The 112194-nt window shown below is 66.9% G+C and carries 104 protein-coding genes, 2 tRNA genes and 3 pseudogenes (2 of these 109 cut by a window edge); 55 read left to right on the top strand and 54 right to left on the bottom strand.

The window, feature by feature from the left end; all coding sequences use genetic code 11:
• From FL625_RS02965 to FL625_RS18650, 4 genes and pseudogenes are all read left to right on the top strand, one after another.
• On the top strand, positions 1–795 hold the 3' portion of the coding sequence (locus tag FL625_RS02965; protein WP_149124012.1) for a PD-(D/E)XK motif protein. The gene continues 219 nt to the left of window position 1, outside the view; the window shows 795 of its 1014 coding nt (coding positions 220–1014); its start codon lies off the left edge, out of view; its stop codon occupies positions 793–795.
• The gene (locus FL625_RS02960) at positions 792–2645 is read left to right on the top strand and encodes a hypothetical protein (protein ID WP_149124011.1); all 1854 of its coding nucleotides are present in this window, start codon (positions 792–794) and stop codon (positions 2643–2645) included. The genes FL625_RS02965 and FL625_RS02960 overlap by 4 nt, the downstream gene beginning before the upstream one ends.
• A complete protein-coding gene (locus FL625_RS02955) occupies positions 2642–3550 on the top strand; it encodes a hypothetical protein (RefSeq protein WP_149124010.1) in 909 nt (302 codons plus the stop codon). Before FL625_RS02960 ends, FL625_RS02955 begins: the two co-directional genes overlap by 4 nt.
• A pseudogene (locus tag FL625_RS18650) lies at positions 3547–4251 on the top strand (DUF6339 family protein); the annotation flags it as partial. The gene FL625_RS02955 and the pseudogene FL625_RS18650, both read left to right, overlap by 4 nt.
• Before the next feature lie 293 nt (positions 4252–4544).
• On the opposite strand, the gene FL625_RS02945 reads toward FL625_RS18650, so the two are convergent.
• The gene (locus tag FL625_RS02945) at positions 4545–6185 is read right to left on the bottom strand and encodes a DNA cytosine methyltransferase (RefSeq protein ID WP_149124045.1); all 1641 of its coding nucleotides are present in this window, start codon (positions 6183–6185) and stop codon (positions 4545–4547) included.
• A gap of 67 nt (positions 6186–6252) precedes the next feature.
• Here FL625_RS02945 and FL625_RS02940 point away from each other — a divergent pair, with 67 nt between their 5' ends.
• Entirely contained in the window at positions 6253–6720 is a 468-nt protein-coding gene (locus FL625_RS02940; protein ID WP_028029941.1) for a very short patch repair endonuclease, read from the top strand.
• Between the two features lie 627 nt (positions 6721–7347).
• Here the strand turns inward: FL625_RS02940 and FL625_RS02935 are convergent.
• Positions 7348–8379, bottom strand: coding sequence for an IS110 family RNA-guided transposase (locus tag FL625_RS02935; RefSeq protein ID WP_149587107.1), 1032 nt, complete (start codon positions 8377–8379; stop codon positions 7348–7350).
• Here FL625_RS02935 and FL625_RS18330 point away from each other — a divergent pair.
• The 3 genes and pseudogenes from FL625_RS18330 to FL625_RS18325 all read left to right on the top strand — a co-directional run bounded on the left by FL625_RS18330 (position 8378) and on the right by FL625_RS18325 (position 9482).
• A complete protein-coding gene (locus FL625_RS18330; RefSeq protein WP_149587106.1) occupies positions 8378–8662 on the top strand; it encodes a hypothetical protein in 285 nt (94 codons plus the stop codon). The two genes, FL625_RS02935 and FL625_RS18330, sit on opposite strands and share 2 nt — an antisense overlap.
• 7 nt (positions 8663–8669) lie before the next feature.
• A pseudogene (locus tag FL625_RS18560) lies at positions 8670–8939 on the top strand (helix-turn-helix transcriptional regulator); the annotation flags it as partial.
• A 57-nt stretch (positions 8940–8996) separates the two neighbouring features.
• Complete coding sequence (locus FL625_RS18325; RefSeq protein ID WP_235019291.1) at positions 8997–9482, top strand: AraC family transcriptional regulator; 486 nt, start codon at positions 8997–8999, stop codon at positions 9480–9482.
• Positions 9483–9623: 141 nt separating this feature from the next.
• On the opposite strand, the gene FL625_RS02920 is transcribed toward FL625_RS18325, so the two are convergent.
• From FL625_RS02920 to FL625_RS02855, 14 genes and pseudogenes are all read right to left on the bottom strand, one after another.
• Positions 9624–10571, bottom strand: coding sequence for an alpha/beta hydrolase family protein (locus FL625_RS02920; protein WP_149587104.1), 948 nt, complete (start codon positions 10569–10571; stop codon positions 9624–9626).
• Positions 10568–11053 carry a DUF6882 domain-containing protein gene (locus FL625_RS02915; RefSeq protein ID WP_149587103.1) on the bottom strand — a complete coding sequence of 162 codons (486 nt, stop codon included), beginning with the start codon at positions 11051–11053 and terminating at the stop codon, positions 10568–10570. Before FL625_RS02915 ends, FL625_RS02920 begins: the two co-directional genes overlap by 4 nt.
• The gene (locus FL625_RS02910; RefSeq protein WP_200833857.1) at positions 11050–11529 is read right to left on the bottom strand and encodes a GNAT family N-acetyltransferase; all 480 of its coding nucleotides are present in this window, start codon (positions 11527–11529) and stop codon (positions 11050–11052) included. Before FL625_RS02910 ends, FL625_RS02915 begins: the two co-directional genes overlap by 4 nt.
• Positions 11530–11533: 4 nt before the next feature.
• The gene (locus tag FL625_RS02905; RefSeq protein ID WP_149077400.1) at positions 11534–12241 is read right to left on the bottom strand and encodes a carbon-nitrogen hydrolase family protein; all 708 of its coding nucleotides are present in this window, start codon (positions 12239–12241) and stop codon (positions 11534–11536) included.
• A 13-nt stretch (positions 12242–12254) separates the two neighbouring features.
• Positions 12255–13178: an alcohol dehydrogenase catalytic domain-containing protein gene (locus FL625_RS02900; RefSeq protein WP_149077401.1), complete on the bottom strand. Its 924-nt coding sequence runs from the start codon at positions 13176–13178 to the stop codon at positions 12255–12257.
• Entirely contained in the window at positions 13175–14254 is a 1080-nt protein-coding gene (locus FL625_RS02895) for a carcinine hydrolase/isopenicillin-N N-acyltransferase family protein (RefSeq protein ID WP_149077402.1), read from the bottom strand. The genes FL625_RS02900 and FL625_RS02895 overlap by 4 nt, the downstream gene beginning before the upstream one ends.
• A complete protein-coding gene (locus FL625_RS02890; RefSeq protein ID WP_160147718.1) occupies positions 14251–14889 on the bottom strand; it encodes an NAD(P)-dependent oxidoreductase in 639 nt (212 codons plus the stop codon). Before FL625_RS02890 ends, FL625_RS02895 begins: the two co-directional genes overlap by 4 nt.
• A gap of 11 nt (positions 14890–14900) precedes the next feature.
• A complete protein-coding gene (locus tag FL625_RS02885) occupies positions 14901–15704 on the bottom strand; it encodes an SRPBCC family protein (protein WP_149077404.1) in 804 nt (267 codons plus the stop codon).
• An 81-nt stretch (positions 15705–15785) separates the two neighbouring features.
• Positions 15786–16703 (bottom strand): glyoxalase superfamily protein, encoded by a 918-nt coding sequence (locus tag FL625_RS18320; RefSeq protein WP_222929060.1) that lies wholly within the window; start codon positions 16701–16703, stop codon positions 15786–15788.
• A gap of 214 nt (positions 16704–16917) precedes the next feature.
• Positions 16918–17550: a GNAT family N-acetyltransferase gene (locus tag FL625_RS02875; protein ID WP_149077405.1), complete on the bottom strand. Its 633-nt coding sequence runs from the start codon at positions 17548–17550 to the stop codon at positions 16918–16920.
• A 65-nt stretch (positions 17551–17615) separates the two neighbouring features.
• On the bottom strand, positions 17616–19538 hold the full coding sequence (locus FL625_RS02870) for a DUF2793 domain-containing protein (protein ID WP_149587101.1): 1923 nt from the start codon (positions 19536–19538) through the stop codon (positions 17616–17618).
• Positions 19539–19549: 11 nt separating this feature from the next.
• A complete protein-coding gene (locus FL625_RS02865) occupies positions 19550–23287 on the bottom strand; it encodes a baseplate multidomain protein megatron (protein WP_149587100.1) in 3738 nt (1245 codons plus the stop codon).
• Between the two features lie 9 nt (positions 23288–23296).
• The gene (locus tag FL625_RS02860; protein WP_149587099.1) at positions 23297–23731 is read right to left on the bottom strand and encodes an NlpC/P60 family protein; all 435 of its coding nucleotides are present in this window, start codon (positions 23729–23731) and stop codon (positions 23297–23299) included.
• A 112-nt stretch (positions 23732–23843) separates the two neighbouring features.
• Positions 23844–24470, bottom strand: a pseudogene (locus FL625_RS02855) (phage/gene transfer agent baseplate hub protein); the annotation flags it as partial.
• 14 nt (positions 24471–24484) lie between these two features.
• On the opposite strand from FL625_RS02855, the gene FL625_RS02850 reads away from it, so the two are divergent.
• A complete protein-coding gene (locus FL625_RS02850; protein ID WP_200833856.1) occupies positions 24485–25900 on the top strand; it encodes a hypothetical protein in 1416 nt (471 codons plus the stop codon).
• A 4-nt stretch (positions 25901–25904) separates the two neighbouring features.
• A complete protein-coding gene (locus FL625_RS02845; RefSeq protein ID WP_149587098.1) occupies positions 25905–28700 on the top strand; it encodes a BPTD_3080 family restriction endonuclease in 2796 nt (931 codons plus the stop codon).
• 294 nt (positions 28701–28994) lie between these two features.
• Here FL625_RS02845 and FL625_RS02840 read toward each other — a convergent pair.
• Positions 28995–29084: transfer RNA gene (locus tag FL625_RS02840), tRNA-Ser, on the bottom strand.
• A gap of 282 nt (positions 29085–29366) precedes the next feature.
• Between FL625_RS02840 and FL625_RS02835 the strand changes: the two genes are divergently transcribed.
• The 7 genes from FL625_RS02835 (at position 29367) to FL625_RS02805 (ending at position 36573) form a co-directional block, all read left to right on the top strand.
• Positions 29367–30611, top strand: a complete 1245-nt coding sequence (locus FL625_RS02835; RefSeq protein ID WP_149587097.1) for an SPOR domain-containing protein — start codon at positions 29367–29369, stop codon at positions 30609–30611.
• Between the two features lie 19 nt (positions 30612–30630).
• Complete coding sequence (locus FL625_RS02830; protein ID WP_435532692.1) at positions 30631–31782, top strand: D-alanyl-D-alanine carboxypeptidase family protein; 1152 nt, start codon at positions 30631–30633, stop codon at positions 31780–31782.
• Positions 31783–32406, top strand: coding sequence for a dTMP kinase (tmk, locus tag FL625_RS02825; protein WP_149587095.1), 624 nt, complete (start codon positions 31783–31785; stop codon positions 32404–32406).
• A gap of 160 nt (positions 32407–32566) precedes the next feature.
• Complete coding sequence (locus FL625_RS02820; protein ID WP_200833865.1) at positions 32567–33958, top strand: circularly permuted type 2 ATP-grasp protein; 1392 nt, start codon at positions 32567–32569, stop codon at positions 33956–33958.
• 105 nt (positions 33959–34063) lie between these two features.
• Entirely contained in the window at positions 34064–35014 is a 951-nt protein-coding gene (locus tag FL625_RS02815; RefSeq protein ID WP_149587094.1) for an alpha-E domain-containing protein, read from the top strand.
• Positions 35014–35820 carry a transglutaminase family protein gene (locus FL625_RS02810; RefSeq protein ID WP_149587093.1) on the top strand — a complete coding sequence of 269 codons (807 nt, stop codon included), beginning with the start codon at positions 35014–35016 and terminating at the stop codon, positions 35818–35820. The genes FL625_RS02815 and FL625_RS02810 overlap by 1 nt, the downstream gene beginning before the upstream one ends.
• A gap of 30 nt (positions 35821–35850) precedes the next feature.
• Entirely contained in the window at positions 35851–36573 is a 723-nt protein-coding gene (locus tag FL625_RS02805) for a proteasome-type protease (protein WP_149587092.1), read from the top strand.
• A 3-nt stretch (positions 36574–36576) separates the two neighbouring features.
• Here FL625_RS02805 and FL625_RS02800 read toward each other — a convergent pair whose 3' ends face one another.
• A complete protein-coding gene (locus tag FL625_RS02800; RefSeq protein WP_149587091.1) occupies positions 36577–37752 on the bottom strand; it encodes a BaiN/RdsA family NAD(P)/FAD-dependent oxidoreductase in 1176 nt (391 codons plus the stop codon).
• A gap of 111 nt (positions 37753–37863) precedes the next feature.
• On the opposite strand from FL625_RS02800, the gene FL625_RS02795 reads away from it, so the two are divergent.
• Positions 37864–37938, top strand: a tRNA-Gln gene (locus FL625_RS02795).
• A gap of 135 nt (positions 37939–38073) precedes the next feature.
• Positions 38074–38313 carry a hypothetical protein gene (locus tag FL625_RS02790; RefSeq protein ID WP_235019290.1) on the top strand — a complete coding sequence of 80 codons (240 nt, stop codon included), beginning with the start codon at positions 38074–38076 and terminating at the stop codon, positions 38311–38313.
• 77 nt (positions 38314–38390) lie between these two features.
• On the opposite strand, the gene kdsA is transcribed toward FL625_RS02790, so the two are convergent.
• From kdsA to FL625_RS02770, 4 genes are all read right to left on the bottom strand, one after another.
• Complete coding sequence (gene kdsA, locus FL625_RS02785) at positions 38391–39221, bottom strand: 3-deoxy-8-phosphooctulonate synthase (protein ID WP_149587090.1); 831 nt, start codon at positions 39219–39221, stop codon at positions 38391–38393.
• 9 nt (positions 39222–39230) lie between these two features.
• Entirely contained in the window at positions 39231–40955 is a 1725-nt protein-coding gene (locus tag FL625_RS02780; protein ID WP_149587089.1) for a KpsE/RkpR family capsule polysaccharide export protein, read from the bottom strand.
• Positions 40939–41592: an ABC transporter ATP-binding protein gene (locus tag FL625_RS02775; protein ID WP_149587088.1), complete on the bottom strand. Its 654-nt coding sequence runs from the start codon at positions 41590–41592 to the stop codon at positions 40939–40941. Before FL625_RS02775 ends, FL625_RS02780 begins: the two co-directional genes overlap by 17 nt.
• 130 nt (positions 41593–41722) lie before the next feature.
• Positions 41723–42952: a Na+/H+ antiporter NhaA gene (locus FL625_RS02770; RefSeq protein ID WP_160147717.1), complete on the bottom strand. Its 1230-nt coding sequence runs from the start codon at positions 42950–42952 to the stop codon at positions 41723–41725.
• A gap of 162 nt (positions 42953–43114) precedes the next feature.
• Between FL625_RS02770 and FL625_RS02765 the strand changes: the two genes are divergently transcribed.
• The 4 genes from FL625_RS02765 to rpsI all read left to right on the top strand — a co-directional run bounded on the left by FL625_RS02765 (position 43115) and on the right by rpsI (position 45690).
• On the top strand, positions 43115–43699 hold the full coding sequence (locus FL625_RS02765) for a uracil-DNA glycosylase family protein (protein ID WP_149587086.1): 585 nt from the start codon (positions 43115–43117) through the stop codon (positions 43697–43699).
• A gap of 4 nt (positions 43700–43703) precedes the next feature.
• Complete coding sequence (locus tag FL625_RS02760; RefSeq protein ID WP_149587166.1) at positions 43704–44480, top strand: SseB family protein; 777 nt, start codon at positions 43704–43706, stop codon at positions 44478–44480.
• A 260-nt stretch (positions 44481–44740) separates the two neighbouring features.
• Positions 44741–45205 (top strand): 50S ribosomal protein L13, encoded by a 465-nt coding sequence (gene rplM, locus FL625_RS02755; protein ID WP_135447066.1) that lies wholly within the window; start codon positions 44741–44743, stop codon positions 45203–45205.
• A gap of 2 nt (positions 45206–45207) precedes the next feature.
• Positions 45208–45690, top strand: coding sequence for a 30S ribosomal protein S9 (rpsI, locus tag FL625_RS02750; protein WP_149587085.1), 483 nt, complete (start codon positions 45208–45210; stop codon positions 45688–45690).
• Positions 45691–45747: 57 nt separating this feature from the next.
• Here rpsI and FL625_RS02745 read toward each other — a convergent pair whose 3' ends face one another.
• Together FL625_RS02745 and FL625_RS02740 are read right to left on the bottom strand one after the other, a co-directional pair.
• On the bottom strand, positions 45748–45993 hold the full coding sequence (locus FL625_RS02745; protein ID WP_149587084.1) for a hypothetical protein: 246 nt from the start codon (positions 45991–45993) through the stop codon (positions 45748–45750).
• 164 nt (positions 45994–46157) lie between these two features.
• Entirely contained in the window at positions 46158–46361 is a 204-nt protein-coding gene (locus FL625_RS02740) for a DUF1127 domain-containing protein (protein ID WP_149587083.1), read from the bottom strand.
• Positions 46362–46431: 70 nt separating this feature from the next.
• Between FL625_RS02740 and FL625_RS02735 the strand changes: the two genes are divergently transcribed.
• The 5 genes from FL625_RS02735 to FL625_RS02715 all read left to right on the top strand — a co-directional run bounded on the left by FL625_RS02735 (position 46432) and on the right by FL625_RS02715 (position 51183).
• A complete protein-coding gene (locus FL625_RS02735; protein WP_268815755.1) occupies positions 46432–47856 on the top strand; it encodes an aminotransferase-like domain-containing protein in 1425 nt (474 codons plus the stop codon).
• A gap of 120 nt (positions 47857–47976) precedes the next feature.
• Positions 47977–48237, top strand: coding sequence for a hypothetical protein (locus FL625_RS02730; protein ID WP_149587081.1), 261 nt, complete (start codon positions 47977–47979; stop codon positions 48235–48237).
• A 176-nt stretch (positions 48238–48413) separates the two neighbouring features.
• Positions 48414–49283: an ABC transporter permease gene (locus FL625_RS02725; protein ID WP_149587080.1), complete on the top strand. Its 870-nt coding sequence runs from the start codon at positions 48414–48416 to the stop codon at positions 49281–49283.
• Positions 49280–50086: an ABC transporter permease gene (locus FL625_RS02720; protein WP_149587079.1), complete on the top strand. Its 807-nt coding sequence runs from the start codon at positions 49280–49282 to the stop codon at positions 50084–50086. The genes FL625_RS02725 and FL625_RS02720 overlap by 4 nt, the downstream gene beginning before the upstream one ends.
• Before the next feature lie 23 nt (positions 50087–50109).
• Positions 50110–51183 carry an ABC transporter ATP-binding protein gene (locus tag FL625_RS02715; RefSeq protein ID WP_200833864.1) on the top strand — a complete coding sequence of 358 codons (1074 nt, stop codon included), beginning with the start codon at positions 50110–50112 and terminating at the stop codon, positions 51181–51183.
• Positions 51184–51362: 179 nt separating this feature from the next.
• Here the strand turns inward: FL625_RS02715 and FL625_RS02710 are convergent, their stop codons facing one another.
• The 9 genes from FL625_RS02710 to FL625_RS02670 all read right to left on the bottom strand — a co-directional run bounded on the left by FL625_RS02710 (position 51363) and on the right by FL625_RS02670 (position 58985).
• The gene (locus FL625_RS02710) at positions 51363–51974 is read right to left on the bottom strand and encodes a TetR/AcrR family transcriptional regulator (protein WP_149587077.1); all 612 of its coding nucleotides are present in this window, start codon (positions 51972–51974) and stop codon (positions 51363–51365) included.
• Positions 51971–52840: a polyphosphate kinase 2 gene (ppk2, locus tag FL625_RS02705; protein ID WP_149587076.1), complete on the bottom strand. Its 870-nt coding sequence runs from the start codon at positions 52838–52840 to the stop codon at positions 51971–51973. The genes FL625_RS02710 and ppk2 overlap by 4 nt, the downstream gene beginning before the upstream one ends.
• 60 nt (positions 52841–52900) lie before the next feature.
• Entirely contained in the window at positions 52901–53359 is a 459-nt protein-coding gene (locus FL625_RS02700) for a cupin domain-containing protein (protein WP_149587075.1), read from the bottom strand.
• Between the two features lie 22 nt (positions 53360–53381).
• Complete coding sequence (locus FL625_RS02695; protein ID WP_149587074.1) at positions 53382–53981, bottom strand: TetR/AcrR family transcriptional regulator; 600 nt, start codon at positions 53979–53981, stop codon at positions 53382–53384.
• A gap of 72 nt (positions 53982–54053) precedes the next feature.
• Positions 54054–54974 carry an alpha/beta fold hydrolase gene (locus FL625_RS02690; protein WP_235019288.1) on the bottom strand — a complete coding sequence of 307 codons (921 nt, stop codon included), beginning with the start codon at positions 54972–54974 and terminating at the stop codon, positions 54054–54056.
• The gene (gene metA, locus FL625_RS02685) at positions 54964–55881 is read right to left on the bottom strand and encodes a homoserine O-acetyltransferase MetA (RefSeq protein WP_149587072.1); all 918 of its coding nucleotides are present in this window, start codon (positions 55879–55881) and stop codon (positions 54964–54966) included. Before metA ends, FL625_RS02690 begins: the two co-directional genes overlap by 11 nt.
• Before the next feature lie 51 nt (positions 55882–55932).
• Positions 55933–56796, bottom strand: a complete 864-nt coding sequence (locus FL625_RS02680; protein WP_149587071.1) for an ATPase — start codon at positions 56794–56796, stop codon at positions 55933–55935.
• A 98-nt stretch (positions 56797–56894) separates the two neighbouring features.
• Entirely contained in the window at positions 56895–57986 is a 1092-nt protein-coding gene (locus tag FL625_RS02675) for an OmpP1/FadL family transporter (RefSeq protein ID WP_149587070.1), read from the bottom strand.
• Between the two features lie 93 nt (positions 57987–58079).
• Positions 58080–58985: a DMT family transporter gene (locus tag FL625_RS02670; RefSeq protein ID WP_149587069.1), complete on the bottom strand. Its 906-nt coding sequence runs from the start codon at positions 58983–58985 to the stop codon at positions 58080–58082.
• Positions 58986–59140: 155 nt separating this feature from the next.
• Between FL625_RS02670 and FL625_RS02665 the strand changes: the two genes are divergently transcribed.
• Complete coding sequence (locus FL625_RS02665) at positions 59141–59734, top strand: nitroreductase family protein (RefSeq protein WP_149587068.1); 594 nt, start codon at positions 59141–59143, stop codon at positions 59732–59734.
• 77 nt (positions 59735–59811) lie between these two features.
• Here FL625_RS02665 and guaA read toward each other — a convergent pair whose 3' ends face one another.
• The gene (gene guaA, locus FL625_RS02660; RefSeq protein WP_149587067.1) at positions 59812–61386 is read right to left on the bottom strand and encodes a glutamine-hydrolyzing GMP synthase; all 1575 of its coding nucleotides are present in this window, start codon (positions 61384–61386) and stop codon (positions 59812–59814) included.
• A gap of 199 nt (positions 61387–61585) precedes the next feature.
• Here guaA and FL625_RS02655 point away from each other — a divergent pair, with 199 nt between their 5' ends.
• Positions 61586–63127, top strand: a complete 1542-nt coding sequence (locus FL625_RS02655) for a trimethylamine methyltransferase family protein (RefSeq protein WP_149587066.1) — start codon at positions 61586–61588, stop codon at positions 63125–63127.
• Between the two features lie 64 nt (positions 63128–63191).
• On the opposite strand, the gene FL625_RS02650 is transcribed toward FL625_RS02655, so the two are convergent.
• Complete coding sequence (locus FL625_RS02650) at positions 63192–63476, bottom strand: DUF6477 family protein (RefSeq protein ID WP_149587065.1); 285 nt, start codon at positions 63474–63476, stop codon at positions 63192–63194.
• Between the two features lie 238 nt (positions 63477–63714).
• On the opposite strand from FL625_RS02650, the gene FL625_RS02645 reads away from it, so the two are divergent.
• The gene (locus FL625_RS02645) at positions 63715–64842 is read left to right on the top strand and encodes a DUF6456 domain-containing protein (RefSeq protein WP_149587064.1); all 1128 of its coding nucleotides are present in this window, start codon (positions 63715–63717) and stop codon (positions 64840–64842) included.
• Here the strand turns inward: FL625_RS02645 and FL625_RS02640 are convergent.
• A complete protein-coding gene (locus FL625_RS02640) occupies positions 64839–65408 on the bottom strand; it encodes a hypothetical protein (RefSeq protein ID WP_149587063.1) in 570 nt (189 codons plus the stop codon). The genes FL625_RS02645 and FL625_RS02640 overlap by 4 nt on opposite strands.
• Before the next feature lie 144 nt (positions 65409–65552).
• Positions 65553–66236 (bottom strand): aquaporin, encoded by a 684-nt coding sequence (locus tag FL625_RS02635; RefSeq protein WP_149587062.1) that lies wholly within the window; start codon positions 66234–66236, stop codon positions 65553–65555.
• A gap of 127 nt (positions 66237–66363) precedes the next feature.
• On the opposite strand from FL625_RS02635, the gene lipA reads away from it, so the two are divergent.
• Complete coding sequence (gene lipA / locus FL625_RS02630) at positions 66364–67308, top strand: lipoyl synthase (protein WP_149587061.1); 945 nt, start codon at positions 66364–66366, stop codon at positions 67306–67308.
• Positions 67309–67355: 47 nt separating this feature from the next.
• Here the strand turns inward: lipA and FL625_RS02625 are convergent, their stop codons facing one another.
• The 4 genes from FL625_RS02625 to hpt form a co-directional block, all read right to left on the bottom strand.
• Positions 67356–68243 carry a hypothetical protein gene (locus FL625_RS02625; protein ID WP_149587060.1) on the bottom strand — a complete coding sequence of 296 codons (888 nt, stop codon included), beginning with the start codon at positions 68241–68243 and terminating at the stop codon, positions 67356–67358.
• A gap of 111 nt (positions 68244–68354) precedes the next feature.
• Complete coding sequence (locus FL625_RS02620) at positions 68355–69242, bottom strand: cytochrome c (protein WP_149587059.1); 888 nt, start codon at positions 69240–69242, stop codon at positions 68355–68357.
• A gap of 57 nt (positions 69243–69299) precedes the next feature.
• Positions 69300–69476, bottom strand: a complete 177-nt coding sequence (locus FL625_RS18195) for a hypothetical protein (protein ID WP_200833855.1) — start codon at positions 69474–69476, stop codon at positions 69300–69302.
• Entirely contained in the window at positions 69473–70018 is a 546-nt protein-coding gene (gene hpt / locus FL625_RS02615; RefSeq protein ID WP_149587058.1) for a hypoxanthine phosphoribosyltransferase, read from the bottom strand. Before hpt ends, FL625_RS18195 begins: the two co-directional genes overlap by 4 nt.
• A 121-nt stretch (positions 70019–70139) precedes the next feature.
• On the opposite strand from hpt, the gene FL625_RS02610 reads away from it, so the two are divergent.
• Both FL625_RS02610 and FL625_RS02605 read left to right on the top strand, forming a co-directional pair.
• The gene (locus FL625_RS02610) at positions 70140–70598 is read left to right on the top strand and encodes a type II toxin-antitoxin system RatA family toxin (protein ID WP_149587057.1); all 459 of its coding nucleotides are present in this window, start codon (positions 70140–70142) and stop codon (positions 70596–70598) included.
• Positions 70599–70655: 57 nt separating this feature from the next.
• Positions 70656–71522 (top strand): extracellular catalytic domain type 1 short-chain-length polyhydroxyalkanoate depolymerase, encoded by an 867-nt coding sequence (locus FL625_RS02605; protein WP_149587056.1) that lies wholly within the window; start codon positions 70656–70658, stop codon positions 71520–71522.
• A 35-nt stretch (positions 71523–71557) separates the two neighbouring features.
• Here the strand turns inward: FL625_RS02605 and FL625_RS02600 are convergent, their stop codons facing one another.
• From FL625_RS02600 to FL625_RS02590, 3 genes are read right to left on the bottom strand one after another with little or no spacing between them, the layout of a single operon-like run.
• Positions 71558–72034, bottom strand: coding sequence for a CinA family protein (locus tag FL625_RS02600; protein ID WP_149587055.1), 477 nt, complete (start codon positions 72032–72034; stop codon positions 71558–71560).
• Positions 72022–72522 carry a phosphatidylglycerophosphatase A family protein gene (locus FL625_RS02595; RefSeq protein ID WP_149587054.1) on the bottom strand — a complete coding sequence of 167 codons (501 nt, stop codon included), beginning with the start codon at positions 72520–72522 and terminating at the stop codon, positions 72022–72024. Before FL625_RS02595 ends, FL625_RS02600 begins: the two co-directional genes overlap by 13 nt.
• Positions 72519–73637 (bottom strand): bifunctional 2-C-methyl-D-erythritol 4-phosphate cytidylyltransferase/2-C-methyl-D-erythritol 2,4-cyclodiphosphate synthase, encoded by a 1119-nt coding sequence (locus FL625_RS02590; RefSeq protein ID WP_149587053.1) that lies wholly within the window; start codon positions 73635–73637, stop codon positions 72519–72521. The genes FL625_RS02595 and FL625_RS02590 overlap by 4 nt, the downstream gene beginning before the upstream one ends.
• 178 nt (positions 73638–73815) lie before the next feature.
• Between FL625_RS02590 and dusB the strand changes: the two genes are divergently transcribed.
• The 10 genes from dusB to FL625_RS02540 all read left to right on the top strand — a co-directional run bounded on the left by dusB (position 73816) and on the right by FL625_RS02540 (position 86174).
• On the top strand, positions 73816–74793 hold the full coding sequence (gene dusB, locus FL625_RS02585; RefSeq protein WP_149587052.1) for a tRNA dihydrouridine synthase DusB: 978 nt from the start codon (positions 73816–73818) through the stop codon (positions 74791–74793).
• Positions 74790–75887 (top strand): two-component system sensor histidine kinase NtrB, encoded by a 1098-nt coding sequence (locus FL625_RS02580; RefSeq protein WP_149587051.1) that lies wholly within the window; start codon positions 74790–74792, stop codon positions 75885–75887. Before dusB ends, FL625_RS02580 begins: the two co-directional genes overlap by 4 nt.
• A complete protein-coding gene (locus FL625_RS02575) occupies positions 75887–77251 on the top strand; it encodes a response regulator (RefSeq protein ID WP_149587050.1) in 1365 nt (454 codons plus the stop codon). Before FL625_RS02580 ends, FL625_RS02575 begins: the two co-directional genes overlap by 1 nt.
• Positions 77252–77380: 129 nt before the next feature.
• Positions 77381–79630: a sensor histidine kinase NtrY-like gene (locus tag FL625_RS02570; protein WP_149587049.1), complete on the top strand. Its 2250-nt coding sequence runs from the start codon at positions 77381–77383 to the stop codon at positions 79628–79630.
• Positions 79627–81015, top strand: coding sequence for a nitrogen assimilation response regulator NtrX (ntrX, locus tag FL625_RS02565; protein ID WP_149587048.1), 1389 nt, complete (start codon positions 79627–79629; stop codon positions 81013–81015). The genes FL625_RS02570 and ntrX overlap by 4 nt, the downstream gene beginning before the upstream one ends.
• A gap of 84 nt (positions 81016–81099) precedes the next feature.
• A complete protein-coding gene (gene trkA, locus FL625_RS02560) occupies positions 81100–82476 on the top strand; it encodes a Trk system potassium transporter TrkA (RefSeq protein ID WP_149587047.1) in 1377 nt (458 codons plus the stop codon).
• Positions 82476–83990 (top strand): potassium transporter TrkG, encoded by a 1515-nt coding sequence (locus tag FL625_RS02555; RefSeq protein ID WP_149587046.1) that lies wholly within the window; start codon positions 82476–82478, stop codon positions 83988–83990. The genes trkA and FL625_RS02555 overlap by 1 nt, the downstream gene beginning before the upstream one ends.
• Positions 83991–84155: 165 nt before the next feature.
• A complete protein-coding gene (hfq, locus tag FL625_RS02550; RefSeq protein WP_008028786.1) occupies positions 84156–84389 on the top strand; it encodes an RNA chaperone Hfq in 234 nt (77 codons plus the stop codon).
• 56 nt (positions 84390–84445) lie between these two features.
• Positions 84446–85720, top strand: coding sequence for a GTPase HflX (hflX, locus tag FL625_RS02545; protein ID WP_235019286.1), 1275 nt, complete (start codon positions 84446–84448; stop codon positions 85718–85720).
• 40 nt (positions 85721–85760) lie between these two features.
• Complete coding sequence (locus FL625_RS02540; protein ID WP_149587045.1) at positions 85761–86174, top strand: hypothetical protein; 414 nt, start codon at positions 85761–85763, stop codon at positions 86172–86174.
• Between the two features lie 173 nt (positions 86175–86347).
• On the opposite strand, the gene FL625_RS02535 is transcribed toward FL625_RS02540, so the two are convergent.
• Both FL625_RS02535 and FL625_RS02530 read right to left on the bottom strand, forming a co-directional pair.
• The gene (locus FL625_RS02535) at positions 86348–86857 is read right to left on the bottom strand and encodes a GNAT family N-acetyltransferase (protein ID WP_149587044.1); all 510 of its coding nucleotides are present in this window, start codon (positions 86855–86857) and stop codon (positions 86348–86350) included.
• Entirely contained in the window at positions 86854–89319 is a 2466-nt protein-coding gene (locus FL625_RS02530; RefSeq protein ID WP_149587043.1) for a penicillin acylase family protein, read from the bottom strand. The genes FL625_RS02535 and FL625_RS02530 overlap by 4 nt, the downstream gene beginning before the upstream one ends.
• 79 nt (positions 89320–89398) lie before the next feature.
• Between FL625_RS02530 and FL625_RS02525 the strand changes: the two genes are divergently transcribed.
• Positions 89399–90262 carry an NAD(P)-dependent oxidoreductase gene (locus FL625_RS02525; RefSeq protein ID WP_149587042.1) on the top strand — a complete coding sequence of 288 codons (864 nt, stop codon included), beginning with the start codon at positions 89399–89401 and terminating at the stop codon, positions 90260–90262.
• A gap of 249 nt (positions 90263–90511) precedes the next feature.
• Here FL625_RS02525 and FL625_RS02520 read toward each other — a convergent pair whose 3' ends face one another.
• Both FL625_RS02520 and FL625_RS02515 read right to left on the bottom strand, forming a co-directional pair.
• The gene (locus FL625_RS02520; protein WP_149587041.1) at positions 90512–91081 is read right to left on the bottom strand and encodes a lipid-binding SYLF domain-containing protein; all 570 of its coding nucleotides are present in this window, start codon (positions 91079–91081) and stop codon (positions 90512–90514) included.
• Between the two features lie 108 nt (positions 91082–91189).
• Positions 91190–91780, bottom strand: a complete 591-nt coding sequence (locus tag FL625_RS02515; RefSeq protein ID WP_149587040.1) for a sulfotransferase family 2 domain-containing protein — start codon at positions 91778–91780, stop codon at positions 91190–91192.
• A 205-nt stretch (positions 91781–91985) separates the two neighbouring features.
• Between FL625_RS02515 and recA the strand changes: the two genes are divergently transcribed.
• The 6 genes from recA (at position 91986) to FL625_RS02485 (ending at position 99032) form a co-directional block, all read left to right on the top strand.
• Entirely contained in the window at positions 91986–93056 is a 1071-nt protein-coding gene (recA, locus tag FL625_RS02510) for a recombinase RecA (protein ID WP_149587039.1), read from the top strand.
• Positions 93057–93082: 26 nt separating this feature from the next.
• Positions 93083–93601 carry an MOSC domain-containing protein gene (locus FL625_RS02505; protein WP_149587164.1) on the top strand — a complete coding sequence of 173 codons (519 nt, stop codon included), beginning with the start codon at positions 93083–93085 and terminating at the stop codon, positions 93599–93601.
• A gap of 103 nt (positions 93602–93704) precedes the next feature.
• The gene (gene alaS, locus FL625_RS02500) at positions 93705–96359 is read left to right on the top strand and encodes an alanine--tRNA ligase (protein ID WP_149587038.1); all 2655 of its coding nucleotides are present in this window, start codon (positions 93705–93707) and stop codon (positions 96357–96359) included.
• Between the two features lie 2 nt (positions 96360–96361).
• Positions 96362–96652, top strand: a complete 291-nt coding sequence (locus FL625_RS02495; protein WP_149587037.1) for a DUF1330 domain-containing protein — start codon at positions 96362–96364, stop codon at positions 96650–96652.
• A 111-nt stretch (positions 96653–96763) separates the two neighbouring features.
• Positions 96764–97558: a class II glutamine amidotransferase gene (locus FL625_RS02490; RefSeq protein WP_149587036.1), complete on the top strand. Its 795-nt coding sequence runs from the start codon at positions 96764–96766 to the stop codon at positions 97556–97558.
• A gap of 190 nt (positions 97559–97748) precedes the next feature.
• Entirely contained in the window at positions 97749–99032 is a 1284-nt protein-coding gene (locus tag FL625_RS02485) for a DUF3422 family protein (protein ID WP_149587035.1), read from the top strand.
• 78 nt (positions 99033–99110) lie between these two features.
• Here FL625_RS02485 and FL625_RS02480 read toward each other — a convergent pair whose 3' ends face one another.
• The 5 genes from FL625_RS02480 to FL625_RS02460 all read right to left on the bottom strand — a co-directional run bounded on the left by FL625_RS02480 (position 99111) and on the right by FL625_RS02460 (position 104855).
• Positions 99111–100022, bottom strand: a complete 912-nt coding sequence (locus FL625_RS02480; protein WP_149587034.1) for an ABC transporter permease — start codon at positions 100020–100022, stop codon at positions 99111–99113.
• Positions 100015–101022 carry an ABC transporter permease gene (locus FL625_RS02475; RefSeq protein WP_149587033.1) on the bottom strand — a complete coding sequence of 336 codons (1008 nt, stop codon included), beginning with the start codon at positions 101020–101022 and terminating at the stop codon, positions 100015–100017. Before FL625_RS02475 ends, FL625_RS02480 begins: the two co-directional genes overlap by 8 nt.
• A 68-nt stretch (positions 101023–101090) precedes the next feature.
• On the bottom strand, positions 101091–102794 hold the full coding sequence (locus FL625_RS02470; protein ID WP_149587032.1) for a peptide ABC transporter substrate-binding protein: 1704 nt from the start codon (positions 102792–102794) through the stop codon (positions 101091–101093).
• Entirely contained in the window at positions 102791–103840 is a 1050-nt protein-coding gene (locus FL625_RS02465) for an ABC transporter ATP-binding protein (RefSeq protein WP_149587031.1), read from the bottom strand. Before FL625_RS02465 ends, FL625_RS02470 begins: the two co-directional genes overlap by 4 nt.
• Entirely contained in the window at positions 103833–104855 is a 1023-nt protein-coding gene (locus FL625_RS02460; protein WP_149587030.1) for an ABC transporter ATP-binding protein, read from the bottom strand. The genes FL625_RS02465 and FL625_RS02460 overlap by 8 nt, the downstream gene beginning before the upstream one ends.
• Positions 104856–105105: 250 nt before the next feature.
• Between FL625_RS02460 and argE the strand changes: the two genes are divergently transcribed.
• Positions 105106–106263, top strand: a complete 1158-nt coding sequence (argE, locus tag FL625_RS02455) for an acetylornithine deacetylase (protein WP_149587029.1) — start codon at positions 105106–105108, stop codon at positions 106261–106263.
• Positions 106260–107600 (top strand): NAD(P)/FAD-dependent oxidoreductase, encoded by a 1341-nt coding sequence (locus FL625_RS02450; protein ID WP_149587028.1) that lies wholly within the window; start codon positions 106260–106262, stop codon positions 107598–107600. The genes argE and FL625_RS02450 overlap by 4 nt, the downstream gene beginning before the upstream one ends.
• Here the strand turns inward: FL625_RS02450 and FL625_RS02445 are convergent.
• On the bottom strand, positions 107597–107794 hold the full coding sequence (locus tag FL625_RS02445; protein ID WP_149587027.1) for a heavy-metal-associated domain-containing protein: 198 nt from the start codon (positions 107792–107794) through the stop codon (positions 107597–107599). The genes FL625_RS02450 and FL625_RS02445 overlap by 4 nt on opposite strands.
• Positions 107795–108031: 237 nt before the next feature.
• Here FL625_RS02445 and FL625_RS02440 point away from each other — a divergent pair, with 237 nt between their 5' ends.
• Both FL625_RS02440 and glgB read left to right on the top strand, forming a co-directional pair.
• Complete coding sequence (locus FL625_RS02440; protein WP_235019285.1) at positions 108032–110440, top strand: glycogen/starch/alpha-glucan phosphorylase; 2409 nt, start codon at positions 108032–108034, stop codon at positions 110438–110440.
• A gap of 33 nt (positions 110441–110473) precedes the next feature.
• Positions 110474–112194 carry the 5' portion of a 1,4-alpha-glucan branching protein GlgB gene (gene glgB / locus FL625_RS02435; RefSeq protein WP_149587026.1) on the top strand. The gene runs 451 nt beyond the window's last position, so only the first 1721 of its 2172 coding nucleotides appear in the window; its start codon is at positions 110474–110476; the stop codon falls past the right edge of the window.

Raw genomic sequence — 112194 nt, 5'->3', positions numbered from 1 at the left:
TTGAAGATCGGCTTAACGACTCTCACGAATGGGCAACGCGCGATCCGGTTTCTCGATGTCATCTGCACGTCGCCGGATCTCGAAGCCGTGTTCGGCGAGGTCGTGGATGACATCGTCCGCCGTCTAGCCGACCGGAAGGACGGGGTCGCGGCTGTGGCTGGTGCGCTCGATGACTTCCGCGAACTTCTCGTCCCGCCAGCAGGGAGAGAGATCGACAGACCGCGGGTTGTCGGCCTCGTGGCCGAGCTGGTCGTGTTGAACCGGCTCCTCGACATTTCGCCTTCGGCCTGGCGCTGCTGGCGCGGACCGGCGGGAGACCGGCACGACTTCCGGGCCAGAGACGTCTCGCTGGAGGTCAAGGCATCGCTCGGCGCTGGGGCCAACGAAGTCACCATCAACGGCATCGATCAGCTGGAACCGCCTGCGGGCGGATCTCTGCACCTTGCGCATCTGGTCCTCGAGGCGGTCGAGGGCGGCCTTCTCACCGTGGCTTCTCTCGGAGACAGGGCCTTGCTGCGCGCCGACGACCCTGCGGGACTGCGGGCGCTGCTCGCGGCCGTCGGCTGCACGGATGTGCATGACGCCGCATGGAACCGTTTCGCATTCAGGGCGGAGGCAGAACGCCTCTATCGTGTCGGCCCAGGTCTTCCCCGGATCGTGCCTTCGAGCTTTGTCGGCGGAAGGATCCCTGCAGGTATTGTTGATGCGACCTACAGGATCGATCTCGGGCATGCTACCGACGCAGAATGCCCGCCGGCGGAATTCGCCTCACTCCTTCAGGAATTGTCCGGATGACCTTGAGCCCGCTCGAGCTCCATTCCGAACCTTACGGTTCGACCGGAAACATCGGCGAGAACTTCCGCCGTCTGCTCGGTGCACCAACGCTCGATCCGTTGCAGACGGTCATCCGGGAATCTGTCCAGAACATTGCCGACGCCGCGCGACCGGGCGTCGGGCCCGAGATCCTGATCAGGCTGCGGACTCTCTCGGACACCCAGCGCGAAATCCTTCGGAGCATCGTCCTTGCCGAGATTCCGGAGGAACCGCGTTCGTCCGCCACGATCTCAGGCCTCCTCGAGGCCGAAAGTGCGGTCGTACTCGAGATCTGCGACTTCGGCACCGTGGGGCTTGGCGGCCCAACGCGGTCGGACCGGATCCCGGTAGGAACCGAACAGACCAACTTCATCGACTTCCTTCGCAACATCGGCACAGCTCGGGACACCGAGCAGGGGGGCGGCACCTACGGCTTCGGCAAGGTCGCCCTGTATCGTGCCAGCGCGTGCAGCACGATCATCGTCGACACGCTGCCCGACGGAGCCGGTCCGGAGGGGCGGCGCCTGATGGCATGCCATGTCGGCCGCTCCTTCGAAAAGCCGGAGAACGGGATGAGGAGGCGCTTCACAGGCCGTCACTGGTGGGGCGTCAGGGATCCGGCGGACGGGATCGCCGATCCGGCAACGGGTGATACCGCCTCGGCGCTGGCCGGTCAACTCGGTCTGCCGGAACGCGGCCCGGGCAGATCGGGGACCACGATCATGATCCTCGGCTTCCAGACCGACGAGGACGATCTGACGGCAACCGGAAACCGGATCGTCGAGACGCTGCTCTGGAATTTCTGGCCGCGGATGATGCGCGACGCCCCGGCGAAGCACCGCTTTGCCTGCAGTGTGATGGTCGAGGATCGGGAACTGCTCGTTCCGGCGCCAGAGGAATTCGCCCCATTCGATCTGTTGTGCAAGGCAATGACCGCGGCGCGGGCCCGCATGGGAAACAATGTTCGGCGGATCGAGTCCCAGAGGCCACAGAAGATCCTCGGCACGCTCGCCATCGAGAAGGGCCTGCGGTCGCCGAGACGCTACCTGACTGCGGACGAGGACGTCCGGCTTGTCCCCGAGCAGATGCACCACATTGCGCTGATGCGGCCCGTTGAGCTCGTCGTGAAGTATCTCGAGGGCAATCCGCTCCCCGACGCGCGGCTGGAATGGGCAGGCGTGTTCATCGCCAGCGACGAGGATGAGGTAGAGCAGGCCTTTGCGGATTCCGAACCGCCTGCCCATGATGACTGGGTTCCCGACAACCTGCCGAAAGGCAACGAAAAGCGCTACGTCAACATAGCGCTGAAGCGCCTGAAGGAAATCGCCTCCGAGATGGGCATGGAGCCGATCTCGCGAAGGCCGGGGGACGGATCCGGTCCACCGCTTGCGCGCCTTGCCGGGCGCCTTGGGGCTGTGCTCGAAAACGTCGGGGGCGACGGCGCAGGGCGGCGTCGCAGTTCGGGTGGTTCAGGAGGCGGGCGACCCTCGAGGGCGCGGGCAAGTCGTCCCGTGTTCGAGCGCCTCGAGGCTGGCGATGCCGTGCGTATTGCCGTCTTCCTCACGGAGGTGACGCAGGACGCGCGGCGAAGTGGCGCGAAGCTGATTGCTTCAGCCTCCGTGGCAGTGGAAGGCGCGACGCTTGGACCAGTCGACGACACCGTCGGCAGGCCTGAAGTTCTTTCCGTCAGGTGGCTGGACGGAAAGGCAGAAACCGCTGGCGACACCATTGACCTTGGCGGCCGGGAAGGACGGTTCGAGATCCGTGTCCGTGTGCCGGATGATTGCGCGGTGACGGCCGATGCGGATGTCATTCCGGAGGTCGGAACATGAATCGTCGGGTTGCATTCCCGTTCCTCACGCTGACCGAGGCGGCCGTGGAAGCCTCGGCGTGGGAGATTTCCCTTGACGGCGTCGAATGGTCCGCCGCGGGCGAGTTCCTTCCCCACTGGGACAGCGCGAGCGACATCCGAATTCGAAGGACGTTGCACCTGGATCCCGAACGTGCAGCGTCCGATCTCGGGATCCCGGTCCATCAGCTCGTTGTGGCGGCCTCGGTGAGGATAGGGACGGGTCAGGGCAGGCTACCCCGCCAGGTCCTTTCCCGCACGCGTCGGGAGCTTCGTTCGGGAGAGACCTCATGGGAGTTCGAGCAGACCATCGAGGGCCGCCGGCTTTCGATGATCCTCGACCTGCAGACGGAATTCCATTTGGCGAATGCCCCCGCAGAGACCTCGGCGCTGTCACCCGTCCATCCCGGTGACCGGCTCTGGTCGGAGACTATTCGGGTCAGGCTCGAGGGTGAGGAGCCCCGCTTCCCCATAGAGACGGTAGACCTCGCGCAGATGCTCGGTGGTGGAATTGCGGGTGCTGCGCCGTGGCACCTGCACTGGTCGCCGGGGGACTGGACGCGCGATTTCCACGGAGCGGTACGTCTTTACCTCAATGCGAAGTCCGGCGAGACCCTTCAGCGGATCGAGGACGAGGACCCGGTCACGATCCAGTTCCTGCTTGGCGACGTCATGAGTCAGATCTGCGAGCGGTTTCTTGCCGACCCCGAAGCCGAGACGATGATGGATGCGTCGGAGCCGAGGTCGCTCGGCGCCCAAGCCGCAACGTGGCTGCGCAAGGCGTGGCCTGGCAAGGACGCTTCCTTCATCCGCTCTGTCCTCGAAAGCCGTCCCGGCGTCTTCCGCTCAACCATGCTTGCGCTCGCGGAGCCGGGAGTTCCGGAATGACGTTTCTGCTTCCAAGACTGCCCGGTCCGGCCTGCGACGTCATCGTTCGCAGGTTTCTCGAGCATGGCCCGTCCGCTTGGGCGGGCTTTCGCCCCGATGATCTTCCTGATCAGGTACGCTTTGCCGCAACCGGCGGCGCACCCGTCCCTGCGGCGTACCTTGCATCCGTGCGGCAGGACCTCGTCGCAATTGCCCGGAAACATGGGTTTGGACAGCAAGACGCCCGGCAGTCCCATGCCGGCTTCGATGCCGATGCCGCCGCCTGGCTTGCTCGATCCGACCTCTTCACTACCGGCGAGGCCCTCCGGGATGATGTCTGGGCGTTCGTTGCCGCTGTCATGGCCCCGGACATCACCTACTGGCGCTTCGGCAGCTCGACAGAGCGCTACGCCGGGGGTGTGCGCAATACCTTCCAGAGGCTCTGGATGCGTGGTCGTGCACTCGACCGGGGGCCGGGGCATCCCGAGCGCTGGGGATTGCTGGAGGCGCTGACCGAGGATGCCCTCGTGCAGATTACCGAGCGACCGAGCATCGGGGGCGATCACGTTCTTGCCCTTGCCGTAGCAGAGGCATGGCTCCGCGCTGCGCGCCATCATGGCAAGGGGGCCATGGAGGACATCATGCGTCGCGCGATCCTCCGCATCCGGGTCCGCAACGAGATCAGGTCCCTTGCGGACCTGCCGCGGGGCGATCTCGCCAGTTTCCTCGACGGGGTTTTCGGCGTGCCCGATCAGTCCGCCCCCACTCGAGGCGGAACGTCGGGGATCCTGGACAGCCCCGACGCCGCACCTGGCAGGCGATCGGAAGACGGCAAACAGGTTGAGGTACTTGAGGCCGAGCTCTCGATGTCGGGGTCGAGCATGGCGGATGCTGCCCGGAAAGTGAGGCAGGAATCCGGGAAGCGCGGTTGGCTTTCACCGAAGTCGCAATCCGCGCTCGAAACCCTTCAGGAAGGCCACGCTACTCTTGACCGGGGAGAACGTAACGCTCTCGACTATCTCCTCGGCAAGCTCTCGGACGCGGGCGTCCTGGCCGAAGAAATCTCGCGTCTGCGAGCAGCCATTTCGGAGGCTTCGGTCCCTGGCGGTTCGCAAGACGGCGGTCCGGAAAGGCCGCGCAAGAGAAGCTGGGCGATCTGGCGGGCGAGGTAGGGCGGCACTGCATTGCCAACCTGCACGTACTGCTGCGTCCGGTTCCCGAGGAACAGGTAGTCGTCCGGGAAGGTCTGCAGGCGCGCCGCCTCGCGCACGGTCAGGCTGCGGCACTGCATGGGATCGGGGTGGATGAAGTAGTGGCCGTCCTTCGATATGTGGCTCGTGACCGTGGTCGATGGCTCGCCGGCGAGCTGGACCCGGAAGCGGTCGTTGAAGACGCCGCTGTGCCAGTTGCGGTGGTCGGGGCTGAGCGACAGCGGGAAATCGGCGGCCTTGGGGCTGTAACCGCGTACCGCGCTGAAGACGGCTGCGAACAGATAGCGCCCGAGGTCCGAGGGCATGTGCCCGCGTGTCTCGTGCTGGGCGAAACCGCGCAACGCAGGGCGCTCCAGCCAGGCGAGGAGTTCGTCGTTCGACGTGCCGTAGCCCTCGGGGCGCCATGCCGATAGACGGGGTGCCAGCTGTCCATCCTTCAGGCCCGTCGCAACGGCGAAAAAGGCGTCGCGCAGCGGCCCGTCTTCCTTGCCCCGGTGGATGCCTGCCAGCAACCGGGCGGCCTCGACGACCTCTCGCCGCCAGCTCGCCGGGTCATCGCGACCTCGGCTCAGGCCGCTGCGCAGGTCCGGCATCATGCCGATGGCGTCATCGACAGTCCGTGTCACCCCGGAAACCGGTACACTCGTCCCGGTGGCCCTGTCCGCCAGATCTGAGCGGATGCCGACGATGATCACCCGGTGACGCCGCTGCGGCACCCCCCATTCCTCGGCGCGGACGATGAAATCCGAAGACTGTGCGGCCTCCTGCAGACTGGCCCTGCCGTCCGCCACCCGGATCGCCCGCATCTCGTAGTGATGCCCCCGCCCGGTGCCGAGCGAGGCGAGGTCTTCCATCAGCATCTCGAAGACGAGGCGGCTTTCGACCGTCGAGGACAGCATGCCCTTGACGTTTTCCATGACGAAGGCGACGGGGCGCAGGCGGTCGAGCACGCGGATGTACTCGCGGAAGAGATAGTGCCTCTCGTCCTCCTCGGGGACGTATCCGACCTTCCCCTTCGCCCGAGCGCGCCCGACAAGCGAATAGGCCTGGCAGGGCGGGCCGCCGATCAGGATGGTGTCGTCGAAATCCCGGCGCAGCGCACCGATGGCATGATCGATGGCGGCGGCAGCCGGCTCCGTCCCGAGTTCGAGGCATTGCGCCTCCGCCGTCGCATGCTGCCACGCCGCCGCATCCACCTCGCTCCAGTCGGGCTCCGGGATCAGTCCGGCGTGGAAGTCGATGAAGGCCTTCGGCAACGCCCCGAGACGCGCCTGATACGCCCGCAGAAAGGCGCGCAACGTCAGCGTACGATGCGCCGAGGCCTCCTTCTCGACCGAGATGCCGATCCGGAACGGCGCGTGGCCGCCGACATCGAGGGACGAAAAGCCCTCGCCCAGCCCGCCAGGGCCGGCAAACAGATCGACGATGCCGAAAGTGGCTGGCAAATCAGGGGCCTCTCGAATTCGGATTACAAGCTGTATACCAGGTCCGGACGCAGAGGCCAGGAGGCAAATGGCGGACATCGTCGACAGACAGACCCGCTCGCGGATGATGTCCGGGATACGGGGCAAGGATACGAAGCCGGAAATGGTGCTGAGGCGCGCCTTGCACGCGCGCGGCTTCCGGTATCGGCTGCATGGAAAGGGTGTCCCCGGTCGGCCGGATATGATCCTCGCGAAGCACCGGGCCGTCATCTTCGTGCATGGCTGCTTCTGGCACCGTCACGAAGGCTGCCGTTACGCGACCACGCCCGCGACCCGCCCCGAGTTCTGGGCAGAGAAGTTCGCCGCGAATGTCAGGCGCGATCGTGCGGCATGCGAGGCGCTGATTGCAGATGGGTGGCGCGTGGCGACAGTATGGGAATGCGCGTTGCGAAAGCCGAACCAGGTCACTGCGACCTGCTCTGCGCTGGTCTCATGGCTGGCAACTGGCGCGCCCAGTATCGAGATCGGCGAAGGCGACATTCGCCACACGGAATGACTGGAGTAGTGCTGAAAGCAACCCGGGCTGATCTTCCGAACGCCTCGCCTCATTGGCGAAGGTTCGATATTCGTTCCATCTCGACAGGTAGCCCCTGTCGTCGAAGTCAACAGCTTTTCATCGACCGAAACCATTCGATTTCAACAGGTTGCGTGAACTGAACCTTTGCGCGTCCAGTCAACAGGTGTGGAGAATATCGGCCCTGAGAGACGGCTTCCGGGCCTCCTGGCGCAGGGGCCAGTGCTCAGCCAGTCCTGCATAACCCTCGAAAACAACGAGAAAATCCGGCCGCGGCCGGATCGGGAGAACGCTTTCGCTAGGGCAAGTGGCGGAGGGGATGGGCCTGACGTCGAACCTTCTCTTGTGGATGCCGCTCTCATTTGCAAGGAATTTCTGAACCTTAGACACGTGATCGAGTGCGGACTCTTGTCAGGCCTGTTAGCGCGGCCTGATAGATGCCGCTGGCCGGGATGGTGATGCGCGGACCGGGGCCAAATCTCCAACAGCGAGCTCGAGGCTCTGAGAAGGTTTCTGGATTGCCCAACCCGGATCATGTCGATCATTTGCCCATTCGGTTCATGCCTTCCTCACAACTCTGCGGTCCGGTTTTCGCGTTTTGCTGCCGGATCAGGCAGCGCTGGCGATCACCGGATCGCGATAGTCCTCGCCGCGCGTGAGCATCGCCCAGATCCTGCGCGCCATCTTGTTGGCCAGTGCGAAGGCCGCGACCATCGGCGGCTTGCGTTCCAGCATGCGCTCAAGCCAAGGATTTTGCGGTGCGCCACGGCGCAGGGCCCAGCGGACCACCGCCATCGCGCCGGTGACAAGCAGTCGCCGGATGTCCCGCTGCCCCATCTTCGATGTTTTCCCCAGCCTCTGTTTTCCGCCAGAAGAATGTTGCCGCGGTACCAACCCGAGCCAGGCGGCGAAATCGCGCCCGCGCCGGAACTGCTCCATCGGCGGCGCGAAGGTTTCGACCGCGAGCGCGGTGATCGGACCGACACCCGGCATGGTCTGTAACTGCCGGGGCATGGCGGCCGCCCTGGACGCGGCGGCGAGCTTTGACGAAACTGCGGTGAGGCGGGACGTCAACAGGTCGATCTGTTCCAGAACCATGCGGCAGATGTCTCGCGCCAGGTCAGGCAGGCCCGAACCCGGATCATCGACCACCTTCGCCAGCCGCGGGATATATCCCACCCCTTCCGGCGCGACGTGCCCGAATTCATAGCGGTGCGCGCGCAGGGCATTGATCGCCTCGGTCCGCTGCTTCACGATCTGCTCGCGGGCGCGAAACGCCACCGCCCGGGCCTGCTGGTCTTCGGTCTTGGGTTCGACGAACCGCATGGTCGGACGCGTGGCCGCCTCCGCAATTGCTTCCGCGTCGGCGGCGTCGTTTTTCTGACGCTTGATGAACGGCTTGACGTAATGCGGCGCAATCAGCCGGACGCTGTGCCCGTAGGCGGACAATTCCCGCGCCCAATAGTGCGCGCTGGGACACGCCTCCATCGCCACCTCGCAGGCAGGATGATCCGCCATGAACCGTGCAAACTGAAGGCGCGACAGCTTCTTGCGGAACACGATCGCCCCGTCCGCCGCCGCCCCGTGCAGCTGGAACACGTTCTTTGCCAGATCGACCCCGATGATGCTAACTTCTTCCATGGATGCCCTCTCCTTCAGCTTGTGCTTCGACACCACGAGTATGGCACATCGCGATGCCGTCAGGGTGAGAGCGGCATCCACCCCATCTCCGCAAAATCAGGGTCTCCACAAGTACCGCGCCAGTGACGTAAGCGGCTTTGTCCAATGGACAGCAAGAACTGCCGGGCTGCCCACGGAAACCCCTTCAATGAAGAGCCAAGTTGAGCAAGACGAGCATAGTGCGCGGCACGCTATTCTCGGGTGGGAAGGAATCATGGAGGCGCAGTTTGTTGGCGCGATTTGAAAGGGTAATGGCGCGAATTCTCGCCGACTTGTCCGGAGATCACTCTCTTGACGAGCTTGCAACGACAGCGTGCATGTCACGCTTTCATTTCCACCGTATGTGGACTGCGCATTTCGGGGAATCCCCCACGGGTACAGTCAAGCGGCTTCGATTGAACGCCGCTGCTCCATTAGTCGCTCTGACAGACCGCAGATTGCCGGAAATCGCTGCGATGGCCGGATATCGGGATGTCGACGCTTTCTCCCGTTCCTTCCGAGTGGCTTTCGGACAACCACCCGAGTTCTGGAGGACTCTCAGAATTGTTCCAAAGCCTATGCTGCCACACAAGAAAGGAATGGACGATATGCACGACGTACAAATCAAAGAGATCGGACAAGTCAGCGCCGCGGCCCTGCTTCACCTCGGACCATATGCCAGATTGCCCGAGACCTTCTCCAAGCTGCGACAGCTTCTTGAGAAGTCGGGGGCGATGGCGGGGGCGCAAGGCGAGATTTGCGTGTACTACGACAGCCCCGGCTCAGTGCCGGAAGCACAACAGCGGGCGCATGCTGCAATAGCACTCGGCCCTGAGGCAACAATTCCGCGAGGAGCCGACACGCTTCGTCTTCCGGCAGGCCGCTACGCTGTGCTGCGGCATGTGGGCGCCTACAGCGGAATTTCCAGTGCATGGGATTGGCTTTACGGACACTGGCTGCCGGAGAGTGGTGAAGATCCAGAACCGCAGCCAGCATACGAAATCTACCTTACTCCCCCGAGTTCTGGTGTCCCGGTCGCGCAGCAGGTCATGGAGATAAGGCTTCCGCTGCGCCGTTACGGGTAACTGCGAAAACCGTTCCGGCCGCCAGCGTGGTCCCGTTCGTTCCGGACTTGCCCTGCCGGCAATCCCTCATTGGCAGGGCAAACTCTCCGAGCCGTAAAGGCTTGGTTTCTGCGGTTTGCATCACGAAACCCAGAACCGTCGTCAGTCATGGCGTCCACGATCGACGGGAACTGCGAGGGCCAGGAATTCCGCGAGGCTGCGAACCAGCGTGGCGGACAGCCGACCGCTCTTCCTGTCCGTCAGATCGTGCCCGACTCCGGGGATGACGAGCACCTCGATCAGCGGATTGTCCACCTCGCGGATGCGCTGCACGGACGCGGCGACAGGCAGATTGTCGTGCTCATCCTCGGCCCCCCACACGATCAGCGCCGGTATCCGCAGACCCGCCCAGTGTGGTCCCGGATCGAAATCGGCAATCCGAGACCAGAGTTCCGGCTGGACAAGTGTCCGGATCCGCCAGGCGGTGAGTGGGGCAAGCAACCTTGCCAACGGGCGCGGCAGGCCGAGACCGGCCAGCGTGTTCACCTCCTCGAACGTCAGTTGCTCGGATGGGGTGACGGCCGCCCCTGACAGGTTGATCACATAGGCCAGATCGGACGCCCTCATCGCAGCGAGGGGAGCGATCCAGCCGCCCTGGGAAACGCCGATCAGTCCGACAGGCGCTCCCGGAACCTCGAAGCGCGCGGCTTCGATGGCGGCGAGGGCGTCCTGAGCCAGGTCCTCGAAGGACGCGTTGCGCCAGTTGCCGTCCGAGCTCTCGGACCCGCGCTTGTCGGGCAGCAGAACCGCATGCCCTGCGTCGAGCAGAAACGCTGTCAATGCAAGATACCAAGGGCTCTGTCGGTCGCTGGCCCCGCTGCCGTGGATGATGACGGCCACCGACCGCGTGCCCGCTTCGGGGAGAAACAGCATTCCAGCGAGGCGCAGATCCCCCGAGCTGAAGCGGATTTCGCGGGGCGCCAGGGACGTGAGCGACGGCGACACTATGCGCAAGGGCGGATGCGGATCCGGGTCAAGGGCGATACCCGCAGCGATCCAGGCGGCGAGGCCGGCGATGCCCGCCAAGAGAAGCCGGATGACCCACTTCACGGGCCACTCTCCAATGCTACGGGCGCCACGGTCACCGTGCCATAGGTCAGGTAGACGTCCGCGTCGGCTGCCGCGCAGAACGCCCCGTCCTGACCGTGAACCCGTCGCGCGATCGCTGTATGGTCCCAGGCTCGGGCCGGTGTGCAGGCGACCTTGCGGGATTGACAATCCGTCAGTGCCCAAGTTTCGCCATGGCGTCGACAAGTCTCGGCAGCAGCGCGCAAGCGAACGGGCACCGATGGATGATCCCAGCCCCACAACCAGGTGCCGTCCCCGGGGTTCAGGGAGCCAACGATCTGGATCGCCGCGCTTGCCGGTGGAAAGCCCTCCGCAGAAAAGTGAATCCGCCCGGCCTGCAGGTCGGTGGACCGGTCTGCCCGGTCGAGGCCAAAGAGCCGTGAATGGGCCTGCGTAACGTGGCCCAGTTCCGAGCGGGCCCGCGCAAGCATCACGTCCGGAGACTCTTCCATCGCGCCCGTCATGGCGACACCTTCCACACCAGGACCGGAAGCATCCGACCCGGGATAGCCTCGGACGCCTCTTCACGCAGGAAACGGGCGCCCAGCCGTTCGTAGAAGGGCCGAGCGCCGGGGTCGGAGACAACGCTCACCTGCCGTGCACCCTCGGCCCTTGCGCGGGCGAGCGCATGCGCGACCATCGCTCGGCCTATTCCTTGTGCCATCCACGGCGGATCGACGAACAGATGCGCGAGTTCGGCCCTGCCGTCCGCATCGGGCGGAAGGATCACACCGACCCCTGCCAACCGACCGTCGATCCGCGCGACGAAAACGCGCCCTGAGGCATACCACTCGGGTCTGAGGGTCAGGTGTGGCGCTGCCAGCGCAATGAATTCGGCGTCGTAGCCCCAATGCGCCTTGGACCTTAGGGACAGAGCATGGAGGGCAGCCTCCATGGCGTGGTCCGCCAAGACGATCTCAATGCGGGTCAACGCGCCCATCGTGTCACTCCTCGATTTCCACTACGAGCAATTGCGGTTCTACTGACGGTATGTCGCTGTGGATCCGGCCGTCGGGCGTCCAGACCGCCGATCGGCCGCAGCCGATCCATGCATCGGCAGGACCGACGTGGTTAGAAAGCGCGACCCAGAGCCGCGTGCGCCGGGCTAGAGTAGGTAGGATCGTGGCGATTTCCTGCTGGCCCTGACCCGTTCCGAACAGGCCGCCGACGACGTAGAGTCGGACACCGAGATGCGCGCAAGCATAAGCATGCTCGGGAACGCCGGTGTCGGCGCAGATGGCGAGCCCGACCCGCATTCCGCCGATCTCGAGAACGCAGGGTTCGGTCCCGGCGACAAAGACGGCGCGCTCGGGCGGGTGAAGGTGCATCTTGCGGTAGATTGCGGCGATGGCACCGTCGCGGATCACCAGCGTGGCGATGGCCGGCCCCCCGCTCTCGGCAAGTGTCGCGCCGACCAGCGCCACGGGCCCGCCTGCTGCGGTTGCCTCCAGCAGTGGCGCGAGACGCGGATCTCCCGGGGCGATAGCCCGCGACCGCCATCCGGCGACGCTATAACCGCCAAGGAAAAGCTCCGGGAAAAGCACCGCCTCGCAGCCCCGAACGGCGGCCATCGCAATCCAGCCCGCCGCTGCCGCCGCATCGGCCGCCACTTCGGCAGGGGTGGAGGTGGACTGGACAATTCCAAGTCGCATTGCGAACTCCTCACTAACCGGTCAGCAGAATCTTCCCGCGACGACCCGGCTGACCCACTACCGTGAGTGCGCTTCGCCACTCGGTAAGCGCAAAGCACGCGGCAGCGAAGGAGCGGGAAAGCCCTGTCCGCAGATCATCCCAGACAGGCGACATAAGCCTCGACAGATGGTGCCCAGATTGATTTTCCAGCGCCGAGCGGAGGTGGAAAAGCCGAAAGGAGACCCCTTGCGGCGGTCTTGTTCGGATCGGTTGTCCAGACAGGAGGCCGAAATGGACGAAGACCCCACCCGGAACTACTTTGCTTAGCAACTGCTCACCCGCAGTCCCCCCGACGCAGTCGAGTGCCACGTCCACTACAGGGATTGATGAGGGATCCCTCCAGCAGGCGATACCTCCCACGTCAGGATCGCAGTTCGTTTCTCGGGTTATGCATAGCGGATGACCTCCGCGCGAAACCACGTGCCTCACGAGCATCCGACCGATCGCACTGGACGCCGCGGAAATGGCCACTGCCTTGCCCGCCATAGGACCGATGTGCTCCATGAGGCAACGAACCGTGAGCGGATTGACGACGGCCATCGCCGCAGATTCGTCGTCGATGTCGTCGGGAACTGCCACGCAGCGGTTTGCGTCAGCGCGGCGCCGGGTCGCCCAGGCCCCCGGCCCGGCACAAGCAACAACACGCTGGCCGATTTTGAGGCCACTCACGCCGGCGGCCGCCGACTCGACGCGCCAGACCCCCTCGTGGCCGGGAACGTGGGGAAATCTTGTCCGATGTGGATAGGCACCGGCAACTGGCAGCAGATCGGACGGATTGATTGGCGAAGCGACCAGCCTGAGCAGAGCATCGTTCGGCGCCAGAGCAATGTCCCGCGCCTCGCGCAGCCGGATCATTTCAAGCGGCTCTCCCGGTCTGTCGGCGACAAGTTCGATCATGGCACCCTGCCGACAACAGCTGGACCCATGACGGGGCGGTCGCCGCTCCGGCCCGACAGGAACCGGACCGAGACGCGCCGCCGCCCAAGGTCGTAGATGGCGCTCCAGATCGTCCCGCCGATCGGCCTGCCTTCAGGATCGAAGACGAGAACCTGTGCGGCGGCGGCGGCTTCCTCCGGGTCGGCATCCTGTCCGATCATACAGAGGGCGCGCAGACGCTGGATCGACGACTCGATGTCGTTTGTCGTCGCTCCAGCATCGGCAAGGTCCTGAGAGCCATCCTCCGGGTCGTGGTTCGTCGCAACGAGGAAGCCCGATGCATCCCGAACGATGCGCGGCGTGGCGCCGACCGTTTGCGACCAGACGAAACCCTTCCCGCGCGCGTCGGCGACAAGGTAGCGGCAGGGCAACCACGCCGTCCGCCGGGGCAAGGCTGCAAGCGCGGCCTCGGCCTCTCCAGTCGTGGTGCAGGTTTCCAGGATGATCCGAACCACCTCAACCTCGTTGAAGGACCCGGGCGGACCGTCCAGACGCGCCCCACCGAGATGCTGGAGCAGGGCGACCCCAAGACCTACATCGTTCATCCCGCAGGTCAGTGCGCCGAACAGGTCAAAGACCGAGATGCCGCAGGTCGCCCGGCCGCCATCCTGCGGCGCAAGGGACAGAAGATGGGGGGCGGCGACCATCGGCACCCCATCTGCGGGTCCACCCGACAGCGCCGCTGCGGACAGGAAGCCGAAGTCGAAGTTCCGCACCAGCCACGGTCCACTGCCCCCGCGCGCCGGAAGCAATGCCACCGAGCAGGCAGCAGGCGGGCGGTCAGGCGCGCCTGTCATCAGGAAGGGAAGGCTGAAGGGATCGCAGCCCGGAAACCGCGCCTGAACGCCCTCGGAGCGCACGCGTAAATGGGGTGCCACCTTCCCCAGAATAGCGGCTCGCGCGATCGTCTCGTCGCCCTCGGGATCGGGCGTCGTGCCGAAACACCGTGCCGCGTGGTCGGCGAGCGCTGCACCGATGTCGCGGTTCAGGCCGGAAAGGTGAAGGCGCTCCGGCCGGATCGCGGGAATGTCGCTCATCCCGCAACCCCATGCCCGAAGAAAACCGCCTCGCCGCGATGAAGTCCCTTCTCGGCACAGTCGAGCGCCATGCGCGCGACCTCGAGCGGTGTCACGCGCGCCAGCCGTGTGCCAGAGCGGACCTCCGTCAGCACGTGGAAGGGTTCCCGCCCCGGCGAGGACTTGAAGGGGGCCGGGCGCAGGATCGTCCAGTCTGTGTCGCTGGCGCGGATCAGATCCTCCTGGCGGTCCTTGTCGGCATAGATGGCTTGCGTGAAGAACGGAAAGATGAGGTGTTCGTAAAGGAAACCACCGTGTCCCTTGGTCTCTCCGGCGCCGACCCCAGTGATGGCGACAAGTCGCCGAACACCCGTGGCCTGCATCGCCGCCAGCAGGCGGCAAGTCGTTTCCGAGAAGAAGCGGACCGGCGCGCGACCGCGGAATCCAAGCGCGTAGATCACAGCGTCCTGCCCGCGAAGGTGAGGACAGCAGAGGTCAGGCGTGCTGGCCGGGTCGAAGACGGCGGGCATCACGCCTGCGGGAAAGCCGGGCTGGCCCTGGCGGGTCTGGGCGGTGACGGCGTGTCCGCGTTCCAGCGCGCCTTGCACGAGTTCGCGGCCAATGGTGCCGGTCGCGCCGAGGATGAGAAGCTTCATGGCCGGCACCCTCATGCGATGCGCCAGGCTGGGGGCTGACCGTGGCGGGTCCAGTGTTCGGTCAGGTGCGTGATGCGCCCGGCGCGAGCCTCGGCGAAGCTGGCGACTGACCATGCATCCGGTGGCAGATCAACCCGCACTTCGGCGACGGCGCGCGCCTCGGACAAGGCTGAAACTCGCGCCGGCCCGATCCGCCAGTCTCCGGGGTAGTCACGGTTGAGCGTGACGAAGGCCGCGGCGCCCGTGATCCGTTCACCGGAGTGTGGCCAGTCCACGGTGAGATCGTCCTCGAGACATGCCGCCACGCTATCCCAGTCGCGCACCGCCAGCGCAGCCCAGAGGCGTGTGAGGCAGCCCGCCGCCTCGGCACTGGCGGCGCGGTCGAGGTCGGCCAGCTTGTCCGTCCAACCCTTCGCGTGGATTTCGGAAACCGTTGCATTGGGCTGACCATCATGGACGACCCGGACCTCGGTGCCATGAGACTGCGGGTCGAAGGTCGCCTCGACGGTCGTGTCCATCGCCGGAGCGTCCTCGCCCGCCCAGGACCAGGTGAACAAGAGCCTGCGGCCAGGGTCCGCCGCCAGCACCCGGCCAGTCACCCGCTCCACCGGCCCCTCGGCCCCGCGCGGGCGCATGGCGTAGGCGATGCGCCCGCCGGTCCAGGGTTCGGTAAGGCATTCGAAGAGGTCTCCACCTTCCGAGACGCCCCACCAGTTGCGCTTCAGCGAGGGCGTGACCCAGAGCGCCCAGAGGCGGTCTGCCGGCGCATGGATCTGCCGGTTCGCGGTGACTGTTCTTGGGTATTCATTTGTCATGTGAATCTCATCCTTCGGGATAAGGCGCAGCCCGAACGGCAATGGACGTCACGCGCGGCCGTCGGGCTGGCCTAAGTGGCCTCAAACAGCGCCCGGCGCGGCCTGCAGGATCTGCGTTCGCCCATGGCTGTGACGCGCGATGCTGCCGCCCGCTTCGAGGTCAAAGCCCGCAGCCGTCACCCACCAGCGCAGACCTCCCCCTTGCAGAGCTTCGGGCACACGCTCGCGGACGCGGTCGGCGAGATCGGCAGGGAAAAGGCCGCCCGGCGCTTCGGCCAGCGCTTCCATGACGGCTGCGCGGAAAATGCCGAGCTTGTCCGGATCAAGTGCGAGGGTTCCAGGACCGGGATCCCCCTCGCCTCCCGGCGCAACGCCCCCCCGCCTTTCGGCCCCAGCCGCCGGGGTTGCCTCGTCGCGTCGGCTGGCCGGCAGGGGTTCGGCAAAGCGCAGGCGGTTGCCGAAGGGATCGGTCACTTCCATGACGCGCATGCCAACCCGGGCCTCACCCATATCGTCAGACCCGAGATCCCAGGTGTCGATCCCGGGCTTCGCATAGGCATACCCGCGCCCGGTGATCTCGGCGTGAAAGGCGTCGAGGCCCTGCATCCAGACGAAGGCATTTCCCCCTGGACTTGCGTCGCCGTGGTGTTCCGTCAGGTGCAGGATCAGCCCGGCCCGGCTGACCTGCAGGTAGGCCGGAAAGTCTGGCCCGAAGCGGTGCTCCCAGTCCTCGCTCAGGCCGAGGAAGCCCGTGTAGAACTCCCGCGCCTTGGCGAGATCGAAGATCCGCAGGATGGGAATGGCGCCCTGGAAGGCGGCGCCGCTGCCGGAGGCGCCCCCTGCCTCCCCGATCCGGGCGGCAAGAACGTTCCAGTCCGGCAGGCCGAACTGCGCCGCAACGATCTCAAGTGCCCGAGAATGTGAAACATCGATGCCCGCCTGTGCGAGCTCCGCGCGCAGGGCGCGCGCCATAAGCTTTGCGTCACGAAAAGTGCGCATGTCGAACCCTCATGGTCGAGCGAACGGGTCTTACCGGTGCTTGCCTTGCCGATCCGTTCGCCGGACAACGAGGATCAGGCTCACGAGGAGGACACATTCACCATACCCGGAGGGCGCAAGCGGCAGGCTGTGTCGGCCGACTCGAAAGATAGGAAGACCAACGATTCCAGTCAAGTGATCGCTGACAGCGATTTCCGCTGGAGATCAGGTGGGGCTATCCGCTTGCCCGCTCGATCAGCACTTCGGACGCGACCGGTCGGAACCCGGCGGCGAGAAATGCCCGGAGTGACCGTGCATTCCCCGGCGAGACGGCGGCAAAGAGGGGCTGCCCTTCAGGCCATGCGGCTAGGACATCCCGCAGCAGGCTGCGCCCACCGCCTTTCCCGAAGTTCACGTCACTGACCTCGATGCTGATCTCGTCCCGACCGGCCAAACCCTTCGCAAGGGTGATCAGACCGCGCTCATCCCCATGCACGCGGACATCGCGGCGCAGACTTCGGGCATAGGCGACCCTCGGGTGCAGCGAGTCCCCCAAGTCTGGCGGCAGGGCGCATGGGTCATGCCCTTCACCGAGGGCAGCCAACGTGACATCGATCTCGTGAACCTTGCCGAGTGGGCCAGCCAGATGCATGAGCAGCTGCGGCTGTAACGCCCCGCCGAACCCGTTGCAGCCGAGCTGTACAAGCAGGTCGAAAGACTCGCTCGAGCAGACGTAGGCGCACCCCGTGAAGCAGACGACTGCGTGGCGCCCGTCAGGCAGGGGCGGAACCAGATGGAAGGTCCCATCATCCTTCGGGAAAATCCCTCTTGCCGAGGCATCGAGTATTGTCAGGAGCGGATGGTCCATGGTCGAACGGTGCTGAGGCTCGGTGGCTTTGTCGGCAAGCTGCCACACAGTTCACCTTATTCCGATCAGTAATCCGTCTCCAGATAGACCCCGGCACAGTCGTAGGCGACGGCGGCGGCCGTCGCGCCGGTGTTCATGAACAGCCGTGGCGACAGGAACTGCGTCGCGGCGGGCAGGTCGGCGCTGACCTCCTGCTCGAACACCGCGCCCGAGACCTCGTCCACCACACGGACCCAGACGGATGATCCGTTCGGCGGGGCGGCGATGAACAGGGTCAGCACACCGCCGGTGGCGATGGCGAAGCTCGCCCCCATGTCGGTCAGCGTCGGCGCACCGGTGCCGTCGTTGCGGGCCAGCTGCCAGTTGGCGTGGGTGCCGCGCTGGAAGCCGATCCCGATGCAGTTCACCACGGCGGCGAGCGTCAGGGTGGTCGCCAGCGCGGCGGTCGATCCATAGAGACCGAAGAACCCCATGCCGGTCGCCTGCAGGGTCGTCAGCGAAATCCGCGTCACGAAGGTCCAGCCGCCGAGGCCCGCCGCGTTGCCGCGCCAGCAGGCCCAGCCTGCGGAGCGCTGATCGGCCACCGAGTCCACGACGGCCGCCGAGGTCAGACGCCAGCGGCGCATGCTGGCCGCGAGGTTCGTGGCGGCCAGCGTCGGGTGCGACACGGTGCCGACCGAGGTGATCGGCAGGCCTTCGCCGGTGATCGTCGTGCCGGTCGAGGGCGCCCAGTTCGCGATCCGGTTGACGCCGAAGTGCGGCTGCAGAGGGAAATCCCGCCCCGAGGGGCGCATCACATCGATCCACGGAGCGCCTGCGCGGTTGCGGGCATAGAGGGTGGCCTTGCCCGCGGGCGGCGGGGTCGGCGCTGCGGTCAGACCCGGCAGGACTGTCGGCTGCGGAAGTTCGATTTGGCCGCTGGTGCGGTCGATCCGGATCGCATCGAAGAAGGCCGACCCGTCCGGGCTGACCTTGAAGCTGAAGTCGTCATTGCCGAGGAGACCGATCAGCGCCCGAGCCGAAAACCCGGTCTTGAAGGCGAAGGCCGCGTCATTGGCAGGAACGGCCTTGTTGACGGTCGCCTCGATGCCAGCGCCTGCGTTGTTCAGTAGGACCGCAGGCGTGTTGACCGACAGACGGTTGTAGCTGTCAGCCGTCGCCCCGCCGAGGCCGAGCAGTTGCGCGGTCAGGTTCGCCTGCGGCATGCCGACCTGCGTGACGGTATTGGCGAAGGTGACGGTGGGCGTGTTCACCACCGTGGTGCCGCCCGCCCCGGCGGTGGCCGAGCCGATGTTGACGACCGTGGTCGATCCGGACGCGCCGCCGGTGCCGAGGTTCACGGTCTTGGTGACGCCGGTGGTCGTGGCACCTGTCCCCATGCCGTAGGTCGCGGTCCCGGTGGACGTGCCGATGGTCGCCGTGGCCCCGGATGTCGTCACCGTCCCGGAAGCGGTCAACGTGCCCGAGAAGGTCTTGTTGCCGGTGAAGGTCTGGGTCCCTGCGAGGATCGCCAGTTCCGACGAGGTATTCGGCAACGTGAAGCTGCGCGTGGTGCCCGTTGTGATCCCCGCCAGCGAGAAGGTGGCCTTCTTCGTCGGATCGGCGTCGTTGACTAGGCTGAACACGGCGTCCGAGACGTCGCGCGGCTCGCCCACCACCGCCCAGGCGCTGCCGGTCCAGACGAGAAACAACCCCTCGGCCGCGACCCACACGAGCCAGCCGGTGCGCGGCACCAGCCGGATCCACGCGCCGTCGATCCAGAAGGCGATGTTCAGGTCCCACCCGGCCCAGAGGCCGGTCGCGCCCGAGGCCACCAGGTGCCGGTTCCCATCGGCGGGGCTCGCGGGCGGGGCAGTCCGCGTGCGGTCGAGGACCGACAGCTGCACCATGGCATCGAGCAGGCGCAGCGCCTCGTTGTGGGTAACATGCCTCTGCGCCTGCGCCGCCAGAAGATAGGGCAGGCCCAGATGGGTCGTGGTGTCGGACATGGGAAATCCCGTCAGAACTGGAGGGTCACGGTCGCAGGCGTGCCGCGGCCGAGGCGGTTCGAGAGCTGGAAGATGCGGATCGCCAGCGTCTGGCCGGGCCCGAGCGGTGCGCCCCAATCGGCGGCTTGCTGGGCGGCGGTGTAGAGGACGGCGGTCGTGCTGCTGGTCAGAGTGCGCTTGACGGTCGTCCCGTCGAGGATCTGCACGTCGTAGCTTTCCAGGTCCTCGGCCAGCGGCACCTCGACCTGTTCCCAGGCATCGGCAACCAGAGCCCGGGATCGCCGTGTCCAGCGGATGGTCAGATCGCCCGGGCTGCGCGCCGTCCGCCACGGCTGCTCGACATGGGTCGGGGCGAACGGGACAAGGCCGCGTCCTGTCGGGGTGAACCCCAGCGCGGCGTAGCTGTCATCGGTGACGGCGCGCGCAGCGGAGCCCACCCGCCAGTTCCATGGCAGGCCAAGGTCGGCCTCGGCGATGGGCAGCGGGGCCAGGGTTGCATCCAGCGCCACGACCCGCGAGCCAGCCGGGGCCGGGTTGCCGATGGCATGCTCCGTTCCACGCTGGCCACGCAGGAGACGGGTCAGGCGGTAGCGGCCAGGCGCGATCAGTTCGGCCGCGCCCGCCTGGACGATCTCCCAGACGCCGGGCGCACTCTCGACGGCCAGCGCGTTGGCCCGGCCGAACAGTGCGACGTCGGTCACGCTTTCCAGCGTTCCGGACAGGAGATCGACCACCAGCGCGTTGCCCAGATCGAAGCGGGAGGTTGGCCCGGGAAAGAAGTCGAAGGCCAGCGTGCCGATCCGGGCCCGACCGCCGAACGTGGTCAGCAGATTGAAGCCGTCCGTCGAGGCGCTGCGGAACACCGCGATCTCGCCGGGCCAGGGGCTGGCATGCGCGGCGATCAGAGGGCGATGGGCGGGCTGATCCTCGCTGATCTGCGGCAGGTCCAGCATCACCACCTCCGGCGTGCCGAAGACGACGGGGCTGGCAAGGCTTGCGGGCCGCGGATCGCCGGGCGGCAGATCGTAGGCGGCGCGGTCCTGCCGCACCGCCTCGATGGCTCGCGCCTCGGCATCGGCGACCGAGACGAGCCGGAACTCGACCTCCCGGCCATCATGCGCGAGGCGGATTACATCGGCTGGGTCCAGCGCCAACCGCGAGGGCGGCAGGCGGAAGGTCGCGCTCTCGCGGCCGATCCAGGCCTCCATCAGCGCGCGGCGGCAGCGGCGTTCGGCTTCCTCGGGAGGGATCGCCATCGGGAAGGACTCGGAGGCGATGCGCGTCGTGTCGACCGTGACGCGCCGTGCCTCGACCAACGCGGCGTCATAGTCCTCGTCCGCCCGCGCAACCTGCCACTTCAGCGCCTGCGGCAGTTCGGTCTCCTGGCCGCGCGTCAGTTCGAAAGCCTCGCCCTCGCGGGTGGAGACCAGATCATCCACCGTGAGGGTCAGGCTGGATGCCCGCCCGCGCATGACGAAGCGGATCACGCCTTCGGTCTCGATGGCATCGAAGCCGAAATGCCGTGCCAAGGTGGAAATCGATGCGCGGGGGCTTTCCAACGCGCCGATCACATAACCCTCGACCGCGCCCCAGAGACCGGAAACGTCGATGAGGTCTTCCGCCAGTCCCGCGCGCAGGCATAGGTGGCGCACGAGGGCGGCCAGCGAGACCGCACCCAGCCGTCCGGTCAGCCAGTGCCCCAGCCGCCAGTTCGCGCCGTCCGTCCAGACGTCGGTCAGCGCGGGAAAGAACGGATAGGGCCGCGCGTCCCATGTCCAGGCGGCGCATTCGGGCACATGCACCATCCGGCCGCCATAGACGGATGAGGTCGGGTTGTTCGTGCCCTGACCCCACCAGAGGTAGCTGGCCTCGAGATAGGCGCGCTGGATCGCATCGTCGCGCCATCCCCGCGAGAAATGCGGCGTGAAGCTCTCCGACGACTTCGGGTCGAAGAAGACGTTCGGCTGGTTGGTGCCCCGGTCGATGGCCGGGCAGCCGAGCTCGGTGAACCAGATCGGCTTGGACTGCGGCGCCCACGCCGTCGGCGTCGCGCTCTCCACCCCACCGGGGCGGTCATAGTGCGGGTTCGACCACCAGGCGCGCAGATCCTTGTAGCGGAAGACCCACGGCTTGGCCGCAGCACCGTCGGTGATCGCGGTCCGCACCTGCCCGGTGCGATCGGCCGCGCTGGCATAGAACCAGTCGAAGCCTTCACCGCCCGCGATGTTGCCCTGCAGGTAGGCGCGGTCGTAGATCGCGGGCCAGCCCTCGGCCGCATCCGCATGCTCGAACCCGTCGCGCCAGTCGGAGAGCGGCATGTAGTTGTCGATGCCGACGAAATCGATCTCCGGATCGGCCCAGAGCGGGTCGAGATGGAAGAACACGTCCCCCGAACCGTCGCCCGGCTGGTGCCCGAAATACTCCGACCAGTCGGCCGCATAGCCGATCATGGTGCCGGACCCGAGGATAGAGCGCACATCCGCAAGCAGGCCCCGATAGGCCTGCACGGCCGGATAGGTGGCCGCGCCCGAGCGGATGGTGGTCAGCCCCGGCATCTCGGTGCCGATCAGGAAGGCGTCTACCCCGCCCGCGGCCGCGCAGAGATGGGCGTAGTGCAGCACCATGCGCCGCAAGCCCCAGTCGCCCGCGACGCCTGTCCAGGAGACGGTCTCGCCGGAGACGCTGAAACTCGCGGGGGTGGCCGTGCCGAACAGCGCGGCGACCTGCGCCATCGCCGTACCGGTCTTATCCACGCTGCCGGCATAGCCTGCCGCAGGCGAACAGGTGATCCGGCCACGCCAGGGGAACGCGGGCTGACCCGCCTCCGCGGCGTTATCGGAATACGGGTTCGGCAGGCTGTTGCCGGGCGGCACGTCCATCAGGATGAAGGGATAGAACGTCACCCGCAGCCCGCGGCCCTTTATCTCGCGGATCGCCTGCACCACTGCGAAATCCGCGGGCGTGCCGCCAAAGACCGGCCGGTCCTCGGCATCGCGGCTGACCAGATGCGCATTGGCCCGTGCCACGCCATTCACGGACCAGACCTTCAGGCTGGTGACCTTGGTCGAAACCTCCACGCCCGGCTTGATCGTGCAATTGCCTGCATGCAGGTCGTTGCCGAACCAGGCGACGACGAGGCTGACGCTCTCGACGGCCGAGGCCATGGCCTGCAGCCGATCGAGGGCCACGACGATGTCGGCCTCGTCGGGCAGCGCGTTCAGGTTCTCGGCCGAGGTCGTGCCGCCGAATGCGCCCGCGCTCTTGCGGATCGTCTCCGTCGCATACCAGCGCCAGGTGTTGCCGGTCATGTCGAGCGGCTTGCCATCGGCCCAGATGCGCCCGATCCCGGTGATCGCGCCTTCGCAGAGCGCCACGGCGAAGGAGGCGTAGTACAGATACTCGGTCGTCTTGACCTTGCCACCGCCGCCGCCCTTGCCGCCGCCCTGCGTGGTGGTCTTCGTCTCCTCGCGGAAATCCGTCGCCCAGACGATGTTGCCGCCCATGCGCATCCGGCCGTAGAGGCGAGGAATGACCGCGCCCTCAGTGGCCGAGGTGATGCGCAGCGTGTCGAGCCGCGCGCCCTCGATGCGCTGGGTCGGCGCCAGCGACGAGATGATCCAGCTGTCGACGACCGAGCCGATGGTGGAGCCGATGAAGCCGCCGATGGTCGCGGCGCTCACGCCAAGGATCGCGCCGCCGATGCTGCCGCCAATGGCGGCGCCGGCCGCGCCGAGAACGAGAGTGGCCATGTCGAGACTTCAGCGTTGCGGGAAGAGAAAGGCGAAGGCGATGCGCCGTCGCCAGGATCGGGTGAGCGGTTCCTCGATCACGCCGAGCCGCTCGTAGGCGTGGAGGAAGCTGTCGGGCCCGGTGAGGATCCCGACATGCTTGGCGATGGCGCGGGGCTTCATGCGGAAGAGCACCAGCGCGCCGGGACCGGCCGCTCCCGGTGTCAATTCGATCATCATGGCGCGCGCGCCCTCGGCCAGCACCTCGCGCGGGCCCGTCTCGCCCCAGTCGCGGCTGTAGGGCGGGACCGGGAATGGCTCGGGGCCGACGACCTCGCGCCAGACGCCCCGCGCGAGGCCGAGGCAATCGCAGCCGACGCCGCGCAGGCTGGCCTGGTCGTGGTAGGGCGTGCCGAGCCAGGAGCGCGCAACGGCAATGATGCGTGTGGGATCGGCGGAGGTCACAGCACGCCTCCCTCGTGGCCGCCATCCTTGGTGGCGTAGCGCAGCCCGTTCGGCGGGCAGACAGTCCCCCGGACTGTCTGCCTGTCCGCCTCACCCTGACCCGGAATGTGCGTCACAACACAGCTCCTTCATGGCCACCATCCATGGTGGCGTAGCGAAGGACTGCGTCTTGCCCTGGGATATTTGGAAAGCCGCGGAAGTTGGCGATGTTGGCGAACTTCGCGCTGCAGGTCGCGATCCGCTTGTCGCAGCCCGCCCGGATGGTAAAGGCATCGTTCTCGGCGATCGCGCGCACCGGCGCTTCGAGCAGGGTCAGCAATGCGATGCCGTCCGTGACGTCATGGCCGAGCACCTCGGTGCGCCGCCCGGCATTCGCGCCGCTCGTCCAGTCCAGCGTGCCGAAGGTGAACCAGCCGGCCTCAAAACTGCCGAGCCCGGAGGAGGTGAAGGTGCGGTCACGCAGCAGATCGATGACGGCGCCCGTGCCCTTGTAGGCCGGGTCCTCGAGATCGACGCCGCAGCGCGCATCGCCGAGCGCGGCGTCGCAGGTCGCCTGGAAGGTCCGCCCGACCGTCTGGCCGAGGACGTGGGCGAGCGAGCGGACCTCGGCGACGAACGCGAGCCGCCCGCGCCGGATCTGACCGATGGCCCCGCGCCGCATCAGCACGCGCTGACCCGTGTCCGCCCAATTCACGCGCCAGACTTCGACCTCGGCATTGTCCCAGCGGCCGTCGAGGATGCGACACCTCGCGCGTGGCGATCACGCTGGCCAAGCAGCGGCTGATGACGGCGAGCTTCGACTACTACGCGCTCCGCTATCCCCATGAAGGGCTGAAGGGCGGCTTCGACCATGAAACCGTGCCGCACATCACGCTGAAAAGCATCGCCAACAACCCCGACATCGACACGATCTACGACCAGGATCACCCGAAGATCGCGGCGGCGCTGGCCGAGCTCAACGCAGCGCTCAAGGGCGCGCCCGTCCGCCACCTCTCGCCCCAAGGCGGGCGCAAGGGGCAGTGGATCGACTTCGCCGCCCCCGACAGTGCCACCGTCACCCTGCCCGCCGGGCAGACGGTGCCGGTCAACGCGCTTCTGGAATGGGAGGTGCCCTTCGACTGGCCCGAGGATTGGCCCGAGGCCGCCCGAGCGCCCTTCGACGCCTTCCACGCCGCCCGGCAGGCGATGCAGCGCCGCATGGACCAGTCCATCGCCGACCATGCCGAGCAGGAGACGCTCTACGACAAGCCGCGCATCGACCGCACCAAGCTGCGCATCTGCGGGCCCTTCTCGGTCGAGGCGGTGCCGGCGCCGACCGTCCTGTCGCTGGACGAGACCATGCCCCCGAAGGAGGCTGACGAGACCGTCGCCCGCTCCGGCGAGACATCCCGCCAGGCGCTCTGGCGCGACGAACTCCTGAAGACCGGCGTGCGCGGCAAGGGCGGCGCGATGCTCCGCTTCGCCGAGTTCGAGACGCTGCCGGGGCTACGCTACCTTCACGCCAGCGGGGCGCTTGCCGAGACGGGCGAGCGCGTGGTCGTCAGCTTCGGCCCCGAGCACGCGGCGCTGGAACAGCGGCAGGTGGAACTGGCGTTGGACGAGGCGCAGACCCTGCGCCCCTCGCCGAAATTCGTCCTGTTCTGCGCCTTCACCTTCGACCCGGAGGCCGCGAAGGACATCGACGAGGTGAACTGGCCGGGCGTGACCCTGCTGAAGGCGCAGATGAACACCGACCTGCTGACCGAGGATCTGAAGAAGAAGCGCGCCTCGAACCAGTCCTTCTGGCTGATGGGCCAGCCCGACGTGGAGCTGCGCAAGCGCAAGGACGGATTGTGGGAAGTCGAGGTCAACGGCTTCGACTATTTCGATCCGCGCAAGGGCGATCTGGTCTCGGGCGGCAAGAAGCAGATCGCGATGTGGTCGCTGGACACCGACTACGACAACCGGTCCCTGATGCCGCACCAGGTGTTCTTCCCCATGGCGGATGCCAAGGGCGGCTGGAACCGACTGCGCAAGACGGTCCGGGCGGAGCTGGACGAGGACCTGCTGGAGCAGTTCCACGGTACCATATCGCTGCCCTTCGAGGCGGGCGAGAACCGGCGCATCGCGGTCAAGATCGTGGACGACCGCGGGATCGAGTCGCTCAAGATCATGCCGCTGGAGGGATAAGCCCATGTCCCTCATCATCAATTCGCCCTTCGTCTGCCCGGCGCAGCATTGGGTCGAGGGCAAGGACGGCAAGCTGGAGATCAAGCCCGAGCGCCGGCCGGCGAGCTACGAGGTCTTCGACGCGCGCAACAACACCAAGCGCACCGAGGTGCTGGACCTCGTGAACACGATCCGCGCCCGCGTGGATCAGTGGCGCGCGGACGGCTGGCCCGGCGTGACCATCGTCACCCGCAAGCTCCTGGAGCACTGGCACGACCGCGAGGCGCGGCAGCATCCCTTCTACTTCTGCCAGCTCGAGGCCATCGAGACGCTGATCTGGTGGGTCGAAGGCGCCGAGGCCTACAAGCAGGGCATCGCGATCCCCGGCGACGGCGGTGACTGGGAGCGGCTCTGCAACAAGATGGCGACGGGGGCGGGCAAGACCACGGTGATGGCGATGATCATCACCTGGCAGGTGCTGAATGCGCTGACCTATCCGAAGCGAAACAAGGATTTCAGCCGCGCCGTGTTCATCGTGGCGCCGGGCCTGACTGTGAAGGAGCGGCTGCAGGTTCTGCTGCCCAGCGAGGGCAGCTACTATGACGAGTTCAACCTGTGCCCGTCCGAGGCGCTACGCCAGAAGCTGAACCAGGCCGAGGTGCTGATCGAGAACTGGCACACGCTGATGCCGCTGAAGGAAGCGGACCGTTCGGTGGTCAAGAAGGGGCGCGAGTCCGACGAGGCTTTCACGCGGCGCGTGCTGGGCAAGCTGGCGTCGCACAGGGACATCATTGTCATCAACGACGAGGCGCACCACGCCTATCGCAAGCCGCCCGAGGTGAAGATCAGCAAGAAGGCGGCAGCCGAGCAGGGCATCGACCTCGATGAGGCCACACGCTGGATCGAGGGGCTGGACCGCATCCACAAGACCCGGCGCATCCAGCGCTGTTTCGACCTCTCGGCCACGCCCTTCGCCCCGACAGGGAAGAAGAGCACCGACACGGCGCTGTTCGACTGGATCGTCTCGGATTTCGGGCTGAACGACGCGATCGAGGCCGGGCTGGTGAAGACGCCGCGGGTCGTGGTCCGCGACGATGCCATCCCGGACGCCAAGACGCTCCGGTCGAAGCTCTACCACATCTACCGCGATCCATCCGTCTCCGAAGACCTGAACCGGGCGAATGCCAAGCCGCATGAGGCGCTGCCGAAGCTGGTTCAGGACGCCTACACGCTGCTCGGCGCCGACTGGCGCGAAACGCGCGCGCGCTGGCAGGAGGCCGGGCATCACTCACCGCCCGTCATGCTCACCGTCTGCAACCGCACCGAGACCGCGGCCCGCATAGAGAACTACTTCAACAAGGGCGATGCACACTGGCCCGAGCTGCACGCGCCACAGCGGACGCTCCGGGTCGATTCGAAGGTTCTCGAGAAAGCCGAAATCGGGGAGGCCGCAGCATCCGACAAAGACTACGAGGCGCGTCTGAAGGCCATCATCGACGCGGCAGACCTTCCCGAAACCCGCCGCCAGCAGTTCCTCTCCCTGAAGAAGGAGGAACTTCTGCGCGAGATCGTGGACAACGTCGGGAAAAGGGGTGCCGCCGGTCAGGACCTTCAGAACGTCATATCGGTGGCGATGCTGTCGGAGGGATGGGACGCAAAGAATGTGACACACATCATGGGGCTCCGCGCCTTCACGTCCCAGCTGCTCTGCGAACAAGTTGTCGGGCGCGGGTTGCGCCGCGTGTCTTATGACACTGACGAGAACGGCCTGTTTCTGCCCGAATACGTCAACGTATTCGGCGTACCACTCTCCATTTCGGAGACCGGCGAAGGTGGTGAGGCACCGCCGCCGCCGAAGCCCACCACGCAGATCGAAGTGGTGCCCGACCGTGGGCATCTGGAAATTCGCTGGCCGAACGTGCTGCGCGTGGAGACAGTCGTCAAACCGGAGCTCGCCATCGCCTGGAACAAGGTCCAGCCGCTCGTGCTCGATCCCGCCAGCACACCGATCAGCGCCGAACTCGCCCCGGCGCTCGGAGGCGCGACGGACATGGGCAAGGTCACCGCGATCGACCTCGAGAAGCTGCCGGATGGCTTCCGCCTGCAGCGCCTCGTATTCCAGGCTGCGCGGAAGGCGTTTGCAGAGCTGAGCCATGGGTTCACCGGCACCCACGAGTATCTGGCGGCGCAACTCGTCAGGATCGTCGAGGCGTTCCTCAACTCGGACCGCCTCGACATCCCGTCGCTCTTTCACTCCGATCCGCTTAGGCGGCGCATACTCATCGCGCTCAACATCGATCTCGTGGTCCAGCATGTGCTGAGCAACGTGACCGAGCAGAACACGGAACGTCTGACCCCGGTGTTCGACGAGGAAAGCCCGATCGGTGCAACGGGGCTGATGCGCACCTGGTACACGACCAAGCCGTGCTTCCCGACGACCAAGTCGCACATCAGCCATCTGGTGGGAGATTCTGCCTGGGAAGGCCACGCGGCCAATGTCTTCGAGAAGAGCGATGATGTTCTATCATACGCAAAGAACGATCACTTGGGCTTTCAGATCTACTACATGTGGGCGGGCTCCCGACGGCGATACGTCCCGGATTTCCTGCTCCGTCTCGCTGGCGGCACGATCCTCGCACTCGAGATCAAGGGCACCGACAGTCCTCAGAACAAGGCCAAGCGAGACGCGCTGAACGAGTGGGTGAAGGCGATCAACGCAGCAGGCGGTTTCGGACGCTGGGCTTGGGATGTTGCGTTCAAGCCTGGTGAGGTGCAGGACATCATCACGAGGCACGCTGCCGTCGCCGAGCCTGCAGAATAGAGCTCGTGTTCCGGCCAGAGCGCGACCGAGTTGTTCGATCCCGGTTCCATCCCGATAGCGCCACTGGCATCGAAGTGTTCAGGTCAGCCTTCGATTTGTTCTCTTATTTTCTGAGGCTTACAGGCTCTACACTAAAATCGGGCAGTCGAGAGCTACGGAGAATATCGGCCCGGAGAGACCGCTTTCGGGTAGCCTGGCGCCGGGGCCAGTGCGCAGCCCAACCCACATAACCCACGAAAACAACGGAAAAATCCGGCCGTAGCCGGATGGGGAGAACGCTTTCGCGAAGGCAAGTGGCGGAAGCGGTGGGATTCGAACCCACGGTGGGGTTCCCCCCACGCTGGTTTTCAAGACCAGAGCCTTAAACCACTCGGCCACACTTCCTTGCGCCCCGCGGATGGCCCGGGCCGTGGTGCCGGCATATCCGTCGCGGCTCGATTCTGAAAGGCCGACAGGAGCCCGGTCCAGCGGCGAATTCCGCTGATCGTGAGGGCAGCAGATCGCCTCCGCCCTTCCCACCGCTTGCGCAAGGCAGTATGCTGACCACAAATTGCAGGCGGACCTTGTGAAAACCGGCGACAAAAGCCTCGGGCAAAAGCGCCCGGACACGGGGAAACTTCATCGGTAAAGCGCGGCGCGCAGACCGCGCGCACTTGAGGGCGGAAGATGGCAAGAGCGGGGCTTCGGTTCACGATCATCGGACTGGCGGCAGCGGGTCTGCTCACAGGCTGCGTCGAAGGTGGCGCAGATGCCGGCGGAGGGGGCGGGGCGACCTTCGCCGCGGCTCCCGGCGGCAAGAAGGCCGCAACCCGCGACGTCGAGGCGCCCGAGGTCTTTCAGGCGACCGAAAAGGCGCTGTGGGACGGGCGGCCCTCGCTGGGCGGCATCTGGGTCGCGGCACCCGAGGTGACGAACCCGGAACGTGCCCTCATCATCAACCAGGCGACCGGGCAATCGGTCACCGGGGCGCTGTTCCGGCGCGAGCGGGAGAATCCCGGTCCGCGGCTGCAGCTGTCCTCCGATGCGGCCGAGGCGCTGGGGATCCTCGCCGGCCAGCCGACCGAGATCCGGGTGGTCGCATTGCGCAAGGAAGAGGTCAAGGCCGTGGCTGCGCCGGCACCTGCCACGGTCGCGCCGCCGACCGCAGATGCGAAGCCGGGCGACGCCAAGCCGGCCGAGGCCGCTGCCATCGCTTCCGCCGCGCTTGCGGCTGTCGATGCCGGTAAATCGGCTGGCGCGGCTCCGGCCGCAGCGAAGCCGGGCGCTGCGCCGCCTGCCGCGGGCGAGGTCGCGGCGGATGCCACAGTCGCCGGCGCTGCCGCGGCCGGTGCCGCCGTGGCTGCGGTGGACGAGCCGCCGAAGCGCAAGACCTGGAAAGAGCGCCGGGCCGAGGCCAAGGCCGCGCGCGAGGCCAAGAGGCGCGCCGCGGCCGAGGCCAAGGCCGCAGCCTCCGCCGCCGAGGCCGATGTCGCGACGGCAGCCGGTGGCCAGACGGCGGCCGGCACCGCGCCGGCGGCCACCGCCGCGACGGCGGCCGTGGCCCCGATCGAAGCCGCGCCGCTCGACGCCCGCAAGCCCGAGGTCGTGGCCGGCAAGCCAGAAGCGGCCGGCACGCGCAAGGTCGTCGGCGAAGCCCCGGCCCCCGCGGCCAAGCCCTCGGCCCCCGCCGATGCGGCGACCGCTCCCGTGGTCGCCGGCGGCCCGGTCCGGCCGATCCAGGTTGCCTCGTTCTCGAAGGAGGACAACGCCAGGCGTGCGGCCGAGGCTCTGGCCAAGATCGGCCTGACCGCGACGCCGCAAAAATCCGAAATGGGCGGTCAGGCGGTCTGGGGTGTGGTCGTCCAGGGTGACGAGGCCGTGCTGAAGAAGATCAAGGCCGCCGGTTTCGCCGACGCCTATTTCCTTAAGTGAGCAGGGACCGCCCGCCATGCTGAACCGTCTGCGCCTTGTCCTGACCCTGATTGCCCTTGCGCTTGCCGCCTTGCCGGCGCGCGCCTTCGAGACCGCGGCGACCGCCGCCTGGGTCTATGACATGACGACGGGCACGGTGCTGATGGACAAGAACGCCGACCAGCCCGTGCCGCCGGCCTCGATGTCCAAGCTGATGACCATCAACATGCTGTTCGAGGCGCTGAAGGACGGGCGCGTCACGATGGACACGCCCTTCGCGGTCTCGTCGCGCGCCAAGGCCATGGGCGGCTCCACCATGTTCCTGCAGGAAACCGACCGCCCGACCGTCAACGAGCTGATCCACGGCATGATCGTGAACTCGGGCAACGATGCCTGTGTGGTGGTGGCCGAAGGGCTTGCCGGCACCGAAGAGGCCTTCGCCCGGCAGATGACCGAACGCGCCAGAGCGCTGGGGATGACCGCATCGACCTTCGCCAATTCCAGCGGCTGGCCAGACCCGAACCACCGCATGTCGATGCGCGACCTCGGCATCCTGGCCCGGCGGCTGATCGAGGATTTCCCCGAATATTATCCGATTTTCGCCGAGACCGAGTTCAACTACAAGAACCGCGCGCCCGCCAATGCCCGCAACCGGAACCCCCTGCTGGAACTTGGCGTCGGCGCCGACGGGCTGAAGACCGGGCACACGCAGGAGGCCGGCTACGGTCTGGTCGGATCGGCAAAGCAGGGCGAACGGCGCATCATCTTCGCCATCACCGGCCTGCCCAGCGAGAAGGCACGCGCCGAAGAGGCCGAACGTATCGTCAGCTGGGCCTTCCGGCAATTCTCGGAAAAGACCATCGTGAAGTCCGGCGTCCGCGTTGCCGAGGCCGAGGTTCACATGGGCGCGGCCCCGACTGTCGGCCTCGTTCCGGCCGAGGACATCCGCCTTCTGGTGCCGGCTCTGGTGCAGGAAAGCCTGACCGCCGAGGTCGTCTACAACGGCCCGTTGATCGCCCCGATCGCCAAAGGGACGCCGGTCGCGGAACTGATCGTCCATGCCCCGGATCTTCCCGACCGCAAGGTGCCGCTGGTGGCCGAGGCCGATGTCGGCAGGGCCGGGTTCCTCGGGCGGCTGACCACGGCGGCCAGCACGCTCTACGCCCGCTATCTCGGGGCGCCGGCCAGCTGAATGGCGGGGCTCTTCCTTTCTCTGGAAGGCATCGACGGCTCGGGCAAGTCCACCCAGGGGCGGCTTCTGGCCGAGACCCTCCGCCAGCGCGGACACAGGGTCACTCTGACGCGCGAACCCGGCGGCAGCCCTGGCGCCGAGGAGATCCGCCGTCTGGTCCTCGAAGGCGCCACCGACCGCTGGTCGCCGGAAACCGAGATCCTGCTCTTCACCGCCGCGCGGCGCGACCATCTGGAAAAGACGATCCGTCCCGCACTGGCGCGGGGCGAGATCGTCATCACCGACCGCTTCGCCGATTCCACCCGGATCTTCCAGGGCATCACCCGGGGCGACCTGGCCCGGGTGGTCGACCGCCTGCACGCGCTGATGATCGGGGTCGAGCCTGACCTCACGCTCCTGTTCGACATCGACCCCGCCCTGGGCCTCGCGCGTGCCCAGGCCCGCGCCGGCGCCGAATTGCGCTTCGAGGACATGGGGCTTGCCTTCCAGCAGAAGGCTCGTGCCGGGTTCCTGGCCCTGGCTGACCGCCATGCGCGATTCCGTGTGATCGATGCAAGCGGCGACCCCGAGACCGTCGCCGCCCGTGTCGAGGCGGCCGTGGCCCCGCATCTGCCCCGGCCCTGACCACCGGAACCTGCCGGAATCCCGTGGATCATGTGCACAAAACTTGTGCAACTGGTGATGCTGCGGGCGCTATCCTTCCGGTAATGCTTTTCCCCTCGCGCGGCCTCTGCTCTAGTCGGGGCAAGACGTGCAGGGGGACGTGGTGGGCCAGTTCAACGAGATGTACCAGGGCACCGAGGTCAGGGCACCCTATGCGCGGTTGCAGGACTGGGTGGCGACGATGCCCGAAGAACTCCGCAGCCTGAAGCAGGCCGAGGCCGAGGCCCTGTTCCGCCGTATCGGCATTACCTTCGCGGTCTATGGCGAGGGCGGCGACCCGGACCGTCTGATCCCCTTCGACATGTTCCCGCGCGTCTTTTCCGGCACCGAATGGGCGCGGCTGGAGCGCGGGATCAAGCAGCGGGCCCGGGCGCTGAACGCCTTCCTCGTCGATGTCTATGGTCGCGGCGAGATCATCCGCGCCGGCCGCATCCCCGCCCACCTCGTCTATCGCAACGAGGCCTACGAGAAGGCCGTCGTCGGCTTCGTGCCACCCAAGGGCGTCTATTCCCACATCGTCGGCGTCGATATCGTCCGCACCGGCCCCGACCAGTTCTACGTGCTTGAGGACAACTGCCGCACGCCCTCGGGGGTCAGCTACATGCTGGAAAGCCGCGAGATCATGATGCGGATGTTCCCGGACCTGTTCCGCGAGAACCGTATCGAGCCGGTGGATACCTATTCCGAAAAGCTGCGCCGCACCCTGGCCAGCGTCGCACCGGCCAAGTGCAAGGGCGAGCCGACGGTGGTGATCCTCACCCCCGGCCATTTCAACAGTGCCTATTACGAACATTCGCTCCTGGCCGACCTGATGGGGGTGGAACTGGTCGAGGGGCAGGACCTGTTCGTGGAAGGCGAATACGTCTGGATGCGCACGACCGAAGGCCCGCAGCGGGTGGACGTGATCTATCGCCGCATCGACGACGCCTTCCTCGACCCGCTGTGCTTCCGCCCCGACTCGATGCTCGGGATTCCCGGCCTGATGGATGTCTACCGCTCTGGCGGCGTCTCGATCTGCTCGGCGCCGGGGGCAGGGGTGGCGGATGACAAGGCGGTTTATACCTATGTGCCCGACATGGTGCGCTTCTACCTCGGCGAAGAGCCGATCCTGCAGAACGTGCCGACCTGGCAATGCGGCCGGGAAGAGGATCTGAAACACGTCCTCGCCAACTTGCCCGACCTCGTGGTGAAGGAGGTTCACGGTTCGGGCGGCTATGGCATGCTCGTCGGACCCAAGGCGTCGAAGGACGAGATCGAACGCTTCCGGGCGAAACTGGTCGAGGATCCCGCGAACTACATCGCCCAGCCGACGCTGGCGCTGTCCACCGTGCCCACCTTCGTCGAAGAGGGCGTGGCCCCGCGCCATGTCGATCTGCGCCCCTATTGCCTCGTGGGCGAACGCATCGAACTGGTGCCCGGCGGCTTGACGCGGGTGGCGCTCAAGGAAGGGTCGCTCGTGGTGAACTCCAGCCAGGGCGGCGGGGTCAAGGATACCTGGGTGCTGGCGGAATGACCGGACCACGTGACCACAGCGCAAAATTCTTCGCCGAAGAATTTTGCGGCACCACAGACAAGGACCAGGATCTTTCGACGAAAGATCCTGGGGAACAGGCCTGACATGCTGAGCCGGACCGCAGACAACCTCTACTGGATCGCCCGCTACATGGAACGCGCCGACACGGTCGCGCGGCTTCTGGAGGTGGGCAGCCGGATCAGCCTTCTGCCCTCGGCACAGGGCTACCGCAGCGAATGGGACAGCCTGTTGCAGGCCACCGGCATGGCCCATGCCTTCGCGGCCAAATACGGCGATCCGGTCCAGCGCAACATCGAAAGCTTCCTGTTCTTCGACCGCGACAATCCCTCGTCCGTGGCCAGCTGCATCACCGCCGCGCGCGAGAACGGCCGCATCGTCCGCACCGCGCTCACGACCCAGGTCTGGGACGCGCTGAACACCGCCTTCCAGGAGCTGCGCCAGCTGGAACGGGCCGAACGCTCGACGCTGGAACTGTCGCGGCTGACCGACTGGACCATGCGCCACGCCGCCATGCTGCGCGGGGCCATCGACGCCACGCTCCTGCGCGACGACGGGTTCAACTTCCTCAACATCGGCTATTATCTCGAACGCGGCGACAACACCGCGCGGCTGATGGATGTCAAGTACTACGTCCTTCTGCCGCGCGTCGATTTCGTGGGGTCCGGCCTCGACAACTACCAGTGGTCCACGCTTCTGCGCGCGATGGGCGCGCAGCGCGCCTTCCACTGGGCCTATGGCGGCGAGGTGACTTCGGCCAAGATCGCCGACTTCCTGATCCGCAACCCGCAGTCGCCCCGCTCGCTGGCCACCTGCACCGCGGGGCTCGTCAACCACCTCGGCCGCATAGCCAAGGCCTATGGCCGCGAAACCCGGGCCCAGGACTGCGCCCGCGCCCTTCTGGCCGGGATCGAGGGCACCACCGTCGACATGATCTTCGAGGAAGGCCTGCACGAGTTCCTGACCCGCTACATCACCGAATCCGCCACGCTGGCCACGGCGATTCATGACAGCTACCTCAGCGGAGAGATGCGCTGATGCGCCTGACCGTCGATCACCTGACCAGCTATCGTTACGATGTCCCCGTGCGTTCGGTCGTTCAAAGCCACCGCCTGACCCCGTCCGCCTTCGCCGGACAGAAGGTCATCGACTGGGAGGTGACGGTGACTGGCGGGGTGCGGGGGGCAAGCCACCGGGACGGGGCAGGGGACGTGGTGCAGGGCTGGACCATCGCCGGGCCGGTCGAAGAGGTGGCCGTCCAGGTCCGCGGAACGGTCGAGACCGAGGACCTGGCCGGCGTCCTGCGCGGCCACCGCGAGAGCGTGGCCCCGGACTGCTACCTGCGCGAGACCGCTCCTACCCGGATCGACGTGGCCCTCGCCGCCCTTGCGGCCTCGGCCTCCGGGTCCGACTGCCTGGCGCTTGCGCACGCGCTGTCGCTGGCCGTATCCGACGCCATCGCCTATCGCCCAGGCGTCACCCATGCGCATACCACCGCCGCCGAGGCTCTGGCCCTCGGCGAAGGCGTCTGCCAGGACCATGCCCATGCGCTGATCGCCCTTGCCCGCGCCCGCGGGGTCCCGGCGCGCTATGTCTCGGGCTATCTCTTCGCCACCGAGGACGGCACCCCGCACGAGGCCGCTCATGCCTGGGCGGAGCTGCACATCCCTGGACTCGGCTGGGTGGGTTTCGACCCCGCCAACCGCTGCTGCCCTGACGACCGATACATCCGGTTGGGTTCCGGCTTCGACGCGCAGGACGCGGCGCCGATCCGCGGTGTTGCCCGTGGGGCGGCGGTAGAGGAGATGGATGTGAGGGTTGCGGTTCTCCAATCGGCCCAATAGGCTCGGCGCGGACGGGGAGAACGGACCAGAATGACCTATTGCGTGGGGCTGCTACTGAACGACGGCATGGTGCTGTTGTCGGACACCCGCACCAATGCCGGGCTCGACAACATCTCGACCTACCGCAAGATGTTCACCTTCGAGGACCCGGGCGAGCGGGTCATCGTCATCATGACCGCAGGCAGCCTGTCGGTGACGCAGACGACAATCGCCCAGCTGCGCGAGGCGGTCGAGGATCCCGAGGCCACGCCCGAAACCTCGATCATGCTGGCGCCCACGCTGCTGAAGGTGGCCGAGATCGTCGGCGACCGGCTGGCGCGGGTGCGGGCGGATGTCGATCAGAAACTCTCGGCCATGCAGGGCGCTTCGGCCTCGATGATCGTCGCCGGCCAGCGCCGGGGCGGGGCGATGCGGCTGTTCCTCATCTATCCCGAGGGCAATTTCATCGAGGCGACCGAGGACACGCCCTTCCTCCAGATCGGCGAGCACAAGTACGGCAAGCCGATCCTCGACCGCGTGGTGCGCCCGACGACCAGCCTGTCCGACGCGACCAAGGCGGTGCTCCTGTCGATGGATTCGACCCTGCGCTCGAACCTCTCGGTCGGCATGCCGCTGGATCTTGCGGTGATCGAGCGCGATGCCTGCCGGGTGACGCATTCCCGCCGGATCGAGGCCGGCGACCCTGCCTTCCGCGCCATGTCCGAGGCCTGGTCCAATGCGCTGCGTGACGGCTTCGCCAGGATCACGATCTGAGGGCTAAAGCGCCTGTCCCGCGGCCCAGCCGCTCGACCAGGCCCACTGGAAGTTGTAGCCGCCCAGCCAGCCGGTGACATCCACCACCTCGCCGATGAAGAAGAGGCCCGGCACCCCCTTCGCCTCCATCGTGCGCCCGTCCAGCGCCCGGGTGTCCACCCCGCCCAGCGTGACCTCGGCCGTGCGATAGCCCTCCGATCCGACCGGCACCAGCCGCCAGCCGTTCACCTGCGCCGCGATCCGGTCGAGCGTGGCGCCGGGCAGTTCCGCCATCGGCCCGGAGATACCCGCCGCCTCTTCCAGATGCCGGGCCAGCCGTTCCGGCAGCCAGCGGCCCAGCACCGTGCGCAACGCCGCCTTGCCCTGCGCCGCCTTCGCCGCGCGCAAGGCCCCCGCCATGTCCTGCCCCGGCGCCAGGTCCACCAGGATCGGGTCGCCCTCGCGCCAGTAGGACGAGGCCTGCAGGATCGCCGGTCCCGACAGGCCGCGATGGGTGAACAGCACCGCCTCGTCGAACCGCGCCCGTCCCGCCGCGACCCGTGCCGCGACCGATACCCCGGCCAGGGGCCGCATCCAGGCCAGCTCCTGTTCGGCGAAGGTCAGCGGCACCAGCGCCGGCCGCGTCTCGACCACCGGCAGGCCGAACTGTCCGGCGATCTGGTAGCCCAGGCCCGTCGCCCCCATCTTCGGGATCGACTTGCCGCCCGTGGCCACGACCAGCGCCCGCGCTCGCTGCGTCCCGCGCGGGGTTTCCAGCGCAAATCCCTTGTCGTCCTGCCGGATGGCGCCCGGCGCGCAGTCCAGCCACAGCGTGACGCCCGCACGCTCCATGTCGCGCAGCAGCATGGCGACGACCTGAGTCGCCGGCCCGTCGCAGAAGAGCTGCCCCAGGGTCTTTTCGTGCCAGGCAATCCCGGCCGCGTCGATCCGGGCGATGAAATCCCATTGCGTGAACCGCTTCAGCGCCGACACGGCAAAGCGAGGGTTCTGCGACAGGAACCGTTCGGGCGCGATGCCGAGGTTGGTGAAGTTGCAGCGCCCCCCGCCCGAGATGCGGATCTTCTCGCCCGCGGCCCGTGCGTGGTCGATGACCAGCACCTTGCGGCCGCGCCGCCCGGCCTCGATCGCCGCCATCATGCCGGCCGCCCCGGCGCCCAGGATGATCGCGTCCCATGCCATGCCCCGTCCTAGCCGCGCGCCGCGTCGCGAGCAAGCCGTGAGGGCGGGCGGAAAAATTCGATGCGGGGCCTTGCACGCCCCAAGACCCTTCGCTAAACACCGCGGCACGGTTGGGGCGTCGCCAAGCGGTAAGGCAGCGGTTTTTGGTACCGCCATACCTAGGTTCGAATCCTAGCGCCCCAGCCAGCCTTCCCTGTTGCACCGGAAGTTGCGCGCGCACCGCCAGCTCCCTGCCGTCCGGTCCGTGCTCCAGTCGCAGTGCCGCACGCGGCGTCTGGGCGCTTCCGGCGACGATGTGCAAGCCAGGGACCCGGCTATGGCATGCGGCTTTACGGCTACCCGATCGCGCCGGTGGTGGTGGGGCTGATCCTGGGGCCGATGGCCGAACAGCAGCTGCGCCGGGCGCTGGCGATCGCACAGGGCGACTGGTCGACCCTCGTCTCCACCCCCCTGTCGGCGACGCTTCTCGGCATCTCGGCGGTGTTCCTCGTCGTGCCGGCGCTGATGCGGCTGCGGGGCAGGGGGCGGGTGCTTTCCCAGATCGCGGGCGATGCGGATTGACGGGGCGCCAACCGCGCGGGGATCTCCGCGCTGCTCTTGTCCGGTGGAGGATGCGGCCGTGGCGGGGGCCGCCGGACTCAGACCCGCAGCGGGTCCGACTTGGCCAGCCGGTCGAAGGCCATCAGGCTTTCGACCAGCGCCGGCATCTGGTGCAGCGGGATCATGTTCGGACCGTCCGACGGCGCGCGGTCGGGCGCCTCGTGCGTCTCGATGAAGACGCCGGCGATGCCCAGCGACACGGCGGCGCGCGCCATGACCGGGGCGAATTCGCGCTGCCCGCCCGATGACGTGCCCTGGCCGCCCGGCTGCTGCACCGAATGGGTGGCGTCCATGACGACCGGCCAGCCGGTCCGCGCCATGATCGGCAGGGACCGCATGTCGGCCACCAGCGTGTTGTAGCCGAAGCTCACCCCGCGCTCGGTCAGCAGGATGCGCGCGTTGCCGGTCGAGGCGACCTTCGCGGCCACGTTCGCCATGTCCCAGGGCGCCAGGAACTGGCCCTTCTTGATGTTGACCACGGCTCCGGTTTCGCCGGCAGCCAGCAGGAGGTCGGTCTGGCGGCAGAGAAAGGCCGGGATCTGGATTACGTCCACAACCCCCGCCGCCTCGCGCGCCTGGCCCGCGTCATGCACGTCGGTCAGGACCGGCATCCCCATGGCGCGCACCGCGGCCAGGATCTTCAGCCCCGCCTCCATGCCCAGCCCGCGCTTGCCCGACAGCGAGGTGCGGTTCGCCTTGTCATAGCTGGCCTTGAACACATACTGCGCGCCCGCGGCCCGGCAGGCCTCGGCCATCCGGCCCGCGATCATCTGCGCATGGTCCAGGCTTTCCAGCTGGCAGGGCCCCGCGATCACCAGAAGCGGGCGGTCGTTGCCGACGGTCAGCCCGCCGATCGTCACATCCTTCATGCGCTGTCCCTACGACGAGACCTGTTCCCGCAGGATCGCGGCGGTCATCGAGACCATGAGGTAAATCCCCAGAAGGATCAACATGGTGACCAGCGTGTTCTCGAAGGCGCGCGGATAGGCGGGTTCGTCCGGCGGGATCGGGCTGACCGACAGCGACAGATAGCGCACCTGGCGGTTGGCCTCGATCCGCGCGGTCTCCATCGACTGCAGCGCCTGGGCCAGCAGCATCTGCCGGGTCTGCATGTCGGCCTGCGCCACGAGCAGTTCGCCCTGAACCTCGGCCAGGCTGGTCGCGCCGCCGGTGTTCTCGGTCAGCCTCGCGCGCAGCGCGGCGACCTCGCTTTCCAGCGTGGCGATCCGGCGCTTGACCGGTTCCATCCGCGCCTGGTTCGGATTGGGGTTGGCTTCCATCTGTGCCAGCGACAGACGCTCCTGCGTGAGCTGGCTTTCCAGCCCGCTGATCTGACCGACGATCAGCCCGACCTCGGAGTCGGTGGAGAGGATCTTGAACTTCTCCTGCAACTCGATCAGCCGCTTCTGCGAGGCGACCAGGGCCTCCTGCGCCGCATCATAGCCAGCCTGGGCGTCGCGCATCTGGTCCTCGCGCAACCGTTGCGTCAGGTGATCGACCTGACCTTCGGCGTAACTGACAAGCTGGCGCGACCAATCGGCCGCGATCTGCGGATCGGCCGCCATCACGTCCATCCGGATCACGCCCTCGGTCGTGTCGAACGAGATCTTCAGGAACTTGCGATAGACCTTGTAGGCCGCCTCCAGCGAGGCATCCGGTGCCAGCCGCTGCAAGGGGTCGAAACGCGCGTCCTGGAAATGCGCGCGGAAGCCGAGATCCGCATCCAGCCTGGTCATCGCCTCGCGCGATTGCAGATAACCCTGCACGGCGATCGAATCCTGCGAGGTCGCGAAGGCGGTGCCCGAAAACAGCCCGCCCAGAGAGCCACCGGACGAAGTCGGACCGGCCTGCTGGATCACGAACTCGGTGCGCACCGAATAGATCGGCGTTGCGATCACATAGAAATACCAGCCGGCAAGGAAGGTCGGCAGCAGCACGAAGGCGAACAGCCGCGCCCCGAGCAGCGCCAGCCGGCGGCGGCGGCGGCGGGCAATGTCCTGCTGCATCCGCAGGATCTCGGCGGCCTGGTTGATCTCGGCGCGCTGCTCGGTGGAGGGAACCGAGATCGGCTTGACCTTCTTCGGCAGCTGCACCTGGTCGCCCGGAAGCCGGGTCAGCGCCCGGCTGTCCGGGCCGGGCGGGCGGGCGCCGCCGCCGGCCGCTTCGCCGTTGGAACTGACGACGCGCAAGAGCGAGGCCCGCGAGAAGGGATCGATCCCGGCCTCGCGCAGCTGGCGGACCGCGTCGAACTCCGAGGTCGGCTTCATGCCGTGCTTCTCGGCGATCGCCAGCGCGCGCCGCAACTGGCGGCCGGTCAGCCCCTCGGCCGCGATTGCCGCCAGGGCGGCCTCGATCTCTTCCGGTGTCTCGGCGCGCGGGACAGACTGCTGCGTCCCGGCGGCCAGCGGCTCCGCGGGGCCGGGCGCGGCGCCGGCTTCCTGCGATGCGGGCGCCGGACGATCGGCGTCGCGACGGAAGTCCAGGTTGCCAAATCCGTCGTCATGGTTGTCGAACACGCCTGCGTCGCCGGTGCCCGCATCGGATGGCACGGGCCGCTCGACCCTGCGGATGTGATAGCGCGAGGCCTTAGGATTGGTAGTCATAGAGCCGTTTCGCTTCTTCAAGGGTCTCGAACTGGTACAGCTTGCCGTCCTTCAGCACCGCCGCCGAACGGCAGAACCGTTCCAGCGTCCTGGCCGAGTGCGACACGATCACCACCGTGGAGTTCTTCAGCCTTTCCTGGAGGATGTTGCCAGCCTTGCGGTTGAACTCGACATCCGAAGTTGCGGGCATGCCCTCGTCGATCAGGTAGATGTCGAACTCGATCGCCAAGAGCAGCGAAAAGGAAAAGCGCGAGCGCATGCCCGAGGAATAGGTGGACAGCGGCATCTCGAAATATTCGCCCAGACCGCAGACCCAGCGGCAGAAGCTTTCGACGTAATCGGGGTCGAGGCCGTAGAGCCGCGCGATGTAGCGGCAGTTTTCCTTGGCCGAGTGCTTGCCGTTCACCCCGCCCATGAAGCCCAGCGGAAAGGACACGCGCGAGGTCTTGCGGATCGTGCCCTCGTCGGGTTTTTCCAGGCCCGCCATCATGTTGATGATCGTGGTCTTGCCGGTGCCGTTCGCGGCCAGGATGCCAAGCGAGTTGCCGAGTTCGACCCGGAACGAAGCGCGGTCAAGGATCACCTTGCGCTGCGTTCCCGTCCAGAAGGATTTCGAAACGTTTTGGAACTCGATCATCACGGCCTCGGCGCCCGTGGGTCGGACGTCTTCGCTCTTGCCTACGGCCATATCGTTAACATCGCGTTTGTGGCCTTAAAAGGGCCGCGGCCGGGCCAGAGGCGCTTGCCGGCGGGGAATGGCGCCCGGTTCACGCATCCGTGCGCCGACCCGGCCGCCTGCCTGCCGGCAGCAGGAGGGCCAGCGCGCCGGCCAGAAGGCTGATGGCCAGCCCGAGCCGTGCCGCCTCCTGCATCGCTCCCCCCGGCAGCGCGCTGTCCAGGGCCAGGACCGGAACAGTGAAGCCAGGCGCAAGAACCACGACGACGCGCAGGATGTCGCGCAGGCTGATGCCGGGCGGCAGCTTCAGGCCCAGCACCGCGATGGTTCCGAGGCCGAGCACCAGCATGCCCAGGGGCTTGCCGATCCACAGGGCCGCCAGCGTCGTCACCGTGGTCGGCGCGAAGGCTGCAAGATCGACGCCGCCGCGCGTCAGGCCGAACAGGAAAAGGGTTGCGGTCAGCGGCCAGGACAGGGCATGGGCCAGCCGGTTCAGCGGGTCGTGCAGCAGTTCCTCGGCCTCGGCGAAGGGGCCGAAGCTGCGGTCGGCATGGGCGATCGCCGGGATCACCGGCAAGAGGCCCAGCACCGGCGGCAGGCCGGCGGCGGCCACGCCGATCCAGGACAGGACCCCGGCCAGGACATAGGGCCAAAGGCGGCCGCGGGCCTGGCGCAGCCGTTCGGGTGCCTCCGCCGGCAGCGCGCGCCCGTAAACCCCCCAGACCGCCAGCGCGGCAAGGGCCGGCAGGGCCAGCCACACCAGCCTCAGCGAGACGAGGGGCTGCGACAGGCCGAGGACCAGCAGCGCCAGGATGTCGGTCGCGACAGCCAGAAGCAGCAGCAGGTGCAGCGCCGGGTGCCCCTGGCCGAAGACAGCGCGCCCGACCAGGTAGCACAGCACCACATCCGACCCCAGCGGCACCTGCCAGCCGGTGGCAAAGCCCGCTTCCTCGGCGGTCTCGATCAGGCTTGCGCTCAGGATCCAGACCAGGGCCGCGCCGGCCAGGCCACCCAGCACCATGCCCGCAGGCAGGGCCGCCTGCCGGCCGCGCAGCGACCCGTGCTCGGCCACCAGCGCCTCCCACAGCTCCTTGCCGACGATGAACAGGAACAGGGCCATCAGCCCGTCCGAGACCAGCGTCATCGGCGTCAGGCTGATCGGCAGCGGGGCCATCCAGCGCGGCAGGTCCAGATCGAGAAGCCGCCATTCGATCGCGTCGTAATAGCTTGCCGGCGCCAGATTGACCCAGAGCGTCGCAAGGATGACGCCGGCCAGTAGCGCAAGCGCGAAACGGGGCAGGACGGAGGAGACACGATACATCAGACAGGGTCCGGCTGGAGGGTCGGACCATTTGACCCGGAATGGTCCTGCCCGCAATGGCCCGGGCGACGGATCGGCGGGGATTGCCGGGCAGGGCGCCTTCCGGTGGGGCAGGGGACCCGCAGCCTTGTATCTCGCGCGCCGGACGCACAGGTTGCCCTCATGACCCTTTCTGCCGAGATCCTGGCTTGCCGCCGCTGTGCCGACCGCTTCGCCGTGACCGCGACCGCCCATGCGCCGCGCCCGGTGGTCTGGTTCCGCCCCGGCGCGCGGATCCTGATCGCCGGTCAGGCGCCCGGCGCGCGGGTGCATGCCAGCGGACGGCCCTTCACCGACCCCTCGGGCGACCGCTTGCGGCAGTGGCTGGCGCTGACCGAGGACGAGTTCTACGACCGGTCCCGCATCGCCATCGTCCCGATGGCCTTCTGCTTTCCCGGCTACGACGGCAAGGGGGCGGACCTGCCGCCGCCGCCGCTCTGTGCCGCCACCTGGCGGCAGCGGGTCCTGGGCGAACTCGGTCCGCCACGCCTGACGCTTCTGGTCGGAGGGGCGGCGATCCGCTGGCATCTCGGCCCGCGCCCGGTGACGGCCGCCGTTGCGGATTGGCGCGGGCCGGCCGCGCAGGGCGTCTTTCCCTTGCCGCATCCCTCCTGGCGGAATACGGGGTGGCTGAAGCGCAATCCCTGGTTCGAGGCCGACCTCCTGCCGGTCCTGCGCGCCGGGGTGCGGGAGGTGATGGATGACTGAGCTTGTGACGCTGCTGGATGCCGCCCATGCCGCCGTCTCGGCCGAGCCCGAGAACGAGGCCTTGCGCCTGCGCTTCTTCGAAAGGCTGGCAGACGGCGAGCTGGTCGTGCTGCTGGCGAGAGAGGCCGAGGGCGAGACGCTGGAGCCGCAGGTCTTCGACCTCGAGGACGGGCCGGTCGTGCTGGTCTTCGACCGGGAAGAGCGGCTCGCGGCCTTCACCGGCGGCATCGCGCCTTACGCGGCGCTGCCGGGACGGGTGATCGCGGGGCTTCTGAAGGGGCAGGGGATCGGCATGGGGGTGAACCTTGGCGTCGCGCCCTCGTCGATGCTTCTGCCTGCCGAGGCGATGGACTGGCTGGCCGAGACGCTGGAAGACGCGCCCGAGGAGGTCGAGGCGCTGCCCGAAGAATTCCACGCCCCCGCAGTTCCCGAGACGGTGATCGCGGCGCTGGATGCCAAGCTGGCGCGGGCCGGAGGGCTTGCGGTCGCGGCGCTGCTGGCCGGTGTGACCTACCGCGATGGCCGGCGCGGGCATCTTCTTGCGCTGATCGATGCGGCTACCGGGGCAGAGGGGGCGCTGGCGCGGGCGATGAACGAGGCGCTGGTCTTTTCGGGCGTCGAGGCGGGCGAGCTGGACGTGGTGTTCCTCCCTGCCGCCTCGCCCGCGGCGACGGCGATGGCGAAGGTCGGCCTGCGCTTCGACCTGCCGGAGCCCCAGGTGCAGAACCTGTCACCGGCCGCCCCGGGGATGGATCCGTCGCGCCCGCCGAAGTTGCGCTAGCCGGATCGCGCGCCTGCGGCGCAAGACCGAATCTCGCCTCTGGCCGTTCCGGCCAACCGGCTCGCGATGCCTTCGGCGAGAGTATTTCGGAAAGGGGCAAGTCCTTGCGGATTGGGGTAATATGATACCTTTGTTTTAAGTGATTGTTATCATGCGGAAAAAAGTCACATATGGTGCTTGACGCTGCAATCCGGTTCGGCGATAAGCCCGCATCCGAGATCCCGGGGGCAGTGGTGCCCCCTTCTTCATTGGGAATAACGATGAAAACCTTCACCGCTACCCCGGCGGACATCGAGAAGAAGTGGATCCTGATCGACGCCGAGGGCGTCGTTCTGGGCCGCCTTGCCACGATCGTCGCCAACATCCTGCGCGGCAAGAACAAGCCGACCTTCACCCCCCACATGGACATGGGTGACAACGTCATCGTCATCAACGCCGACAAGGTGCAGATGACCGGCAACAAGCGCAACGACAAGGTCTATTACTGGCACACCGGCCATCCGGGCGGCATCAAGCAGCGGACCGCGCGCCAGGTGCTGGAAGGCGCCCATCCCGAGCGCGTCGTGATCAAGGCGGTCGAACGCATGATCACCCGCAACCGCCTCGGCCGTCAGCAGATGACCAACCTGCGCGTCTATGCCGGCCCCTCGCACCCGCACGAGGCGCAGCAGCCGACCGTTCTGGACGTCAAGTCCATGAACCCGAAGAACACCCGGAGCGCGTGATCATGGCCGACATCAAATCTCTCGATGACCTGAAATCGGCCGTGGGGTCCGCACCCGCCGCCGTCGAAGCCGCGCCGCGCCAGCCCGTCCGCGACAAGCTGGGCCGGTCCTATGCCACCGGCAAGCGCAAGGACGCCGTCGCCCGCGTCTGGGTCAAGCCCGGTTCGGGCAAGGTTGTGGTCAACGGCAAGGAAATGGCGGTCTACTTCGCCCGTCCGGTGTTGCAGATGATCCTGAAGCAGCCCTTCACCGTGGCAAACGTGGAGGGCCAGTTCGACGTCTACGCGACCGTCGCCGGTGGCGGGCTTTCGGGCCAGGCCGGCGCAGTCAAGCACGGCATCTCGAAGGCGCTGCAGCTTTACGAACCCAGCCTGCGCGCACCGCTGAAGGCCGCGGGCTTCCTGACCCGCGACAGCCGCGTCGTCGAACGGAAGAAGTACGGCAAGCCGAAGGCCCGCCGTTCCTTCCAGTTCTCCAAGCGCTGATCCCTCGACTTTCCGGTTCGAAAGGCCCGCCCCGGTGGCGGGCCTTTTGCTTTGCGGTCAGGCCCTTGCGGCCAGAAGTTCGGCGGTGCGCTTGGTGTTGTGGTAGATGCCGAGGAAGAGATACAGCAGCCCGCCCATGAGAATAACGTATAGACCCCCCATGACCAGGATCATCAGACCTTGCAGGAAGCCACCCTTTGGGCTTCCCATGGCCATGACGGCGAAAATCAGGACGGCAATCATCATCAGCACGACGATGACGGCAATGAGCTTCTCCAGAGCCAGGATGAAAAAGTCACGCATGAACGCGGTTCCCTTGTCGTTATGGTTGAGTCCTTCTTGGACGCGTGCAACCTGACGCAAGGCGGAACTTCACGCAAGCGTGAGCATTCCGACATGAAAAAAGGGCCGGGAAGACCCGGCCCAGTTCAGGGGTAAGAGCGTCGGGACGCTCGGGGAACTGACACTCAGGGCTGCCAGAAGGGTTTCGCGATCTCGCGGCGGACGTCCTGCGCGTCAAGACCGATATCGCGCAAGAGATGCGCGTCGAGGTGGGACAGGCGCTGGCGGTCGCGGCGGCGGGCGGTTGCGGCGGAAAATGCGGTCAGGATGCGCGCGAAAAGGCCCCGCGGGGCGCGCAGCGGAAGGGTCTGGATCCGGGTCTGGGGCATTGCTGCCTCCTCCGATTTGTATTGATACAAAAGCCTCAACGAGGTAAGAACAATCTACGCTTGCCCCGCAATGAGTCGCCAGAGGATTATTGTGACTGATACAACTTGGGCGCCAGATCTGAGTCAATTTCCCGGTCCGAAGTATCTGGCCCTGTCCCGCGCCCTGCGGGATGCAATCCGCAGCGGTGCCTTGCCGGCCAATTCGCAGCTGCCGACGGTGCGCGATCTGGCCTGGCGGCTGCACCTGACGCCGGGAACCGTGGCGCGGGCCTACCAGCTTGCGACGCAGGAGGGGCTGCTGGCGGCCACGGTCGGGCGCGGCACCTTTGTTGCGGCACAATCGCCGCGGCTGGGGCCGACCCAGCCGCTCTACACCGAGCGGATCACCGGAGGGGCGACCGGGCTGGTCGATCTCCGCCCGCCCCAGGTGCCCGAGGTCGGCCAGGCCGAGGCGTTCCGGCGGGCGCTCCTCGACATGGCGGGGACGACGGGTCAGGGCTGGCTCGACTATACCAGCCAGATGGGCGAGGCCGCCCTGCGCGCCGAGGTCGTCGGCTGGATGGGCGACCGCATCCTCGGCCCGATCGGACCCGAGGATGTGGCGCTGACCCATGGCGGGCAGAACGCGATTTCCCTGATCTTCGACTGCTGCCTGCGCGGCGAGCGGCCCGTGGTGCTGATCGAGGAACTGGCCTATCCGGGCTTCCGCTATGCCGCCCGCGCCTCGCGCGCCGAGGTCGTCCCGGTCGAGATCGACGACGAGGGCATCGTCCCGGCGGCGCTCGAGGCGGCCTGTCGCCGCCATGGTGCCCAGGTCCTCTGCCTGACGACCGAGGCGCAGAACCCCACCACCGGCCGCATGCCCGTGAAACGCAGGCAGGAAATCGCCGAGATCGCGCGGCGTTACGACCTCCAGATCCTCGAGGACGACTGCTATTCGGTCGCGGTCTCGGACATACCCTCCTTGCGCGCGCTGGCGCCCGAACGGGTCTGGCTGGTGGGCTCGGTGTCCAAGACCATCTCCGCCGCCTTGCGCTTCGGCTATGTCATATGCCCCGCAGGCATGGGCGAGGCGGGGCGCCTGACCGCGCAGCACGGTTTCTTTGCGCTGTCGCGCCCGGTGGCGGAGCTGATGCTGCACCTCTTCCGGTCCGGCGACGCGCAGCGCATCCGCGAGGCGGTCCAGGCCGAATTCGCCGCCCGTCAACAGATCCTGGTCAATCACCTCGGGGCCTTCGACCTCGGCTGGCAGCCGGGCGTGCCTTTCGTCTGGCTGCGTCTGCCGCAGGGCTGGCGCGCCTCGACCTTCCTGCGCACCGCCGAGGCGCGCGGCGTGCTGGTCCGCTCGGCCGATGAATATGCCCTCGTCCACGGGCGCGCCCCGAACGCGGTGCGCATCGCCATCGCCGCCGGTGTCCCGCGCGAGGCCTTCGAGACCGCGATGCGCACGCTGGCCGACCTCCTCGCCCGTCCGCCCTCGGACCTCCTGGTCTGAAAATCCCGACCTGTTGCAAAAGGGACTCGCTCACGCGGATTTGCCCGGATGCCCGATTGACCGGTCGGCCGTCCTTGCCGCACCCTCCGCGCACGAGCAGATAAAAAGCGAGCCCGAACAATGGGACTTCAACATACCTTCCACGCGCCGCATGGCGGCGCGGATTTCCTTGGTTTGCGCAAGAACCGGCACGGCAGCACCGAGATCGTCTATGACGACGGTGTCGCGCGGCGCATGATCTGGCGCGTGGCCTCCGACGACCCCTCCGAAGCGCGCATCAGTGATGCCCTCCGCGTCGCGGTCGGCTCGATCCGGGTGGTGCCCACGCTTTACGACGAGCTGAAGAAACGGGCGATCGCGATCGAGCGGGTCGCCTCCTGAGGCGCGGCCGGGCGTCCTGCGGCCCGGCCGGTCCCGCCCCTCGTGAGGGGTTGACCTCGGCGCCGGATAGGGTTGATTTCAGCGCGAAATGATGGCCCTCTTGCCTAGACGCGGTCATCCGGTCTAGGTTTGATCAAATCACAAGGCCACCGAAGCGTGGCCGGACAGGGGGAAGCATGGCCACAACGCCGCGTTCCGAGGCCCGGGCGGGCCTCAAGCTGATCAGTCCGACGGCGATCTATGTGATCCTGCTCCTCGCCCTGCCGCTGGCGACGGTGCTGATCTACTCGGTGATGACCGGCGGGCGCGGCAACGTCTCCTTGCCCCTGACCTTCGACAACTATGCCGAGCTCTGGTCCAAGCCGGTCTATGGCTACATCCTGCTGAAGTCGCTTCTCGTCGCGCTCACCGTCACCTTCATCACGGTGGTGCTGGCCTATCCGGTGGCCTATTTCGTCAGCTTCCACGTCAAGCCAGACCGCAAGAGCCTCTGGCTGTTCCTGATCACCATCCCGTTCTGGACCAGCTACATCATCCGCGTCAGCCTCTGGTTCGTGATCCTCGGCTATGACGGGCTTCTCGACAAGACGCTGATGTCGCTGGGCATCATGGACAGCCAGCTCAACTTCTCCAGCTACGGCATCCCGGCGATCATCTTCGTCCTGGCCCATGCTTATGCGCCCTTCGCGGTGCTGCCGATCTTCGTCAGCCTGGAAAAGGTGGACCGCTCGCTGCTCGAAGCCGGGCAGGACCTCGGCGAAAGCCGCTGGGTCACCTTCCTGCGCGTCACGCTGCCCCTGTCGATGCCCGGCGTGATCGCCGCGGCGCTGATCGTCTTCATCCCCACGGTGGGCGACTATGTCACCCCGAAACTCGTCGGCGACGGGCGCGAACCGATGATCGCCAACTTCATCGAGACGGCACTCCTGAAACTGCGCAACTACCCGCAGGGTTCGGCCTTCGCCGTGGTCTCGATGCTGATGGTCGGTATCGTCAGCGTGGTCTTCGTGCTGCTGAACCGCCGCTTCATCGGAGGCTCGAAATGAAGGCTCCCTGGCTGCGCGGCTTCACCTTCCTTTACCTGCTGTTCCTCTACAGCCCGATCCTCCTGTTGCCGATCTTCGCCTTCAACGCCTCGAAGGTGGTGTCCTTCCCGCTCTCGGGCTTCACCACCGACTGGTTCGTCGAGATGTGGAACGACCAGAACCTGCGGATCGCGGCCAAGAACAGCCTCATCATCGCGCTGTCGGTGGCGACGCTCTCGACCATCCTCGGCATCTTCGCCGCCCGCGCCTCGGTGCGCTACCGCTTCCCCGGCAAGGCGCCGATCATGGGCCTGATCATGCTGCCGCTCGTCCTGCCCGAGATGATCGTGGCCATGTCGCTCCTCGTCGTGCTGCTGTCGATCGGCGTCAATCTGTCGCTGCTGACCGTCATCATGGGCCAGGTGCTGATCTGCACGCCCTTCGCCGTGGCGATCCTGACCTCGGCCTTCCAGTCGCTCGACCGCTCGCTGGAAGAGGCGGCGATGGACCTGGGCGAGACCCAGTGGTCCACCTTCCGCCTCATCATCCTGCCGCTGGTGATGCCGGGGATCCTGGCCAGCTTCCTCATCTGCTTCACCATCTCGTTCGACGAATTCATCATCGCGAACTTCCTCGGCTCGGGTCAGCCGATCCTGTCGGTCTACATCTTCGGCCAGTTCCGCTTCCCCGCCAAGGTGCCCTCGATGCTGGCGCTGGGGACGGTGCTCGTCTGTTTCTCGATCATCCTGCTCGGCTTTGCCGAGTACATGCGCCGCCGCGGCATCGCCAAGGCGGGCGGCAAAGATACCGGAGGCTTCCTGTGACCTTTTCCGACGACCGCCCGACGATGATCGAGTTCAAGGACGTCCACAAGTATTACGGCGACTACCACGCGCTGCGGGGCATCAACGGCACGATCAAGGCCGGAGAGTTCTTCTCGCTGCTCGGTCCCTCGGGCTGCGGCAAGACCACGCTCCTGCGCACCATCGCCGGGTTCGAGGACATCTCCTCGGGCGTCATCATGATCGACGGCAAGGACATGGCCGGGGTGGCCGCCAACGTGCGCCCGACGAACATGGTGTTCCAGTCCTACGCGATCTTCCCGCACATGTCGGTGGCCGAGAACGTGGGCTTCGGCCTGCGCAAGGATCCGCGGTCGAAGGAAGAGAAGGCAAAGGCCGTGGCCGAGGCGCTCGAGATGGTGGGCCTCAAGGGCTATGGCAACCGCGCCGCGCATGCTCTGTCGGGCGGCCAGCGGCAACGGGTGGCGCTGGCCCGCGCGCTGATCCTGAAGCCCAAGGTGCTCCTGCTGGACGAACCTCTGTCCGCGCTCGACAAGAAGATGCGCGAACACATGCAGGTCGAACTCATCAAGCTGCAGCGCCAGGTGGGGATCACCTTCATCCTGGTGACGCATGACCAGGAAGAGGCGCTGGTCATGTCCGACCGCATCGCCGTGATGTTCGAAGGCGAGATCGCCCAGCTGGCCGATCCCGAGACGCTGTATCGCCGGCCGAACTCCAAGAAGGTGGCGGATTTCATTGGCACGATGAACTTCATCCCCACGACCGTGCTCTCGGAAAGCAACGGGTCGGTCGAGATCGAGGCCAAGGGGCTGGGCCGGGCGACGCTCGATGCCTCGATGGCGCCACCGGCGAAGGGGGAAAGCCCGGTGGTGGGCCTGCGCCCCGAGACGCTGACGCTGCTCTACGACGACCAGAAGGCGACCGAGCGCGAGACGGACGGGGTGATCGACGAGGTGATCTACTTCGGCGACATGACCTATTACGATGTCTATCTCGGCGGCACGGATGTCGAGGTGCGACTGTCGATGCGCAACGTGCCCGGCCGCCCGGTGCTCGAGGTCGGCGACAAGGTCCGCGTCGCCTGGAGCCCCTCGGCCCTGGTTCTGTTCCGCTAGCAGAAACTCCTCGTTCGACTGCGTCTCCTCGTCGTGCGACCCCGCAGCGAGGAGCGACGAAGTCGAACGACGAGCGGTGGTCAGGGCCTTCGGACAGGGGTTAAGAAACCCCTGACGTCCGCGAGCAAAATATTGATATTAAACGATAATCGGCGATTGTCCACCGTGGACACATCGGCTCAGCGATCCGGTGACAAGAGCCCGAGGCCCCGCAGGTAGATGCCGATCCCGGTCTCCAGGAGGTCTTCGGGAGGCCAGGGCTGAGGGCCGCCATTCCCGCGCAGGAACAGCTCCACCACCCCGTGGCTGACCGCCCAGACATGGGCCGAGACCATGCTCGCCGGCGGCCTGCGGGCCTCGGGCAAGCCCCGGACCAGCCCCTCGGCCGCCCGGTCCATCGTCGCCCGCGCCTTGGCCGCGACCTGGGCCAGGTCCGGATGCTGCCCCGGCTGCAGCCCGCTCTCGAACATCGCCTGGTAGTGGCCGGGATATTTCCGCGCGAAGGCCAGGTAAGCCCGCCCCGTCGCCTCGAAGGCGGCAAGGGGCGTGGGCCGCCCGCCGTCGTAGGCGTATTCCAAGAGCGCCGCGAAGATGTCGAACCCCTGCCGCGCGACCTCGGCCAGCAGGTCGTCCCGCCCCGCGAAGTGCCGATAGACCGCCGCCGGCGTCACGTCCGCCGCCTTCGCCGCCTCGGACAGGGTAAAGCCCTGCGGACCCTTCTCGGCGATCAGCGCCAGCGCCGCCTCGACCAGCGCCTGCCGCAGGTTGCCGTGGTGATACCCGCGCTTCATTCCCGAAGCTTCGGCCCGCCGCAGATCTTCCCGTCGATCTCGCCGATCGCATCCGTGTCCTTCCCGGCATAGTCCACCGAGGAAAGGATGGTCTGGATCGCCGCGATCCGCGCGCGCTTCTTGTCGTCGGACAGGATCACCGTCCAGGGCGCATGCTTGAAATGGGACCGCTCCATCGTCTCGTCGATGGCCTTGCAATAATCGTCCCACTTCGCCAGCCCGTCCACATCGATCTGGGACAGCTTCCACTGCTTCAGAAGATCCCCCTCGCGGTCGAGGAACCGCTTCAGCTGCTCGGCCCGCCCGACCTCCAGCCAGATCTTGCGCAGGATGATGCCCTCCTCGACGATCATCTGCTCGAACTCGGGCAGCTGGCGGAAGAACTTCTCGCGCTGCTCGGGGGTGCAGAAGCCGAAGACATGCTCGATCATGGCCCGGTTGTACCAGCTGCGGTCATAAAGCGCGATCTCGCCCCGGGCAGGGAACCAGTCCACATAGCGCTGGAAATACCATTGCTGGCTTTCGCGTTCCGTGGGCTTGGACAGCGCCACGACATAGGCCTGGCGGGGATTGAGATTCTCGGTCGTGACCTTGATCGTGCCGCCCTTGCCGGCCGCGTCGCGGCCCTCGAAGACCACGATCAGCCGTTGCCCGGACGCCTTGATCCCGGCCTGCATCTTCGCCAGCTCGATCTGGAGCGCGCCCATGTGCCGGTCGTAGTCCTTGCCCTTGATCTCCTCCCGGTAGGGGTAGGAGGGCGTCAGGATGTCGTCCTTCCCCGACGCCTCGATGGCCTTGCGCACCTCTTTCGGCGCGCCTTCGCGGAAATAGCGGCTGATCGCGCCGTCGAAGGGAAGCTTGGTCATGGGTCGGTCCTCCTGCCCGGCAGAGTAGAGGGATTGCCGGGCAGAAGGAAGCGGTCCCGATCAGCCGGGGGACGTGACCATGCCGATGCCATGCCGGGCCATGGCGGCGGCAATGGCGGGGAAGTCGGGCATTTCGCCCGGGGCAAGCGGGGTGTCGCGGCCGATGTCGCGGAAGAAGGCGATCATGCTGTCGTCCAGCATCACGAGGAAGCGGACCGGCGCATCGCCCTCGTTGGCGTAGTTGTGCGGCTCCATGCTGCTGACGGCCGCACTCTCGCCGGGGTTCAGGCGGACCGTCGTCACACCCTGGGGCCCGAAGCTGCGCAGCGTCAGCGTACCCTCGACCACGGCGAAAAGCTCGGGTGAGGCATGGGTGTGCGGCGGGGTGCCCGAACCGGGAGGTGCCTCGACCTCGATCAGGTGGTTCGCGGTGCCGGGCAGCTGGCCCAGGAAGCGCAGATGGTCGGAGACCACCCAATGGGTCTCGATCCGCTCGCGCGGGGTAATCGTGATCGTCATGGTCATGTCCTTCAGGTGGTGATCAGTCCGCGTCACTGGCGGGGCTGGCGGCAGCGGACAGAAGCCGTTCCAGCGCCCAGGCGGCGGTCTGGCCGGCTTCCGCGCCGGTCAGACCGCCATAGTCCTTCAGCACCTCCCAGGCGGCGGCGCTGTAGAGAAGATGGGCCAGAGCCTCGATCCGAGCCTTTTCGGCCGGGGACAGGTTGGCCGTCACCGGCGCCAGGCTGGCCGAGAAGGCCGCGCGACGACGGGGAAGCTGCGACAGGCGCATGTCGCGGCCCGCCCGGCTGTGCAGGCCGGCCCGGACCGCGCCTTCCAGGCTGTCCATCCGGGCAAAGCCTTCGCGGATCGCCTGGGCCAGCGCCGCCGGGTCGCCGGGCGCGATGGTGACGCCCAGCCGGTCATTCAGCCACTGGAAGGCTTCGGCCAGCAGCGCCTCGCGGGTTTCGAAGTGGCGAAAGACGGTGCGGCGTTCCACCCCGGCTGCCCTTGCGATGGCGTCCATCGAGGCGTCTTCCTCGGCCTGCATGAGTTCGATGGTCGCCGCCAGGATCCGCTCGCGCGTCGCCTTGGCCTGCTCTTCGCGCAGCGCGGATCTGTAGGGTCGGGGGGAACCGGACATCGTCGCCTCTCATTCGATGGCACCATGTGTGACATCAAATTGGCGGCCTGTCAATTAGTGTAACTTATAGTGTCACCAATTTTCGCTGGCGCGGTCGATGGCCTCGATCACCCTGTCGGGGTGGGAATGGTGCGGCATGTGCCCGGCACCCTCGATCACCGTCAGGCGCGCGTTGGGCAAGAGGTCCGAGACCGGGCCGGAGTGGATGGAGAGCGGCACGATGGTGTCGGCGGTGCCGTGCACCAGTTCCACCGGCAGGGTAAGCGCGGGATAGCGGGGCTCCATCGTCACCAGCTCGGCGCGCAGCGCGTTGACCTGTGCGGTGTTGGCGGCCAGCGTCTCGCGCCGCAGGGTCAGCGCCGCGCCCAGCCAGGCGTCATAGCCGGGCGGCACCGGGTCCGGGGCAAAGACCGCGGCGGTCGCCTGCCGCACATAGCTGTCCGGTACCCAGGCCGAGGCCAGCGGCACCGCCAGCGCCCGGCCGATCGCCGTCGAGGTCACCCGGTACCAGGGGTCGAGCTTGCCCGGCCAGGGCATCGAGGGGCTGGCGACCAGCACCAGCGCCCGCGGCCCGCCCTCGAGCGCCCAGGCGAGCGCGACGGACCCGCCGTAGCTCTGGCCCAGCACCACCGGATCGACGATCCCCAGTTGCGCGAGGCCCGCCTTGATGTGTCGCGCCTGCGCGCGCAGGCTGGTCTCGGGCAGGGGGTCGGAATGGCCCAGGCCGGGCCGGTCCACCACGGTGACCCGGTAGCGGCCGGTCAGCCGGTCGCGCAGGGCGAAGGTCAGGTCGCGCAAGGACCCCGAGGCGCCGTGGATCAGCACCAGATCGGGGCCGCTGCCGGCCGTCTCGTAGTGCAGCCGCAGGCCATCCACGGTCACGAACTGTCCGCTGGGCGGAAAGGCGGCCTCGGCGGCAGCCTCGCGCGCCGCGGCCCGCCAGTGGGTGACACCGGCGAGGCCCAGGGCAGCGATGAGGAAACTAGCGGCCAATCGCTTCGATATCATATGGCGTGGACTGGTAGATCTCGTTGATCCAGTTGCCATATAGAAGATGCGCGTGGCTTCTCCACCGGTTCAGCGGCGGGCGCGACGGGTCGTCATCGGGATAGTAGTTGACCGGCACGTTGATCGGCGTGCCATTGGCCACGTCGCGGTCGTATTCCTGTTTCAGCGTATCGCTGTCGTATTCGAAGTGGTTGAAGATGTAGAGCGCCCGGTGCCCTGCATCCTCGACCAGGCAGGGGCCGACCTCGTCGCTGCCAAGCAGGGTCTTCAGGCCGGGGGCGGCGTCGATCTCGGCCTGCTTCATCTCGGTCCAGCGGCTGACGGGGATGACGAAATCGTCCGAGAACCCGCGCAGGTAGGGGGAAGTCGGCGCAAGATTCTGGTGGCGGAAGCATCCGAAGGCCTTGGCCGGCAGCATGTGCTTTTGCACGCCGTGGAAATGGTAGATCATCGCCATGCCGCCCCAGCAGACACCGAAGGTGGACTGCACGTTGGTCTGGGTCCAGTCCATCACTTCGCACAGCTCGTCCCAGTAGGTGACTTCCTCGAAGGGCAGGTGCTCGATCGGCGCGCCGGTGATGATGAGTCCATCGAACTTTTCGCCCTTCACCGCCTGGAAGGGGCGGTAGAAGGTTGCCATGTGCTCGGCCGCGGTGTTCCGCGTCTCGTGGCTGGTCATGCGGATCAGGTGCAGGTCGATCTGCAGGGGCGTGGCGCCGATCAGCCGGGCGAACTGGTTCTCGGTCTGGATCTTCTTCGGCATCAGGTTCAGGAGGCCGATCTTCAGGGGGCGGATATCCTGATGCGCCGCGCGGTCGGGGGTCATGACCATGACGCCCTCGGACCGCAGCACGTCGAAGGCGGGCAGGGTTTCGGGCAGGGTGATGGGCATGGTCTGGTTCCGGTGAAGAAGGCAGGAAGCTAGAGGCGCTCGGCGGCGAGTTCAAGGGCCCGCCCGGTCGATGGCCTTGGCCATGAGCCGGTCGAAATCGGCGGCGCTTTGCACTTCGCCCACCTCTTCGGCCGTCACCGTCACCCCCCAGCGCGCCATGGCGGCATAGCGCGGCTGGCGGTGGGCGAGGGCGCGGGCATAGGTCCAGCGCACGAAATGGTCGGGATCGCAGCTTTCCTCGGAAACCGAATGGGTTGCGCGGTATTCTTCCCGCGCCGCATGAAGGAAGTGCGGCTGGTAATACATCGGTTTCGGCGCGCGGTCGAACCGGCGGACAAGCTCTGCGGTATGCGCGTCCGACCCCTTGATCCAGACCATCAGCAGCGTCTCGGCCAGCTGGCGCATCACCGGGTCGTCGGGGTTGTCCGGCTCCACCACCTCGCAGATCGAGCCCGAGGTGTCGCAGACGAAATGCGGATAGCCGTAGATGTCCTCGGCGCGCTCCATGAACCGGGCGGTGTCCAGCGTCGCTGCGATCTCGGCCTGGCGGTGCTGATCCTGCCGCTTCATGTATTCGGCGAAGGGCAGGCCGCCCCGGGCCGGATCGCCGGGCTTGCCGAGGTAGGTGGACAGGGGCGCGAGGTTGTCGAAGGTGATGTTCGAGGCGATGTAGACGCTGTCGGTCATCAGAAGCTCGCGCAGGAGCGGCACCTTCATCGCTTCGCGCTTGAAGTTGTCGGCGATGTATTCGCCCATGTAGCGGGTGCCGATCCGGTAATCGACCGAGTAGTGGAACCAGTCGCCGTGGTCGCGCAAGAGGTTGGAAAGCCGGGTCTTTCCCAGCCCCGACATGCCGAACAAGAGGATCCGCTTGCGCGGAGCCGCCAGATAGTCCTGTCCCGAACGGTAGATCATCGCGTCACCCCCGGCGCCGGTCTTACCGCCCGTGCGGCGGCTTCACAATGCAAAACCCCGCCCGGAAGGGGCGGGGTTCGCGCATGGCTTGGGCTGGCTCAGAAGGACCAGCCGACCTTGATCCCGACGCCGACGACCGAGTTCCCGGTCATCGAGGCGCGGGCGGTGTCGGGCGTGCCGGTCTCGGGACGGGCGTCGCCCAGCTTGGTATAGTTGATCCCGGCGGTGATCTTCATGTTGTCCATGGTGTAGACCGCGCCGATCGTGGCGCCGATCCGCCCGTTCGTCGGCGCGAGCGGCGAGACCAGGTCGTCGGTGCCCTTGCCCTCGTAGTTCAGCGAGAAGGATCCGGCCCAGTTCTCGTTGAACCGCCGCGCCACGCCGAGGGTGTAGGTCACGGTATCCTCAAGCTCCACCAGGCCGTTCCCGGGGAAGTTCACCGGGTCGATCAGGAAGTTCGACCAGTCGGCCCACCGGATCTGGCCGAAGACCAGCGTGTCCTTGGCGACACCCGTCTGGAAGTCGAGGTTGACCGTCTGCGGCGTCTCGACCTCGGTCACGGTCCCGGTGGCCGGCGGGATGATGGTCTGGGTGGTGGCCATCTCGTGCTTGATCGCCGAATTGTAGGTCAGCGCGATGCGCAGGGCGATCTCGGGCTTCTCGTAGGCGACGCCGATCAGGTAGCCCGGTGCCCAGTCGCCGGCGAGCTGCACGTCGTAGCCCGACAACGCGCCATAGGCCAAACCCTGAAGCCGGATGTTGCCCTTGGCGTGCTGCATGCGCAGGCCGCCATGGACCGAGAAGGCCTCGTTGAACTTGTAGCGCATGATGCCCGTGACGGCATAGGTCTCGGCCTGGGCAGTGGTTCCGCCCAGCAGCGGCGAGGTCAGCGCATACTGGATGTCGGCACCGAAGGGCTGGTCGATGTTCAGCGCCATCGAAAGCCGGTCGTTGATGTCGTACTTGTAGCTGAAGCCGAGCTGCGTGTAGGTGCCCCCCACATCCCCGGTCGGCGCCGTGGCCACGTCCCGGCCTTCGATGGTCGGCGAGGCCAGGCCAAAGGACAGTTCCAGGTAGCGGCCCTTCTCGAACAGCGCGCCAAGGCCCTGGCCCGACCGGTCGATCCCCCCGGCCATCGCGCCCGATGCTGCGGCAAACACGGCGACCGACGCCATGAGAATTCGTTTCATTGTTCTCTTCCCTCGAACTGATGTCCCGCGACGGGACGCTCCCCGACAAAAGGCTATGCGGCCGGGGAGAACGGGTCAATCAATGACGCCACGTCACGGTTTTGTGACCGTCTGCCCCTGTGGCCCGGAGGCCCCACCCGCCCCGTTGCGCTTCAAGGTCAGCCAGATGCCCGCGAAGATCAGCCCGGCGCCAAGAAACAGTGTCGGCTCGATCGGTTCGGCGTAGAACAAGGCGCCCACCGCCGCGATGATCGGCAAGCGCGCGAAATCGACCGGCACGACGACGCTGGCGGGCGCCAGGCTCAATGCGGTCGTCAGACAAAGATGCGCGCTGATCCCTGCCACCGCGATCAGCCCCAGCCAGGGCAGCGTCGCCGCGGTCGGAAGCGCCACCGGCCCCATCAGCACCATCGCCACTGTGCCCAGCACCGCCTGCATCAGCGTCAGCCAGAACAGGATCGAGATGATCGCCTCGCCCCGGGTCAGCGCCTTGGTCATCATCGTGGTCGCCGCGAAGAACACGGCCGCCGCCGCCGCCGCCAGCACCCCGGGCTCCAGGGTACCGAACCCGGGACGCGCGACGATCAGCACGCCGGCGAACCCCAGCGCCGCGGCGGCAAGCTTTCGCCGGGTCAGGCGCTCTCCCAGAAAGAGCGGCGACAAGAGGATTACCCAGATCGGCGAGGTGAACTCCAGCGCGAAGACCTGGGCCAGCGGGATCAGAGTGATTGCCCAGAACCACAGCGACTGGCCGGTGAAGTGAAAGAGATTGCGCAGCACATGGCTGCCCAGCCGGTCGGTGCGGATCCTGCCTGTCTGGCCAAGCATCAGGCCGACTGCGACGACGATCACCCAGCCGATCATCGACCGGAAGGCCAGGATCTCGAACGTATCATGTGCGCCCTTGATCTGCCGTGTGGCGATGGCCATGGCGGTGAATGCGGCGATGGCCCCGGTCATCCAGGTTGCGGCGGCAAGCGGGCGGTAGGTGCTGGTCATCGCGGCACAGTCGCCGCGGCTTCGGCAATTGTCCAGCCCGAGCGGGAGGAACCGGGGCAGCTGTGCAGCGAGGCACAGATGCAGGCAATGGAGGGCGGTTGTCCGTCATGTGGGCGCGCCCTATTTGCAAGCGCATGCCACAGGAGAATTCGACGATGAGCCTCGATGCGATCCATGCCCGCCAGCCCGACCACCCGGTCGCGGCGCAGTTTACCGACCGCTGGTCGCCGCGGTCCTTTACCGGCCGGGCGCTGTCCGAGGCCGAGGTGATGTCGCTCCTCGAAGCCGCCCGCTGGGCGCCCTCGGCCTCGAACCACCAGCCCTGGCGCTTCGTCTGGGCCAGAGCCGGAGAGCCCGCCTTCGCCGCGATCCACCAGGCGCTGACGGGGAACAACCTCGTATGGACGGCGCGCGCGGGCGCGCTGATCGTGGTGGCCTCGAAGGACGCCGTCACCAACCGCGAGGGAGCGGAGGTGGCGAACCGAACCACCGGCTTCGACACCGGGGCGGCCTGGATGAGCCTCGCCTTGCAGGCCCATGCGATGGGACTTGTCGCCCATGCGATGGGCGGGTTCGACAGGGACAGGCTGGCCCAGGCGGTCGGCTTGCCTGCGGGCCACACGCTGCACTGTGTTGTGGCGGTGGGCGAACAGGGCGCGGCCGAGGCTCTGTCTGAAGACCTGCAAGCCCGCGAAAAGCCGAGTTCACGCAGGCCCGTGGCAGAGATCAGCCGCCACGGGCGGTTCTAGCGCCCGCTCCTCGTGCGACTTCGTCTTCTCGTCGCGGCACCGCCCGGCCGACGACAGACGAAGTCATCGAGGAGGCATCATTCCAGCTCGATCGTCCCCGGCGGCTTCGAGGTGCAGTCGTAGAAGACCCGGTTGATCCCCTTGACCTCGTTGATGATCCGCGTGGCGGTCTCGCCCAGGAACTCGTGGGTGAAGGGGTAATAGTCGGCGGTCATGCCATCGACGCTCGTCACGGCCCGCAGGGCAAGTGCGTAGTCGTAGGTCCGCCCGTCGCCCATCACGCCCACGGTTCGCATCGGCAGGATCGCGGCGAAGGCCTGCCAGATCTCGTCGTAAAGCCCGTGCTTGCGGATCTGGTCGATATAGACCGCATCCGCCCGGCGCAGGATGTCCAGCTTCTCGCGGGTGATCTCGCCCGGGCAGCGAATGGCAAGGCCGGGGCCGGGGAAGGGGTGACGGCCGATGAACGACTGCGGCAGGCCAAGCTCGCGACCAAGCGCGCGGACCTCGTCCTTGAAAAGCTCGCGCAGGGGTTCGACGAGTTTCAGGCCCATCTTCTCCGGCAGGCCGCCGACGTTGTGGTGGCTCTTGATCGTGACCGAAGGCCCGCCGCTGAACGAGACGCTTTCGATCACGTCGGGGTAGAGCGTCCCCTGCGCCAGGAACTCCGCGCCGCCCACCGCCTTCGCGTGCTTCTGGAACACGTCGATGAAAAGCTTGCCGATGGTCTTGCGCTTGACCTCTGGGTCCGAAACCCCCTCCAGCGCGCCGAGGAACAGCTCGCTCTCGTCGGCATGGATCAAGGGCATGTTGTAGTGGTCGCGGAACATGCTGACGACCTGTTCCGCCTCGCCCAGCCGCAGAAGCCCATGATCGACGAAGACGCAGGTCAGCTGGTCGCCGATCGCTTCGTGGATCAGGACCGCCGCGACCGAGGAATCGACCCCGCCCGACAGCCCGCAGATCACCTTGGCGTCGCCCACCTGTTCGCGGATCCTGCGGATCGCCTCCTCGCGGTAGGCGCCCATGGTCCAGTCGCCCTTGAAGCCGGCCAGCCTGACGAAATTCTCGAAAAGCTTGCCGCCCTTCGGGGTATGGTGCACCTCGGGGTGGAACTGGACGGCGTAGAAATGCCGCTCGGGGTCGGCGGTGATGGCGAAGGGCGCGTTGGGCGAGGTGCCGAGGACCTGGAAGCCGGGCGCGAGTTTCGAGACATGGTCGCCGTGGCTCATCCAGACCTGCTCGCGCGCCTGGGAGCCGTCCTCGGGCGGGAACCAGCCGGCCAGGATCGGATGCGTGAGGTCGGTGGGCGTCACGAAGGCGCGGCCGAATTCCGCCGTGCCGTGGCCGCCTTCGACATGCCCACCCAGGCAATGCATCATCACCTGCTGGCCATAGCAGATCCCCAGGATCGGCACGCCCATCTCGAAGACGCCCTTCGGCGGCATCGGCGCGTTCTCCCAGTAGACCGAAGCCGGGCCGCCGGAGAAGATCACCGCCTTCGGCGCGAAGGCCTTCAGGAAGGCGTCGTCGATGCGGTTGTAGGGGTGGATTTCGCAATAGACGTTCAACTCGCGCAGGCGCCGCGCGATCAGTTGCGTCACCTGGGACCCGAAGTCGATGATGAGAAGGCGGTCGTGTGTCTGGCTCATGCGCCCGCGTAGCCTCTGGGCCGCGGAATCGCAAGGGCAGGGCAGGCCGGCCAAAATTTTTCGCCGAAAAATTTTGGCCTCCGCCACGTCGCAGACGGGCAATGGGGATGTCGGTTTTGGAAAGGATTGGCCGGTTTCGGGGAGAGGTGCCGCCGCGATTGGCGGCATAAGGGCGGCAAACATCCCCCGGAGGTGGACCATGAACGAAGTTGCAGGGCGCCGGTCGCGCAGTGGAGGCGGCGCAAGCCGTCGGGCGGAACGCACCGCGATCAGCTTCGAGACCGCGCGCTTCATCCAGCGCAACATCCCGAACTTCGAGATCCTGAACGAGGAAGCGCTCCAGATCATCGAGCACAATGCCGAGACGGTGCTGGAAGAGATCGGCGTCAACTTTGTGGAAAACCCGGCGGCGTTGCAGCGCTGGCGCGATGCGGGCGCGGATGTGCAGGGCGAACGTGTCCACATCCCCCGCGGACTTGCCCGCAAGCTGATTTCCACCGCGCCCAAGACCTACACCCAGCACGCCCGCAACCCGGAACGCAACGTCGAGGTGGGCGGCCGCAACCTCGTCCTCGCCCCGGTCTATGGCCCGCCCTTCGTCCGCGACATGGAAGGCGGCCGCCGCTATGCGACGCTGGAGGATTTCCGCAACTTCGTGAAGCTTGGCTACATGTCGAAGTGGCTGCACCATTCCGGCGGGACTGTCTGCGAGCCGACCGACATTCCGGTGAACAAGCGCCATCTCGACATGCTCTTGGCCCACATGACGCTGTCGGACAAGCCCTTCATGGGCTCGGTCACCGAACCCAGCCGCGCGCAGGATTCGGTGGACATGGCCTCGATCCTGTTCGGCAAGGACTTCGTCCAAGAGAACACGGTGATGACCAGCCTCATCAACATCAACTCGCCGATGGTCTTCGACGGGATCATGATGGGCGCGCTCGAGGTTTATGCCGCGAACAACCAGGCTTCGATCGTCTCGCCCTTCATCGTCGGCGGCGCCATGGCGCCGGTGACGGTGGCGGGGACGCTGACTCAGGTGCTGGCCGAGATCCTCGCGGGCGTCAGCTACAGCCAGCTTGTCCGCCCCGGCTCGCCCGTCATCGCGGGGGCCTTCGTCACCTCGATCGACATGAACTCGGGCGCCCCTACCTTCGGCACGCCCGAGGCCGCGCACATCACCTATGGCGCGGGCCAGCTGGTGCGGCGGCTGGGGCTGCCCTACCGCTCGGGCGGGTCGTTCTGCGGCTCCAAGCTGCCGGATGCGCAGGCCGCCTACGAGACCGCGAACAGCCTGAACATGGCGCTTCTGGCCGGCGTGAACTTCATGCTGCACGCCTGCGGCTGGCTGGAAGGGGGCCTCGTGTCCTCCTACGAGAAATTCGTCATGGACGCCGATCAGCTGGGCACGCTGCACCACCTGGCGCAGGGCATCCAGATGGACACCAACGGCCAGGCCATGGACGCGATCCGCGAGGTCGGTCCGGGCGGCCATTACCTCGGCTGCGCCCATACCCAGGCGAACTTCAAGTCGGCCTTCTGGCGGTCGGACCTGTTCGACTACAAGCCCTTCGAGACCTGGGCCGAGGAAGGCAGCCGCGACACGCAGACGCTGGCCAACGAACGGGTGAAGAAGCTTCTGGCCGACTACCAGGCCCCGGAGATCGACCCCGGCATCCGCGAGGCGCTGGAGGCCTTCGTCGCCCGCCGCAAGTCCGAGATGCCGGACGCCTTCATCTGACCGGGCAACGGCCCGAAACCGGAAAGGGCGGCCATTGGCCGCCCTTTGCATGTGCGCGGGCGGATCAGGCCGTCTCGCCCCGGCGCAGGAACTGGGCTTCGGCCAGAAGGGCGATCAGCACCTCGATGTGACGGGCCACCGAATAGCCGGCGTCACCCGCCTGCCGCGTGGCCTCCAGCCGCGCCTCGACCGACATCAGCGAGGTGACCGTCTCTTCCGGCGAGGCCGCGTGGTCGACATATCGGCGCAGGTCACGCTCGCGCCGGTAGTCGCCCAGGCCGAAACGCGCGGCGCGCATCAAGAGCCGGGGACGGCGAAGGGTGGCAAGCAGAGAGCGGCAATCGGTCATCGGAATCCTCCTTTGCAGGTCAGACGATCTGGATGGGGCCATCCTGGCGGAATACAACCTGGCGTTGCGCGATCCCGCTGATCAGCGCGCGGAGGTTACCGAATAGTTTAAACATTCCATCGAATTGTCGTGACCAGTCAGAAGTTTAACTAACAGGTAACCAATTCCACCCAAGGTTGTGCACGTCCAAGGCTGGACGTATTGCAGCCCGGGTGTGGACAGATACGGGACGACCGAATTGCCAGAATTGACTGCTGCCAGCCTGCCGGACTGGCTTCCTGCTGCCGTGCGTCACTACCTCGACCATACCGAAGACGGCACATCGCTCAGGGAGCTTGCGCGGCGAGAAGGCCTGCATGCCTCGACCATCCTGCGTCAGGTGCGACGGTTCGAGAACCGCCGCGAGGACCCGCTCATGGACGAGGCGCTGACGGCGATCTCCCGTCTCGTCTCCCGCCAGTCCGATGTCTCAGCCGAAAAGGATGCTCCCCCGATGTCCGTTCACATGCGCCCCGACCGGTCCGCCCAGCCGCCCGAGGTTTTCGACGAACAGGCGCTTGTGCGCGAGGGGATCCGCGTCCTGCGCCGGCTGGCCGAACCCGGCGCGGTCATGGCGATTGCCCCCGATCTCGACAAGGCGGTCGTGCTGCGCGACCTGCCCGACGGGCGCAGCCTGCGCACGGCGGTGCTGGAACGTTCGGTCGCGCATGCCTTCGCGCTGAAGGACTGGGTGACCTGCCGCAAGCCGGGTCGGGTCGCCACCTACGAGATCACCTCGGCAGGCCGCGCGGCGCTGAAACGCATGGTGGAGGAGGAGGATCGCCGCCGTCAGGGCATGGCCGAGGCCGCCACGCCCTTCGGCGAGCAGCATCGCGTCTGGGGCGAGCGCGAGGTTATGGACGACGCCGGCCCGCGCCGGGTGCGCTACAACCTGGCGGAAAGCCCGGTGGCGCTTCTGGGCCGGCGCCGGGACCGGGACGGCAAGCCCTTCCTCGAACCCGAACTTGTGGCCGCCGCCGAACGCCTGCGCGAGGATTTCGAACTGGCCCAGATGGGGCCGCGCGTGGCGCAGAACTGGGACCGGTTCCTCACCGGCGGCGACCGCGGCGCCTTCCAGCCCGACAGCGGTCTGGCCGAGGGCCCGTCCTCGGCGCGCGAGCGGGTGGCGGCGGCGCTGCGCGACCTCGGGCCGGGGCTCGGCGACGTTGCGCTGCGCTGCTGTTGTTTCCTCGAAGGGCTGGAAGTGGCCGAAAAGCGCATGGGCTGGGCGGCGCGCTCGGGCAAGATCGTGCTGCGGATCGCGCTGATGCGCCTGCGCCGGCACTACGAGGAAACCTACGGCAAGTCCGGTCCGCTGATCGGCTAGGCTGCGACCCCGCGCGCGATCAGCACCAGCGAGATCGCCGCCAGCCAGACCGAGGCCAGCCGCCGCAGCACGAACAGCGCCCGCGGCTGGCCGCTCCCCCGGCGCAGGACGGCGCCAAGGCCTGCCCAGAGCATCGCCACCAGAACCACCAGCCCCGCAAACAGCGCCAGGTTAGCCCCCAGCCGGTCGGGCGAGGGCAGGAGGACCAGTCCGAAGAGGAGTGCCTTGGGGTTCAGCGCGGTCGTCACGAACAGCGCGCGCGCGCTCACGGCCTGACCGGCCGCCACCGTCTCGGGCAGCCGCCACAGCCGGACCGCCAGCACCGCAACCCAGGTGCCCGCCGCCAGCGTCACCAGGCTGCGCAGGGTCTCGGCCCCGTCCAGAAGCGCCGCGCACGCCAGGGCCAGCGGCAGTACGGTCAAAAAATAGCCCGCAAGCTCGGCCGGGATCAGCCGCAAGGCCCCGCCCCAGCCCCGTTCCGCCCCGGCGAGCAGCATCAGCGAATTGGTCGGCCCCGGCGTGAGCAGCAGGAGCAGGACGGCCAGCGCAAGTTCGGTGACGGACATCATGACCCCCTGTTTCTGGGGCCTTCCTGCCCGTTCGGCAAGGGGCCGGCATTGATCCGCATCAAGCCGGAAGGGGGGCGTCAGAATGGACGCCCCCCTTCCTCCGGGGTTCCCCGTCCCCGGATCGCGCGGCCAGCCTGCCTGTCAGGCGGCGCGCGTAACTCCCGCCCGGTGCAGGATCCCGGCCAGCGCGCCTCCGGCAAGCGGCGCGGCGATGAAGACCCAGAGATCGGCCATCGCCTTGCCGCCGACGAACAGCGCCGGGCCGAAGGACCGCGCCGGGTTCACCGAAACGCCGGTGACGTTGATTCCGACCAGATGGATCGCCGCCAGCGTCAGGCCGATCGCCAGCCCGGCCAATTCGGCCGGCGCACCCTCCTGCGTGGCGCCCAGGATCACGGTGACGAAGAGGAAGGTCATGACTGCCTCGAAGATCAGCGCCGAGCCGAGGCCGTATTCACCAAGATAACCCGCGCCGTAACCGTTCTGCCCCAGACCGTTGACCGCGATGTCATAGCCCGCCTTGCCCGAGGCGATCGCATAAAGGATCGCCGCGCCCAGAACCGCACCGACCAGCTGCGCCACCACATAGCTTGCCAGCGCCGCGCCGGACATGCGCCCGGCAAGGAAGGCCCCGAGGCTCACCGCCGGATTCAGATGCGCGCCCGAGATCGGGCCGATCCCGTAGGCCGCCGCCACGATGGCCAGCCCGAAGGCCAGCGCGATCCCGGTCATGCCGATCTCGGCCCCCATCAGCACCGCGGCGCCGCAGCCGAACAGGACCAGGATTGCCGTGCCGATCATCTCGGCGATGAAGGTCTTGGACATCACGCACTCCACACTGACTTGCACCCGCTGCATGGGCGGAGGGCGCCAGACGGGGCCTTGACCGCGTTGCCTTGGGTCGGAAACGGGCTTATCTGGAAAGGAACCATGCGGTCAGGGGGAAATTTCCGTGCGCGACCTCAAGATTCCCGAAGGACGTCACCCCGAAAAGGCGCATCGGCCCGACAATGCCCAGCCGAAGAAACCCGCCTGGATCCGCGTCAAGGCCCCGACCTCGGAAGGCTACAAGCAGACCCGCGACATCCTGCGCGAAAAGAAGCTGGTCACCGTCTGCGAGGAGGCCGGCTGCCCCAATGTCGGCGAATGCTGGTCCCAGGGCCACGCCACCATGATGATCATGGGCGAGATCTGCACCCGCGGCTGCACCTTCTGCAACGTGGCGACCGGCAAGCCCCAGGCGCTCGATATGTTCGAACCGGGCCGCGTCGCCCATGCGGTGGCCGAACTGGGACTGAGCCATGTGGTGATCACCAGCGTGGACCGCGATGATCTGGAGGACGGCGGGGCGGAACATTTCGCCCAGACGATCCGCGCGATCCGGCATCGCTCGCCCGGCACCACCATCGAGGTGCTGACCCCCGACTTCCTGAAATGCCCGCCCTCGGCGCTGGAAAAGGTGGTCGAGGCGCGCCCCGATGTCTTCAACCACAACCTCGAAACGGTGCCCGGCCTCTATCACGAGGTCCGCCCCGGCGCGCGCTACTTCCACTCGCTGCGGCTTCTCCAGCGGGTCAAGGAACTGGACCCGATGATGTTCACCAAGTCCGGCATCATGGTCGGCCTCGGCGAGACGCGGCAGGCCGTGTTGCAGGTGATGGACGACATGCGCTCGGCCGATGTCGATTTCCTGACCATCGGCCAGTACTTGCAACCGACGCCCAAGCACCACCGGGTCGACCGGTTCGTCACGCCCGAGGAATTCAAGGCCTACGAGACCGCGGCCTGGGGCAAGGGGTTCCTGATGGTCTCGGCTACGCCCCTGACCCGGTCATCCTATCACGCGGGCGACGATTTCGCCCGGATGCGGGCCGCGCGGCAGGCGGGGCGGGGCTGAAACGAAAAGGCCGCCCGAAGGCGGCCCTGGCGTTTCCTGCGCGAGCGTCAGAACTTAAACCCGACGCCGATGTCATAGATCTCGGGTCCGTCCTGGATCTTTATGCCGCCGCCTTCGACGAAGATACCGTTCGCCATCTCGTAGCGCGCGGACAGCGAGTAGAGATCGAAAGAGTCCTCCACCATCAGCACGTCGCCGGTGATCGACAGCGAGTCGATCACGTCCACGCTGCCGTAAAGCCTGAGGGTGTGGCGGGTATCCGGGATCCGCAACTGCGACAGCGCCGCTCCAATGTCGAACCGGTCGGCATCGTGCAGCGCACCGATCCGCATTAGCGTGTAGCTGCCATCCGACCCGTCCACGAACTCTCCGTTGATGAAATAGGTCGTGCCGGCCGCCGCGTAGGTCATCGCGCCTTCAATAACGTCGATGGACTCGAACTCGTCGCTGATCTGGTGATAGCCCCCACCGTAGGTCAGATTGCCCGAGGTGCCGACATAGGTCAGGCCGGGGGTCATGCCATTGTCGAAGCCGCTCGCCAGGGCCGTGTAATTCGAGGTCAGGATGCCGATATCCAGATCCAGAACCGACGAAGAGGAGAAGTCGGGCATGACATTGAACCGGTCCACCACCGGGCGCGGCGCACCGACGGCGAATTCACCGATGTCGGTGGACAGGACCAGCGCCGCCCAGACATTGGTCAATTCCGAGCCGTCCTCGAGATAGGTCGTATCCAGCGCCGCATCGAAGCCCAGAAGCCCGCCCGACCGCCAGGACGCGCTCAGGTCGCCATCGAAGGCCCACAGATGGGTGGTGTCGGCATCCAGATATTCCAGCTCGACCTTTCCGCCGAAGGTCAGGCCGGTTTCGGCGGTCTGCGCCAGCGCCGGAAGCGAGGTCGTTGCGACGAGGGAAGCGAGGAGTAAGCTGCGCATGTCACGTTCCGTTCAGATCAGATGCCCCGAGTATCGCGCAACCGGAGGCAGAGGAAAAGTCGTCGGGCGCGACATTCCCCGGCATGCGTGTGGGAAAGCCACAGTGCCCGCTCATTCGACGTTCGGCACCGCCAGCAGGTATTCCGCCACCGCCACCCGGTCGCTTTCCGGCAGGCGTGCCATGTTCTCCACCACATGCGCCATGTGGCCGCCCACGCTGTCATAGTCCGGCGTGAAGCCCGTGGTCAGGTATTGCACGATGTCGCCCGCGCTCCAGCCCAGCTTGCCCGGCGTGATGTTCGGGATCCGTCCCTGGCCCGAGGGGTTCGGCGCCCCGCCCAGCCAGCGCGCGGTGTCGAGCCCGCCCACAAGGTTGCGCGGCGTATGGCACTCGCCGCAATGGGCCAGCGCCTCGGCGATGTAGCGGCCGCGCGCGGCGGTGGGGGTCAGGTTCCCCGGCAGCGCCCAATCCTCGGACAGGAACATCAGCTTCCAGACCCCGACCGTCTCGCGCAGCGAGAAGGGAAAGGCCAGCTCGTGCGGCTGGCTCGGCGTGGGATCGGCCGGCAGGGTCTTGAGAAAGGCGTAAAGGTCGGCCACGTCCTGCATCTGCATCTTCGCATAGGACGCATAGGGCAGGGCAGGGTAGTAATGCTCGCCCTCCGGGCTGACCCCGCGCTTCAGCGCATTGGCGAGGTCAAGGAGAGACCAGGCGCCGATCCCGTGTTCGGGGTCCTGACTGATGTTCGGCGCGACGAAGGTGCCGAAGTCCGAGGGGAACCGCTGCCCGCCCGACAGGACGAGCTGCGCCTCGCCCTTCGCGCCCTCGGCCATGTGGCACGAGGCGCAGCCGGCGGCCCAGAACACGAGTTCGCCCTTCGCCGCATCGCCGGTCAGGTTCGCCACCGCCGTCGCCGCCAGCGGCTGCGGCCGGGCCATGACATAGACCCCGCCCGCCGCGATCAGCCCCAGGACCACCAGCCAGCGCAAGATCCGCATCCCGTTCTCCGTCTGCAACCCGGACGCGAGCCTATCCGACCCGTGCCCCGCGTCCAATCACGGATTGCGGCACAGGCTGTCCACCGCCAGCCAGTCGGGCCAGCCGAAGATGCGTTCCAGCACGACCACGGCGAGGCAAGCCGCGACGACGCCCAGCACCAGCTTCACACGGGCCGCCGAGGGCGGGTTCTGCACCCAGCGCTTCGCGCGCAGAAGCCACAGAAGCTGGTTCATGCCTCCTCCGTGAACCGCACCTTGCCGATATAGGGCAGGTTCCGGTTCCTTTGCGCGAAGTCGATCCCGTAGCCCACGACGAATTCGTCGGGAATCTCGAACCCCGTCCAGTCGGCCCTGACCGGGACTTCCCGCCGCGAGGGCTTGTCCAGAAGCGCGCAGGTCTTCAGCCGCGCCGGGCCGCGCGCCTGCAACAGGTGCAGCACATGCGAGAGCGTGAAGCCCGTGTCGATGATGTCCTCGACCACCAGCACGTCGCGGCCCGCGATCTCGCCGCGCAGATCCTTCAGGATGCGCACCTCGCGGCTGGAATGCATCGCATCGCCGTAGGAGGAGGCTTCCAGGAAATCCACCTCCACCGGCAGGTCGATCTCGCGCACGAGGTCGGCGATGAACACGAAGGACCCTCGCAGAAGCCCCACCACCACCAGCTTGTCGGTGCCCTCGAAATAGCGCGTGATCTCGCGTGCCAGCGCCTCGACCCGCGCGGCAATGGACTTCGCGCTGATCATCCGGTCGATGACATAGGGGCGTTCGGGCATGGCTCTGTCCTGACTGCTCGCCCCTTCCTAGCGCCAAGGGCCGCCCTTGCCTAGGCCGTGACAGGACGCCCGCTTGATCTTGGCCGCGTCTCGGGCCACATCACGGGCAAGAGAGACGTCGATGCCGACCCATTCCGAGACCAAGCGCCTGCCCTATACCGCCCAGCAGATGTATGATCTGGTGGCCGATGTCGCGTCCTACCCGAAGTTCCTGCCCTGGAACTCGGCCGCCCGCATCCGCTCGCGCCGGCCGATCCCCGGCGGGGGAGAGGTGATGGAGGCCGATCTCGTCATCAGCTTCAAGGTGTTCCGCGAACGCTTCGGCAGCCGGGTGACGCTCTGGCCTGACCAGAAGCGGATCGACACCGAATACATCGACGGACCCTTCCGTTACATGCGCTCGAACTGGGCCTTCCGCGATGCGCCGGGCGGCTGCGAGGTGGATTTCCACGTCGATTTCGAATTCCGCAACGCGATCCTGCAAGGCATCATCGGCGTGGTGTTCAACGATGCCATGCAGCGGGTGGTCCGCGCCTTCGAACGGCGCGCGGCAGAGCTTTACGGGCCGGGCGCGGCCTGACGCGACGGAAATCCCTCACGCCGGCGTGATTGCCTCACATTCCAACGGAGGTATCCCGTGCGACGCTTTGCCCTTCTCCTTGCCCTGCTTCTCCTTCCCATCGCCGCTGCCGCCGAGACGGTCCGGCTCGGCGAGCGCTGGTATGAAATCTATCTGCCCGCCCGCGCCTCGGGGGCGCCCCTGATCCTGGCCCTGCACGGCGGGGGCGGGGATCCCGACCAGTTCGCCAGTGCGTCGGGCCTGGCCCGGGCGGCGAACCGACAAGGTTTTGCCGTGGCCTTCCCCGCGGGCACCGGGCGGCGGGGCGAACGGCTTCTGACCTGGAACGGCGGCTACTGCTGCGGCTATGCCGCGCGGCAGGGCATCGACGACATCGGCTTTCTCGAACAGGTGATCGCCGACGCCGCAAAGCGTTTCGGCGTTGACGGCTCGCGGGTCTTCCTGACCGGCATGTCCAATGGCTCGATCATGGCCGAGACCTTCGCCGCGCGGAACCCCGCGCGGGTGCGGGCCGTGGCCGGGGTCGCCGGCACCATGGACACCTCGCGCAACCGGGTGCAGGGCAGGGTGCCGGCGCTTGTCATCCACGGCACCGCCGATCCCATGGTGCCCTACGAGGGCGGGCAGGGCGACTCGAGCCTGACACGGACCGACTTTTCCTCGGTCGCCTCGGTGGTCCGGGCCTTCAAGGCGCCCTGGGGGGCGCTGAGCGAGTCCAGCCGCCGCATCGACCGCAGGGATGACGGCACGGCGGTCGTCGTGACCGACTACAGCAAGGCCGGGCGCGTCGTGGTGCGGCTGATGACCGTCGAGGGCGGGGCGCATCACTGGCCCGGCGGGCGCAAGGCGCGGCTGACCGAGGGCAAGACGCAGGAGATCGACGCCAACACCGAAATCCTGCGCTTCTTCGCGCTGCAACCTTAGGGCAGGGGGCCAAATCCTTTCGAAAGGATCTGGCCCTACTCCAAGGCCCCGGCCAGCAGGTCCAGCGCGTGCCTTGTCGCAGCCGCCCGCACCTTCGCCCGGCCAGGCGCGCCAAATTCCACCGTCTCGACCCGCGTCTCGCGGCCACGCTGGGCAAGGCCGAAGCAGACCCGGCCCTCGGGCTTGAACTCCGACCCGCCGGGGCCGGCGATGCCGGTGATGGCCACGGCCAGCTCGGCCCTGGAATGGGCCAGTGCGCCCTCGGCCATCTCGCGCGCCACCTCCTCGGACACCGCGCCATGCGCGGCCAGCGTCTCGGGGCGGACGCCCAGAAGCTCGATCTTCGCCGCGTTGGAATAGGTGACGAAGCCGCGCTCGAACACGTCGGACGACCCGGCGATGTCGGTCAGCGCCGCGGCGACCATGCCGCCGGTGCAGCTTTCCGCCGTGGCGATGCGGATGCCCCAGTAGCGCGCCCGCACCAGGATCTCGGCCACACCTACCCCAGCCATGGCTCCACCACCCCATGATAGAGGCCCGCCAGACCCATCGCGGCGACCCCCGCGAACAGCCCCGCCCAGAGGTCGTCCAGCATCACGCCCGTCGCATCGCCCCTCCGGTCGGCCCGGCCTACCAGCCAGGGCTTCCAGATGTCGAACAGCCGGAACAAGAGGAACGGCGCCACCCAGCCCGGCCAGGCGGCCAGGAGGTCCACGCCGTGCCGCCAGAGCGGGATGATCGTGAAGCACAGCGCCAGCAGCTGCCCCGCCACCTCGTCGATCACCACTTCGGACGGATCCTCTCCGCCCGCCCGCGCCAGATAGCGCGGCACCGCCCAGAAGCCTGCCAGCGTCGCCAGGACAAAGCCCGCCGGCACCGCCAGCGCCCAGCCCGCCTGATAGGCCGCAACCGCCAGCGCCACGGTGATCGCGCTGGCCCAGGTGCCGCTTGCCGGCCGCAGGTGCCCCGCGCCGAAGAAGGTGGCGACGAGCCCGCTCATGCCCGCACCAGCGTCGCGGTTGCCAGCGCCGCGATCCCCTCTTCCCGGCCGGTGAAACCCAGACGCTCGGACGTGGTGGCCTTGACCGAGACGCGGTCCGCCCCGACCCCCATGATGCGCGCCAGTTCCGCTTGCATTTCAAGGGCATGCGGGCCGATCTTCGGGCGCTCGCAGACCAGCGTCACGTCGCAGTTGCCCAGCTCATAGCCTCGCGACCGGGCAAGACCGATGGCATGGGCCAGGAAGATGTGGCTCGCCGCGCCCTTCCATTGCGGGTCCGAGGGCGGGAAGTGCCGGCCGATGTCGCCCTCGGCCAGCGCGCCATAGATCGCGTCGGTCAGCGCATGCATCCCCACATCGGCATCCGAATGGCCCAGAAGGCCACGTGCATGCGGCACCTTCACCCCGCACAGCCAGACGTGATCGCCCTCGCAGAAGGCATGCACGTCATAGCCGTTGCCCAGCCGCACATCCATCTCGCGCCCCTTCAGGATCGCCTCGGCCCGGGCGAAATCGCCGGGGAAGGTCAGCTTCAGATTGGTTTCCTCGCCTTCGACGATGGCCACGTCAAGCCCCGCGTCGCGGGCGACCTCCACATCGTCGAGCGCCCCGCCCGGATGGGCGCGATGTGCCGCGAGAATCGCCGGAAAGCGGAAGGCCTGCGGGGTCTGCGCGCGGTAAAGCCCGGCCCGGTCCTGCGTCCCCGCGACCAGCCCCGCCGCGCCGCGCCACAGGGCATCCGTCACCGCCAGCGCCGGCGCCGCGCCCGCGTGATGCTCCAGCGCCGCGACCAACCTGCCGATCAGCGCCCGGCTGACCAGCGGCCGCGCGCCGTCATGGATCAGCACCGCCTCGACCCCCGTCCCCTCCAGCGCCTCCAGCCCCGCCCTGACCGAGGCATCCCGCGTCGCCCCGCCGGTGACGAAGGGCACCCCCAGCGCCTCGGCCCGGGCGCGGTCGTCGGGGTGGACGACCAGCAGCAACTGCATGCCCGCAAAGGCCGCCAGCGTGTGCGCCAGCACCGGCTTGCCTGCAAGCCCCTGCCATTGCTTGGGAACTTCGCCGCCCATCCGGCTTCCGCGACCGGCGGCAACGATGATGACGGCTGTGCGCATGCGGACTCCTCTGCCTCTGCCTAATCCAGCCCGACCTGCATGACAATCTGGCGCTTGCACCAGCGCATTGCACAAAATTTGTGCATCGCATCTTTTTCAGTCATGATCCCCGATGCGCCGGCTTGGTCGGCATCCCATCCCGGACTAACACCAGATCAGTTGCACAAGGAACAGGCTGTTGCCCCTCGCCCTCGGCCCGCTCACGCTCGATCCCCCCGTGTTTCTGGCTCCGCTGGCCGGAATCACCGACCTGCCGTTCCGCCGGCTGGTGGCGCGCTTTGGTGCAGGGCTTGTCGTCAGCGAGATGGTGGCCTCCGCCGAGGTCGTCCGCGCCCATCCCGAAGCCCGTGCCCGGGCGGAACTGGGACTCACAGAACAGGCAACCTCGGTGCAACTCGCAGGCCGCGATCCCTACTGGATGGCCGAAGGCGCGCGTTTCGTCGAAGCGCAGGGCGCGCGGATCATCGACATCAACATGGGCTGCCCGTCCAAGCGGGTGACGACCGGCCTCTGCGGCTCGGCGCTCCTGCGCGACCTCGACCTTGCGCTGAAGCTCATCGAGGCCGTGGTGAAGGCGGTCAATGTGCCGGTGACGCTCAAGACCCGCCTCGGCTGGGACGACACGCTCCACAATGCCCCCGACCTTGCCCGCCGCGCGGAAGAGGCGGGCGTGCGGATGATCACCATCCACGGCCGCACCCGTTGCCAGTTCTACAAGGGCAGGGCCAACTGGGCTGCGATCCGCGCGGTGAAGGAGGCCGTGTCGATCCCCGTCATCGCCAACGGCGACATCACCGACACCGCCACCGCCCGCGAGGCGCTGCGGCTGTCCGGCGCCGACGGCATCATGATCGGCCGCGGCGCGCAAGGGGCGCCCTGGCGGCTGGCACAGGTCGCGCATGACCTCTACGGCGCGCCAGCGCCGCAGATCCCCGAGGGCGGGCGGCTCGGCCGGATGATCCTCGACCATTATGACGACATGCTCACCTTCTACGGCACCGAACTGGGCCTGCGCATGGCGCGGAAACACCTCGGCTGGTATCTGGAGGAAGCCGGCCTTCCCCATGCGCGCGAACCGATCCTGACCTCGACCGACCCGGCCGAGGTGATCCGGCTGGTCGAACTGGCCTTCGCCGACCTGGAACTGGCCGCATGACTCCCTACCGCGCCCCCTATCCGGTTCCCGGCGTCATCTGGGCCTCGCTGCCCTTCCCGACGCTCCTGATCGACCAGGGCGGCACGATCCTCGAGGCCAACCCCGCGGCCGAGACCTTCCTCAACACCTCGCAGAAGGCGCTGCGCGGCCAGCCGGTGTTCGACCGCCTCGCGATCGACGCCCCGATGGACGAGGCGCTGGCGCGGGTCCGCGCCAACCAGTCGCCCCTGAACATCAACGATGTGGACGTGACCTCGGGCGAACGCCCGCCGGTGCAATGCACCGTCCACCTTGCGCCGATGCACGACAACCCCGGCATTGTCATGCTTATCCTCAGCCCGCGCGAGCTTGCCGACCGCATGGGCCGCTCGCTCGGCGCCAAGACCGCCGCCCGCTCGGCCATCGGCATGGCCGAGATGCTGGCGCACGAGATCAAGAACCCACTCGCCGGCATCTCGGGTGCGGCGCAGCTACTGTCGATGAACCTGGCGCCCGAGGATCAGGAACTGACCGACCTGATCGTCGAGGAGACCCGCCGCATCGTGAAGCTGCTCGAACAGGTCGAACAGTTCGGCAACCTGCGCCCGCCCGACCGCAAGGCGGTGAACATCCACGATGCGCTGGACCGCGCGCGCCGCTCGGCGCTCGTCGGCTTTGCCGCGCACATGACCATCGTCGAGGACTACGATCCCTCGCTTCCCCCGACCCTGGCCGACAGCGACCAGCTGATGCAGGTGTTCCTGAACCTCATCAAGAACGCGGCCGAGGCCTGCAAGACCGGCGGCACGATCCGGCTGCACACCTTCTACGACCTCTCGCTGCGCCTGCGCCGCAAGGACGGCCCCTCGGCCGCGCTGCCATTGAACGTCGAGATCATCGACGACGGCCCCGGCATCCCGCCCGAGATCGCCTCGAACATCTTCGAGCCCTTCGTCTCGGGCCGCGAGAACGGCACCGGCCTCGGCCTTGCGCTGGTGTCCAAGATCATCACCGACCACGAGGGCTGGATCACCGTCGATTCGACCCCCGGTCGCACCGTGTTCCGCGTGTCGCTGCCCATGGCGCCACGCGACTTGCAGAAGGAGTCCCCCTGATGGACGGCACGATCCTTGTCGCAGACGACGACCGCACGATCCGCACCGTGCTGACCCAGGCCCTCACCCGCGCGGGCTGCAAGGTGCATGCGACCTCCTCGCTGATGACGCTGATGCGCTGGGTCGAGGAAGGCAAGGGCGACCTCGTGATCTCGGATGTCATCATGCCCGACGGCAACGGCCTCGACGCGCTGCCCCGCATTTCCAAGATGCGCCCCGGTCTGCCGGTCATCGTGATCTCGGCGCAGAACACGATCATGACCGCGATCCAGGCCGCCGAGGCCGAGGCCTTCGACTACCTGCCGAAACCCTTCGACCTGCCCGACCTGATGAAACGCTCGGCCAAGGCGCTGGAGCAGAAGCGCCACGCCGCTCGCGTCGTGGTGCCGCCGCGCGATCCGGGCGACGATCTGCCACTGGTTGGCAGGACACCGGCGATGCAGGCGCTCTACCGACTGGTCGCCCGCGTGATGAACACCGAACTTGCCGTGCTGATCACCGGCGAATCCGGCACCGGCAAGTCGCTGATCGCCCGTGCGATCCACGACTTCTCCGACCGCCGCACGCTGCCCTTCGTCGTGGCCCAGGCCGCAGACCTGGCCGGGATCGAAGGCCCCTCGACGCTGCTTGCCCGGGCGCGGGGCGGCTCCATCGTCTTCGACGAGGTGGCCGATTACGACGCCGACACCCAGGCCCGCGTGGTCCGCATGCTGGACATGCTGGGCGACAAGGCCCCGCGCGTGATGGCCACCAGCCAGACCGACCTCGCCGCGCGGATGGAGGCGGGCAAGTTCCGTCAGGATCTCTTCTACCGACTCGGCGGGGTCACCCTGCATGTGCCCGCCCTGCGCGAACGGGTCGAGGACATTCCCCTTCTGGCCGACCATTTCCTCGCGCGCGGCGAACGCGACCTCGGCGCGGTGCGCCGCCTGTCGCAACCGGCCGCCGACCTGATCCGCGCCTATTCCTGGCCCGGCAACGTGCGGCAGCTGGAAAACACCATCCGCCGCCTCCTGGTCACCGCCTCGGAAACCGAGATCGCCCGCTCCGAGGTGGAACAGGTCCTCGGCCAGCAGCCCAGCCCCGAACCCCTGGCCGGAGTGGGCGAGGGCGACAAGCTCTCGGCCTCCGTCGCGCGGCACCTCAAGCGCTATTTCGACCTGCACGGCGGCCAGCTGCCGCCCCCCGGCGTCTATCAGCGCATCCTGCGCGAGGTCGAACTGCCGCTGATCGAGATCGCGCTGGATGCCACCGCCGGCAACCAGGCGAAATGCGCCGACCTCCTGGGAATCAACCGCAACACGCTCCGCAAGAAGATCACGGACCTCGACATCCGTGTGACCCGTCGTCGAAAGTTGATGTAGCGGCGCAACGCCTGTCTGTGTCTTTTCGGTTTCACCCGGTGCGACGGCTAGATATAGTGGTGCCTGGTGGGTGAACCACCGGCTGACGGGCAGGGCAGGGTGCAAGGGGCGGTTCACAGGGATGTCTGGATGCGCTTGTCGCGCCTGCGCCGGCAGCGACGGGTGCAGACGGCGGTTACGCTGGGCCTCGTCTTCCTGGGTCCGGTTCTGGCGGTGGCGACCTTCCTCGCGCTCGGTTCGATCAACACCAGCGCCGCCTCGCCCGTCCTGCGGCTGATCCTGCTTGCGGACCTGATCTATGTCCTGGTCATCGCAGCCCTGGTCCTCGCCCGCGTCGCCCGGCTGATCGCCGAACGCCGCTCGCGGTCCGCCGGATCGCGGCTGCACATGCGCCTGTCCGGCGTCTTCATGCTGATCGCGCTGATCCCGACCGTGCTGGTCGCGGTCTTCGCCGTCCTGTCGATCAACATCGGCCTTGAAGGCTGGTTCTCCGACCGCGTGCGCTCGGTCGTCGGCTCCTCGCTCTCGGCCGCCCAGGCCTACGAGGCGGTCCAGCGCGACGATCTGGCCGCCGATGTCGTCACCCTTGCCGGCTATCTCAACGAGGCCAAGCGCAAGACCACCTTCCTGCGCGACGACCAGCTGCGCCCGCTCCTGTCCCAGGCCCAGGCCGTCGTGCAGCGCGGGCTGAAGGAGGCCTACCTGGTGGATGGCACCGGCAAGCTGATGACACGGGGCGAAAGGTCCTACCTCTTCGACTTCGAACCCCTGACCCCCCAGCAGCTGCGCCTGGCCAGCGAGGGCAACACCGTCCTGATCCCGGACTGGTCGAACAACGAATTCCGCGCCCTGATCCGACTGGACGCCTATGCCGACCGCTATCTCTACGTCACGCGCACGGTGGACGGTTCGATCCTGTCGCTGCTCGACGAGACGCAGGAGACGGTCCAGCTCTACAACCAGCTCGAGGCCGAACGCGGGCGGCTCCTGTTCAACTTCGGCCTGATCTACCTCGGCTTTGCGCTCATCCTGATCCTTGCCGCGATCTGGCTTGGCCTGTGGTTCGCCGAACGGCTTTCGCGGCCCGTCGGCCGGCTGGCCGGGGCGGCGGAACGGGTGGGCGGCGGCGATCTCGACGTGCAGGTGACCGAGGAAGAGGGCGATGACGAGATCGCCTCGCTCGGCCGGCTGTTCAACCAGATGACCCGGCAGTTGAAAGGTCAGCGCGAGGCTCTGGTGCAAAGCCATGCCCAGACCGAGACGCGCCGCCGCCTCTTCGACTCGGTGCTGTCGAACGTCACCGCCGGGGTGATCGGCCTGGATCCCGACGGCGACATCGACTTCGTGAACCGCGCCGCCGAACGCCTGCTCGATCTCACGGGCCGCCAGGTTGACACGCCCCTCGCCGCCGCAGTGCCGGAATTCGCCGCGCTCTTTGATCGGCTGCGGGAAGGCACCGGAAACGCGGTGCAGGAAGAGGTCCGGCTGACCCGCCGCGGCAAGCTCGAAAGCCTGCTGGTCCGCATGTCCGTCCGGCGCAGCGAGACCGGCGCGCTGGAGGGCTATGTCGTGGCCTTCGACGACGTGACCGATCTGGTCAGCGCGCAGCGCATGGCCGCCTGGGGCGACGTGGCCCGCCGCATCGCGCACGAGATCAAGAACCCGCTCACCCCCATCCAGCTCTCGGCCGAACGGATCAAGCGCAAGTTCGCCACCCAGGTCCGCGATTCCGAAGATCTGGAACAATATACCGACGTCATCGTGCGGCAGACCAACGACCTCCGCCGGATCGTGGACGAGTTCTCGAAATTCGCCCGCATGCCCGAACCCGACCGCCGCGACTGCGATCTGGTGGAGCTTCTGAACGGCGCGGTGCTCCTGCAGGAGAACGGTCAACCCGGCGTCCGCTTCGTCAAGGATATCCCGGAAGAGCCGATCATGATGGAACTTGACGCCACCATGATCGGCCAGGCCCTGACGAACCTGATGAAGAACGCCGGAGAAGCGATTGAAAGCTTTCAGGAAAAGGCCGCGACTCCTGGCTTTGTTCCCGAGATCCGCGTGAGCTTGACCGCCGACGATGCCGAAGTGACGGTCCGCATCGCCGACAATGGCACCGGCCTTCCGCCGGACCGCGCGCGGCTGTTCGAGCCCTATGTCACCACGCGCGAGAAGGGCACCGGCCTTGGCCTGCCCATCGTCAAGAAGATCATCGAGGAACACGGCGGAACGCTCGCGCTTCTCGATGCGCCCCTGTTCCCGGGCAACGACCATCCGGGCGCCATGGCCGAGATCCGGTTGCCCCGAACCCTCCGCAAACGACCGCGAACGCATATTCCGCTCGGCGCAGCGCCGGGCGCAAAGGAGACCCAGGCATGAGCATTCTGATCGTTGACGACGAACAGGATATCCGCGAACTGATCGGCGACATCCTGCGGGACGAGGGCTACGCCACCCGCCTTGCCGCCAATTCCGACGAATGCATGGCCGAGATCAACTCCGATCCTCCGGCGCTCATGATCCTCGACATCTGGCTCAAGGACAGCCGGATGGACGGAATCGACATCCTGAAGACCGTCAAGCGCGACAACCCGGATATCCCCGTGGTCATCATCTCCGGCCACGGCAACATCGAGATCGCGGTGGCCGCGATCAAGCAGGGCGCCTACGACTTCATCGAAAAGCCCTTCAACATCGACCAGCTGATGGTCGTCGTCGCCCGGGCGATGGAAACATCGCGCCTGCGCCGCGAAAACCAGGAGCTGCGCCGCCGCGACATGACCTCGGCGGAAATGGTCGGCTCCTCGCTCGCCTTCAAGACGCTGAAGGCCAACCTCGACAAGGTCACCAAGTCGAACGCCCGGGTCATGCTGACCGGAGAACCGGGAACCGGCAAGGAAATGGCGGCGCGCTACATCCACATGCATTCCAGCCGTGCGTCGGCCCCCTTCGTCACCGTTTCCTGCGCCTCGATCGAACCCGAGCGGATGGAAGAGGTGCTTTTCGGCCGCGAGTCCGCCGAACGCGGTGTCGAGCCTGGGCTTCTGGAGCAGGCCCACGGCGGGATCGTCTATCTGGACGAGGTGGCCGACATGCCGCTCGGCACGCAAGGCAAGATCCTGCGGGTGCTGACCGAACAGCAGTTCACGCGCGTCGGCGGTAACGACAAGGTGCGGGTGGACCTGCGCGTGATCTCCTCGACCTGCCGCGATCTGAGGGCCGAGATCGGCTCGGGTCGTTTCCGGCAGGAACTCTACGACCGCCTGAACGTGGTGCCGATCGCCGTGCCGTCGCTTGCCGCGCGCCGCGAGGATGTGCCGGATCTGGCACGGCATTTCATCGACTGGTTCCACCGCAGCCAGGGCTTGCCGCAGCGCAGCCTGACCGAAGAGGCGGAAACCGTGCTTCAGACGCTGCCCTGGCCCGGCAACATCCGCCAGCTGCGCAACGTGATCGAGCGGATCCTGATCCTCGGCGACGGGGCGGGACCGATCGAAGCCTCCGAGATCCCCGGCACCGAGCCGAAGGTCGAGGCCGAGAGCCCGCTGTCTTTGTCCGGTACCATCGCCACGCTGCCCTTGCGCGAAGCACGCGAGCTGTTCGAAAGGGAGTATCTGCTGACCCAGATCAACCGCTTTGGCGGAAACATCAGCCGGACCGCCAGTTTCGTCGGCATGGAACGCTCGGCGCTGCACCGCAAGCTCAAGTCGCTGGGCGTGGTCGGCGCGACGCGCGGCGGCAGGGGCGGCGAGTTCGACGATTGACACGAACCCTGCCTGGCCCGCCGGATTGACCCCCCTGCGCCGATCTGACATTCAGGGGGCCTGCGTAGGATCGCGGGGGGTCCGATGAAGGTCATCATCTGCGGGGCGGGTCAGGTCGGCTGGCAGATCGCCCGGCACCTGTCCGGTGAAAGGAACGACGTCACCCTTGTGGACATGAACGCCGATCTCGTCCGGCGCGCGACCGACACGCTGGACGTGCAGGGCGTGGTCGGCTTTGCCAGCCATCCCGACGTGCTGGAAAAGGCCGGCGCACGCGACGCCGACATGCTGATCGCGGCCACCCATTCCGACGAGGTCAACATGGTCACCTGCCAGGTGGCCCATACCGTGTTCGACATCACCCGCAAGATCGCCCGGATCCGGGCGCAGAACTACCTCGATCCGCTCTACGGCAATCTGACCAACCAGGATGGTCTGGCGATCGACGTGGTGATCTCGCCCGAACGCGAGGTGGCCGAAGCCGCGCTGCAACGGCTGGCCGCGCCCGCGACCTTCGACACCGAAAGCTTCATGAACGGCCGCGCGCAGCTTCTTGGCATCCAATTGACCGAGGACTGCCCGGTCCTGAACACGCCGCTCCGCCAGTTGAACGAGCTGTTTCACACCCTCCGCGCCATCGTCGTGGGGATCCGCCGCGAGGACCGGCTCTTCGCGCCCGATCCCGGCGACCAGCTTTATTCCGAGGATCAGATCTACGTCTTCACCCATATCGAGGACGTGAACCGCGCGCTGGAAATCTTTGGAAAGAAGACGAAAAAGCAGGAACGGGTTGTGATCGTCGGCGGCGGCAACGTGGGCCTCGCCGTGGCCCGCGCGCTCGAGGCGCGGACTGACCGCATCCGCGCCAAGATCATCGAGAAGAACCGCGCCACCGCCGAAATCGCCGCCGATGCGCTGGAACGCACCATCGTGCTGCACGGCGACGGCATGGACGCGGACCTGCTGGCCGAGGCCTCGGTCGACCGCGCCGACGCGATCCTGGCCGTGACCGACGACGACAAGACCAATCTGCTCGTCTCGGTCCGCGCCAAGCAGGCGGGCTGCCCGATGACCATCGCCCTGGTCAATGACCCGACGCTGGCACCGCTGATGGCGCCCCTCGACATCGACGCCTACATCAACCCGCGCGCGACCACCGTCTCCTCGATCCTGCGCCACATCCGCCATGGCCGGGTGCGCGCTGTCTATTCCATCGGCGATGCCGAGGCCGAGATGATCGAGGCGCAGGTCCTGTCCACCTCGCCGCTCGCCGGCCGCCTGATCCGCGACATCGAGTTTCCCGAGGGCGTCCTGGTCGGTGCGGTGATGAAGGGCGACAGGGTGCTGAAGCCGACCGGAGACCTGCGGATCGAGGCGGGCGACGTGATCGCGCTCTTTGCCATGGCCAAGGACGTGCCGGAGGTCGAGCGCCTCCTGCAGGTTTCGATCGACTTCTTCTGATGCTGACCCGGCTGGCCGAACTGCCGCTTCTGGTGGTGCTTCTGGGCCTGTGCGGCCTGGCCACCGTCGTGCCCGCGCTCTACGGGCTGGGGGCGGGCGACTACAGGCACGCCCGCGACTTCCTCTACTCCGGTCTGTTCCTCCTGGTCATCACCGTGATGCTGGGGATCGCCACCGCAGCCTATGGCCCGCGCGACCTGGCCCGCAGCCATCTTGCCGCGCTGGTGCTGGCCTATGCCGTGCTGCCCTTCGCCCTTGCGCTGCCGCTTGCCGAAGCTCTGCCGGACACGACCCTGGTCAATGCCTGGTTCGAGATGACCTCGGCCTTCACCACCACCGGGGCCACGGTCTATGCCCCCGACCGCCTCGCCAATACCGTGCATCTCTGGCGGGCGACCGTGGGCTGGTTCGGCGGGTTCCTGACGCTCCTGGCCGCCTATGCGATCCTCGCGCCCCTGAACCTCGGCGGGAACGAGGTCATCTCGGGCCACGCCCCGGGCCGGGGGGCGGTCGGCACCGCGCAGGTCACCCGAACCGCGGACCCGACGCAACGGCTGACCCGCTTTGCCCTGACGCTTTTCCCCGTCTACGCTGCGCTGACCGTGCTGCTGTGGTGCGCCCTGATGATCCTCGGTGAATCCGGCATCACGGCGCTGATCCATGCGATGGGCACGCTGTCCACCTCCGGCATCACCGGCCAGACCGCCTTCCAGGCCTCGGGCGGCGGGATCCCGGGCGAGCTGGCGGTTTTCGCCTGCTTCCTCTTCGCCGTCACCCGTCGTGCCCTGCCGGGCGTCCACCTGTCCGAGAACCGCCGCCCTCTGCTGAAGGACCCCGAGTTGCGGCTCGCGGCGCTTCTTCTGGCGATCGTGACGCTTCTGCTTTTCCTGAGGCACTGGTTCGTTGCCAACTGGACGGGTTCGCCCGACGGCGCCGATGCGCCGCATGCCCTCTGGGGCGTCCTGTTCACCGCGGCCTCCTTCCTGACCACCACGGGCTACATCTCTTCGGACTGGCAGACGGCGACGCAATGGTCCGGCATCGGCACACCCGGCCTGGTGCTTCTGGGCCTCGCCATTATCGGAGGAGGCACGGCCACCACGGCGGGTGGGGTCAAGCTTCTGCGCGTCCATGCGCTGCTGCGCCATGGCGAGCGCGAACTGGAGCGGATCATCCACCCCAATTCGATCGGTCGTGGCGGGGCGGAGGCGCGGCGGCTGCGGCGCGAGGGGGCGCAGCTGGCCTGGGTGTTCTTCATGCTCTTCGCCGTGTCGATCGCCGTTGTCATGGCCCTGCTGCTGCTGGCAGGCATCAAGTTCGAAACCGCCATGGTGCTGGCCATCGCCGGCCTCACCACGACCGGACAGCTGGCCGAGATCGGCGCGGCCCAGCCGATCCCCTATGCGACCCTCTCCGACCCGGTGAAACTTGTCCTTGGCCTTGCAATGGTTGTCGGCCGTCTCGAAACGCTGGCCCTTCTGGCGCTGATCCTGCCGGGCGCGGGTCGCCGCTAGCTTTCGCGCCCGCCGGGGACAAGACGATTAACAGCCTGATTTTTGCGCTGGAAACTCCCGGACGGGCGCGACATACTCAACCTGCCGTTACGGGCGACACCGACAGGGCAACAAGAACGACCACGCCGCGACAGTGAAGCGATAGAAAAACAAGGCACAACAAAGATGGCCGCTGACAAGCAAAACCTGCAAGACGCCTTCCTCAACCATGTCCGCAAAGCCAAGGTTCCGGTCACGATCTTCCTGATCAACGGCGTCAAGCTGCAGGGCGTGATCACCTGGTTCGACAACTTCTGCGTTCTGTTGCGCCGCGACGGCCAATCGCAGCTTGTCTACAAGCATGCGATCTCGACCATCATGCCCGGCGCACCGATCAGCCTCTACGAAGGGGAAGACTGATCGCACACGACCCGCAGGACGAAACCGATCTCCTGTCCGAAAGGGCGGGCAATCGGTTGCGGGACACCGCCGTTGCTGCCACCCGCACCTGGGTGCTGCATCCGGCGCTGAAATCGGCCAATGCGCGGCGCCTGCCCGAACACGGCCTGGCCGAGGCCGTGGCGCTTGCGGCAGCCTTGCCAGAGCTTCAGGTCTGCGGCTCCGAGGTCGTCCGTCTGGCGCGCACCCATCCCGGCACGCTTTTCGGATCCGGCAAGCTGGCCGAACTGAAGGCGCGCTTCAAGGCAGACGCCATCGACCTCGTCATCGTCGATGGCCCGGTGTCCCCGGTCCAGCAGCGCAACCTCGAAAAGGAATGGGGGGTAAAGCTGCTCGACCGGACCTCGCTGATCCTGGAAATCTTCGCCGACCGCGCGCGGACGCGCGAGGGCGTGTTGCAGGTCGAACTCGCTGCGCTCAGCTACCAGCGCACGCGCCTTGTCCGCGCCTGGACCCACCTTGAACGCCAGCGGGGCGGCTTCGGCTTCGTCGGCGGCCCGGGCGAGACGCAGATCGAATCCGACCGTCGCGCCATCGACGACCAGGTGGTGCGGCTGCGCCGCCAGCTCGACCAGGTGGTCAAGACGCGGGAACTGCACCGAGCCGCCCGCGCCAAGGTGCCGTTTCCTGTCGTGGCGCTGGTGGGCTACACCAACGCCGGCAAGTCCACTCTCTTCAACCGGATCACCGGGGCCGAGGTCATGGCCAAGGACATGCTCTTCGCCACGCTCGACCCCACGATGCGCGGCGTCGTGCTGCCCTCCGGGGCGAAGGTCATCCTGTCCGACACCGTGGGCTTCATCTCGGACCTGCCGACGCAGCTTGTCGCCGCCTTCCGCGCCACGCTGGAAGAGGTGCTTTCGGCCGACCTGATCCTCCACGTCCGCGACATCAGCCATCCCGAAACGGTCGAACAGGCCGCCGACGTGACCGACATCCTCGCGAGCCTCGGGGTCAAGGAGGAGACGCCGATCATCGAGGTCTGGAACAAGCTCGACCTTGTCGATCCCTCCCAGCGCGAGGCGCTGACCGCGCAGGCGGCGCAGCGGCCCATGGTACTTCCGGTCTCGGCGCTGACGGGCGAGGGGGTTGGAGAGCTTCTGTCGCTGGTGTCGCGCACGCTGGACGAGGACCGTAGCGAGGCCCACCTGAGCATTCCCTTCGACCAGGGCCGCAAGCGCGCCTGGCTGCATGACCAGAACATCGTCCTGACCGAGACCGAGGCCGAAGACGGCTGGCACCTCACCGTGCGCTGGACCGCCAGGCAGCAGAACCGATGGGAACGTCTATGACCAGATGCAGTCCCGCGACCCGCGCAGGGCAGGGGGCGCCGTGATCCTTCGCTTCGCCGCCCTTTGGCTCACTGCGGCAGCAGCGCTCTGGCTTCACGCGCTGTTAGGCATTCCCGGAGACTACCTTGGCCGGGGCTTTCCGCTGTATCCGGGCATCCAGGTCACGCGCACCGAACTCGCTGTGACTGCCCTTGCCGCTACACTGCCGATCCCGCTATTCGCCGCGCTTGCCCGACGCTTCCACCTCCGCCGGCTCGTTCTGCCGCCCATCGTCCTCTTCTGGCTCTGGGCCGCTTCGGTCATGATCCACCCCTTCGTGATTGACTTCGGCACCACCTGGTCAGGAACCGAGCCGCTGCGCGCGCTTTTCCTGCACCCGCTTCACACGCCCCTCGCGCTCCTGGCACTGCTTGCCGCAACGGCCTTGACGCTCGGCCCCGCGAGACGGAAATGATCATTTCATGGCCCCGCGCATGTCCGCCGGAGGCGGGAGCGGGCTTGCGCCACTGGTTCGAGCAGACCCGTCTGTGTCCGAGCGCCTCTGCGCCCGTCACGGGAAGGGGTGGTACGCAAGGCATGCGCCGCATGCCGCTCGAATAGAAAGCCGCCCCGACCCGCGCGAACCGCTCACGCCTGACGCGGCCGCACCAGATGAACGCTGTCGCACCATTCGTCCTTCCAGAGCAATGTCCGCTCCACCCGGTGCGTCTCTTGAAACCCGAGCTTCGCCAAGAGCCGCAGGCAGGCCACGTTGCGCGGATCGGCTTCGGCCGTCAGGGCGGGCAGGTCGGGCCATTCCGCCTCCAGATGGGCGATGACCGCTGCCATCGCCTCATGCGCAAGCCCTTCGCCCCAGTGATCCGGATGCAGGATGAACCCCACCTCCGGCACCTTCCAGGCCCCGGCCTTGCCGATCACTTCGCCATTCCGCTCGACCAGCCAGTCCCGGCTGTCCTCGGCCTGATCGACCAGGAACCCCAGCCACTGGCGAGTCTCCTCCACCGTCGCGTGTTCGGGCCGGGACCAGTAGCGCATCGCCCGCGGGTCCGACATCACGCGATGCACCGAGTCCAGATCGTCCCACCGTGCCTGCCGCAGCACCAGCCGCGCCGTGCGCAGCGTCGGGACCCCGGTCACTGCGGCTCCGGGGTCAGCACCATGACCCCCACCGCCGCCGCCCGGGCGAGCTCGGGGTCGAGAGACATCGGAATGTATTCTCCCCGCCGCCACAGCTCGCCGAGATCATCGTAGTGCCGGCTGAGCGGGTGGCCCGACTGCCCCGTCGCGGTGATGAAGACCGAACTGTCCGGGTCGGCGAAGTCATAGACCCCGCGATAGCCGGCGGAATGCACGTTCTGATAGGGCTCCGGCCCCTCGCCGCGCGTCACCCCGCGCATCAGGGTGTCGTCCCCGCCGCTTGTGGACTGCCGGATCGTGACGAAATGGCGCAGGAACGGCACCTCGCCCAGGACCGGATGCTCGTGCACCGCCTGGTGCGCATCCCCCCAGCGCCAGCTTTCCAGGTTCGGCCCGTAACGCTCGGTCAGGTCCAAGAGCGCATCGTCCAGCGCGATCCGCGCGATGTCGGTGCAGCTTTCCACCGCCGCCGACTGGATCACGTCGCACCATACCGACGCCCCGCCAACATTGCGGTAGACCCGCTCGATGAAGACCGGAGAGATGTGGGTGAAGGTGTCGGCCATGGCCCCGAGTTCGTCCTGGATCAGCCGCTTCTGCAAGGCGCGCAGCCAGGCTTCGGCGATCAGCGGCTCGGGCAGATGCTCGTTCATCTCGCCGTTCCATTCCGCCAGCAGGATCAGCGCCCGCTGCCGGAGCCGTTCGGGCGTCCCGTCCGGCGCCGCCTCGCCGGTGAACCACAGATCCGCCCCGATCAGCGGCAAGAGCGCCCGCGCCGTCGGGTTCACCGTGTCGAGTTGCGCCTCGATGAAGCTTTCCCGCGTGTGCACCTCGCGCGCCTTCATCAGCGCCAGCCAGCGCTGGATGCGCTGGGTGTCGCCCCAGTCGAAGCTGACGTGGTTCGGGAAGGGCCGGTCCACCGTCTTGTTGTTGGTGTTGCCCAGAAGGCCCGAGGCCGGATCGCGGAACCGCGGATTGTCCTCGTAGGGCAGGACGCCCTTGAACCCCACCGCCGGGTCCGACCCCAGCGCCGGCAGCCGCCCCTTGGACGGATGCGCCGGATCGCGGGCCGGGATCGCCCCCATCACCTGCATCGCGATGCCGTCCCCGTCCGCCAGCATCACGTTCTGCGCCGGCGCGATCACCTTGCGCCCCGCCTCCAGCGCCTCGGGGATCGATCGCGACTTCATCAGCGCCATCGCCCCGCTGATCGAGGTGTCGGCCCCCGACAGCGCCGTCCAGCTGATCGCCGCGACATGCCCCTCCGGCGTGATCGAGCCCAGGTCGTAATGCGTTCCCGGCAGGATCGGCCCGTTGCGTGACCAGCGCAGGGTCAGCGTCACCGGCTCGGCATCCTTGACACGGATGATCGACTGGCGGCTTTCGAACCGGGTCCAGCCATCGGGCGTGCGGTATTCCTCGGGGTTGTCGGGGTTCAGCTCCTCGATCACCACGTCCTGGTCATCGACATAGGCCGTGGTCAGCCCCCATCCCATCGCATCCGACCGCCCGACCAGAACCACCGGCGTGCCGGGGATGGTCCCGCCGATCACGCCGCCCGACTGCAATTCCAGCCGCGCCAGGTACCAGATCGTCGGCGCGGTCAGTCCCAGGTGCGGGTCGTTGGCCAGAAGGCTGCCCCCCGCCGCCGACCGCCCCGGCATCGCGGCCCAGGCGTTCGACGCGCCCGCCATCCCCGGATCCGCCACGGGCGAGAACGGCCCGCCGGCAAGGTCCATCGGCGCCGCCAGCGGCGCCACTCCGGGCACCAGGCTGGCATAATCGGGCAGGGCGGCGACCCCCTGTCCGGGATCGTCGGGCAGGATGTCGGCCAGCCGCTGCGGCGACAGCAGCAGCGAGACGCGCGCCCGCAGCACCTCGGATTGCAGCGCACCTGACAACTGCAAGGCCATCAGCTTCAGGATAGCGATCGAATCCGCCGGCGCCCAGGCCGAGATTTCCGGCTCGAACAGGAAGAATTCCGGCGCGCCCCGGCCCCGGGCCCCCTTGTTCACCTCGGTGATCCAGGCATTCACCCCGGCCGAATAGGCCTCGAGCGCCCGGCGGGTCGGCTCGTCCTGCGCCTCGACCGATTGCAGCGCCAGATTATAAAGGTCATAGCGGCGCATCAGCTCGTCCACCTGCACCGTGGCCGGGCCGAACAGCTCCGACAGCCGCCCCTGCACCGTGCGCCGCAGCATGGTCATCTGCCACAGCCGGTCCTGCGCATGGGCGAAACCAAGCGCGAAAAAGACATCCTCGTCCGTCTTGCCGAAGATATGCGGAACGCTGTCGTTGTTGCGCACGATCTCGACCGGGGCCGTGATGCCGGCGAGGGTGAAATCCTCGTCGTAGTCGATCAGCGACCGCGACAGGATGTAATAGGCCAGGAGTACCGCCGCCACGCCCAGCACGGTCAGGCCGGCGGCGATCCGGATCAGCCAGCGAAACACGGTCAGCATCGGGGCCTGTCCTTGACGAAAGACTGCGGATCGGTCCTAGTCCAAGCGCTGGTGAAGGGCAATGCGCAGGGGGGCGTCGATGGCGAAAGTGTCATTTCTGGGTCTGGGGGTGATGGGCTTCCCGATGGCGGGGCACCTGGCCGCGAAGGGCCACGAGGTGACCGTCTACAACCGCTCGCCCGCCAGGGCCGAGGCCTGGGTCGCGCGCCATCCCGGCCGGTCCGCGCCCACCCCGCGCGCGGCGGCCGAGGGCGCCGAATTCGTCATGGCCTGCGTCGGCAACGACGACGATCTGGCGCAGGTCTGCCTCGGACCGGACGGCGCCTTCGCGGGCATGGGGAAGGGCGCGATCTTCGTCGATCACACCACGGTCTCGGCGCGGATCACCCGCCGGCTTTCGGAAGAGGCCGCGACCCTCGGCCTGGGCTTCGTCGATGCCCCGGTTTCGGGCGGGCAGGCGGGGGCCGAGAACGGCCAGCTCTCCATCATGTGCGGCGGCCGACCCGAGGATTACGCCCGCGCCGAGCCGGTGATGGCCTCCTATGCCCGCATCTGCCGGAGGCTTGGCGACAGCGGGGCGGGGCAGCTGGCCAAGATGATGAACCAGATCTGCATCGCCGGCCTGATGCAGGGCCTGTCCGAGGCGCTGGCCTTCGGCGAGAAGGCGGGTCTCGACGGCGAGGCGGTGGTCGAGGTGATCTCGCAGGGCGCGGCGGGATCTTGGCAGATGGTCAACCGCCACAAGACCATGCTGAAGGGCGAGTTCGACTTCGGCTTCGCGGTGGACTGGATGCGCAAGGATCTGGCGATCTGCCTCGATACGGCCGACGAGATCGGCGCGCGCCTGCCCGTCACCGCGCTGGTGGACCAGTTCTACAAGGACGTGCAGCTGATGGGCGGCGGCCGCAACGACACCTCCAGCCTGATCCGCCGCCTGCGCTGATCCCCGGTTCGGGCCGCCGTGCCGCACCCCGGCCCGCCGCGCGCCGGCCGATCGCCCGCGGACGCCGCTCGCACTGCCATGTGTCTTGCCCTTTTCCCAAATACTCCCGCCGGAGGCCTCCGACAGCCGCACCGGGCGCGCCGGCAACAGGACGCGCAAGGCGCGGAACCTTGGTTGACAAAACCTTAACGTCCGCGCCTAAGTCGCTGTATAGGATCAGAAATCCGGAAATGTCCACCGTGGACAGGCTCAGGGGATGATGCGGGTGTACTTGACGCCGGCCAGCGACGCTCCGGCGATCAGGCCCTGCTGGCCGAAGACGAGCGCGATCACGTCGTTCAGCTCGGTCGATTCCTTCCCGATCGAGGCGCCCTCCTCGGGGCTGGCATATCGGATGTCGCCGCTGACCGCCCAGCCGGAAGAGCGGCGGAACTTCTCCAGCGCCTCGGGCGTCATGAAGAAGAGGGCATGGGCATACTGCTGTGCCCCGATCTGAAGGCCGAAGGATCCCTTGGCGGCGGAATAGTAGTCCACCGTGACGCCCTGGATCCGCAGGGCCCCGCGTCCGAAGGCCCCGCCGAAGCCCGCGCCGACTTCGGTCATCAGGGGCATGTAAAGGACGCCGGCCGCCCGGCTGGCCAGGTCGCGCGTCCCCGGATATTGCGAGAACAGGAAGCTCTCGGTCGCCGAGACGCGCGCCTCGATCTGGTTTGCCCCGTTCGAGCCGACCCCGTTGTTGCAGGCCCCCAGCGCGCCCGTCGCGGCAAGGGCGCCCGCCCCCAGCACCAGCCTGCGCCGCGTCATGCAGATTTCGGTCATGTTTTCCGCCCTCTCATGCCTCTTGGGGTCTCAAGGCCCCTTGCACCGCACCCTAGCCGCTTTCCGCCGCCCTGTCATGCCTGTTGCAGCAGGCCGGCGGGCGCATGCCTAGCCGGTCAGGCTGGCATAAAGGGCGAAATCCTCGGCGGCGACCTCGCGCAGCAGCGCCGCCGTTGCCGGGGTCAACTCGGTCGTCCCCGCTGGCGAAACGTTCAGGCGTGGCAGGGTGATCTCGCAATCCAGCCGGTCTTCCAGGAACCGGACGAACCCGTCGATCTCTTCATACCGGAACAGTCGGTCCACCCCAACGCCCTGACGCGGCCGCAGGAACTTTGCCTGGCTCCCCACATCGGCGAAATCCGGTCGCGGGTCGCTGCACCAGGCGCGGACGAATTCGTCGAAGCTCATGCCCCGCGTCGATTTTCCCGCATCCGCCTCGTCGCGCTGGCGGAACCGGTACCACGATCCCAGCCAGTCGGTCGGTTCGCGCATCAGGGCGACCACCGTGAAACTGTCCTTCGACGCCGCTTCGAGAAAGGGTCCGACAAAGCGGCGAAAGCGATGAACGGTGGTGTGCTTCAGCACCGGGGGGCGCTGGATCGATACGGCCGCAAGCGATTCGAGTGCCGCCGCGATGGCGGTTGATCCGGTCTTTGGCGTGGCTAGGAAGGCAAGCCTCTGCTCCCAGAAAACCAGCATACCAGACACTCCCGCCCGCAGTTTTCCTGCAAACCGCCCGGAAGCGGGCAGTTCGATCAACACTCCCTTAACCAAAGCCGCCGCAAACTTCCATTGCGAGATTTGGGTTGAATCGTTCCGCTTTTGTGCTCATAAGCATGGGAACACTTGGGGAACACGGGCAAGGATTGCCGCCAGGATGCGGCTATGAAATAAGGAGAACGACATGGCGGTGGCCAACCTTCTCGACCTCGGGAGCAAGCGGGACATGGACAAGGCAAAGGCGCTGGAATCGGCGCTTGCACAGATCGAACGGCAGTTCGGCAAGGGCTCGATCATGAAGCTTGGTGCCGACAGCCCGGCGATGGAAATCGAGTCCACCTCGACCGGCTCGCTGGGTCTCGACATCGCGCTTGGAATCGGGGGCCTGCCCAAGGGTCGCATCATCGAGATCTACGGGCCGGAATCCTCGGGCAAGACCACGCTGACCCTGCATGTCGTGGCCGAGGAACAGAAGAAGGGTGGCGTCTGCGCCTTCGTCGATGCGGAACATGCGCTCGACCCGCAGTATGCCAAGAAACTGGGCGTCAACCTCGACGAGCTGCTGATCTCGCAGCCTGACACCGGCGAACAGGCGCTGGAGATCGTGGACACTCTGGTGCGATCGGGGGCGGTGAGCCTGGTCGTCGTCGACTCTGTCGCGGCTCTGGTGCCGAAGTCGGAAATCGAAGGCGACATGGGCGACATGCAGATGGGCAGCCAGGCGCGCCTGATGTCCCAGGCGATGCGCAAGCTGACGGCCTCCATCGGCCGGTCGAACTGCATGGTAATCTTCATCAACCAGATCCGCCAGAAGATCGGCGTGATGTTCGGCAACCCCGAAACCACCACAGGCGGCAACGCGCTGAAGTTCTATGCCTCGGTGCGCCTCGACATCCGCCGCATCGGCGCGATCAAGGATCGGGAAGAGGTCGTGGGCAATACCACCCGGGTCAAGGTGGTGAAGAACAAGGTTGCACCGCCCTTCAAGCAGGTCGAGTTCGACATCATGTACGGCGAGGGCATCTCGAAGACCGGCGAACTGATCGACATCGGCGTCAAGGCCGGGGTCGTGGAAAAGTCGGGCGCCTGGTACTCCTTCAAGGACGAACGCATCGGCCAGGGGCGTGAGAACGCCAAGGCCTTCCTGAAGCAGAACCCCTCGGTCGCGCTGGAAATCGAGGACAAGATCCGCGCTGCCAACGGGCTCGATTTCACCATGGCCGGCGACGAGTCCGCCGACGTGCTGGACGAGTGAGCGATCACGTCACCCATGACGAGCTGATGGCCGCGCTGCCGGGGGTGCTGTCCGCACCCAAGACCGGCAGCGCGGTCGAGCTTTTGTGCCTGCGTCCCGATTTCGGCCAGCGTCGTTTCGTTAACGAGATCACTGTCACGAAGGCGCAGGGCATCCCTGGCGAACGCTGGGGCAGAACGCCGTGGCTCAAGCTGCCCGACGGGAGCGGCCATCCGGGCATCCAGGTCTCGATCCTGCCGCGTCGGGTGCTGGACCTTGTCTGGCGTGACCGCGAGAACGTCGTCCATCCCGGTGACACGTTCGTGTGCGATCTGGACATGACCGAGGCGAACCTTCCCACCGGGACCCTGCTTGCGGTGGGCACGGCGGTCCTGCAAGTCTCCGAGGTCTGGAACGACGCCTGTGCCAAGTGGAAGGTGCGGCACGGCGAGGCGGCCTTCGACTGGGTGCGTGCGCACCCGGAGCTGCGGCTGCGTGGCGTCCTCTGCTCGGTCGAACGGGACGGCGTGATCCGCAACGGCGATGCCCTCGAAGTCCTGCGCTGAGCGTCCTTTTTTCCCGCCCGGAAAGCGTGACCCGTGGACAGGCCCCATGCAGGGGGCTACATGGGGGACCGAATTTCCGTTTCCGCCCGAAGGACCGCCGCCCATGGCCTCGCTGAACGACATCCGCTCGACCTTCCTCGACTTCTTCCGCCGCAACGATCACCGTGTGGTGGAAAGCTCGCCCCTGGTGCCGCGGAACGACCCGACGCTGATGTTCACCAACTCGGGCATGGTGCAGTTCAAGAACCTCTTCACCGGGGTCGAGACGCGGGACTACAAGCGCGCGACGACCGCGCAGAAATGCGTGCGGGCAGGGGGCAAGCACAACGACCTCGACAACGTCGGCTATACGGCGCGGCACCATACCTTCTTTGAAATGCTGGGGAATTTCAGCTTCGGCGACTATTTCAAGGAACAGGCCATCGCCTATGCCTGGGAGCTTCTGACCAGGGACTTTGGCCTGCCGAAGGACAAGCTTCTGGTCACGGTCTATCACACAGACGACGAGGCGGCGGGGTACTGGAAGAAGATCTCGGGTCTTTCGGACGACCGGATCATCCGCATCGCCTCGGACGACAACTTCTGGCGCATGGGCCCCACCGGCCCCTGCGGCCCCTGCACGGAAATCTTCTACGACCATGGCCCCCACATCTGGGGCGGGCCTCCGGGGTCGGCCGAAGAGGACGGTGACCGGTTCATCGAGATCTGGAACAACGTCTTCATGCAGAACGAACAGTTCGCCGACGGGCGGCTGGTGCCTCTGGAGATGCAGTCGATCGACACCGGCATGGGGCTGGAGCGGATCGGGGCGCTTCTGCAAGGCAAGCACGACAACTACGACACCGACCTGATGCGCTCGCTGATCGAAGCCAGCGCGAATGTCACCAGCCAGGACCCTGACGGGCCAGGGAAGATCCACCATCGGGTCATCGCCGACCACCTGCGGTCAACGTCCTTCCTGATCGCCGACGGCGTCATGCCCTCGAACGAGGGCCGTGGCTATGTCCTGCGCCGCATCATGCGCCGCGCCATGCGTCATGCTCACATGCTCGGTGCGCAGGATCCGGTCATGCACCGCCTGGTCCCGGCGCTGGTGCGGCAGATGGGCGGCGCCTATCCCGAACTGTCGCGGGCGCAAGCGTTGATCGAAGAGACGCTGCGCACTGAAGAGACCAAGTTCAAGCAGACCCTCGACCGCGGCTTGCGCCTGCTGGACGAAGAGCTTTCCGGCCTTCCCGAAGGCGCGGCGCTTCCGGGCGCGGCGGCCTTCAAGCTGTACGATACTTACGGCTTCCCGCTGGACCTCACACAGGACGCGCTGCGCGAGAAGGGGCGGGAGGTCGATGTCCATGGCTTTGAGGCGGCGATGGCCGAGCAGCGGGCCAAGGCCCGCGCTGCCTGGTCCGGGACCGGGGCTGCGGGCGATGCGAAGATCTGGTTTGACCTGGCGGAAGAGCACGGTGTCACCGAGTTCCTCGGGTATGAGACCGAAACCGCCGAGGGCGTGATCACTGCGCTGGTCCGCGACGGGATTGTCATCGGTCAGGCTGCAACAGGCGAGACCGTGCAGATCGTGGCCAACCAGACGCCATTCTATGCCGAAAGCGGTGGGCAGGTGGGCGACGCCGGTCTGATCCGCACCCAGACCGGCACCGCAGAAGTGACCGATGTCAAGAAGGCCGCCGGCATCTTCATCCACATTGCGACGGTGACGGAAGGCACGATCATCAAGGGACAGCCGGCCAAGCTGGAGGTGGCGCATGCGCGCCGCGCCGCGATCCGCGCGAACCACTCGGCCACCCACCTGCTCCACGAGGCGTTGCGCCGGACCCTGGGCGACCATGTCGCCCAGCGCGGTTCGCTCAATGCCGCAGACCGCCTTCGGTTCGACTTCAGCCATTCCGCGGCGATCCCGGCCTCGGACCTCGCCGCCATCGAGGCCGAGGTCAACGCCTTCATCCGCCAGAATTCCCCCGTCGAGACCCGGATCATGACTCCCGACGACGCCCGCGCCATCGGGGCGCAGGCCCTGTTCGGGGAGAAGTACGGCGAGGAGGTTCGCGTGGTCTCGATGGGCATCCTGGAGGGGTCCGGCAAAGGCAGCGACGGCAAGACCTACAGCCTGGAGCTCTGCGGAGGCACGCATGTGCAGCGCACGGGTGACATCGGCTCGATGGTGATCCTGTCGGAAAGCGCCTCCTCGGCCGGCGTGCGCCGGATCGAGGCCTTGACGGGGCAGGCGGCGCTGGACCACCTGCGCCAGCAGGATGCGCGGCTGAATGATATCGCTGCCATCATCAAGGCCCCGCCGACCGAGCTTGCAGACCGGATCCGTGCGCTGTTCGAGGAGCGCAAGGCGCTGGCGAACGAAGTTGCACAACTGCGCCGCGAGCTGGCGATGGGGGGTAAGGCAGCCGACCCGGACGCCAAGGAAATCAACGGCGTGAAGTTCGTTGCTCAAGTGCTGTCGGGCGTGTCCGGCAAGGATCTTCCGGCGCTGATCGACGAGGTGAAGGCCAGGATCGGCTCGGGTGCCGTGCTGCTTATCGCAGACACGGGCGCCAAGCCGGCGGTCGCCGCGGGCGTGACCCAGGACCTGACCGGAAGACTTTCCGCCGTCACCCTTGTGAAGGCCGCGGCCGAGGCCCTTGGCGGCAAGGGCGGGGGCGGCCGTCCCGATCTGGCCCAGGCGGGCGGCGCCGACATCGGTCAGGCCCAGGCTGCGATCAAGGCGGCCGAAGCCGCAATCGGAGGATGACCATGCCCACCGCTCTGTGGATTGCCCATGTTCATGTCACGGATGCCGAAGCCTATGGCCGCTATGCCCGGGAAGCCGGTCCTGCCATCGCGGCCCATGGCGGTGTCTTTCTCGCCCGGGGCGGGCGCTATGTGCAACTGGAAGGCAACGACCGCGCCCGCAACGTCGTCGCCCGGTTTCCGAGCCTGGAAAAGGCGGTAGAGTGCTACAATTCCCCCGCCTATCAGGCTGCCCTCGCCCATGCGAAGGGCGCCAGCGTACGGGATCTGATGGTTGTCGAGGAAATCGAGTAAGGTTTTCCGCAAATTCAATGCAGTATCTTTTCGGGTCCGGATGATTTCTGCTAGATTCGCAGAAAAGGACGAGGTCGGGTTGATGATCCTGTTTTGCGAGGGCGCGCTCTGATGTGCCGCTGGGCGGCCTACACCGGCGAGCCGATCTTCCTTGAGGAGATCATTAGTCGCCCTGGTCACTCGCTGATCCACCAAAGCCACTGCGCTACCCAGTGTCACACGGCGATCAACGCCGATGGGTTCGGCATTGCCTGGTATGGCGCCAAGCCGGAGCCGGGGCTGTTCCGCGATGTGCTTCCGGCGTGGTCGGACCCGAACCTGAAAAGTCTGACGGCACAGGTCCAGTCGCACCTCTTCCTTGCGCATGTGCGGGCCAGCACCGGAACGGCCACCAGCCGCAACAACTGCCACCCGTTCACCCATGGCCGGTGGAGCTTCATGCACAATGGTCAGGTCGGCGGCTATGAAAGCTTCCGTCGCGATGCCGACATGATGATCCCCGAGGCACTGTATCCCCACCGCAAGGGCGCCACCGACAGCGAGGCGCTTTTCCTCGTGGCACTGGCCGAGGGGCTGGATGACGACCCCCGGGGCGCGCTGGAACGGGCGGCGGCGCGGTTCATCCGGCTGGCCCGAGAAAAGGGTGCGGCTCCGCATCTGCGGATGACGGCGGCACTGTCGGACGGAAAAAGGCTGTATGCCGTGCGCTACGCGACGGACGCTGCGGCCCCATCGCTCTACCATCGCTGGTCCGACAGCCGGAAGGGCAGGGCCGTGGTGTCCGAGCCGCTTGAAGCCGAAGAAGTTGGCTGGGAGGAGGTGCCCGCCTACAGTTTCTGCACCTTCGACGGCGAGACCGCCATGGTCGAGGATTTCATGCCCTGTCGGCTTGCGGCCGTCGCCTGAGCCTTCCGATCCCGGAGCAGCGGCCCTGTGCGGACCCCGCACCGGATCGCGATATTCCGATGCTGCTGTGCCCGAAAGCCGGGCAAAACCTTCTGCTTTTGCCGGTATGCGGCAGCATGCCGATAGAACCATGGATTTCCACGAAAAATCTGGATAAGCGCAAGGCGAGCCAATCCGTTCCGGATCACTGATGATGCCGATTTCCGACCACCCGCTGCGCTATGCCACGGTCAACGAGCTGCATGCGCGGCCTTTCCCTTCGCTGGAGGTGCCCTCAACGGCCGTCTATGTGGCGATCAAGGAGCCTGTTCAGGCGCAGAACCGCGATCGCGACCGCGACCGGGCGCATCTGATTGCGCTTCTGGATCGCAACGGCTCGGCGCATCCCCAGCCGGGGGCCACGCATTTCCAGGGACCGATCGGCCGGGCGGAACTGAAATGGGAAAGCCATACCGAGTTCGTCACCTACACCGCGTTCAGCCGGGGCCTATCGGCGCGTCCCTTTGATCCGGCCGAGGCGGAGGTGCTGCCCGAAGACTGGCTGGCCGACGCGCCCGGAAAGCGCCTGACATCGGTTCTGATCCGGGTCGAGCCGATGCCGGCCAACGACGCAGAACTGCTGCGGCGGTTGGACGAGTGGTTCGTGCCCGAGAGCCTGGCGGTCAGCCGCGTCGTTGACGGCGCTGCAGTGGTGGCCGGAGACTTCCGGATCGACCCGGCCGGGCACATGCGGTTTGCCGTCTTCGTCGCGCCCGGAACGGGCCCGAGGCGCGTGGGGCGGATCGTGCAGCGCCTGTGCGAGATCGAGACCTACCGGGCGATGTCGATGCTGGGGCTGATGCGCTCGCGGGATCTGTCGGCGCGGCTGAATGCGCTTGACCCCAGTCTCTCGGCGCTGGTCTCCGGCCTGGACAACGCGGAACCCGCGCCGGAAGCCGCACTGCACGACCTTCTGACCATTTCGGCAGAGCTGGAAAGTCTTGCGGTGCAGTTCTCCTTCCGCTTCGGGGCAACGGCGGCCTACGAGGCGATCGTCAACCAGAGGATCGAAGTGCTGCGCGAACAGCGTATCGAGGGGCGGCAGACCTTCGCAGAGTTCATGATGCGCCGCTATGACCCGGCGATGCGGACGGTGAAGTCCGCGGAGAACCGCCTGGCCGCGATGGCAGAGCGGGCGGAACGGGCGGCAGAACTCTTGCGGACAAGGGTGGATGTCGAACGGTCAGCGCAGAACCAGAAGCTTCTGGAAAGCATGGACAAGCGCGCTGACCTGCAGCTGCGGCTGCAGCGCACGGTCGAGGGCCTTTCGACGGTCGCGATCAGCTACTATGCCGTGAACCTGGCGGCCTATCTGCTGGAACCGGCAGCGCATGCACTGCACATTAGCCATGGGGCGCTCTTGGCTGGGCTGGTGCCCGTGGTGGTACTGGCGGTCTGGCTCATGGTTCGGCGCATCCGCAAGGCGCTGCACTAGGCCGATGCTCCTCGTGCGCCTTCGGCTGCTCGTCGCGCGCTACGCGAGGAGCACCGAAGGTGACGACGAGCCGCAGCATCACCGACCACGGATGCGAGGGTCGAGCGCGTCACGCAATCCGTCGCCGATGTAGTTCACCGACAGCACGGTCAGCGAGATGGCCAGTCCGGGCCAGACCACGCGCTCGGGATAGACCTGCATGTATTGCAGACCATCGAACAACAGGCGCCCCCAGGTCGGGAAGTCGGGCGGGAAGCCGAGGCCGAGGAAGCTGAGCACGCTTTCCGTAATGATCGCCTCGGCCACGCCGAGCGTCGCCGCGACCATGACCGGCGAGACCACGTTCGGCAGGATGTGCCGCAGGATAATCCGGTTCGGCTTCGCCCCGATCGAGCGGGCGGCGAGCACATATTCGCGCTCTTTCAGCGTCAGTACCTCGCCGCGCACGATGCGCGCCGTGGCCATCCAGGACGTGATACCGATGGCAAACACGATGAGGGTGAAGGCGCCGAGCTCGGGGCCGATCATCCCGGCGATGCGGTCGCGGAACAGCATCACCATGACCAGCAGGAGCGGGATCAGCGGCAAGGCCAGGAACATGTCGGTCAGCCGCATCAACGGCCCGTCGAGTCGGCGGAAATAGCCAGCCAGGATGCCGATGAAGGTGCCGAAAACGATGGCGATCACCATGGCGACCAGGCCCACCGCCAGCGAGACCCGACCCGCCAGCAGCATCCGGGACAGCATGTCGCGTCCCAGCTGGTCGGTGCCGAGCGGAAAGCGCAGGGACGGCCCCTGGTTCTTCAGCTTGATCGCCTCGGCCACCGTCAGTTTTTCCGGCACCCAGAGATAGGGGCCGATCAGCACCGCAAGGATCAGGATTCCCAGGGTGATCAGCCCGAACAGGGCGCCCTTGTGCGTGCGGAACTGGTTCCAGATGTCGCGCAGCTGGCTCGACGGATTCGGCTGGGTGGCGCTGGCGTCAGTCATAGCGGATCCGCGGATCGAGGAGGCCGTAGAGGATGTCGGCGATCAGGTTGAAGAGCACGATCAGGACCGCGAAGATGAAGGCGAGCGTCTGCACCATCGGCAGGTCGTTGGCGTGGATCGCGCCGATCAGGGCCGCACCGATGCCGTTCACGCCGAACAGGTTTTCGGTGATGATCGCCCCGCCGAAGATCGCCGGGATACCGAGCGCGATCACCGTCACCACCGGGATCAGCGAGTTGCGCAGGACATGCTTCAGCACGACGGTGCGTTCGGACATGCCCTTGGCACGAGCTGTGCGGACATAGTCCATCCCCATGTTGTCCAGCATCGAGGACCGCATGTAGCGGCTGATCGCGGCGGCGTTGGCGAGGCCCAGGGTCATGACCGGCATGGCCATCTGCTTGATCTGCTTGACGAAACTCGCCCAGTCATTGACGACCAGCTGGGTGTCGTACTTGGTCGGGAACCAGCCCAGCCACACCGCGAAGACGATGATGAGCAGTGTGCCGGAAAAGAAGGTGGGCACCGAGAAGCCGATCATCGCGAACAGGGTCCCGGCCTGGTCGAACCAGGAATACTGCCGGTAGGCCGAATAGATACCGATCGGCACGGCAATCAGGATGCCGACCAGATAGGCGGTGCCGATCACGGTCAGTGTCTGGGGCAGGCGCTGGCCGATGATGGTGAAGACGGGGCTGCGCGACTGCCAGGACAGGATGCGCTGTTCACCTTCCGCAAGCGTCGTGCCGAACCAGCCGTCGATCAGGCTGGCAGGCTCGACCCAGAAGAACTGCCGCAGCCACAGGAAATAGCGCACGAAGACCGGCTGATCGGCCCCCAGCGCCTCGATCATCTTCTGCCGCACATCCGGCGGTACGGTCAGCGGGATCTCGGCCATGGGCGAGCCCGGGGCCAGATCGACCAGCAGGAAGATCACCAGGCTGATGACCAGCAGGGTCGGAATGGCCAACAGAAGCCTGCGAAGCGTGAAGGTGAGCATGCAGCTCTCGCATGACGGGAAGGAAGGAAGATGCGGGGCCGGATTGCTCCGGCCCCACCCGGGTCAAGTCACTTGACGCGGAACCAGTCCGCGACGTTCCACATCTCCGAGTCCCAGGCGTTGATCTGAACGCCGCCCAGGGTGTTGGAATGGGCCGACAGGGTGCCGCGGTGGACCAGCGGGATCACGATCATGGAGTCCTTCGTCACCATGTCGTTCAGCTTCTTGGCGATCTCCTGACGGGCCGCGAGGTCGGTCGTGGTCGCCATGGTTGCGTATAGCGCGTCGTATTCCGGGTTGCAGAAGCGGTTGATGTTCTCGCCCTGCCACTGGGTTTCCGGGGTCGGCGCATTCTTGCACTGGTACTGGCCCAGATAGCTTTCCGGGTCAGGGCTTTCCGAGTTGTTGGCATACATCTCGATGTCTGCGTAGAACTTCTGGAAGGTGTCCGGCGAGCCCGGATCGCCGCCGAAGAACACGCCCGGGTCGATGGCCTTCAGTTCCACCTCGACCCCCAGTTCCGTCCACCAGTCCTTGATCAGCGCCTGGAAGTCCTGGCGGATCGGGTTGACGGTGGTCTGGTACAGAAGCTTCAGCTTCTTGCCGTCCTTGTCCCGCACGCCGTCGCCGTCGCTGTCCTTCCAGCCGGCTTCGTCCAGCAGAGCCTTTGCACCTTCCATGTCCTGGGCGATGCAGCCGTCATTGTCCGAGGCCCAGCCTTCCGGCCCGGGGATCACGTTGCAGGTCGGCTTGCCGCCGGCTCCATAGCCGACTTCGACCAGGATCGAGCGGTCGATGGCCTTGGACAGCGCCGTGCGCACGCGGATGTCCGACAGGATCGGGTGCGGGTGCTTCGCGGTGGAACGCTCGCCTTCCGGCAGAGCCGGGTCGGGGTCGGTGGTGTTGGTTTCCAGCCGCTCGACCAGCGTGCCGAAGGCGACCACGAACTGGCCCTTGCCGGCGGCCAGCATCGAGGCCTGGGTGTCCGGCGGGATCTGGGTGTTCCAGGCATAGTCGAACTCGCCCGTCTCCATCACGGCGCGGGCCGAGCCCTCAGCATCGCCGCCGCCCTTGATGACGGCGGTCGCGAAAGCCGGCTTGGCCGGATCACGGTAGTTCTCGTTCGCAGCCAAGGTCACCGTGTCATTCACCGTGAAGCCGGTGACCTTGAACGGCCCGGTGCCGATCGGCATGTTGTTGGCGTCGGTGCAGGTGGGGGCAGCGGCGCCGAGGCAGGCCTCGAACTGCTTTTTCTGCAGGATGGGCGACAGCGCGCTGACGAAGGCGGTGTAGGGGTTCGCCTTCGGGCCGTTGAAGGTGACCTTGATGGTCTGGGGATCGACGGCCTCCACCGAGGCGACGCCCTCGTATTTCGTGGCCTGGCTGCAACCGCCTTCCGGATGGGTGCAATATTGCCAGGTGAACACGGCGTCATCTGCCGTCACCGGGGTGCCATCCGACCATTTCAGGTCGGGCAGGAGCTTCCAGGTTATCGAGGTCCGGTCCTCGGAAATGCCGCCATTTTCCAGCGTCGGGATTTCCGTGACCAGTTTCGGGATCAGAACGCCGTTGGGGTCCAGACCGGCCAGCGGCTCCAGCACCATCGAGGAGGCATAGATGTCCTTGGTCCCGCCCGACAGGTAGGGGTTCATGATCGACACGGCCTGCGGGAAGGTGAGTTTCACCTCGCCGTCGGTGCCGCGTTCGGCAAAGGCCGCGGGGGCAATGCCCAGCACGGCAACGGCGCCCATAAGGGCGGCTCTCAGTTTCATCGCGTCTCTCCTTGTTGGTTACGCTCGTTTGCCTCGGGCGCGCCGGTTGATCCGGCGGCAGATGTATAGAGATGGCAGGCGACCATGCGGCCCGGCTCGACCTCGGCAAGGTCGGGCTTCACGGTCTTGCAGATGTCCATGACCTTCGGGCAGCGGGTGCAGAAGTTGCAGCCCTTCGGCGGGTTCGCCGGCGAGGGCACGTCGCCCTTCAGGATGATGCGCTTTCGGCGGGCGGCGAGCTCGGGGTCCGGCTCGTTCACGGCAGACAGAAGCGCCTCGGCGTAGGGATGCAGGGGTCGGGCGTAGAGATCTTTCGAGGGAGACAACTCTGCGATCCGGCCCAGATACATCACTGCGACCCGCTGCGCGAGGTGGCGGACCATCGAAAGGTCGTGGCTGATGAACAGGTAGGTCAGCCCCAGTTTTTCCTGCAGGTCTTCCAGCAGGTTGACCACCTGGGCCTGGATCGAGACATCGAGCGCGGCGATGGGTTCGTCGCAGACGATGAAACGGGGCTTCAGGGCCAGCGCCCGCGCGATGCCGATCCGCTGACGCTGCCCTCCAGAAAACTCGTGCGGGAAGCGGTTCACGAAGCGGCGGTTCAGGCCGACCTGATCCATCAGCTCGTAAACCCGTTCCAGCTTCTGCGCCCGCGACCAGTCGGTGTGTTCGTCCAGGGGTTCGCTGACGATCTCGGCCAGGGTCATGCGGGGATTGAGGCTGGCCTGCGGGTCCTGGAAGACCATCTGCATGGTCGGCCGCTTCTTCCGCAGGGCTTCGGGTGGCAGGCTGGCGACATCGTCGCCATCGATGATGACCTGGCCCGCAGTCGGCTCGTAGAGCCGCAGCATGGCCCGGCCGACGGTGGATTTGCCGCAGCCGGATTCCCCGACCAACCCGAGCGTCTGCCCCGGAAGGATCTGGAAGGACACGCCATCGACCGCCTTCACGTCCCCGACATGCCTGCGGAAGATCCCGGCGTAGATCGGGAAATGCATCTTCAGGTCGCGGACCTGAACCAGGGGCGCCGGTCCTGCATCAAGCATCGGCTGCCTCCCGTCCTGCGGGCGCATGCCAGTGGCAGGCGACATCGTGGCCCCGTCCGATCGGAAGCCCGTCCACGGCCCGACGCGACGGGTTCACCGCGTCGCAGGCGTCGTGCCGGAACTCGCAGCGGGCACGGAACGGGCAGGCCGTCAGCGGCGCGGTCAGGATCGGCGGCTGGCCCTCGATCACCTTCAGCCGCGCCTCGCGGTCCCCCGTAATGCGGGGAATGGTCTGCAACAGGGCCCGGGTGTAGGGGTGCTGCGGGTTTGCGAACAGTTCGCGCACCGGTGCCTGCTCGACGATCTGGCCGCCATACATCACCATGACCCGGTCGGCGATACCGGCAATGACGCCAAGGTCATGCGTGATCCAGACGATCGCCATCCCCAGCTTCTGTCTCAGCTCGCGCACCAGTTCCAGGATCTGCGCCTGGATCGTCACGTCCAGCGCCGTGGTGGGTTCGTCGGCGATCAGCACGTCGGGGTCGCAGGCCAGCGCGATGGCAATCATCACCCGCTGGCGCATGCCGCCGGAAAACTGGTGCGGATACTGGTACAGCCGGTTGCGCGCATCCGGGATGCCGACCAGTTCAAGAAGCTCGACGGCCCGCGCCTCGGCCTGGGGCTTCGTCATCTTCATGTGCTTGATCAGCGGCTCCATGATCTGGTTGCCCAGCGTGAAGACCGGATTGAGGCTGGTCATCGGATCCTGGAACACGAAGCCGACCTTCGCCCCCCGAACCGTGCGCAACTCGTCGTCGCTCATCGCCAGGAGGTCGCGCCCGTTCAGCATCGCCTGACCGCCGCGGATCTCGGCCGGGGGCATCGGCAGAAGCCGCAGGAGCGACATCATCGTCACGGACTTGCCCGAGCCGCTTTCGCCCACGACACCCAGCAGCTCTCCCCGGCGCAGGTGAAAGCTGACGTCGTTCACGGCATGAATCTCGCCACCGCGGGTGCGGAAAACGGTCTTTAGGCCCCTGACTTCAAGGACGGACGCGGCCGGTTCGGCCATTCAATACTCCCCGCGACGTTCTTAGGTCTTGTTATTGTTGACTGTTTCTTCAGCCTTGCAGCTTATGGTTGTCGTCGTGCCGTCAACTCTTTCCGATTCTCGGCCTTCTATCAATCCCGTTTCGATGCGCGATTCCAGACCGTTCGTCTGGCAGAATGACTGAACCTTGCGTCACTTCGCCAGATATTGACTTGGCCCAAACCCACCGACAGGCTGGCCACCAGATCTAGTCGAGGCAAGGAAAATCGCGATGACCAAGCTGACGCCGCGTCAGATTCTGGATCAGTTGGTCAGTTTTCCGACCGTCAGCCGCGATTCGAACCTTGCGCTGGTCGAGTGGCTGGAAAGCTACCTCGCCGGCCACGGGGTCCGCTGCTTTCGGCACTGGAACGAGGATCGCACGAAAGCGGCGCTGATCGCCCATTCCGGCCCCTGGGTTCCGGGGGCGGTGGTGCTGTCCGGCCATTCCGACGTCGTGCCCGTGGACGGGCAGGACTGGACCTCGGATCCCTGGACGGTGGTCGAGCGTGATGGGCGGCTTTATGGACGCGGGACCTGCGACATGAAGGGCTTCGTGGCGCTGGCGGTCTGGGCGGTAGTCGAGGCGCAGGCGCGGGGCGTGGCGCGGCCCCTGCAACTGGCGCTGTCCTATGACGAGGAAGTGGGCTGCACCGGCGCCCCGCCGATGATCGAGACGATGCAGCAGGTCGTGCCGAAGGGCGACATCGCGCTGATCGGCGAGCCGTCCGGGATGAAGGTCATCACCGGACACAAGGGCGGCACGGGCTATGCGGTGCATGTGAAGGGCTACGAGGTCCATTCCTCGCTGCTGCCCGAGGGGGTTTCGGCGGTGATGGAGGCCGCACGGCTGATCCAGTGGGTGAACGACCGCAATGACGCGATCCAGGCGCGGACGCCGGGGGCGGTGGGCGCGCGGTTCCATCCGCCCTTCACCACTTTGCATGTCGGTCGCATCCAGGGAGGAACGGCGGACAACATCACGGCGGCAGACTGCCGCTTTGCCGTGGAAATGCGCTGCGTGCCGGATGACGACATCGCGGCCCACGCCGGCGCGTTCCGTGACGCTGCGATGGAACTGGACCGGGCGCTGAAGGCGAGGCGCCCCGAGGCGGGCGTGCGCCTCGACAAGTTCTTCGACGTCTCGCCCCTGCGGCCCGAGGCGGACGGAGCGGCCGAGGCCCTCGCCCGTGTCCTGACCGGGGACAATGCGACGGGGGTCGTGTCCTATGGGACGGAAGCCGGGCAGTTCCAGGATGCGGGCTATTCGGCGGTGGTGATCGGCCCGGGCGACATCGCCCAGGCGCATCAGGCCGACGAATACCTGGAGGTCAGCCAGTTCGAGGCGGGCCAGCGGTTCATGGAGCGGCTTCTGGAGCGCTGCGCATGAGCTTTCCGATCTCCGAAGCCTCGCCGGTCCGGTTCAACGCGCCCTTGCACGCGCGGGCCGATGTGGTGGTGGTGGGCGGCGGCGTCATCGGGGTGATGACGGCCTGGCACCTCGCCGAACGGGGCCTGTCGGTCGTGGTCTGCGAGAAGGGCCGGATCGCCGGGGAGCAGTCGGGACGCAACTGGGGATGGGTCCGCCAGCAGGGCAGGGACCCGGGCGAGTTGCCGATCATGGTGGAAAGCCTGTCGATCTGGAAACGGCTTGCGGCGGAGATGGGCGACGGGCTCGGGTTCCGGCAGACCGGTGTCCTGTATCTGGCGAAGACCGAGCGTGAGATCGCAGGCTTCGAGGCCTGGACCGAACATTCCCGCGCACATCAGCTGGACACGCGCCTTCTGACCGCCGCCGAGACGATGGCGATGCTGAAGGGCGCGGTCGCGCCGTGGAAGGGCGCGCTGTGGACGGCCTCGGACGCGCGGGCCGAGCCATGGGTCGCGGTCCCGGCGCTGGCGGTGGTGGCCGAGGAGAAGGGCGTTTTGATCCGCGAGGCTTGCGCGGTCAGGGGGCTGGACCTGGCGGCCGGACGCGTGGCGGGCGTGGTGACGGAAGTGGGCCGGATCGCCTGCGACCATGTGGTCGTGGCCGCCGGTGCCTGGTCGCGGCTGTTCCTCGGTCAGCATGGGATCACGATTCCCCAGCTGTCGGTGCTGGCCTCGGTCGCGGCGACCGAACCGATGCCGGAGATCTTTCCGGGCAATGCGGCGGACGACGACTTTGCCTTCCGCCGACGCGCGGACGGGGGCTATTCGATCGCCCCGGGCGCGCGACACGATTTCTTCATCGGCAAGGACGCCTTCCGCAGCTTCGGCGTCTATCTGCCTGTACTGAAAAAGGATTTCCGGTCCACGAACTTCCGGCTGGCCGCCCCGAAGGGCTTCCCCGACGCCTGGGGCACGCCGCGCCGCTGGGCGATGGACGCGCCCAGCCCCTTCGAGCGGCAGCGCGTGCTGAACCCCGCGCCGAACGTGGGCACCTTGGCCGAGGTGCAGGACAGTTTCGCCAGGGCCTTCCCCTCGCTCGGACGGCCGAAACTGAAGGTGGCCTGGGCAGGAATGATCGACAGCCTGCCGGACGTGGTGCCCATCGTGGACCACGCGCCGATCCCGGGCCTGACCATCGCCACGGGGATGAGCGGGCACGGCTTCGGCATCGGGCCGGGCATGGGGCGCGTGGTGGCGGACCTGGTGACGGGGCGGCCCGTGGGCCATGACTTGAAGCGCTTCCGCCTGTCGCGCTTCAGCGACGGCAGCCGGATCGTGCCGGGTCCGAGCCTCTAGGCGACGGTCGCCGGATAGCCCGCCGCCTCCAGCGCCCTGAGCAGCTCGGAGGTCAGCGCCGGGCCGGAGACATCGACCTTGCGGGCGGCAAGATCGACCTTGACCTCGCCCGCCTGCGGGACTGCGGCAAGGGCGGTCTCGATGGCAGCCTTGCAATGGCCGCAGCTCATGTCGGGAACGAAGAATGTGGTCATGGTCAGATCCTCTCTGCCCTGCATAGGGGGGCAGCCCGCCCGCCGCGTCAAGGGCTTGCATCGCAGCTGCGACATCCCGGCCGATCTGCCGCAAAATTCGTCGAATCAGATTTCCAAACCGCTTTCAATCACCTAAATTGACCTGATGTTTGCGGTAACAGAGTGTTTCGACCCGCCGTCCCCGAATGCCCGCTTGACCGCCGTCCCGCGGCGCTTAGGCTTCTCAGGGAGAAGACCTTGCTGGATAGACCCGTGACCGACCTGAGCGTGACCCCGAACCTTCTGCAGGCCGACATCCTGCGCCACCTGACCTTTACGGTGGGCAAGGATGCGCCGCATGCCAGCGTGCATGACTGGCGCCTGGCGCTGAGCCACGCGATCCGCGACCGGATTGTCGAACCCTGGTTCGCCTCGACCCGCCGCACCTGGGCCGAGGACCGCAAGCGCGTCTACTACCTGTCGATGGAATTCCTGATCGGGCGCCTGCTGGAGGACGCGACGATCAACCTTGGCCTTTACGATGCGGCGAACGAGGCGATGGCGGCGGTGGGCGTGGACCTGCGCGCGGTGATCGACGACGAGCCCGACGCGGCGCTGGGGAACGGGGGCCTCGGGCGGCTGGCGGCCTGTTTCATGGAGTCGATGGCGACGCTGGGTTGCCCGGCCTATGGCTATGGCATCCGTTACGAACACGGCCTCTTCCGCCAGCACTTCGACCATGGTCGCCAGATCGAGACGCCGGAGAATTGGCTCGCGCAGGCCCACCCCTGGGAATTCGCGCGGCCCGAAAGCGCCTACACGATCGGATTCAAGGGCCATGTCGAAAGCCGCGACGGCCGCGAGATCTGGTATCCGCACGAAACCGTGACGGCCGAGGCCTTCGATACCCCGGTCATCGGCTGGCAGGGCAAATGGGCCAACACGCTGCGGCTCTGGGGCGCGAAGGGGACGACCAACTTCGACCTCGAACGCTTCAACCGGGGCGACTATACGGCGGCGGCCGAACCCGAGACGCTGGCGCGGACCCTGTCCCGGGTGCTTTACCCTGACGACACCACCTATCAGGGCAAGGAGTTGCGGCTGAAGCAGGAATTCTTCCTGACCTCGGCCGCGCTGCAGGACATCCTGCGCCGCTATCTCTCCAACCATTCCGACCTGCGCGCGCTGCCGAGGCATGTGGCGATCCAGATGAACGACACCCACCCGGCCATTGCCGGGCCGGAGCTGATCCGGCTTCTGTCGGACGACCACGGGCTGCCCTTCGACGAGGCGCTGACCATCGCGCGGGCCTGCCTGGGCTACACCAACCATACCCTGCTGCCCGAGGCTCTGGAACGCTGGGCGACCTACACCTTCGGCACCGTCCTGCCGCGCCACATGCAGATCGTGGAGCGGATCGACAGCTGGCACCGCCGCGCCTATCCGAACCGCCCGCATTATGTGGGCATCGTCAAGCACCAGGAAGTGCGGATGGGCGAGCTGGCCTTCATCATGAGCCACAAGGTCAACGGCGTCTCGGCGCTGCACACCGACCTGGTGAAGAAGACCCTGTTCCCGGAACTGAACGGCCTGCATCCCGGTCGGATCGTCAACCAGACGAACGGCGTCACGCCGCGCCGCTGGCTGCGGATGGCGAACCGGCCCCTGTCGGCGCTGATTACCGACACGATCGGCGCGGGCTGGGAGGCGGACCTCGACCGCCTGCGCGAACTGGAGCCGCATGTCGCAGACAAGGGCTTCCGCGACCGGTTCGCCGCTGCCAAGCGCCAGAACAAGGTGGCTCTGTCGAACTGGATCGGCCGCGAGATGGGGGTTCAGGTCTCGCCCGATGCGCTGTTCGACGTGCAGGTCAAGCGCATCCACGAATACAAGCGCCAGCTTCTGAACATCCTACAGACCATTGCGCACTGGCACCGGCTGCGCTCGGACCCGAAGGGACCTTGGGTGCCGCGGGTGAAGATCTTCGGCGGCAAGGCCGCGCCCGGCTATGTGGTGGCAAAGGAAATAATCCGCCTTATCAATGACGTGGCCGAGGTTGTTAACAATGACCCGGTGACCGGCGATCTGCTGAAGATCGTCTATCCGCCGAACTACAACGTGACGATGGCCGAACGGGTGATCCCGGCCGCCGACCTGTCCGAGCAGATCTCGACCGCCGGCAAGGAGGCCTCGGGCACCGGCAACATGAAGTTCATGATGAACGGCGCCCCGACCATCGGCACGCTGGACGGGGCGAACGTGGAAATCCTGCAGGAAGTGGGGGCCGAGAACTTCTTCCTCTTCGGGCTGACGGCCGAGGAGGTCCAGAAGCGGCGCGAAGACCCCGAGCATGCGAAGAAGGCGATCGAGGCCAGCCAGCCCCTGATGGATGTCCTCCAGATGATCGCCGAGGGCCGTTTCTCGCCCGACGAACCGGGGCGCTATCACGGCCTGGTCCATGGCATGTGGCATTCGGACTACTTCCTCGTCGCCTCGGATTTCGCGGCCTATCACGCGGCCCAGGGCGAGGTGGACAAGGCCTATCTGGATCCGGACCGCTGGTGGCGGATGGCGGCGATGAATACGGCGCGGAGCGGGTTCTTCTCCTCGGACCGGACCATCCGCGGCTACATGGACGAGATTTGGCAGGCAACATCGGCGCTGTAAGGCGCCGTCCGGCAGGCTTTCGGGGAGGAGAGCATGGCTGAGACGACACTCGACAGGGGCGCGGCCGAGGCGATTGCCGGGGGCTGGCATGGCGATCCCTTCGCAGTCCTCGGGCCGCACAAGGTGGCGAAGGGCTGGGAGATACGAGCCTTCGTGCCGGGGGCGGACCGGCTTTGGGTCGTCAGCGGAAAGACGGTGGCCGAGGCGGTGCCCTATCCGGGACTGCCGGGGCTGTTCACGCACCAGATGGCGCGGAAGACCAACTACAGGTTCCGCGCGGAAGGCCATGGCAACACATGGGAATTCGAGGACCCCTATCGCTTTGGCCCGGTCCTGGGCGAGATGGACGAATACCTTCTTGGCGAGGGCTCCCACCGCCGCCTGTGGCAGGCGCTTGGCGCTCATGTGATGACGCATGAAGGTGTGGAGGGCGTGCATTTCGCGGTATGGGCGCCCAACGCGGAACGAGTCTCGGTTGTGGGCGACTTCAACGTCTGGGACGGGCGCCGGAACCCGATGCGGCGGCGCGGCGGCACCGGGGTCTGGGAGATCTTCATGCCCGGCCTGACCGAGGGCACGGCCTACAAGTACGAGATCAAGGGGCCGGGCGGCGCGGTGATGCCGCTGAAGGCCGATCCGGTGGGATTCGGGTCTGAACATCCACCGGCAAATGCCTCTGTCGTCAGGACGATTCGCGGCGACTGGCATGACGGAGCCTGGATGGAGACCCGGGCGGCACGGCACACAATCGATGCGCCGATCAGCATTTACGAGGTGCATCTGGGCTCCTGGCGCCGCGCGCCCGGCGACCGGATGCTGAGCTACCTCGAACTTGCCGAGCAGCTGGTGGACTATGCCGCCGACATGGGCTTCACCCACATCGAATGCCTCCCGGTCAGCGAATACCCCTTCGACGGGTCCTGGGGCTATCAGCCGGTGGGCCTTTTCGCGCCGACGATCCGGCACGGCACACCGTCCGAGTTTCGCGCCTTCGTCGATGCGGCGCACCGCAAGGGGCTGGGGGTCATTCTCGACTGGGTGCCCGGTCATTTCCCGACCGATGCGCATGGCCTTGGCCGCTTCGACGGCACCGCGCTTTACGAACACCAGGACCCGCGCGAGGGGTTCCACCAGGACTGGAACACGCTGATCTACAACTACGGCCGGGTCGAGGTGAAGAACTACCTTGTCTCCAACGCCCTCTATTGGCTCGAGGAATACCACGCCGACGGGCTGCGCGTGGATGCGGTGGCCTCGATGCTCTACCGCGACTATTCGCGCAAGCACGGCGAGTGGATCCCGAACAAGGACGGTGGTCGCGAGAATTACGAGGCGATCGACGTCCTGCGCAGCATGAACATCACCGCCTACGGGGAATGCCCCGGCATCATGACGGTGGCCGAGGAATCGACGGCCTTTCCCGGCGTGTCACGGCCGGCGAACTGGGGCGGCCTGGGGTTCGGCTTCAAGTGGAACATGGGCTGGATGAACGACACCCTCAGCTACATGCAGAAGGACCCGATCTACCGGAAATACCACCACCACCAGATGACCTTCGGCCTGGTCTATGCCTGGTCGGAAAACTACATCCTGCCGATCTCCCACGACGAGGTGGTGCACGGCAAGGGCAGCATGCTGGCCAAGATGCCGGGCAATGGCTGGGAAAAGTTCGCCAACCTTCGGGCCTATTACGGCTTCATGTGGGCGCATCCGGGCAAGAAGCTTCTGTTCATGGGGCAGGAGTTCGCGCAAGG

The organism is Tabrizicola flagellatus (genome assembly GCF_008271465.1).
Taxonomy (GTDB): Bacteria; Pseudomonadota; Alphaproteobacteria; order Rhodobacterales; family Rhodobacteraceae; genus Tabrizicola; species Tabrizicola flagellata.
This window is presented reverse-complemented; position numbering and strand designations above follow the sequence as displayed.

Bases quoted from the DNA above. Each gene is read 5' to 3' on its own strand.
- FL625_RS02470 (WP_149587032.1), bottom strand. From the start codon at position 102,794: ATGAAACTGAGAGCCGCCCTTATGGGCGCCGTTGCCGTGCTGGGCATT.
- FL625_RS02740 (WP_149587083.1), bottom strand. From the start codon at position 46,361: ATGCCCCAGACCCGGATCCAGACCCTTCCGCTGCGCGCCCCGCGGGGC.
- guaA (WP_149587067.1), bottom strand. From the start codon at position 61,386: ATGAGCCAGACACACGACCGCCTTCTCATCATCGACTTCGGGTCCCAG.
- recA (WP_149587039.1), top strand. From the start codon at position 91,986: ATGGCGGTGGCCAACCTTCTCGACCTCGGGAGCAAGCGGGACATGGAC.
- FL625_RS02555 (WP_149587046.1), top strand. From the start codon at position 82,476: ATGCTGACCCGGCTGGCCGAACTGCCGCTTCTGGTGGTGCTTCTGGGC.
- alaS (WP_149587038.1), top strand. From the start codon at position 93,705: ATGGCCTCGCTGAACGACATCCGCTCGACCTTCCTCGACTTCTTCCGC.
- FL625_RS02450 (WP_149587028.1), top strand. From the start codon at position 106,260: ATGAGCTTTCCGATCTCCGAAGCCTCGCCGGTCCGGTTCAACGCGCCC.
- rpsI (WP_149587085.1), top strand. From the start codon at position 45,208: ATGGCCGACATCAAATCTCTCGATGACCTGAAATCGGCCGTGGGGTCC.
- FL625_RS02700 (WP_149587075.1), bottom strand. From the start codon at position 53,359: ATGACGATCACGATTACCCCGCGCGAGCGGATCGAGACCCATTGGGTG.
- FL625_RS02575 (WP_149587050.1), top strand. From the start codon at position 75,887: ATGGACGGCACGATCCTTGTCGCAGACGACGACCGCACGATCCGCACC.
- FL625_RS02725 (WP_149587080.1), top strand. From the start codon at position 48,414: ATGGCCACAACGCCGCGTTCCGAGGCCCGGGCGGGCCTCAAGCTGATC.
- ntrX (WP_149587048.1), top strand. From the start codon at position 79,627: ATGAGCATTCTGATCGTTGACGACGAACAGGATATCCGCGAACTGATC.
- FL625_RS02475 (WP_149587033.1), bottom strand. From the start codon at position 101,022: ATGCTCACCTTCACGCTTCGCAGGCTTCTGTTGGCCATTCCGACCCTG.
- FL625_RS02940 (WP_028029941.1), top strand. From the start codon at position 6,253: ATGGCGGACATCGTCGACAGACAGACCCGCTCGCGGATGATGTCCGGG.
- FL625_RS02960 (WP_149124011.1), top strand. From the start codon at position 792: ATGACCTTGAGCCCGCTCGAGCTCCATTCCGAACCTTACGGTTCGACC.
- FL625_RS02625 (WP_149587060.1), bottom strand. From the start codon at position 68,243: ATGCGCAGCTTACTCCTCGCTTCCCTCGTCGCAACGACCTCGCTTCCG.
- FL625_RS02835 (WP_149587097.1), top strand. From the start codon at position 29,367: ATGGCAAGAGCGGGGCTTCGGTTCACGATCATCGGACTGGCGGCAGCG.
- FL625_RS18320 (WP_222929060.1), bottom strand. From the start codon at position 16,703: ATGCGCACTTTTCGTGACGCAAAGCTTATGGCGCGCGCCCTGCGCGCG.
- FL625_RS18330 (WP_149587106.1), top strand. From the start codon at position 8,378: ATGGATGCCCTCTCCTTCAGCTTGTGCTTCGACACCACGAGTATGGCA.
- FL625_RS02655 (WP_149587066.1), top strand. From the start codon at position 61,586: ATGAACGAAGTTGCAGGGCGCCGGTCGCGCAGTGGAGGCGGCGCAAGC.
- FL625_RS02870 (WP_149587101.1), bottom strand. From the start codon at position 19,538: ATGTCCGACACCACGACCCATCTGGGCCTGCCCTATCTTCTGGCGGCG.
- FL625_RS02665 (WP_149587068.1), top strand. From the start codon at position 59,141: ATGAGCCTCGATGCGATCCATGCCCGCCAGCCCGACCACCCGGTCGCG.
- hfq (WP_008028786.1), top strand. From the start codon at position 84,156: ATGGCCGCTGACAAGCAAAACCTGCAAGACGCCTTCCTCAACCATGTC.
- FL625_RS02815 (WP_149587094.1), top strand. From the start codon at position 34,064: ATGCTGAGCCGGACCGCAGACAACCTCTACTGGATCGCCCGCTACATG.
- FL625_RS02695 (WP_149587074.1), bottom strand. From the start codon at position 53,981: ATGTCCGGTTCCCCCCGACCCTACAGATCCGCGCTGCGCGAAGAGCAG.
- FL625_RS02885 (WP_149077404.1), bottom strand. From the start codon at position 15,704: ATGACAAATGAATACCCAAGAACAGTCACCGCGAACCGGCAGATCCAT.
- FL625_RS02875 (WP_149077405.1), bottom strand. From the start codon at position 17,550: ATGGACCATCCGCTCCTGACAATACTCGATGCCTCGGCAAGAGGGATT.
- FL625_RS02900 (WP_149077401.1), bottom strand. From the start codon at position 13,178: ATGATCGAACTTGTCGCCGACAGACCGGGAGAGCCGCTTGAAATGATC.
- FL625_RS02790 (WP_235019290.1), top strand. From the start codon at position 38,074: ATGCGGCTTTACGGCTACCCGATCGCGCCGGTGGTGGTGGGGCTGATC.
- FL625_RS02895 (WP_149077402.1), bottom strand. From the start codon at position 14,254: ATGAGCGACATTCCCGCGATCCGGCCGGAGCGCCTTCACCTTTCCGGC.
- FL625_RS02905 (WP_149077400.1), bottom strand. From the start codon at position 12,241: ATGCGACTTGGAATTGTCCAGTCCACCTCCACCCCTGCCGAAGTGGCG.
- FL625_RS02820 (WP_200833865.1), top strand. From the start codon at position 32,567: ATGTACCAGGGCACCGAGGTCAGGGCACCCTATGCGCGGTTGCAGGAC.
- rplM (WP_135447066.1), top strand. From the start codon at position 44,741: ATGAAAACCTTCACCGCTACCCCGGCGGACATCGAGAAGAAGTGGATC.
- FL625_RS02955 (WP_149124010.1), top strand. From the start codon at position 2,642: ATGAATCGTCGGGTTGCATTCCCGTTCCTCACGCTGACCGAGGCGGCC.
- FL625_RS02505 (WP_149587164.1), top strand. From the start codon at position 93,083: ATGGCCGCGCTGCCGGGGGTGCTGTCCGCACCCAAGACCGGCAGCGCG.
- FL625_RS02650 (WP_149587065.1), bottom strand. From the start codon at position 63,476: ATGACCGATTGCCGCTCTCTGCTTGCCACCCTTCGCCGTCCCCGGCTC.
- FL625_RS02520 (WP_149587041.1), bottom strand. From the start codon at position 91,081: ATGACCGAAATCTGCATGACGCGGCGCAGGCTGGTGCTGGGGGCGGGC.
- FL625_RS02810 (WP_149587093.1), top strand. From the start codon at position 35,014: ATGCGCCTGACCGTCGATCACCTGACCAGCTATCGTTACGATGTCCCC.
- FL625_RS02595 (WP_149587054.1), bottom strand. From the start codon at position 72,522: ATGAGCGGGCTCGTCGCCACCTTCTTCGGCGCGGGGCACCTGCGGCCG.
- FL625_RS02935 (WP_149587107.1), bottom strand. From the start codon at position 8,379: ATGGAAGAAGTTAGCATCATCGGGGTCGATCTGGCAAAGAACGTGTTC.
- trkA (WP_149587047.1), top strand. From the start codon at position 81,100: ATGAAGGTCATCATCTGCGGGGCGGGTCAGGTCGGCTGGCAGATCGCC.
- FL625_RS02745 (WP_149587084.1), bottom strand. From the start codon at position 45,993: ATGCGTGACTTTTTCATCCTGGCTCTGGAGAAGCTCATTGCCGTCATC.
- FL625_RS02635 (WP_149587062.1), bottom strand. From the start codon at position 66,236: ATGTCCAAGACCTTCATCGCCGAGATGATCGGCACGGCAATCCTGGTC.
- hpt (WP_149587058.1), bottom strand. From the start codon at position 70,018: ATGCCCGAACGCCCCTATGTCATCGACCGGATGATCAGCGCGAAGTCC.
- FL625_RS02780 (WP_149587089.1), bottom strand. From the start codon at position 40,955: ATGACTACCAATCCTAAGGCCTCGCGCTATCACATCCGCAGGGTCGAG.
- FL625_RS02720 (WP_149587079.1), top strand. From the start codon at position 49,280: ATGAAGGCTCCCTGGCTGCGCGGCTTCACCTTCCTTTACCTGCTGTTC.
- FL625_RS02890 (WP_160147718.1), bottom strand. From the start codon at position 14,889: ATGAAGCTTCTCATCCTCGGCGCGACCGGCACCATTGGCCGCGAACTC.
- FL625_RS02480 (WP_149587034.1), bottom strand. From the start codon at position 100,022: ATGACTGACGCCAGCGCCACCCAGCCGAATCCGTCGAGCCAGCTGCGC.
- FL625_RS02515 (WP_149587040.1), bottom strand. From the start codon at position 91,780: ATGCTGGTTTTCTGGGAGCAGAGGCTTGCCTTCCTAGCCACGCCAAAG.
- FL625_RS02715 (WP_200833864.1), top strand. From the start codon at position 50,110: ATGATCGAGTTCAAGGACGTCCACAAGTATTACGGCGACTACCACGCG.
- FL625_RS02460 (WP_149587030.1), bottom strand. From the start codon at position 104,855: ATGGCCGAACCGGCCGCGTCCGTCCTTGAAGTCAGGGGCCTAAAGACC.
- FL625_RS02640 (WP_149587063.1), bottom strand. From the start codon at position 65,408: ATGTCCGTCACCGAACTTGCGCTGGCCGTCCTGCTCCTGCTGCTCACG.
- FL625_RS02570 (WP_149587049.1), top strand. From the start codon at position 77,381: ATGCGCTTGTCGCGCCTGCGCCGGCAGCGACGGGTGCAGACGGCGGTT.
- FL625_RS02670 (WP_149587069.1), bottom strand. From the start codon at position 58,985: ATGACCAGCACCTACCGCCCGCTTGCCGCCGCAACCTGGATGACCGGG.
- FL625_RS02805 (WP_149587092.1), top strand. From the start codon at position 35,851: ATGACCTATTGCGTGGGGCTGCTACTGAACGACGGCATGGTGCTGTTG.
- FL625_RS02600 (WP_149587055.1), bottom strand. From the start codon at position 72,034: ATGGCTGGGGTAGGTGTGGCCGAGATCCTGGTGCGGGCGCGCTACTGG.
- FL625_RS02530 (WP_149587043.1), bottom strand. From the start codon at position 89,319: ATGCTGACCGTGTTTCGCTGGCTGATCCGGATCGCCGCCGGCCTGACC.
- FL625_RS18195 (WP_200833855.1), bottom strand. From the start codon at position 69,476: ATGAACCAGCTTCTGTGGCTTCTGCGCGCGAAGCGCTGGGTGCAGAAC.
- FL625_RS02445 (WP_149587027.1), bottom strand. From the start codon at position 107,794: ATGACCACATTCTTCGTTCCCGACATGAGCTGCGGCCATTGCAAGGCT.
- ppk2 (WP_149587076.1), bottom strand. From the start codon at position 52,840: ATGACCAAGCTTCCCTTCGACGGCGCGATCAGCCGCTATTTCCGCGAA.
- FL625_RS02675 (WP_149587070.1), bottom strand. From the start codon at position 57,986: ATGAAACGAATTCTCATGGCGTCGGTCGCCGTGTTTGCCGCAGCATCG.
- tmk (WP_149587095.1), top strand. From the start codon at position 31,783: ATGGCGGGGCTCTTCCTTTCTCTGGAAGGCATCGACGGCTCGGGCAAG.
- FL625_RS02770 (WP_160147717.1), bottom strand. From the start codon at position 42,952: ATGTATCGTGTCTCCTCCGTCCTGCCCCGTTTCGCGCTTGCGCTACTG.
- FL625_RS02845 (WP_149587098.1), top strand. From the start codon at position 25,905: ATGTCCCTCATCATCAATTCGCCCTTCGTCTGCCCGGCGCAGCATTGG.
- metA (WP_149587072.1), bottom strand. From the start codon at position 55,881: ATGCCCATCACCCTGCCCGAAACCCTGCCCGCCTTCGACGTGCTGCGG.
- FL625_RS02765 (WP_149587086.1), top strand. From the start codon at position 43,115: ATGACCCTTTCTGCCGAGATCCTGGCTTGCCGCCGCTGTGCCGACCGC.
- FL625_RS02525 (WP_149587042.1), top strand. From the start codon at position 89,399: ATGGCGAAAGTGTCATTTCTGGGTCTGGGGGTGATGGGCTTCCCGATG.
- FL625_RS02910 (WP_200833857.1), bottom strand. From the start codon at position 11,529: ATGGGCGCGTTGACCCGCATTGAGATCGTCTTGGCGGACCACGCCATG.
- kdsA (WP_149587090.1), bottom strand. From the start codon at position 39,221: ATGAAGGATGTGACGATCGGCGGGCTGACCGTCGGCAACGACCGCCCG.
- FL625_RS02620 (WP_149587059.1), bottom strand. From the start codon at position 69,242: ATGCGGATCTTGCGCTGGCTGGTGGTCCTGGGGCTGATCGCGGCGGGC.
- argE (WP_149587029.1), top strand. From the start codon at position 105,106: ATGACCAAGCTGACGCCGCGTCAGATTCTGGATCAGTTGGTCAGTTTT.
- FL625_RS02915 (WP_149587103.1), bottom strand. From the start codon at position 11,053: ATGACGGGCGCGATGGAAGAGTCTCCGGACGTGATGCTTGCGCGGGCC.
- FL625_RS02590 (WP_149587053.1), bottom strand. From the start codon at position 73,637: ATGCGCACAGCCGTCATCATCGTTGCCGCCGGTCGCGGAAGCCGGATG.
- FL625_RS18325 (WP_235019291.1), top strand. From the start codon at position 8,997: ATGGACGATATGCACGACGTACAAATCAAAGAGATCGGACAAGTCAGC.
- FL625_RS02735 (WP_268815755.1), top strand. From the start codon at position 46,432: ATGAGTCGCCAGAGGATTATTGTGACTGATACAACTTGGGCGCCAGAT.
- FL625_RS02465 (WP_149587031.1), bottom strand. From the start codon at position 103,840: ATGCTTGATGCAGGACCGGCGCCCCTGGTTCAGGTCCGCGACCTGAAG.
- FL625_RS02710 (WP_149587077.1), bottom strand. From the start codon at position 51,974: ATGAAGCGCGGGTATCACCACGGCAACCTGCGGCAGGCGCTGGTCGAG.
- FL625_RS02580 (WP_149587051.1), top strand. From the start codon at position 74,790: ATGACTCCCTACCGCGCCCCCTATCCGGTTCCCGGCGTCATCTGGGCC.
- FL625_RS02490 (WP_149587036.1), top strand. From the start codon at position 96,764: ATGTGCCGCTGGGCGGCCTACACCGGCGAGCCGATCTTCCTTGAGGAG.
- FL625_RS02865 (WP_149587100.1), bottom strand. From the start codon at position 23,287: ATGGCCACTCTCGTTCTCGGCGCGGCCGGCGCCGCCATTGGCGGCAGC.
- FL625_RS02800 (WP_149587091.1), bottom strand. From the start codon at position 37,752: ATGGCATGGGACGCGATCATCCTGGGCGCCGGGGCGGCCGGCATGATG.
- FL625_RS02495 (WP_149587037.1), top strand. From the start codon at position 96,362: ATGCCCACCGCTCTGTGGATTGCCCATGTTCATGTCACGGATGCCGAA.
- FL625_RS02775 (WP_149587088.1), bottom strand. From the start codon at position 41,592: ATGATCGAGTTCCAAAACGTTTCGAAATCCTTCTGGACGGGAACGCAG.
- FL625_RS02485 (WP_149587035.1), top strand. From the start codon at position 97,749: ATGATGCCGATTTCCGACCACCCGCTGCGCTATGCCACGGTCAACGAG.
- FL625_RS02730 (WP_149587081.1), top strand. From the start codon at position 47,977: ATGGGACTTCAACATACCTTCCACGCGCCGCATGGCGGCGCGGATTTC.
- FL625_RS02610 (WP_149587057.1), top strand. From the start codon at position 70,140: ATGCCGACCCATTCCGAGACCAAGCGCCTGCCCTATACCGCCCAGCAG.
- FL625_RS02680 (WP_149587071.1), bottom strand. From the start codon at position 56,796: ATGATCTACCGTTCGGGACAGGACTATCTGGCGGCTCCGCGCAAGCGG.